Consider the following 109,387-nt stretch of genomic DNA (forward strand, 5'->3'; position numbering starts at 1 on the left):
GTGGCTGGCGCCCGGTTATTCGTTGCGCCCGCCGATGCGGGCTCCCCAGGCGCGGGCATTGGCGGCCAGGGCCCGCTCGTCCATCCGCGTCAGGCGGCGGTCCAGCACCAGGGCGTGGCCGGCGACCCAGACGTCCTTCACGCAATCGCGGCCGGTGGCGTAGATCAATTGCGAGACCGGGTCGTGCACCGGCTGCTGCGCCAGCCCCGACAGGTCGAAGGCGACCAGGTCGGCGGCCTTGCCTACCTCGAGCGAGCCGGTCGTCGCCTCCAGGCCCAGCGCCCGGGCGCCGTTGAGCGTGGCCATGCGCAGCGCCCGATGGGCGTCCAGGGCGGTGGCCGAGCCGGCGACGGCCTTGGCCAGCAGCGCGGCGGTACGGGTTTCGCCGAGCAGGTCGAGGTCATTGTTGCTGGCGGCGCCGTCGGTGCCCACCGCCACGTTCACTCCGGCCTGCCACAGGCGCTCCACCGGGCAGAAGCCGCTGGCCAGCTTGAGGTTGGACTCGGGGCAGTGGACCACGCTGGTGTTGCTTTCTACCAGCAGGGCCAGATCCTCGTCGCTGACCTGGGTCATGTGCACCGCCTGCAGGTTCGGCCCCAGCAGGCCCAGGCGGGCGAGGCGGGCCAGTGGGCGCTCGCCGCTGTCCTTGAGCGCCTGCTCGACTTCGCCGGCGGTCTCGTGGATATGCATGTGCAGCGGTGCGTCGAGCTGGTCGGCGATTACCCGGATCTTCTCAAGGTTCGCATCGCTGACCGTGTACGGCGCGTGCGGGCCAAGGGCGACGGTAATGCGCGGGTGGTGGCGCAGGTCGCCGAACAGCTCGATGGCCAGGTGCAGGCCCTCGTCCGGGGTGCGCGCGCCGGGGATCGGGAAGTCCAGCAGCGGCACCGCGATCTGCGCGCGGATACCGCTCTGGTGCACGCGGTCGCAGGCTTCGCGGGGGAAGAAGTACATGTCGGCAAAGCAGGTGATGCCGCCCTTGAGCTGCTCGGCGATGGCAAGGTCGGTGCCGTCACGCACGAAGTTTTCGTCCACCCAGCGGCCCTCGGCCGGCCAGATATGCTCCTGCAGCCAGGTCATCAGCGGCAGGTCATCGGCCAGGCCACGGAACAGGGCCATGGCGGCGTGACCATGGGCGTTGACCAGCCCGGGCGTCAGCACGCAGTCGGGCAGTTCGCGCACTTCCCGGGCCCGGGGTGCCCGTTCGCGGGGGCCGAGCCAGGCGATCTGGCCGTCCAGCACACCCAGTGCATGGCCTTCGAGCACCACGCCGGCCGGCTCCACGGGGACCAGCCAGTCCGGCACAAGCAGCAGGTCGAGGAGAGGGGTGGCGGTGGGCATGCGCGGCATATACCTGGGTTGGTTCGGCTAAACGCGCAGTATACCCGAGCGTCCGCGGCTGAGGGTCGCTATAATCGCCGGCTTTTGATGTCAGGGCGACGGGGAGAGGCGATGCGCGAGCAACTGATGGCGGCGGAGACGGTGACGGGCATCGAATGGCGCGACGGCGTGTTGCACCTGCTCGACCAGCGCCTGCTGCCGCTGGAGCAGTGCTGGCTGGCCTGCACGCAGGCGTACGAGGTGGCCGAGGCAATCAGCGACATGGCTGTACGCGGCGCCCCGGCGATCGGAATCTGCGCCGCCTATGGCCTGGTGCTGGCTTTGCGCCAGCGATTGGCCGAGGGTGACGGCTGGGAGGAGTCCCTCGAGGAGGACTTCATGCTGCTGGGCGAGGCGCGCCCGACCCCGGCCAACCTGTTCTGGGCGCTCAACCGCATGCGTGAACGCCTGCAGCGCCTGCGTTCAGGGGAGGATGTGCTGGCGGTGATGGAGGCCGAGGCGGTGGCCATCCATGAAAGCGATCGCGAGGCCAACCTGACCATGGCCCAGTTCGGCGTCGAGCAGATTCGTCGCCACCAGGGCAGCGAACAGGCTCTGCTCACCCATGGCAACGCCGGGGCCTTGGCCACCGGCGGCTTCGGCACCGCCTTGGGGGTGATCCGCGCTGCCACCCTGGAAGGCATGGTTGAGCAGGTCTATGCCTGCGAGTCGCGACCCTGGTTGCAGGGCTCGCGCCTGACCGCCTGGGAGCTGGCCGCCGATGGCGTGCCGGTGACCGTGGTCGCCGACGCGGCCATGGGGCACCTGATGAAGACCAAGGGCATCACCTGGGTGGTGGTTGGTGCCGACTGTATCGCCGCCAATGGCGACGTGGCGGCGAAGATCGGCACCTACCAGATGGCGGTGACCGCCATGCACCACGGCCTGCGCTTCATGGTGGTGGCGCCGAGCACCAGCGTCGACCTGAACCTGGCCACCGGCGAGGACATCCCGCTGGAGACCCGTGGCGAAGAAGAGTTGCTGGAAGTCGCGGGCATCCAGGTGACGGCCGATGTCGAGGCCTACAACCCGGTGGTGGATGTCACCCCGGCGGACCTGATCGACGTGATCGTCACCGAGAGGGGGGTGGTCGAGCGTCCGGATACGGCGAAAATCGCCCAGTTGATGTGCCGCAAACGCCTGCATTGAGGTGTTTTTTCACCCGTTTGGATGGCGCTTCAAGGCAACCTGCCATATCTCCCATGCGTCCCGTGTTTGTGATACCATCCGGCAGTTTCCAAGGCCGCTCTTTGCGGCGGCCTTCATTGCGCAGATCCATGTCACAACTCATTGATTTGTCGTAAGTCGTCGCACCCCATATGCGCTGCGGCGGCGAGCTTCGTTCGTCCTTCGAGGGATCAGGCGAAGTTTCACCAGAAAAAGGAATCAGGCTTCTCATGGGCGAACTGGCCAAAGAAATCCTCCCGGTCAATATCGAAGACGAACTGAGACAGTCTTACCTCGACTACGCGATGAGCGTTATTGTCGGGCGAGCGCTGCCCGATGCGCGTGACGGCTTGAAGCCCGTGCATCGCCGCGTTCTGTATGCGATGAGCGAACTGGGCAACGACTGGAACAAGCCGTACAAGAAATCCGCCCGTGTGGTCGGTGACGTGATCGGTAAGTACCACCCGCACGGCGACACCGCTGTGTACGACACCATCGTGCGCATGGCCCAGCCCTTCTCGCTGCGCTACTTGCTGGTCGATGGCCAGGGCAACTTCGGTTCGGTGGACGGTGACAACGCCGCGGCCATGCGATACACCGAAGTGCGCATGGCCAAGCTGGCCCACGAGCTGCTGGCCGACCTGCACAAGGAAACCGTCGACTGGGTGCCCAACTACGACGGTACCGAGCAGATCCCGGCGGTCATGCCGACCAAGATCCCCAACCTGCTGGTCAACGGTTCCAGCGGTATCGCCGTGGGCATGGCCACCAACATCCCGCCGCACAACCTCGGCGAAGTGATCGATGGCTGCCTGGCGCTGATCGACAACTCCGACATCACGGTCGATGAACTGATGCAGTTCATCCCGGGTCCGGACTTCCCTACCGCCGGCCTGATCAACGGCCGCCAGGGCATCATCGAGGCCTATCGCACCGGCCGTGGCCGCATCTATATGCGCGCCCGTTCCGAGATCGAGGACATCGACAAGGTCGGTGGTCGCCAGCAGATCGTCGTCACCGAGCTGCCGTACCAGCTGAACAAGGCGCGTCTGATCGAGAAGATCGCCGAGCTGGTCAAAGAGAAGAAGATCGAAGGCATCACCGAGCTGCGCGACGAGTCCGACAAGGATGGCATGCGCATCGTCATCGAGCTGCGTCGCGGCGAGGTGCCGGAAGTGGTGCTCAACAACCTCTACCAGCAGACCCAGCTGCAGAGCGTGTTCGGCATCAACATCGTCGCCCTGATCGACGGTCGCCCGCGCCTGCTGAACCTCAAGGACCTGCTCGAGGCGTTCGTTCGCCACCGTCGCGAAGTGGTCACCCGCCGCACCGTGTTCGAGCTGCGCAAGGCCCGCGAGCGTGGCCACATCCTTGAAGGCCAGGCGGTCGCGCTGTCCAACATCGACCCGGTCATCGCCCTGATCAAGGCCTCGCCGACCCCGTCCGAAGCCAAGGAAGCGCTGATCAGCACCGCCTGGGAGTCCAGCGCGGTGCAGGTCATGGTCGAGCGCGCCGGCGCCGAGTCCTGCCGTCCGGAAGACCTGCCGGAGCAGTACGGTCTGCGTGAAGGCAAGTACTACCTGTCGCCGGAGCAGGCCCAGGCCATCCTCGAGCTGCGCCTGCACCGCCTGACCGGCCTGGAGCACGAGAAGCTGCTGGCCGAGTACCAGGAGATCCTCGAGCAGATCGGCGAGCTGATCCGCATCCTCAGCAGCGCCGAGCGCCTGATGGAAGTGATCCGCGAAGAACTCGAAGCGATCCGCGCCGAGTACGGCGATGCCCGCCGCACCGAGATCCTCAACGCCAGCCACGACCTCAACTACGGTGACATGATCCCGGAAGAAGAGCGCGTGGTGACCATCTCCCACGGTGGTTACGCCAAGACCCAGCCATTGTCCGCCTACCAGGCCCAGCGCCGCGGCGGCAAGGGCAAGTCGGCCACCGGCGTCAAGGACGAGGACTACATCGAGCACCTGCTGGTCGCCAACAGCCACGCCACCCTGCTGCTGTTCTCCAGCAAGGGCAAGGTGTACTGGAAGAAGACCTACGAAATCCCCGAGGCCTCCCGCGCCGCCCGCGGTCGTCCGCTGGTCAACCTGCTGCCGCTGGAGGAGGGTGAGCGCATTACCGCCATGCTGCAGATCGACCTGGAAGCGCTGCAGCAGCACGCAGACCCTGAGGAAGAGCTGGAAGACAGCGATGACAGCGTGATTGAAGGCGAGCTGGTTGAGGCCGAAGAGATCGACGAGGAAGACGGCGACACCCCAGAGTGGGCCGCCGAACCGACCGGCGCCTACATCTTCATGGCCACCGCCTCCGGTACCGTCAAGAAGACCCCGCTGGTGCAGTTCGCCCGTCCGCGCTCCAATGGCCTGATCGCCCTGAAGCTCAAGGAAGGCGACACCCTGATCGCCGCAGCCATTACCGATGGCGCCAAGGAAGTCATGATGTTCTCCGACGCCGGCAAGGTGATCCGCTTCGCCGAGAGCGTGGTGCGCGAGATGGGTCGTAATGCCCGTGGCGTGCGCGGCATGAAACTGGGCAAGGGCCAGCAGATCATCTCCATGCTGATCCCCGAGTCCGGCGCGCAGATCCTCACTGCCTCCGAGCGTGGCTTCGGCAAGCGCACCCCGCTTTCCAAGTTCCCGCGTCGCGGTCGTGGCGGCCAGGGCGTGATCGCCATGGGCACCAAGGGGCGCAACGGCCTGCTGATCGGCGCCATCCAGGTGCAGGAAGGCGAGGAGATCATGCTGATTTCCGACCAGGGTACCCTGGTGCGCACGCGGGTCGGCGAAGTGTCCAGCCTGAGCCGTAACACCCAGGGTGTTACGCTGATCAAGCTGGCCACGGACGAAACACTGGTGGGCCTGGAGCGTGTCCAGGAGCCATCCGAGGAAGAACTCGACGACCTGGTCGAGACGGACGAGGAGGGCGCCCCGCTCGATGCAGTGGGCGAGGACACCGCAGGCGCCGAAGAGGCACCTCAGGAATAACCGAAGCAACAACCCGAACGGGGCGACCAAGGTCGCCCCGTTTGACTGATTGGAACAGGCAACGCTCGCTCCTGCAGGGGTTGGCGGGGTCTGTGAGTGACGATTTGTTCTATTTGGCAGAGCGAGAGTGGATGTGAGCAAACGAGCCTTTAACTTCTGCGCCGGCCCCGCCGCGCTTCCCGATGCTGTCCTGCAGCGTGCCCAGGCCGAGATGCTGGACTGGCGCGGCAAGGGCCTGTCGGTAATGGAAATGAGCCATCGCAGCGACGACTACGTGGCCATTGCCGAAAAGGCCGAGCAGGACCTGCGCGACCTGCTGTCCGTCCCCTCCAACTACAAGGTGCTGTTCCTGCAGGGCGGCGCCAGCCAGCAGTTCGCCGAGATTCCGCTGAACCTGCTGCCGGAGAATGGCACCGCCGACTACGTCGAGACCGGCATCTGGTCGAAGAAGGCCATCGAGGAAGCGCGTCGTTTCGGCAACGTCAACGTCGCCGCCAGCGCCAAGCCCTACGACTACCTGGCCATCCCAGGCCAGAACGAGTGGAAACTGACCAAGAACGCGGCATACGTTCACTATGCGTCCAACGAGACCATCGGCGGCCTGCAGTTCGACTGGGTGCCCGAGACCGGCGACGTCCCGCTGGTGGTCGACATGTCCTCCGACATCCTCTCGCGCCCGACCGACGTGTCGCAGTTCGGCCTGATCTACGCCGGCGCGCAGAAGAACATCGGCCCCAGCGGCCTGGTGGTGGTGATCGTCCGTGAAGACCTGCTGGGCCACGCCCGCAGCAGCTGCCCGACCATGCTCGACTACAAGATCGCGGCCGACAACGGCTCGATGTACAACACCCCGGCCACCTATTCCTGGTACCTCTCGGGCCTGGTGTTCGAGTGGCTCAAGGAGCAGGGTGGCGTCGAGGCCATGGAGCAGCGCAACCGCGCCAAGAAGGACCGCCTGTACGGCTTCATCGACGGCAGCGAGTTCTACACCAATCCGATCAGCCACAACGCCCGTTCGTGGATGAACGTGCCGTTCCGCCTGGCCGACGAGCGCCTGGACAAGGCCTTCCTGGCTGGCGCCGACGCCCGTGGCCTGCTGAACCTCAAGGGGCACCGTTCGGTGGGTGGCATGCGCGCCTCGATCTACAACGCCTTGGGCCTGGAGGCCGTCGAGGCGCTGGTGCAGTACATGGCTGAATTCGAGAAGGAGCACGGCTGATGTCCGACCAGGAACTCAAGGCCCTGCGCGTGCGCATCGACAGCCTCGACGAGAAGATCCTCGAGCTGATCAGCGAGCGCGCCCGTTGCGCCCAGGAAGTGGCCAAGGTCAAGACCGCGTCGCTGGCCGAAGGCGAGGCGCCGGTGTTCTATCGCCCCGAGCGTGAAGCCGCGGTGCTCAAGCGTGTCATGGAGCGCAACAAGGGGCCGCTGGACAACGAAGAGATGGCGCGGCTGTTCCGCGAGATCATGTCCTCCTGCCTGGCCCTGGAAGAGCCGCTAAAAGTCGCCTACCTCGGCCCGGAAGGCACCTTCACCCAGGCGGCCGCCATGAAGCACTTCGGTCACGCCGTGGTCAGTCGCCCGATGGCGGCCATCGACGAGGTATTCCGCGAAGTGGCGGCCGGTGCCGTCAACTTTGGCGTGGTGCCGGTGGAAAACTCCACCGAAGGCGCGGTCAGCCATACGCTGGACAGCTTCCTCGAGCACGACATGGTGATCTGCGGCGAGGTGGAGCTGCGTATCCACCACCACCTGCTGGTGGGCGAGAACACCAAGACCGACAGCATCACCCGCATCTACTCCCATGCCCAGTCGCTGGCTCAGTGCCGCAAGTGGCTGGACGCCCATTACCCGAACGTCGAGCGCGTGGCTGTCTCCAGCAACGCCGAGGCGGCCAAGCGGGTCAAGGGCGAGTGGAACTCGGCGGCGATCGCTGGCGACATGGCGGCCAACCTGTACGGGCTGACCCGCCTGGCCGAGAAGATCGAGGACCGCCCGGACAACTCCACGCGCTTCCTCATGATCGGCAGCCAGGAAGTACCGCCGACCGGCGACGACAAGACCTCGATCATCGTTTCCATGAGCAACAAGCCGGGCGCGCTGCATGAGCTGCTGGTGCCGTTCCACGAGAACGGCATCGACCTGACGCGCATCGAGACCCGTCCGTCGCGCAGCGGCAAGTGGACCTACGTGTTCTTCATCGACTTCGTCGGCCATCACCGCGATCCGCTGATCAAGGCGGTGCTGGAGCAGATCAGCCAGGAGGCTGTGGCGCTGAAGGTGCTGGGTTCCTATCCGAAGGCGGTGCTTTGATTTGAGATTGCCGGGGCCGCTTCGCGCCCCATCGCGACACAAGGCCGCTCCCACAGGTATTGTGCAGGCCTTGAAGCTGTACTGAGTCCTGTGGGAGCGGCCTTGCGTCGCGATGGGCTGCAACGCAGCCCCAGTGGGTCTCGCAGATTGCCTAGATTTCTGAACAGGGTTCGCACTCGTGGTTGATGCTGTAACAAACAAATCCGCACCGATTGTCGGCCGCTTGGTCGTGGTCGGCCTCGGCCTGATCGGCGGCTCCTTCGCCAAGGGCTTGCGTGAAAGCGGCCTGTGCCGCGAGGTGGTCGGCGTCGACCTGGATGCCGAGTCGCGCAAGCAGGCCGTGGCGCTGGGCGTGGTCGACCGTTGCGAGGCGGACCTGGCCGTCGCTTGTGTCGGCGCCGATGTCATCCAGCTGGCGGTACCGATCCTGGCCATGGAGAAAGTCCTGGCCCGGCTGGCCCAGCTCGACCTGGGTGACGCGGTGATCACCGACGTGGGCAGCGCCAAGGGCAACGTCGTGCGTGCAGCGCGCGAAGCGTTCGCCGAGCGCTTGCCGCGCTTCGTGCCCGGGCACCCGATCGCCGGCTCCGAGCAAAGCGGCGTTGAGGCCTCCAATGCCGCGTTGTTCCGTCGCCACAAGGTGATCCTCACGCCGCTGGTGGACACCGACCCGCAGGCGCTGGCCCTGGTCGACCGCCTCTGGCGCGCGCTGGACGCCGATGTCGAGCACATGCCGGTGGAGCGCCATGACGAAGTCCTGGCCGCCACCAGCCACCTGCCGCACCTGCTGGCCTTCGGCCTGGTCGATTCGCTGGCCAAGCGCAATGAAAACCTGGAGATCTTCCGGTACGCTGCGGGGGGCTTTCGCGATTTCACGAGAATCGCTGGTAGCGACCCGATCATGTGGCACGACATCTTCCTCGCCAACCGCGAGGCGGTCCTGCGCACTCTCGATACATTTCGCAGCGACCTCGACGCCTTGCGCGACGCGGTCGATGCTGGGGACGGGCACCAACTGCTGGGTGTGTTCACCCGCGCCCGGGTTGCCCGCGAGCATTTCAGTAAAATCCTGGCCCGCCGGGCCTATGTGGACGCTATGAACGCCAACGATCTGATTTTCCTGGCCCAACCGGGTGGCCGCGTGTCCGGACGGATCCGCGTACCTGGCGACAAGTCGATTTCCCACCGCTCGATCATGCTCGGCTCGCTGGCCGAAGGCACCACCGAGGTGGAAGGTTTCCTCGAGGGCGAGGACGCCCTGGCCACCTTGCAGGCCTTCCGTGACATGGGCGTGGTCATCGAAGGCCCGCACCACGGACGCGTGACCATCCATGGCGTCGGCCTGCACGGCCTCAAGCCGCCACCCGGCCCGCTGTATGTCGGCAACTCCGGTACCTCGATGCGCCTGTTGTCCGGCCTGCTGGCGGCGCAGCCGTTCGACACCACCATGACAGGCGACGCCTCGCTGTCCAAGCGCCCGATGAACCGCGTGGCCAATCCGTTGCGCGAAATGGGCGCTGTGGTCGAGACCGGCCCTGAAGGCCGTCCGCCGCTGACCATCCGCGGTGGTCATAAGCTCAAGGCGCTGAACTACACGCTGCCGATGGCCAGCGCCCAGGTCAAATCCTGCCTGCTGCTGGCCGGCCTGTACGCCGAGGGCACCACCACCGTCACCGAGCCTGCGCCGACCCGTGACCACACCGAGCGCATGCTGCGCGGCTTCGGCTACGCGGTCGAGTCGAACGGCCCGGTGGCCTCCCTGCAGTCTGGTGGCAAGCTCACCGCTACCCGCATCGAAGTGCCGGCGGACATTTCCTCCTCGGCATTCTTTCTGGTGGCGGCCTCCATCGCAGAAGGTTCCGAGCTGGTCCTGGAGCACGTCGGTATCAACCCGACCCGCACCGGCGTGATCGACATCCTGCGCCTGATGGGTGGCGACATCACCCTTGAGAACCAGCGTGAAGTCGGCGGCGAGCCGGTGGCTGACCTGCGCGTGCGCGGCGCCAAGCTCAAGGGTATCGAGATTCCCGAGCACCTGGTGCCGCTGGCCATCGACGAGTTCCCTGTGCTGTTCGTCGCCGCTGCCTGCGCCGAAGGGCGCACGGTGCTGCGTGGCGCCGAAGAGCTTCGGGTCAAGGAGTCGGACCGCATCCAGGTGATGGCCGACGGCCTGATCGCCCTGGGCGTGAAGTGCGAGCCGACGCCGGACGGCATTATCATCGACGGCGGCCCGATCGGCGGCGGCGAAGTGCACGGCCACGGTGACCATCGCATCGCCATGGCCTTCAGCATCGCCTCGCTGCGCGCCAGCGCGCCGATCGTGATCCATGACTGTGCCAACGTCGCCACGTCGTTCCCCAACTTCCTGGCGCTGTGCAAGGAAGTCGGAATCCGCGTCGCCGAAGAGGGCAAGTCGTGAATTCGCAAGCACCGGTCATCACCATCGACGGGCCGAGCGGCTCGGGCAAGGGTACCGTGGCGGGCCTGCTGGCCCGCGAGCTGGGCTGGCGCCTGCTCGATTCCGGCGCCCTGTACCGCCTGCTGGCGTTCAATGCCAGCAACCATGGCGTCGACCTGACCAACGAAGAGCTGCTCAAGGCCCTGGCCGCCCATCTGGACGTGCAGTTCATCGCTGCCGAGCCGGGCAAATTGCAGCAGATCATTCTCGAGGGCGAGGATGTCAGTCATGTCATCCGTACCGAGACCGTCGGTGCCGGCGCATCGATGGTCGCCTCGCTGCCGGCGGTGCGCGAGGCGCTGCTGCAGCGCCAGCGCGCCTTCCGCGAGGCGCCGGGTTTGATTGCCGACGGTCGCGACATGGGCACCGTGGTGTTCCCTGACGCGCCGCTCAAGGTCTTCCTCACCGCCAGCGCCGAGGAGCGTGCCCGTCGCCGCTACCTGCAGTTGAAGGGCAAGGGTGAAGATGTTAGTCTGTCAAGTCTGCTAGATGAGATCCGTGCGCGCGATGAGCGTGACACCCAGCGCGCAGTGGCCCCGCTCAAGCCGGCGGCCGATGCCATTCAGCTGGATTCCACGGAGTTGTCCATCGAGCAGGTGCTGCAACGCATCAGAAGCGAGCTCGCCCTGCGCGACCTGGCCTGATGGAGAGGAGAGCGGGCAGGGGCACCAGTCAACGTCCTGCCAGTTCTTCTTTACTTAACGAAACCCACATTGTCTGGAATGTGGCTATGGGCGTTTGTTTCGCCCGAATCTACAGGAATTAAAATGAGCGAAAGCTTTGCAGAACTCTTTGAAGAAAGCCTGAAAACCCTCAATCTTCAGCCGGGTGCCATCATCACCGGTATCGTTGTCGACATCGACGGCGACTGGGTTACCGTTCACGCTGGCCTGAAGTCCGAGGGCGTCATCCCGCTCGAGCAGTTCATCAACGAAGCTGGCGAGCTGACCATCAAGGTCGGTGACGAAGTTCACGTTGCGCTGGACGCGGTCGAAGACGGCTTTGGCGAAACCAAGCTGTCCCGTGAAAAAGCCAAGCGCGCCGAGTGCTGGATTGTTCTGGAAGCTGCTTTCGCTGCCGAAGAAGTGGTCAAGGGCGTTATCAACGGTAAGGTTAAAGGCGGCTTCACTGTCGACGTTAACGGCATCCGTGCGTTCCTGCCGGGCTCCCTGGTTGATGTCCGCCCAGTGCGCGACACCACCCACCTCGAAGGCAAAGAGCTGGAATTCAAGGTCATCAAGCTGGACCAGAAGCGCAACAACGTTGTCGTTTCCCGTCGCAGCGTCCTGGAAGCCGAAAACAGCGCCGAGCGCGAAGCTCTGCTGGAATCGCTGCAGGAAGGCCAGCAGGTCAAAGGTATCGTCAAGAACCTCACCGACTACGGTGCGTTCGTTGACCTGGGCGGCGTCGATGGTCTGCTGCACATCACCGACATGGCCTGGAAGCGTATCAAGCACCCGTCGGAAATCGTCAACGTTGGTGACGAGATCGACGTCAAGGTCCTGAAGTACGATCGCGAGCGCAACCGCGTTTCGCTGGGTCTGAAGCAACTGGGCGAAGACCCATGGGTTGCTATCAAAGCCCGCTACCCAGAAAGCACCCGCGTCATGGCTCGCGTCACCAACCTGACCGACTATGGCTGCTTCGCTGAGCTGGAAGAAGGCGTTGAAGGCCTGGTGCACGTCTCCGAAATGGACTGGACCAACAAGAACATCCACCCGTCGAAAGTCGTTCAGGTTGGCGACGAAGTGGAAGTCATGGTTCTGGACATCGACGAAGAGCGTCGTCGTATCTCCCTGGGTATCAAGCAGTGCAAATCGAACCCATGGGAAGACTTCTCCGGCCAGTTCAACAAGGGTGACAAGATCACCGGTACCATCAAGTCGATCACCGACTTCGGTATCTTCATCGGTCTGGACGGCGGCATCGACGGTCTGGTTCACCTGTCCGACATCTCCTGGAACGAAGCTGGCGAAGAAGCCGTGCGTCGCTTCAAGAAGGGCGACGAGCTGGAAACCGTCATCCTGTCGGTTGACCCAGAGCGCGAGCGCATCTCCCTGGGCATCAAGCAGCTGGAAGACGATCCGTTCTCCAACTTCGTTGCTGTCAACGACAAGGGCGCTATCGTTAAAGGTATCGTCAAGGAAGTTGACGCCAAGGGCGCTATCGTGACCCTGGCCGACGACATCGAAGCTACTCTGAAGGCTTCCGAAATCAGCCGTGACCGCGTTGAAGACGCCCGTAACGTGCTGAAGGAAGGCGAAGAGATCGAAGCCAAGATCATCAGCGTCGACCGCAAGTCCCGCGTTATCAGCCTGTCCATCAAGTCGAAGGACGACGCTGAAGAGCGCGAAGCCATCCAGAGCCTGAAAAACGCTCCGGAAGCGGCTGCCGATACCACCATGGCTGCGCTGCTGCGCGAAGCAATGGCCAAGCAGAACTGAGTTCTGTTTGATCGGTAAAAAGGCGACCCTTGGGTCGCCTTTTTTTGTGGCTGTGATTTGCCTGGCTGGCTCAAAGCAGTTTGTTCCTACAGGGTTTGTGGCTATTTCTGCGGGTGTGCGTGATGCGTGGGCGGTAGGCTTTCCCGCTTGCCCGCAAAGTCGCGTCTCAGTGCGCTTGGGGTCGTGCGGAGTGAGGATTGCCCGTGCTGCGTCTTATCTTGAATTTTTTTGTTTAGTCAAGAACCACACTGTTCAAATCCGCCGGGGCGTGCTACAAACTGATTAAGCAATGATCTAGCTGCTTGATAACGAAGGGAAAAATATGACGAAGTCGGAGCTGATCGAACGAATTGTCACCCATCAGGGGCTGCTCTCGTCCAAGGACGTCGAGCTGGCCATCAAGACCATGCTTGAGCAGATGTCGCAGTGCCTGGCGACCGGGGATCGCATCGAGATCCGTGGCTTTGGCAGCTTTTCCCTGCACTACCGCGCACCGCGGGTAGGGCGCAATCCCAAGACCGGCCAGTCGGTCAGCCTCGAAGGCAAGTACGTGCCGCACTTCAAGCCCGGCAAGGAATTGCGTGATCGGGTTAATGAAGAAGAGCATGAGCCCCATTGAGTGAAGGAGCAGTCTGATGCGTAACCTCAAGCGCGCCCTGGCGGCGCTGTTCGTGCTGCTGCTGGCGGCTGTGGTGTTGTTCTTCGTGTTGGAAAATCAGCAGGGCGTTTCTCTGGTGCTGTTCGGTTGGTCGGCGCCGGCGTTGCCGGTTGCGGTGCCGGTGTTGGCTGCGCTGGTCGTTGGGCTGGCAGTGGGGCCGCTGCTCGGTGCCTATGGCCTGATGCGCGGTAAGCGCAAGATGAGGGCATCGGCGCGGCAGGCGGCTTTGAGTGTTAACTGAGGAAGATTCCGACGCGGCCGTCGGAAGTGTCCGCCTATGCATGTGTCGACTGAGATGAGGTAATGGCAGTTTCATTCTCAGCCAGTCAGAGTGTGCAGCGCTATGGAGTTTCCTGCTCTTTCTCATCATGGTGGCGCCAGCGGTATTACGGGTTCTTGCCATCAGCTTCACCTGTAGTGATCTACTAACCCCGGACACCCATTTGGGCGAGAATGCTCGCCACAGAGAGGTGTCCGATGACCAAGCAACGCCGTACCTTTACCCCTGAGTTCAAGCGCGAAGCTGCCTACCTGGTGCTCGATCAAGGCTACAGCCATGCCGAAGCGGCCCGTTCGCTCGGCTTGGTCGAGTCGGCCTTGCGCCGATGGGTTAATCAGCTTCAGCAGGAGCGCGGCGGCGTTACGCCGGCCAGCAAAGCGTTGACGCCAGAGCAGCAAAAAATCCAAGAGTTGGAAGCCCGGGTCACGCACCTTGAACGCGAGAAATCGATACTAAAAAAGGCTACCGCGCTCTTGATGTCGGAATATCTCGAGCGTACGCGCTGATCTGCCAGCTCAGCGACCATGATCCCCTTGATTGTTTGTGCGAAGTGTTCGAAGTCACTCGCTCAAGTTACTACGCACATCGTCACAGAAGGCGAACTCCGGTCTGGTGTGGAGACTTCACTTACGTCTGGGCACAGGGCAAATGGCACTATCTGGCAGTTGTTCTGGATCTCTATGCACGCAGAGTGGTTGGCTGGGCCTTATCAGAAAAGCCGGATGGAGACCTGGTGGTCAAAGCGCTGGACGTTGCCTACGAACAACGTGGAAAGCCTCAAGGACTCCTGTTCCACTCTGACCAGGGATTGCAATATGGCAGCCGTCAGTTCCGCCAGAGACTGTGGCGCTGCCGCATGCGCCAGAGCATGAGCCGCCGAGGCAACTGTTGGGATAATGCACCGATGGAGCGAATATTTCGCAGCTTGGAATCAGAGTGGATACCGACCACGGGCTACCTGACCGGGCAGCAAGCTCAACGAGACATTGGCCAATACCTTATGGGCCACTACAACTGGATCCGGCTGCATCAGTTCAACGATGGACTGGCTCCAGCGAAAGCAGAAGAAAAACTCAAAACCGTGTCCGGGATGAGTTGACCACTACACTCTTTGCTGGGCTTGGGCGCGTTGATCGGTTCGATGGAACTAAATTTCGGTTGAGTGCTCCATGAATGGCTAGTCTTATGCGTAGGGTGGGACATTTCATAATGCCATCTACTATGCTGGGGGATGGTTAAGAATATGACTTGTGCTCAAGATTATATGGAACCGAGGAATTAGAGAGAAATGCGCAATGAGCGTGAGCGCCGGAGTGGTGGTGAATCTGACTTGTTCGACTTGCTTGAGTGGCTGTGGTTGCGAAAAGTCACAATATTTCTCGCGACCCTTGCGGGAGGGGGGCTGGCGGCTATATACGCGTGGACGGTTGCTCCTGTATATGAGTCTAAAGTCATCGTGCAGCCGCCCGTGCAGACTGATATCGCTCGATTAAACTACGGCAGAGGAAATGGAAGTGGCTTAAGTTTGTTTTCGGTCAAGGATGTTTATGGTGTATATGTTCGAAATCTTCAGTCCGAATCCTTGTCTAGAGACTTTTTCTTGAAATATTACCTTCCCAGTCTGTCAAGTCGGGATCGCGCGGGATCGCAGGATGGACTCTATCGTCTTTTCAAAGAGGCTGTCACTCTTAAGGGGGATGGAAAGGAGGCGTCTGGGCGTTGGACTGTTGTGGTGCGGTCTTCTGATGCTCGGCGCTCAGTAGAGTGGGCGCAGGCGTTTGTGGAGATGGCGGCAGCCCGTACAAAGCTTGAAGTGATCGAGGATGCTCGTTCGGATGCTCTTGTGCTGGCTGAGAGTCTTGAGCAGCAGGTCGAGATGGCCAGGGAAAGTTCGGCCAGGCAGCGCAAGGACCGCATTGCTCAGTTAAAAGAGGCGTTGAAGGTTGCGCGGGCGGTAAATATTGAGTCTCCGCCTATTGTCTCTAATAGTTTGTATGGTGGGTTGTCAGCCGATGAGGGTGGGGCGCGGCTGTATATGAGGGGTAGCAGGGCTCTGGAGGCGGAGATCGACAACCTGGCGAATCGAGTCTCGGATGATTCGTTCATTGATGGGCTTCGGAAGCGTGAGGGGCAAATTCATTTTCTACGTAAATTGAATGTTGCTTCGGAGAATCTGCAGGTCTTTCGCCAGGATGGGGGGGTCGAGTTGCCGGATGCTCCGATCAAGCCTAAAAAGCTGCTCATCGTTGTGTTCGGGGTGATGCTAGGGGCGGTTTTGGGGGTGGTTCTGGCTCTGCTTTTTTATCTGAGAGGGAATTTGCATCGCTTTAGGTGCAAGAGCGAGTAAATAATTGATTCGTGAGTGGTATTGGTAAGGGGGCGGTCCTTCAGGGTTGAGCTGTAGCCCTTTCGCCCGGTCGCCTCAGATTGTAGTGGGCTAATGATACCGGACACCCATTTAGGCGAGAATGCTCGCGACAAAGAGGTGTCGATGGCCAAGCAACGTCGTACCTTTACCCCTGAGTTCAAGCGCGAAGCTGCCTGTCTGGTGCTCGATCAAGGCTACAGCCATGCCGAAGCGGCCCGTTCGCTCGGCTTGGTCGAGTCGGCCCTGCGCCGATGGGTTAATCAGCTTCAGCAGGAGCGCGGCGGCGTTACGCCGGCCAGCAAAGCGTTGACGCCAGAGCAGCAAAAAGTCCAAGAGTTGGAAGCCCGGATCACGCCCCTTGAACGCGAGAAATCGATACTAAAAAAGGCTACCGCGCTCTTGATGTCGGAAGATCTCGAGCGTACGCGCTGATCTGCCAGCTCAGCGATCATGAGCCCGTTGATTGTTTGTGCGAAGTGTTCGAGGTCACTCGCTCAAGTTACTACGCACATCGTCACAGAAGGCGAACTCCGGACGTTGAACGACTACGGTTGCGCAGTCGAGTGAATGAGTTGTTCACGCGAGGTCGAAGTGTGCCCGGCAGCCGTACCATCATGGCAATGATGCAAGAAGAGGGTGAGCAAATCGGGCGATTCAAGGTACGCAGCCTGATGCGTGAGCTGGCGTTGATCAGCAAGCAGCCTGGATCACAGTAAGCGTTCGGCCAACTCACCTTGCGTAAGTCGGGTCAGTACCCACTGATGCAGCAGCAGTTGCCCGATCTCACTGGCCCGCTGCGTCGGCAGCTGCGTTGGCACATCTTTGAGATAGGCATGCGGATCATGTCCATTCATGCGCGCCGACTGGATCAGACTCATGATCGCCGCTGCCCGCTTGCCACTGCGCAGCGACCCGGCAAGCAGCCAGTTCGAGCGGCCAAGCGCCATGGCCGGATCTGGTTTCCAACTTGGTTGATGTCGATGGGTACAGCCCCATCATTCAGGTAGCGCGTCAGCGCTACCCAGCGTTTCAGGCTGTAATCGAGGGCTTTGGCTGTGGCTGATCCGTTTGGCACCAGGTCGCACAGGGCCAACATCCACTCATGCAGCGTTTTGCTGATCGGTACCGCCAGTTCCTGACGTATTCGCCAACGATCTTCGTTGCTCATGTCCGGCGCCTGGCGTTCGATCTCGTACAAGCCGCTAATCGAGTGCAGTGCCTGTTCGGCCAACTGGCTTTTGTTCGCCACATGCAGATCGAAAAACTTGCGGCGGGCTTGGGTCATGCAGCCGATTTCAGTGATGCCCTGCTCAAAACCGGCCTTGTACCCGGCTAGGTCATCGCAGACCAACTTGCCGTTCCAGTCGCCCAGGAAATTGCGCGCATGTTCGCTCGCACGGCTTGGACTGAAGTCGTATACCACGGCTTTGAGCGCCGAAAACGGCGTGCTGCTGTAGGCCCAGACGTAGGCCCGATGGGTTTTCTTCTCGCCTGGCGTAAGTGTTTGACCCGGTGTTTCTTCAGCGTGAATCACGCCCTGCTTCAGCACCGCTTCTCGCAGAGCATCGACTAGCGGCTGGAGTCGTACGCCGGTCTGTCCCACCCACTGGGCCAAGGTCGAGCGAGCAATTGCCAGCTCGGCGCGGCCGAAGATTTCCTCCTGCCGATAGAGCGGCAAGTGATCGGCAAACTTGGCCACCATGACGTGGGCCAGCAAGCCTGTGGTCGGGATACCTTTGTCGATAACCTGCGCCGGCACCGGCGCCTGAGTCAGAGTTTCGCACTGACGGCAGGCCCATTTACCGTGCACATGTTGCTCGATCGTGAACACGCCTGGCGTGTAATCCAGCTTTTCGCTGACATATTCGCCGATGCGCTGAAGTTGGCAGCCACAGGCGCACTGGGTGCTTTCTGGCTCGTGACGAATCACGGTGCGCGGAAACTGCGGCGGCAATGGCGCACGTTTGGGCGATTGCCGTGGCTCGTCCTGTGACGAAGCGGGAAGAAGCTGTTTCAGCTCATCCTCGATCGCTTCAAGGTCTGTATCGAGCAGGTCATCCAGCAAGCTGCCTTGCGCCGGGCTGATTTGCTCGCTCCGCTTGGCAAACTTGTGGCGTTTGAGCAGGGCGATTTCGAACTTGAACTGTTCGATGAGGGTTTCATCGTGCTGGGTCTTCCTGTCCATCGCCTAGATCTGGGACTGCAACTGCAGCGCCTGTGCCGCCAAGGCACGAAGCTGTTCCGGGGGCATCTGGTCGAGGTTGGGCGAGAAAGTCATGCCGCCGACTGTGCCAGAGCAGGTGCAGAACGACGACAAGTAGACCGGCCAAATGGCCGGCGTTTACAGCACAGTAACCACACCGCCTGCACCGACGCGCTACCACGGCAACCCAGTACCAACGCGTGGAGTTGTTCGTTGTCGAGTTCGACCTCGCCGCCATGGCGAATGCCGGGCCAGTGGAACTTGCCTTGGTTCAGTCGCCGCGCAGGAAGCCAGACGTCCACGCCGTCGTGCACCAGCACTTTCATCCGGTTAGGCCGGCGATTGGCAAACAGATAAGCGCAGTGCGGCTTCGCCGCACCGAACACCGCGATCACCCGTGCCAATGCCGTTTCGGTGCCGGCGCGCATGTCCGTCGGCTCGGTGGCCAGCCAGATTGCATCGATGCGGATCATCGAGCGACAGCCCGGATAAATTGCGCGCAGCCTTCGGGATCCGAGACTGGCCATTTAACTGTGATCACTTGTCCGGCCATGGATAACTCAATGGTCGCTGACGTTTCGGATGGCTGTTTAGGCGCGGCTTTTACTGGGACGAATGCAGGTGGTGAAGCCGTTGCGGGCTGGTCTCGATAAAGCGGTAGCCATTTGCGGATGACATTGGCATTGATGCCGTGGCTGATGGCGACACTGGACACGGTCGCCCCAGGTTGCAGGCATTCCTGAACGACCTGGGCTTTGAACGGTTTCGGATAAGAGCTTCGTTGGCGCATGGAAATCCTGGCGATAAGGGTGATCGCGTCCCCTTCAAAATACGCGGACACCATCGCCCTTGAAGCTGGAATTCGGAAGGTGAGTTCGCCGGACGCTTACGGATCACATGCGTACAAAAAGGCCACAGTGGAGCGGTCAGATACAGCGAATACCTTGAACCGAGCGTTTGATGTCGAAGCGCCAAATCAGGTCTGGTGTGGAGACATCACTTACGTCTGGGTACAGGGCAAATCGCACCATCTATCTGGCAGTTGTCCTGGATCTCTATGCACGCAGAGTGGTTGGCTGGGCCTTATCAGAAAAGCCGGATGGAGACCTGGTGGTCAAAGCGCTGGACGTCGCCTACGAACAACGTGGAAAGCCTCAAGGGCGCCTGTTCCACTCTGACCAGGGATCGCAATATGGCAGCCGTCAGTTCCGCCAGAGACTGTGGTGCTACCGCATGCGCCAGAGCATGAGCCGCCGAGGCAACCGTTGGGATAATGCACCGATGGAGCGAATATTTCGCAGCTTGGAATCAGAGTGGATACCGACCACGGGCTACCTGACCGGGCAGCAAGCTCAATGAGACATTGGCCAATACCTGATGGGCCACTACAACTGGATCCGGCTGCATCAGTTCAACGATGGACTGGCTCCAGCGAAAGCAGAAGAAAAACTCAAAACCGTGTCCGGGATGAGTTGACCACTACAGATGGGGGCTATGGAGAAAAGGCGTCCAGAGGCTTCGAGGGCGTTTTAAAGGATGTCATCGGACGCAAAGGCAGTTACCTGGCCTCATTGCGGCAAAAGATTTGAGTTTTGTCAAAGGTGTGGCAAAATGCTAAGTCTTGCTCGATCTGGATAATGGGGGTGGGGTGTGCGCTATCCTCAAGTACTGATCGAGATTAGCCTGTAGGCGAATACGGATTAATTCAAGGCAGGTAATTGTGGAAAGTCTAGGTGCTGTTTCTCTTTCTCGTCGTGTTGAGTTTGATCTATTTGTTATTGCCCAGACTATTTGGCGGCAGCGCTTGTTGGTTGCGACTGTGGCATTGGTTTTTACGGCGATGTGCGTAGTCTATGCCTATTTACTAGCGACACCTGTTTATCAGGTAAAAAGTATATTACGCCCTGCTTCTCAATCCAGTCTAGATGCGTTGAAAAGAACAGGGCTCTACGACGTTTCTCCTGCGTCGGCATTGCTTCGGTTCGGTGCGGCATTGGAGTCATATGATATTCGTAAGGCATTTTACGAGCAACATCAAAATTTCTTTTCCCCTTACAAGCGCGCTGGGCTCACAGATGAGCAAGTGCTTCGGATGTTTAACACCGAGATGCTCAAGGTTGTAATGCCTGTTGCGGAGCGGGACTTTGGGCAGGGGCGTCTGCAAATCACAATGACCTATCCTGAGGGGGTCAATGGTGTTCGTATGCTCAATGATTACGTCGCATTCGTTGTGAAAGGGGAGGAGGAGGCTGTTCGTCACGATGTCGAGAGTACCCGGCGTAGTCGAGTGGAGGGGTTGGCCTCCGAGATCGACTCCTTGCAAATGGTGTATGAGCACGAAAAATCTGCGCAGATTGCTAAGCTGCGTGAGCAAAATATCCTTCGGCGTGCGGTTTTGCAGGATGAGCTGGGTGCGCTTCGTGTTGAGCTGAAAACGCAGCGGGCCAATCGACTGCATGAGCTGGAAGAGGCCATTGCGGTGGCCAGATCTTTGGGGCTTAAGCGCCCAACGACTGCATCGCTCCTGGGTGAGTCGGGTATGGCAGCAGGAGTGAATGTCATTCGCACCGAAATCAGCAGTCAGAAGGAGCCGCTTTACTTTCTTGGCACGGACGTGCTTGAGGCGGAGCAAGCAGTCTTGCGCAAGCGTGATTCTGATGACTTTACCAACCGACGGGTTGCCGAGATACAGAAAGAACTTCAAATGTTGAGTGTTGACCGACAGATTGAAGTGCTCCAGCGACGTAAAGAGGACGCTTTGTTCGTGGCAGGGACGAGTGCTAAGCGTACGGAGCAGGCGCTTCTCGAAGCGCAGGACTCAACATTGGCGGGGTTGCGGCTTGTGGAGGTTGAGCAACCGGCGCTGGCGCCGTCGGAGCCTATCAAGCCGATGAGGCTGATTTTGATTTCTTTTGGAGCGCTTCTCGGTGTGATCGTAGGCGCTATAATGGCTGTTTTGCGACGTTATATAGCGCTCAGAAGCGTACCGTTTACGTCTGATAGGCCGAAGATTGTGGAGGCTAGCATCCAGGCGCTGAAGGCGGTAGATTGAGTCTCCAGTAGCTCATGGTGCCGGGTGGTTGCAGGCCTATTGCCATCTTTTGGTGAAATGATACGAATTTTCTGATGCTCATCTTGGTGTGTCAGTATTGAAATGAATTAGGGTCAGTGCATGAAGAAAGTATTGGTTACCGGGGCAGATGGTTTTATTGGTTCTCATCTGACGGAGCTCCTTGTTCGAGAAGGGTTTGAGGTCAAGGCGCTCTCCCAGTATAACTCCTTCAATTACTGGGGTTGGCTTGAGGATGTGGATTGCCTGGGTCAGGTAGAGGTCCTGAATGGTGATGTGCGCGACCCTCATTACTGTAAGCATATTACCAAGGGTGTAGATACTGTTTTTCATCTGGCGGCACTGATTGCGATTCCTTATTCTTATGTGGCCCCCGATAGTTATGTTGATACTAATGTAAAGGGTACGCTTAATATTTGCCAGGCGGCGCTTGATAATGGTGTTGGGCGCGTGATTCACACTTCTACTAGTGAAGTGTATGGAACGGCTCAGTATGTGCCTATTGATGAAAATCATCCCATCCAGCCGCAGTCGCCCTACAGTGCGTCGAAAATTGGCGCCGATGCCATGGCGATGAGCTTTTTCAATGCTTTTGATCTTCCGCTGACGATAGCGCGCCCCTTCAATACTTATGGGCCACGTCAATCGGCCAGAGCGGTGATCCCGACTATCATTACGCAAATTGCCAGTGGTAAGAAGGAAATAAAGCTGGGTGATGTATCGCCTACGCGCGACTTTAACTATGTGGCTGATACTTGTCGCGGTTTCCTTGAGCTCGCCCAATGCGAGAAGGCTGTCGGAGAGACAGTTAATATAGGCTCGAATTATGAAATCTCAGTGGGTGACACGCTGGAGCTTATTCGTGAGTTGATGCACAGTGATGTTAAGTTTATTACGGATGAGCAACGCTTCCGTCCCGGGAAGTCCGAAGTTTTCCGGCTGTGGTGCGATAATGCAAAAATTCGAAATTTGACCGGGTTTGAGCCCAGTTTTTCGATTCGCCAGGGGCTGCAAGAAACAATCGATTGGTTCACTAAGCCAGAGAATCTGGCTAAGTACAAGGCTGATCTTTACAACGTTTGAGGACTGTCCATGTTCGAAGCGCTTATCGGTTTTGTCCGAGATCAGTACGCGACAAACGATTTCATCCCGCTTCATGCTCCCACGTTCACTGGAGCAGAAAAGCAGTACGTGGTTGAGACTGTAGAGTCGACTTTCGTTTCCAGTGTCGGCGCATTTGTTGACCGGTTTGAGCGAGACATGGCTGTATACACCGGTTCGCCTCGTGCTGTCGCGACCGTGAATGGTACTGCGGCTCTGCACATTGGCTTGTTGCTGGCTGGTGTCAAGCCTGGCGATCTGGTTATTACTCAGCCGCTCACCTTTGTTGCGACCTGTAATGCGATAGCCTATTGTGGCGCAGAGCCGGTTTTTATTGATGTGGATCGTCATACGCTTGGCCTTTCCCCCGCCGCTGTTGAGGCATGGCTTCACGAGAATGCATTCCGGGATATCGACGGCGTCTGTCGTACACGCACTGGCGGTCGTGTCCTTCGGGCTTGTGTACCTATGCATACCTTCGGTCATCCTGTTGAACTCGATGCGTTGGTGGATGTTTGTAGTCGTTGGGGCCTGGCTATGGTGGAGGATGCTGCAGAATCGTTAGGCAGTCTCTATAAAGGTCGGCAGACGGGAACGTTTGGCCTGATCGGTACGCTGAGCTTTAATGGCAACAAAATCATAACGACTGGGGGCGGGGGCATGATACTGGCAGGGGAGGCTTTAGCCGTGCGCGCTAAACACCTCACTACGACCGCCAAAGTGCCACATGCTTTCGAATACATGCATGATGAGGTTGGTTACAATTACCGAATGCCCAACATAAATGCCGCTTTGGGGTGTGCGCAACTCGAGCGTTTAGAGGACTTCATCGCGTCAAAGCGACTGTTGGCTGAGCGTTATCAGGCATTTTTCTCAGATACCCCGCTGACCTTTGTGGTAGAGCCGGAGGGGTGCCGTTCCAACTATTGGCTGAATGCTGTTTTGTGCCCAGATGTACAGCAGCGTGATGCATTGCTGGAGTACAGCAATCGTTCCGGTGTTATGACGCGGCCCATTTGGCAGCTAATGACTTACTTGCCAGCATATTCTCATTGCCTGCGCGGAGAGCTGCCGAATGCTCAATGGCTGGAGGAGCGTATCGTTAATCTACCCAGTAGTGTTTTGCCGGAGCATGCAGTTTGAAGGTCAAGGTGGCGATTTTCACTGGGACGCGCGCCGAGTACGGATTGCTGCATAGCTTGATGAGCGATGTTAAGGCAAGTGCTCGACTTCAGCTTCAGGTCGTCGTTGGAGGTATGCATCTGTCTCCAGAGTTTGGGGATACATGGAAAGATATCGAGCGTGATGGTTTTCCAATTGATGCAAAAGTAGAGATGCTACTTTCCTCTGATTCGGATGTGGGGGTCGTCAAATCTATAGGTGTAGGCATCTTGGGCTTTGCCGATGCTCTGGATCGCCTTCGTCCAGACGTGCTGGTGGTTCTAGGTGACCGTTTTGAAGCGCTGGCAATCGTTCAGTCTGCGTTGATTATGAAAATACCTGTCGCACACCTCCATGGCGGGGAAGTGACAGAAGGTGCCTATGATGATGCTATTCGTCATGCGATCAGTAAACTATCCTATCTGCACTTTGTATCGGCCGAGCCTTATCGCCAGCGAGTTATTCAGCTGGGTGAGTCACCCGATCGGGTTTTCAATGTTGGAGCGATTGGGATCGACCACTTGAAGCGTACCCCGTTGATGGGGCGTGATGAGCTTTCCGAAAGCCTCCAGTTTGACCTCTCGTCACCGTTCTTTTTGGTGACGTATCATCCTGTGACATTGGCGGAAGAAAGTCCGGAGCTCAGCTTCAAGGCGCTGCTGGAGGCATTGAATCGTTTTCCTGAGCATAAGGTGATTATCACTTATCCTAATGCTGACAATGGCGGGCGAGCAATCATCCCGATGCTAGAGGCCTATGCTCAACAATCCGCCGGCCGAGTGCTTGCTATCCCGTCGCTTGGTTTCAAGCGTTACCTGAGTGTTGTAGCGTTGGCCGATGCGGTAGTGGGTAACTCTTCTAGCGGTATCATTGAAGTGCCCTCATTTCACGTGCCGACTGTCAATATAGGCGTCAGACAAAAAGGGCGGTTGGCCGCCAAGTCGGTGTTTGACTGCAAGCCAGAGGTCGAAGCTATAGTAGGGGCGTTACGTCATGTTCTGACGGCAGATTTTGAACTGCTTTGTCAGTCAGTTGTAAACCCCTATGGATGCGGTGATGCTTCGAAGCAGATTGTGAACGCTCTTGAGCGCTTCCAACCCGTCACCATTGTCAAGCCATTTTACGACTTGAGTTAAATTATGAAATTATCGAGTGATCAGTCAGTTTTCGTTATTGCTGAGGCCGGTGTCAATCATAATGGCAAGCGCGAGCTGGCATTTGAGTTAATCGATGCCGCTGCGCGGGCAGGTGCGGATGCGGTAAAGTTTCAGACGTTTGATGCCAAGCGGCTTGCTTCGAAATCGGCTCCAAAAGCTAAGTATCAAACACGTAGTACTGACGCCGATGAAAGCCAGTTGGCGATGCTGAGACAGCTCGAACTGCCCCAAGAGTGGCATTATGAATTGCAAGCATATGCGCGATCCCAAGGCATTCAATTTCTTTCTACAGCGTTTGATACGGGGAGTTTGAAATTTCTGACTGAAATGGATTTGCCCGTGTTCAAGGTGCCCTCCGGTGAGTTGACAAATGGCCCTCTACTGTGGCAGTTCGCCAAGACTGGAAAGCCGTTGATTCTTTCCACTGGAATGGCAACGCTGAGCGAGGTAGAGCAGGGGCTTGCTATTGTAGCGCATGCGTTGAATAGCGATTCTGAGCCTGGTTGCATGGAGGAAGTCTGGCGCAACTGGAGTCTGCCTTCCAGTCGACTTCGGCTGCAGGGGCATGTCACATTGCTTCATTGCACCTCCCAGTATCCGACTCCGCCCGAAGAGGTTAACCTCTTGGCAATGGATACACTTAGAGCTTTTGGGCTCGCAGTAGGCTATTCGGATCACACAGAGGGCTGTCTTATCCCCATCGCTGCCGTGGCTCGAGGAGCTACAGTGATAGAAAAGCACTTCACTATTGATCGAGGCCTACCAGGACCTGATCACAAGGCATCGTTGGAGCCCCACGAGCTGAGTATGATGGTGAGCCAGATACGTTCATTGCAACTGGCGCTGGGGGATCCCTGTAAAGCACCACAACCCAGTGAGTGGGACACCAGAAAGGCTGCGCGCCAGCAGGTAGTTGCAGCTCGAGACATTGCTGCCGGTAGTGTTATCTCGAGAGACGATCTCACAACTGCTCGTAGCGGCTTCGGATTGCCGCCCACTGTGTTGTGGGAGCTGGTGGGCAGCACGAGCAAACGGGCCTTTTTGGCGGGTGAGACTCTGGAAAAATGAAGCCGTTCGCCCATGAGGACATGCCGCTGGTCCTGCTTGGAGCAGGTGGGCATGCAAAGGTGCTAAGGTCACTGATTGATGTTTCTGGGCGAAAGCTCCTTGGTGTTTGCGATCCTAATCTTGTCCATGCTGGCACGAGTCTCTGGCGAGGAGTCAAGGTGCTAGGAGGAGATGAAGTGCTCGATGGGCTCGACATCTCAAGTGTTGGGTTGGTCAATGGCGTTGGCCAACTCGTTGGCAAGGACCTCCGCCAGCGCATCTATGATAAGGCTCGGGCTTTAGGTTTCGTTTTTCCGCCGCTGATTCATCCCAGTGCATGGGTAGACGAATCGGTCGAGTTGAGCGATGGCGTCCAAATCATGGCAGGAGCCATTGTTCAGCCGGACGTGCGAATAGGGGCCAATTCGACTATCAATACGCGGGCTAGCCTAGATCATGATTGTACCATCGCTTCGCAGGTCCACATTGCCCCTGGGGTTGTTCTGTGTGGTGGCGTGACGGTGGCTCATGGCTCATACGTCGGTAGCGGTGCCACGGTTACACCAGGTGTTGTAGTTGGCGAACATGCAGTGATTGGTGCAGGCACGGTTGTCGTGAGAGACGTGCCGCCTCGCAGCGTCATCAAAGGGCCTTCGGTTTACCCTCGCCCGTTGCGGGAAGGCTGATTTTTCTAGAGAAGGAATGCAATGAAGCAGTGGGAAAAAACGCTTATCAGTCCTGGTTGCACTATTGAAGAGGCGATTGCGACTCTAGATCGTGTTGCTGTTCGTATTGTGATGATTGTAGATGGTCACCGGCAGCTTCTGGGAACTCTCACTGACGGAGATGTAAGGAGGGCACTGCTTAGACAGTGCCCCTTGAACACGCCTGTGCATCAAATCATGTGCACGACACCACGTACTGCTGAGCGCGATTGGGGGAAGGATCGCATCCTGTCAGTGATGGAAAAGTACTCGCTTTTACAGTTGCCTGTGCTGGATGAGCAACGGAGAGTCATTGGCCTACAAACATTGCATGACTTGCTGAATAAGCCCCGATTAGATAATCCGGTTTTCTTGATGGCCGGTGGTTTTGGTACCCGTTTGCGACCATTGACCCAGCACTGCCCGAAACCCTTGCTCAAGGTGGGAGAAAAACCCATCCTTGAAATCATACTTGAACGGTTTATCAGTGCTGGGTTCCATCGTTTCTTTATTTCGACGCATTACATGCCGGAAATGATTCGAGAACATTTCGGTGATGGAAGCCAGTGGGGAGTTGAGATCCGCTATGTTCATGAAGAGCAGCCTCTAGGTACAGGAGGGGCTTTGGGCCTCCTGCCTCAGGACGAAATCGACATGCCTCTGTTCCTGATGAATGGCGATTTGTTGACAACCCTCAATTTCCTAAATTTATTGGATTTCCATGAGGGCAATGGTGCCGTAGCGACCATGTGCGTTCGAGAGTATGAATACACTGTACCTTATGGTGTAGTTGAGAGTGAAGGGCACCGGATTCGATCAATGGTTGAGAAACCGGTTCACAAGTTTTTCATTAATGCGGGGATCTATTTGTTGTCTCCTGAGCTTGTGAAGAGCGTAAGACCAGGCACGCATATTGACATGCCAACATTGCTTGAACAGCAGATTGCGCAGCAATATCATGTGAATATGTTCCCTGTCCACGAATATTGGTTGGATATTGGGCGTATGGAAGATTTTCAGCGTGCCCAGCAGGAATTTTCGAGCTTATGAGCATTCCTGAGCGTTTTGTCGTCGTGGGCAGTGGGAGTATTGCTCGTCGCCATATGAGCAACATTCGCGCCTACTATCCCAAGGCCACGATACAGTGTGTTTCCGCGTCGGGTCGTGAGCTGAATATCTCCGAACTTCCGGAGAGTGTCATGGCTTGCCCGTCCCTGGCTCATGCCATTGAAGGCGGGCCGGGTTATGCCATTGTCGCATCTCCCGCGCCACTTCACGTTACACAAGCGGCGCTACTATTGTCTGCGGGTTTCACGGTACTGGTGGAAAAGCCTCTGAGTGATTCCCTGATCAACTTCAGAACCCACGCGGAAACTTTGCGTCTTTATAATGACAAACTCGCAGTGGCCTACAACTTGAGATTCATGCCGTCCGCGGCTGTGGTCAAGGCTGTTGTAGAAAGCACAAGCTTAGGCTCTATTCTCTCTGTCTCGAGCGAGGTGGGCCAGTACCTTCCCGATTGGCGTCCAGGTAGTGATTATCGGAGGAATGTTTCTGCACAGCGAGCGCTGGGCGGGGGCGCACTGTTGGAGCTGAGTCATGAGCTCGATTATTTACAGTGGTTATTTGGACGGATTGAGTCTGTTTATTGTCATGCGCGGACATCCGGTCGTTTACAGCTTGATGTCGAGGACACTGTAGATGCACTGATGAGAACCCAAGAGGGTTACATCGTGAATTTACACATGGACTTCCTGCAGCGAGCGCCCGTTCGGCGTTGTAAGATCGTAGCGGAAAATGCGACGCTGGAGTGGGATATCCTCAAAAATCGAGTTGTATTGAGAAACTGTGGTGGAGTAGATCGCATCCTTCATGATGATCCGGAGTATGACCGGAATCAAATGTATGTTGACGAACTGAATGCGTTCGTTGATATGGCACATGGCAGGCGGGCACCTTGGGTTACGTTGGAGCAAGGCATTGAAACTCTCAGACTCGTAGAGGCGCTAAAACAGTCCTCTACAACAAGTTCTGTCATCGCCATGAGGGAGTTTTAATGGCTAGAGTATACGCATTCGTTTTTGCACGGGGAAACTCTAAAGGGTTGCCCGGAAAAAACATCAAGCTCCTTGGCGGCAAACCGCTGCTGGCAAGATCTATTGAGGTTGCCAAAGCGCTGCCTCAAATAAGCAAGGTATTTGTATCCACTGACTGTGAAGCGATTGCCTCTGTCGCCAGGCAGTATGGTGCAGAAGTCATTGAGCGCCCTGACGAACTGGCAACCGATCATGCCTCTGAGTGGCACGCCTGGCAGCACGCAATACGCTACTTAGAAAGTAGAGGTGAACACTTCGACCTTTTTGTGAGCTTGCCGGCTACCAGCCCGCTGCGTAGCAAGGAGGACGTGTTACGTTGTCTTGAGGCTGTAAAAGCTGAGGTTGATGTGGTGGTTACCGTTACCGAGGCGGCACGGAGCCCATATTTTAATATGGTGGTGCGTGATGATGAGGGACTCAGCTCTCTCGTGTGCGCTGATAGGACATTTCATCGTCGTCAAGATGCACCAAAAGTCTATGACATGACCACGGTTGCTTATGTTGTCCGGCCTGAATTTGTTCTTCAGCAAGAAAAACTTTTCGCAGGTACTGTCAGTTCAGTTATCGTTCCGCGAGAGCGGGCTGTCGATATAGACGATATCTATGATTTTAAATTGGCCGAGATATTTCTCGCGGAAGCGGAACTGAAGAATGTTGAATAATAAGAAAATTCTGGTAGCAGGCGCTGCTGGATTGTTGGGAAGTAGCTTGGTATGCCGGTTACTGGACGAAGGTGCCCAGGTTGTGGCTGTCGATCTGGAGGAAGCGCGACTGCTTGATCGTTTGAGCGCGTCCGGCTATTCAGCCAATCCGGGATTGACAGTATGCGCCATGGATATTGGCAGGAAAGCCGAAATTGTTGATTTTTTCAGCAATACCGGTGGGCTGGATGGCGCAGTAAACTGTGCCTACCCGCGCAACAAGCAGTACGGTCGAGGCTTCTTCGAGGTGGAGCTAGAGGACTTTAATGATAATGTTTCGATGCACCTTGGTTCGTCATTCTTATTTATTCAGGAATGTGCGCGCTACTTCAAGCGGAGTCAGCGGGAGTTTTCGCTTGTAAATATTTCATCCGTCTATGGTGTCATTTCGCCGAAGTTTGACGTATATGAAGGGACGCCAATGACCATGCCAGTGGAGTATGCCGCGATAAAGTCGGCATTGATCCATCTGAGCAAATACGTGACCACATTTGTTTCTGATAGCCGTTTCCGCTCTAATTGTGTAAGTCCGGGTGGTATTCGCGATAAGCAACCTGAGGCGTTTCTGAGTCGATATAAAAATTCTTGTCTGGGCAAAGGGATGCTGGATATCGAAGATGTGCTCGGAGCTATTGTGTTCTTGCTCTCCGATCAGTCGCGCTATGTGAATGGGCAAAATATTGTAGTAGATGACGGCTTTACATTGTGACCGTCCAAGATTGAGTCCAATGAGTAGCATAAATAACATGCCTGAGCTTGTGATATTGCGCAAGGACGTTCTGGGTAAATGATACTGGTTGCCATACTATTTATACTGTTTTCCTTTGTTCTTTTCAGGAACAAGAGGATCATATGTCCGTCTAATGTCGTCTTTGGTAATTATTTTTTATATCTGGTTTTTCCCGCGACACTCTTTTATGTCCTGGAGTGGTTGTCTTGGGATTACGTGTTGCCATGGGGGAAGATGAACGATTGGAGCAAGGTTTCGCAGGAGGCGATACTTTCCTATCTATACGTTTTTACCTTGTTTTTCTATTTTGTTCGGTTGTTGGAAGTGTTGCTGGATAGTGTCGAAAAAGTGGATGTTGTCTACAGTTATCGGGCGAGACCTTATGCAATATTTGTTTGCGCGCTTGCCTTGCTGTTGGGCTGTTTCTATTTTCTCCAGGTGACAGGAGGGGTGGAGGCCTGGGTGGGTGATTATAGCGAAACTTATCTTTCGAAGAAAAAGGGATATGGGGTCGTTAATTATCTACTTATCATGTGGTCCAATTTCCTGGCTTTTTGGCTTGGGTTCTATTGCCGTACTACGGGGCGCCGCAGTGTGGTGCTTTTTGTGTTTGTGGTAATGGTGCTTGCCTTTTGTGCCTACTTGCAGGGCGTCAAGAGCAGAATATTTCTATTTGGAATCTTCTTTAGCCTTCCTTGGTTGGCTGTTGCCAGGCTTAACCTTCGGCAAGGTGCGTTTTTGTTCTTCGGTTTTGTTCTTTTGTTTTCTGGGGCCATGTATGTGCGATCCAATGGATTTTATAGTACGCCGGAGATGTTGCTTGAGTACTTCTTGACTTACTTTAATACTATATTTCTGCATGATACTATTTTGAGGGATATGTCACCCGAGTACTTCATGACCATGGGGTATCCTGTTAACAAGTGGCTGACGTTTGTCGGTGTTCCTTCGCCTGACCATCTTCATGATATTAGCCGGTGGCTGACTTCTATTTATTTTCCATCGCAATGGTTTGACGAGTCTGCGACTCAGCAGTGGCCGATTGAGACTGAGTTGTATCTAAACTACGGTGCATACATATTCTGGTTTATTCCGATTTTCGTCTACTCGGTCTTCATCTGTACCTTGTATGCCCTTAGGTTTAAAGGTGGCCCGGTTTTCTTGTTCATCTTCATGTCTGAGGTTTTCTTGTTTTTGAGTATGTTCAGAGGCAGTATGCTGCAGTGGATTGCGTTGTTTAATTTTGGTTTTTATATATTTATCATGTTAGCCCAGCGTGTGATGTTCACCAGGTCTGCTGCCGCCTAGGGTCTGTACGAAATATGTCTACGCGAAGGTAAGACAAGGCGAAACGGAGGAGGAAGTGGAGTGTGCTGGAGTACATGAGCATTCCGAGCCTCGTTTCAACGTAGTATGCACGAGTGCAGATGCATTTCGTACAGAGCCTAGCTGACCGGGGGCGTGTTCAAGATTAGGGTGGGGTGTGAGCGTGTATAGGTTTGTCAATATTGGGTTGCGCGCTGTTACATTGCTGAGTAAGTTTTTGCTGGTGTTTTTTTTGGCGCGATATCTAGCGGCTGACGCTGTCGGGATGTATGGGTTGTTGGCTGCAACGATTGGCTACGGTATATATGTAGTTGGTTTTGAATTTTATACCTATGCTAACCGTGAGTTGATAGGGTTGCAGTCGAGTCAATTATTATGTGTGATTCGCGATCAGTTTGTGCTTTATGCCATTATCTATCTGTTTTTCTTACCAGTCCTAGGATTTGTCTTCCTTCAGGGGTGGCTTCCGTTTGAGTATTTTTTCGTATTTATCATTCTGCTGTTGTTTGAGCACGTCGCTCAAGAGGCCAATCGGATTCTCGTGGCCATTTCCAGGCCATTGCTGGCTAGCGTAGTTTTGTTTGTTCGAAGCGGTATTTGGTGTTTTATCGTTATCGCCTGTATGGCATGGGATTCGGCTTTTCGCAATCTTGGCTTTGTACTTTTAAGTTGGCTTCTGTGTTGTGTTATTGCTTGCCTGATTGCGGCTGTATCAGTTTTTCGAGTGTGTGGGTTAATACAGTGGAGGCCTATCAGGTGGGCATGGGTGAGGCGAGGTGTATATGTCGCAATCCCATTCCTACTTGCGAGTCTGGCTATTAGAGGCGTATATACGTTTGATCGTTATTGGGTTGAGCACCTGGCCGGTTTGGAGGTCTTGGGTGCTTATACTTTGTACGTTGGCATATCAACTGCAATCCTTTCGTTTCTGGACGCTGGGGTTGTAGTTTTCTTCATGCCGCGGTTGGTTCACTCGGTCAAGATGCGTGATTTTCCTGCGTTTCGAAGCGGAATGCGCTCATTGGCATCGAATGTCGTGATCGTCGTGCTTGTGCTGGCAGGGCTATGCTGGGGCGGGAGTTTTTTTGTCGTCAACTGGTTGTCTTCACCTGTCTACAGTCAGCAACTCAATATCTTGTATTGGTTGCTGCTGGCAAGTGTCTTCTATGGGTTGAGCACTGTTCCGCATCTCGGGTTGTATGCATTGGGGAAAGATCGGCATTTGATGTACTCTCAGTTGGTTGGTTTGGCGGTCTTCGTAGGTGGCTCATATGCGTTTGGTACTACGTTTGGTGCTGTCTCGGTGGCTTGGGCGATGGCATCGGCATTTTTTGTTGTATTGCTTTGGAAGAGCGTGGCGTACTTCAGTCAGCTCAATAAGCTGGTCTGATTTCGTGTTGTGTATATTTATTGGTAATCGTGCGGGGCGGGTGAATAGGTGTGGCTAGAATAGAAAAAAAACTGCTCATCGAATATCTGTTGGCTACTAAAAACGAAATTGCAGTTGATCGTAGTGTTTACGCGCTTGCTGGTATTTTACCTGAGCAGCTGGGTTGCGCGCCTCGACCCAGTAAATTGCTGAGTATTAGTCGTCGGAGTTTGCTGCTGAGCACTGCCATGAAAGCGATTCGTGTCCTGTGGAGTAATGGGGGAGCGATTTTATTTTTTATGCTGCAGTGGCGGGCTCTACGATCGAAAGTTGCCAAGGGGATAGTGGATGAGCCGCCTCGGTTTGATTGCTATACCGTCTGTTATTCATCCCGTGCTATGGATTTAATAACGCCTCAGCTGCTTGGTCAGGAACTCTATAAAATTACCTTGCCCTGGGTAGAGTCAAGACATGATGGTGGCAGCACGTTGGGTGTTCTGAAATTGCTCAATCAAAGTGATTTGAGAAATGCATTTATCCATTCTGTGGTGGCCTCGCGAAAGTTAAGGGCATCTAAAAAGTATTCCTGCTGGTCATTACAGAGCTATACAGCCTTCCGCTGGTTTTGTGTCAGGTTGGCCTTGAGACGGCTCAGCGCAAAAAAGCTAGTAATTGCTGAGCACTATGATCGATGGGCAGTTCTGTCTGATCGCGTGGTCTTGGAAGCCTGTAGAAATAATTTTAGCGATGACGCTGGCCTGGTAATGGTTCAACACGGTGCGTTGGTCTCCTTAGAGAGCAACAAGCTACCTGTCTCCAATGAGTTTTCGGTGAAGCTAGCTTATCGCTTGCGAAGTGTTACTAGACTCTATACATTCAATGAAGATGCTGTTGCCACGTTCGAGACGTCTATTCTGTCAGCTCTTTCCCCACTTCGTGCGGTCGGTGTGTGCTTTTACTCACCCGCATTGAAGTTGGCCAAAGTCGCGCCTACAAGCTTGCCGTCACTCTTGTTTGTAGGGCATCCGTTGTGTGAAGAACTGCATATTCAGATCCTTCAGGCGATAGGACCGGAGGTCCAGAGTTTTTATAAGCCACACCCCGCCAACCCAGCAACGAATCGTATTAGCTCGATGGGGTGGAATGTGATCACGCAAAAAGATGTTTTTCCTGATGTCGACCTTCTCATATCATACCCCTCCACGTTGGTGGCAGAGTACGAAGGGATGCACATTCCTGCTATCATCCATCCCCTCAACATGCCTCCCGCAGAGGCTGGCGAACTGATTGCATCGATCAGGCGAAGCATCGCCTTGGCAGCTAAGCGCTAGGAGGCGCACACGGATGACTGTTTTTCGGGGATACGAGCAGTGACTAGTAGCTACAAGATTTGCACACGTTGCATCATGGACACGTCCGATCCCAATATCCGTTTTGATGATCGTGGTGTTTGCGAATACTGTCAAAATTTTGACGATCAGATTCTGCCGAACTGGCATACCGATCAGCGCGGCGAGGCAGAGCTCCAGCGCCTCGCTCAGCTGATCAAGAAAGATGGCCAAGGCAAGGAGTTTGATTGCATCATTGGGCTCAGCGGTGGTCTGGACAGCTCCTATGTCAGTTACGTTGCGAAAGAAAAGATGGGCTTGCGGCCGCTGCTTTTCCATGTCGATGCGGGCTGGAATACCGACCAAGCCGTGGGGAATATTGAAAAGCTGGTTGATGGTCTTGGTCTAGAGCTCTATACCGAGGTGATCAATTGGGAAGAAATGAAAGATTTGCAAACAGCATTTCTTAAATCTCAGATTCCTGATCAGGATCTCCCGCAGGATGCGGCGTTCTTCTCGGCGCTCTATAAATTTGCACGCGCGCACAAGATTAAATATGTGCTCACGGGTGGTAACTTCTCGACTGAATGCTGCCGAGAGCCCGAAGAGTGGGGCGGCTACCCAGGTATCGACAAGCGTTTGTTCAATAGTATTCACGGGCTATTCGGTGAGCGGGCAATGAGGTCGTTCCCACTTGTCGATATTTTGATGTATAAGGTTTTTTATCGGTACGTACTTGGTATGCAAGTTGTGAGGCCACTAAACTTGGTGCCTTACATTAAGAGGGAAGCGGAGGAAACGCTTGAGCAGCTTTATGGTTGGCAGCCTTTCCAGCATAAGCATCATGAGTCACGGTTTACTCGTTTTTATGAGGATTACTGGATGCCCAGAAAGTTCGGCTATGAGAAGCGTCGTGCGCATTTCTCCAGCCTGATCATGACAGGGCAGATGACGCGTGAAAATGCGCTTGAGCGAATTGCCAGGCCAGAGATGGATCAGCAATTTCTGGCGAGCGAATTCGAGTATGTCGCCAACAAGCTGGATCTGTCTGTTGAGGAGTTGCAGGCTATTTTCGAAGGTGAGAACAAGACATTCCGAGACTACAAGAATAAGCACTTTTTGATCGGGATGGGCGCCCGGGTAATGAATATGCTGGGGCTTGAAAGAAGGCTGTTCAGATGATAACCATCATTGATTACGGACTGGGCAACATTCAAGCATTCGTCAATGTCTTTCGGCGCTTGCATATCCCGGTGCGGGTAGCGAGTGATCTAGATGCGCTAGCCGGGGCGAAGAAGCTGATTCTTCCTGGCGTTGGCGCCTTTGATCATGCGATGCAGCGCTTCAATGATTCGGGTATGCGAACTCAGGTGGAGGCGTTGGTTCATCGCGATAAGGTACCGGTGCTGGGTATTTGCGTTGGGATGCAGATGCTTGCCGATAGTAGTGAGGAGGGCACATTGCCGGGCCTTGGCTGGGTGCCTGGGAAGGTTCGTTCATTTCGTTCCGTCGTCGGGCTGGAGCGCATGGCCTTGCCGCATATGGGATGGAATGATGTCAATCCCGTTGGTACGTGCCCGCTATTTGACGATCTCGAGGATCACATTCGCTATTATTTTCTACACTCTTTTTATTTCGAATGCCAGGATCCTGCGCATATTATCGCACAGTCTCATTATGGGTTGGGCTTTAGTTCTGCGGTGGCGGCAGATAATGTCTACGGTGTCCAATTCCATCCTGAAAAAAGTCATCACTTTGGGGTTGGTCTTCTGAAAAATTTTGCGGAACTCTGACATGCTGAGGCCTCGTATAATTCCCTGCCTGTTGATGCAGGACGGCGGGTTAGTCAAAACAGTACGTTTTAAAGACCCAAAGTACGTAGGGGATCCAATCAATGCCGTAAAGATTTTCAACGAAAAAGAAGCGGATGAGCTGATCGTTCTTGATATTGACGCTACTGTTAATGGCCGTGCTCCCGATCACCGGAAGATCGCTAATCTGGCAGCAGAGTGCAGAATGCCGCTTTGCTACGGTGGTGGTATCCATACTCCAGAGCAGGCGCGCGCTATTATCGCGTTGGGTGTCGAGAAAGTGGCCATCAGTGCGGCGGCTATTGAAGATACGAGCCTGGTTACTCGCATCGCCGAAGAGATCGGAAGTCAAAGTGTCGTGGTGGTCCTTGATCACAAGCAGCGTATGTTGAGCAAGCAACACGATGTCTGGACACACAATGGCACACGGAACTCCAAGCGGAGCGTCCTTGATGTGGCCAGAGAAATGGAGGCAGCTGGAGCGGGGGAGATTGTAATAAACTCCATCGATCTTGATGGTCGGATGAAGGGTTATGACGTTACGCTTGCTACCCAGCTGAGAAGTCATGTAAATATCCCTGTCACCATTCTGGGCGGATGTGGATCCTTGCAAGACATGCATAATCTCGTTGCTGCCTGTGGGGTTGTCGGGGTCGCGGCTGGTAGTTTTTTTGTGTTTAAAGGGAGCTACCGAGCTGTATTGATCAGTTATCCGAGCGCAAGGCAAAAAGACGAAATGATTTTTTCAGCCCTTGATCAACGGTAGTGCTGGGATCGTCTGCATTCAATTCGGGAATAATTATGTTTAGCGGAAAGAAACTTCTCATCTCTGGCGGTACCGGTTCCTTTGGCAACGCGGTGCTCAAGCGCTTCCTCGATACGGATATCGCTGAAATCCGCATTTTCAGCCGTGATGAGAAGAAGCAGGATGACATGCGTAAGCGCTACGCTAATAGCAAATTAAAGTTCTATATCGGCGATGTGCGAGATTATCAAAGCATCCTTAATGCTACCCGTGGTGTCGATTATATATTCCATGCCGCAGCCCTGAAACAGGTGCCCTCGTGCGAATTTCATCCGATGGAAGCGGTCAAGACCAACGTGATTGGCACCGAGAACTTGCTGGAGGCCTCGATCCAGAACGAGGTGCGCCGCGTTGTTTGCCTCAGTACCGACAAAGCGGTCTATCCGATCAATGCGATGGGCATCTCCAAGGCCATGATGGAAAAGGTCATGGTTGCCAAGTCGCGAAACGTTGACGAAAGCAAAACAGTTATTTGCGGTACCCGCTATGGCAATGTAATGGCCTCGCGCGGCTCTGTCATCCCGTTGTTTGTCGATCAGATCAGGCAGGGGCAGGCGCTTTCGATTACCGATCCGAGTATGACCCGTTTCATGATGACGCTTGCCGATGCGGTCGACCTGGTGCTGTATGCCTTTGAACACGGTAACAACGGTGACCTGTTCGTCCAGAAGGCCCCGGCAGCGACTGTGCAAGTGTTGGCTAAGGCGTTGGCCGAATTGATAGGCCAACCGGATCACCCTATCCAGGTAATTGGTACTCGTCACGGCGAGAAACTATACGAAGCGCTACTGAGCCGTGAAGAAATGGCGTGCGCCGAAGACATGGGCAATTACTTCCGGATTCCACCTGATCTGCGCGATCTGAATTACAGCAAATTTGTCGAGCACGGTGAAGAAAAAATTTCTCATGCCGAAGACTATAATTCGCATAACACCGAACGCCTTGATATCGCAGGCATGCAAAAGCTGCTGTTAAAGCTGGACTTTATTCGTGCCATTCAGCGTGGTGAGTACGCCACGCCGGAGGAGTGATTGATGAAGGTCCTGATCACGGGTGTCAATGGTTTTATTGGCAAGAACCTGGAAAGTCATCTACGAGAGCGTCAGGATGTTGAAGTGCTGCGCTGCGTGCGTGATGACCTGTGCGGTCTGAGAGCTCAGGTGGCTGAGGCAGACTGTATTTTCCACTTCGCGGGGGTTAACCGTCCTCAGGATCCTGCCGAGTTTACGCGTGGTAATAGCGATTTTACCAAAGTGCTCTGTGATGCGCTCCGCGATTATGGAAAATGTATACCCGTAGTCTATAGCTCTTCGATACAAGCCGATCGTGATAACGCTTACGGTAATAGTAAGCGTACTGCCGAAGATACGTTGCAGGTACTCGCTTCTCAGCAGGCAATACAGTTGCACGTCTTGCGTTTGCCTAATGTGTTCGGTAAATGGGCGCGGCCAAACTACAATTCTGCAGTCGCTACCTTCTGTCACAATATCGCCCGAGATCTGCCGATTCAGATCAATGATAAACAGGCCCCTCTGGAGTTGGTCTACATTGACGATGTCGTACGTCATTGCCTGGCGATTCTCGATGGCGCAGTCATTGACGGAAATACCCAGGTTCAGCCTGTCTACTCGACGACGGTGGGGGCGCTTGCCGAGCAGTTGCTGGCCTTTCGCGATAGCCGTACCACGCTGGTGACTGAGCGCGTGGGTACAGGCCTCGTGCGCGCGCTGTATTCCACCTATCTGAGCTACTTGCCCGAGCAGTCCTTTACTTACGAAGTGCCCGCGCACAGTGACCCTCGCGGTGTGTTTGTGGAAATGTTGAAGACACCGGATTCGGGGCAGTTCTCCTATTTCACAGCGCATCCAGGGGTCACCCGAGGTGGCCACTATCATCACTCGAAAACCGAAAAATTTCTTGTGATCAAGGGGCATGCCAATTTCCGTTTCCGGAATATTATTTCCGGCGATTTTTATGAGTTGCAAACAACGGGTGAGAAACCCGTCATCGTCGAGACAGTTCCAGGATGGACGCATGACATCACGAACATTGGCGATGACGAAATGATCGTAATGTTGTGGGCCAATGAAATTTTTGACCGTGAACAACCGGATACGTACGCATTGCCTGTGTGTTCGTGACTTCGATTGATCAGGAGGTTGAGGTTGTATGAAAAAGCTGAAGGTTGTTACCGTCGTCGGGACCCGTCCTGAGATCATTCGTCTGTCCCGAGTGATGAGTGCACTGGATCAACATTGTGATCATGTTCTTGTTCATACCGGACAGAATTATGATTACGAATTGAACGAGATATTCTTCCAGGATTTGGGTATCCGTAAACCCGATCATTTCCTCAATGCTGCTGGCAGCAGCGGCTGCGAGACCATTGGTAATGTGATAATTGCGGTGGATCGAGTGTTGGCCGAGGTGAATCCCGAGGCTTTGTTGGTTTTAGGTGATACCAATAGCTGCATGGCTGTCATTCCTGCCAAACGCCGTAAAATTCCTACTTTCCACATGGAGGCGGGAAATCGCTGCTTCGATATGCGGGTACCGGAAGAAATCAATCGGCGTATCGTAGACCACACGGCCGATATCAACCTTACCTACAGCGCCATCGCCCGTGATTATCTTTTGCGCGAAGGTTTGCCGCCAGACCGCGTGATAAAGACTGGCAGCCCGATGTTCGAAGTGCTTGATCATTATCGTCAGGGGATCGATGCATCGGACGTATTGGCTCGCCTTGGCTTGGAGCCTGGTAAGTTTTTTGTTGTTAGCGCCCACCGTGAAGAAAATATCGATTCTGAGAAAAATTTCTTGAAGCTGGTTGAGGTGCTGAATACGGTTGCCCTGCAGTTTAATTTACCGGTCATTGTGTCGACTCACCCACGTACACAGAAGCGTGTTGACGCCATGGGCGTTACGTTCCACTCCAATGTTCGCTTGTTGAAGCCTCTGGGTTTTAAAGATTACAACAAGCTGCAACTTGGGGCCAAAGCAGTACTTTCGGACAGTGGCACGATCAGTGAGGAGGCTTCTATCCTGAACCTCCCAGCTCTGAACATTCGTGAGGCCCACGAGCGCCCCGAAGGCATGGAGGAAGGAGCTGTGATGATGGTCGGGCTCGAGGTGGAGCGGGTCCTACAGGGCTTGAACATTCTCGATAGCCAGGCGCGTGGGGATGAGCGGAGCCTGCGCCTGGTGGCTGACTACAGCATGCCAAATGTTTCGAGCAAAGTTGTTCGCATTCTTCATAGTTATACCGATTATGTGAACCGTACTGTATGGAAGCGTTACTGAACTGTGTGGTAGGCATGCCTGATAAGAAGCTGAGAGTGCTAGTCGTTACCCAGTATTTTTGGCCGGAGAATATGCGGATCAATGACTTGGTCCGCGACCTGAGGGAAAAAGGTCACGAGGTGACCGTACTGACCGGTTTGCCGAACTATCCGGAAGGCGATGTATTTGCCAGCTATCGGGCATCGCCTGGCGATTTTGCGTCCTACCACGGGGCCGATGTCGTCAGGGTCCCGATGTTGTCGCGTGGTAAACGCAGTCTTCGGTTGATCATAAACTACGCCTCGTTTTTCCTAAGTGCCTCCACGGTAGGCGCGTTCAAGTTGCGTGGTCGAAAGTTCGACGTCCTGTTCGTCTACGCCGTATCGCCGATCATGGCGGCAATACCTGCCATTGTGATCGGGCGGCTGAAGCAAGCCCCAGTATTTGTCTGGGTACTGGATCTGTGGCCTGAAACTCTCAGGGCGGTCGGTGTTCTCCGCAACCCGCGTTTGTTGTCACTGGTTGGACGAATGGTTTCATGGATCTATAACCGCACCGATTATTTGCTTTTGCAGTCCCATGGGTTTCTGGAGAACGTCAAGCAATACTGTACACGTCATATTGCTGATGAGCGTCTGGTGTACTTTCCCAGTTGGGCTGAGGACGATTTCTCTGTGTCAGGGACTGTTACTAGTAGTTTGCTGGAGTCAGATCCGTCGGTATTTACTGTGGTTTTTGCCGGTAACCTGGGGGAGGCTCAGGATTTCCCGGCAGTGCTGGATGCCGTCGAGGCGCTGCGCGGTGAAGCTTCGGTCCGCTGGGCCATCGTTGGTGATGGGCGCATGAGTGCCTGGCTGGCTGAGCAAGTGCAGGCACGTGGCTTGGACAACGTGAGATTGCTTGGCCGTCACCCTCTGGAGGCCATGCCTGCGCTGTTCGCCCAGGCCGATGCCTTGCTGGTCACATTGAAGACCAACGATGTATTCCAGAAGACTATCCCAGGCAAGGTTCAGGCATACCTGGCTTCCGGACGGCCGCTGCTGGGGATGATCAACGGTGAGGCAGCCCGGGTCATTCACGAGTCTGGTGCCGGCTTTGCCTGTGATTCCGGTGATGCCCAGGGGCTTGCCCGGATTGTCAGTGACCTTGCCGGCACTCCGAGTGCGCAGCGCAGGCAGATGGGCGAGGCCGGGCGAGAGTATTACCTGGAGCATTATTCCAAGCCTAAGTTGATGGCGCGCCTGGAAACTCTTTTTTGTGAAGCTACCCTACGCAAGGCAGGGAAATGATGTCGCATACCGTGTTGTTGACCGGGGCTTCCGGTTTTGTGGGCAACGCAATTCTTGAGTTGCTTCTCGCCGAGGGGCAGTCCGTGGTTGCGGCATTTCGTCAGGCCCCAATGCAACTGGACCCTCGCGTGGTGCCGGTCTGCATTGAGTCTCTGGACGGTGTTACCGACTGGCATGCTGCGCTTGCCGGTGTGGACGTCGTCATTCACTCTGCAGCTCGTGTTCACGTAATGAACGATACAGAGAGCGACCCTTTGGCAGCTTTCCGCAAGGTCAATGTCGAGGGGACGTTGAGGCTAGCACGGCAAGCTGCGGCAGCTGGGGTCAGGCGATTTGTCTTCGTAAGTTCTATCAAGGTTAATGGTGAGGGTACGCCCAAGGGCAACCCCTATACCGCTGATGACTTGCCAGCTCCTGTAGATGCCTATGGTGTTTCAAAAATGGAGGCGGAGGAGGGGTTGCGGGCTTTGGCTCGGGAAGTCGGGTTGGAGGTAGTGATTATCCGCCCGGTCTTGGTCTATGGGCCGGGGGTCAAAGCCAACTTCCTGGCCATGATGCGTTGGCTGGACAAAGGGGTGCCTCTGCCTTTCGGCGCGATCGATAACCGTCGCAGCTTGGTGGCGTTGGGTAATCTGGCCGATCTTGTGGTTACTTGCGTGGATCACCCTGCGGCTGCGAACCAGACGTTTTTGGTCAGTGACGCAGAGGATCTTTCGACCTCCGCGCTGCTTCGCCGCGTGGCCAAGGCACTGGGGCGACCTGCTCGACTGCTGCCTGTCCCCAGTCGTCTCCTGGAGGTGGGCGCGGTTGTGCTGGGCAAGCATTCCCTGTCGCAGCGCTTGTGTGGCTCACTTCAAGTCGATATTGAAAAAACGTGTTCGCTGCTGGGCTGGAAGCCGCCGCTTAGTGTTGAAGAAGCACTCGCTCTGACTGCTCGTGACTATCAGGAAAAAACAAAAAAATGACTTTAGGATGGCTGATTCCACTGGTCGCTGTGCTGTCTTTGGCGTTGACTGCTGTTTTACGACGCTACGCACTGGCTAAAAGTATCATTGATATTCCAAATGCGCGCAGTTCACATGTCGTTCCGACGCCACGAGGTGGCGGTGTTGCGATCGTGGTCGCCTTTCTTGTTGCGCTGGTAGTTTTGGCCGCGGGAGGCAACGCGCAGATGAGCGTGCTGGTTGCTTTGGGCGGGTCTGGTGCACTGATCGCAGTCATTGGATTCATGGATGACCACGGCCATATCGCTGCCCGTTGGCGATTGCTCGGGCATTTCCTGGCGGCGGTTTGGGCACTTGCCTGGTTGGGGGGCTTTCCAGCTGTCCATGTGTTTGGGGTGCAAGTCGATCTTGGCTGGCTCGGAGTGGGTATTGCTATCTTCTACTTGGTTTGGATATTGAACCTTTACAACTTCATGGACGGTATCGACGGCATCGCCAGTGTCGAGGCTATTTGTGCCTGCCTGGGGGCGTGCCTGCTTTACTGGCTCGCAGGGTTCGAGCAGTTGGTGATGTTGCCGTTGCTGTTGGCGATGGCGGTTGTCGGTTTCCTATACTGGAACTTCCCGCCTGCACGCATTTTCATGGGCGATGCGGGGAGCGGGTTTCTCGGGATTGTCCTGGGCGTGCTGTCGTTGCAGGCGGCTTGGACGTCCTCACAACTGTTTTGGTGCTGGCTGATTTTGCTTGGTGTATTCATCGTCGATGCCACTTATACACTTATTCGTCGCCTGTCACGAGGCGATAGGGTCTTTGAGGCGCATCGCAGTCATGCCTACCAGTTTGCCTCGCGGCTGTACGGTAAGCATCTCCCTGTCACACTGGCGGTGGGGGGGGTGAATCTTTTCTGGTTGTTTCCCATCGCCATGTGCGTCATCCTGCTGGACTTGGATGGTGCGCTGGGCGTGTTGATCGCTTATGTACCGCTGGTTGTGATAGCTGTCCGCTATCGAGCCGGTGCGCTGGAGTGAGACAGATTCACGTGGTGCCAGTGTGCAGCCCGTATCTGGTTACAGCTGTAGGTAATTATGGGAGCAGCAAAGGTGTTCGAGGGGGTTATGGATAGGTTGCGGGCATTTCTAGTGGGCTTGCCACGTCGTCAAAAGCGCCTGTTGCAGGTGTCGACTGACGTCGTATTGGTCTGGGTTGCGTTGTGGCTGGCGTTTGTTGTGCGTCTAGGTATCGACGAAATGGCCAACCCCATCAAGGACCACTTCTGGCTGTTCACCAGTGCGCCAATCGTCGCTGTCCCTTTGTTTATCCGTTTTGGCATGTACCGCGCGGTCATGCGTTATTTCGGGAATGATGCCCTCATTGCCATCATCAAGGCTGTCAGCCTTTCCTCACTGATCCTGGGTGTTGTCGTCTATTGGTACAGCAATCACCAGAATGTGGTGCCGCGCTCGATCATTTTCAACTACTGGTGGTTGAGCCTGGTGATGGTAGGTGGTTTGCGGCTGGCTATGCGGCAATACTTTCTGGGGGACTGGTTCACTGCGGCGCAGCATGTACCATTCACCAGTCGTGATGATGGCCTGCCCAAAGTGGCGATTTATGGCGCTGGTGCGGCGGGCAACCAGTTAGTAGCCGCATTGCGCCTTGGCAAGGTAATGCGCCCAGTGGCTTTCATAGATGACGACGGTAGCATTGCGGATCGCGTGATTTCAGGGTTGCAGGTTTACAAACCACGTCATTTACAGCGAATGATCGATCACACTGGGGCGCAGGAAATTCTCCTGGCCATTCCCTCGGCAACACGGGGGCGGCGTCGGGAAATTCTCGGATTTCTCGAGGGTTTTCCCTTGCATGTTCGTAGCATCCCAGGGTTCATGGATCTTGCCAGCGGTCGGGTAAAGCTTGACGACATCCAGGAGGTCGACATCGCCGACTTGCTGGGGCGCGATGCGGTCCCTGCACAGGCTGACCTGTTGGAACGTTGTATTGCTGGTCAGTCGGTCATGGTGACTGGAGCCGGCGGTTCGATAGGATCAGAGTTGTGCAGACAGATTATTGGCCTGAAACCTCGTGTGTTGTTGTTGTTCGAACACAGCGAATTCAACCTCTATAGTATTCTCTCCGAGCTGGAGCAACGCATCGCAAGAGAGTCGCTGGCGATCAAGCTGCTGCCATTTCTCGGTTCGGTGCGCAATCAGGCTCAGATGCTTGACATCATGAAAGCCTGGCGTGTCGACACGGTGTATCACGCCGCGGCCTACAAGCATGTACCAATGGTCGAGCACAACATCGCTGAAGGCGTGCTGAACAATGTCATTGGCACCTTGAATACTGCGCAGGCTGCTTTGCAGGCCGGAGTTTCGAACTTCGTGCTCATCTCCACCGACAAGGCTGTACGCCCGACCAATGTCATGGGGAGTACCAAGCGCTTGGCGGAAATGACGCTACAGGCGCTTAGCCGTGAGTTGGCTCCGGTGTTGTTTGGCGATACCGCTAATGTATCGCACGTCAACAAGACCCGTTTCACGATGGTTCGCTTCGGCAATGTACTGGGCTCTTCTGGGTCGGTTATTCCGCTATTTCACAAGCAGATCAAAGCAGGTGGCCCATTGACGGTCACCCATCCGAAGATTACTCGCTATTTCATGACCATTCCGGAAGCTGCACAGCTGGTCATTCAGGCCGGCTCCATGGGGCAGGGTGGGGACGTCTTTGTGTTGGATATGGGGGAGCCGGTACGGATCGTCGAACTCGCGGAAAAGATGATCCATCTGTCCGGCTTCAGCACGCGCTCTGAGCGCAACCCTCATGGTGATATTGCCATTGAGTTTACGGGGCTGCGTCCCGGGGAAAAACTCTACGAGGAGTTGCTGATCGGTGACAACGTTGTGGCCACGCGCCATCCAATGATCATGAGTGCTCATGAGGACTATCTGTCCTGGGATGTCTTGAAAGAGCGGCTCGACGAGTTGCAGAGTGCGGTCAAGGGCGATGACTATGCCCACGTTCGGCAGCTGTTGCGTGAAACGGTCAGTGGCTATACCCCGGATGGAGAGATTGTTGACTGGATCTATCAGCAACGGCGACTGGACCCCTGACTTGAAAATTCCCGGCATTTGCCGGGAATTTTTTGCTTGGGTGTCAGTTGGAGGATTGGCTCAAGCGCCAGCGACGCCGGCGAACGAGCTCAAGCAAAAGTACGGCAACTGTCTTGTGGTGTCGCTCGGTACAGTAGGCGAGGGCAAATGCCAGAAGGTTGGCCAGCAATATGGATGATAGGAATCCGATCGTGGTGCTACCGAGCGCTTGTTGGATCCAGTAAAGGACAGTGTAATGGGTCATGAACAGGGTGAAGCTGAAACCTGCCAGCGCTGCGTAGCGCTGCTTCTTTACCTGGCTTACGGCTTTTTCATCGCTATTTAGCCTGGCTGCCAGCAGAACCAACCCGAGCGTCATCAGCAGGCCGGCGACCAAGTGGTAGCTGTTCTTGGTATATAGGTAAATGGCGACGGCGCCGCTCAACGCGGGCCAGCTCAAGCGTGCGATTTCCGTGCGCTGGGTCAGGCGGTCGAACCAGAAGGCCCCTAGAGCACCGGCAAACCATATCACCTCAAGGTGCCCGGCCTCACCCTGAGCATTGACCGTGAAGGTGTATTTGGCGCCCATCCAGATGCATATCAGGCAAAGGAACCAGCGCTTGCGGAAGAACACCAGGCCGCCGAACAGTATATAAATCCACCACTCGAACATTAGGCTCCAAATGGGCCGCAAAGTACCAAGGGGCATTGAAGGTATCAAACCCAGGTTGTATATGAAGTTCTTCGCTCTGACGTAGGTCAGCAGTGCAGCCTCAGGATAGGCGCAGGAGAACAGAAGGTCTGCCACCAGTACAAACAGCAAGGATGGGATCAGTGTCGTGTAGATGCGCGCAAAACGATCTACAAAATAGTGTGTGGCATCGCCTCCTTTGTATTTGAAGTTCGTCATGACACTACGGCAGATCAGAAAGCCGGAGACGAAGAAAAATCCGACCACGGCAATCTGCTGCAGGTACGGAATATGCTTTGGGAAGAAACCGCCCCAGTAGCTGTAGAACATTCCGATGCCGTGCCCGATCAGGACAACTTGAGCGAGACCAAATCTCAAAAAGTCGAAAAACGTTACACATTTCTCGCTCAGGGGTCTCATTGTTTGGTGGGCTCCAAGCAGCACGAGGTGGACTCCGTCAGGCATAGATAGATTAGATTTGGGGGAAGGGACAGGACCACGCCTTGCCATTCAAAAGGTTAATTGCAGTCAGCCTCCCGTCGGCAAAGGAGCATCCGGTGTCAATGTAGATCACGTTACCCAGTTGCAGGACATCAGGGGTAGTCGAATGTCCGACATACAAACGATCCACGCCCCTTACGGGTTGCTCGTCATGTGAACTGATCCGGTCTCTGGCATACAGTGCTTGGGTCAGGGCCGCGCGCTGGATCTCGTGATCGGGGGAGTTCAGCGATGCGACGGCATCGAGCCAACTCAGGTCGTCTTTCCAGCACGGAGATTCGGCATGGATAATCCCGACGTTTTCTCCCGAAGGCAGAGAAACCTGCATGGCAATGGGCAGCTCAAACAGCCGTTCGGCAATTTGCTGCTGTTCCAGCGACGTAAGCTCATAGAACCACGCTCCGCCGTTGCGTGCGTGACGTGGAGGGTCCCCCACGCCAGCCACGTAATCGAGCACCATCTGCTCGTGATTGCCCCTGACCGAGTGGAACCACGGTTTGTCCAGCCATGTCATGACGTCATGTGACCGAGGTCCACGATCTATTACATCGCCAGTAACAAATAGGCGGTCTGCCGCGGGCTGGAAGTGAATCTGCGTCAGCAGCTCCTCCAGCAACTCGAAATGCCCGTGGACGTCACCAACGACGAAATCCCGCCCTTTGGTATTGGCCGCAAAGGAGCGAAAGAACGTACTGTAATTTGGTGTATACAAGTCGGTACTCTGAGGGGCGCCTGGTCCAATGGCGTTGGCGTGGCGCACAATTTTACCAGTATCCAAGTGTCGCAGGAAGGTGTCGTGGGCGGTGCGACAACTCGTTGAATTATTTGGAAAGCAATTCTAGCCTGTCCCAGTTTGCTAGTCGAAATTCTGGCGTCTAGCGTTGAGAAGCAGCTAAGGAAAAGCTGCTTCTCGAACCCAAGAATCCATGGAGAAACTTCTATGCGCCACAATATTTTCACCGCCTTGCTGACTGCTATCGCTGCTTCTTTCACCCTGGGTGCCGGTGCTGTACAAAACACGCCGATGGTGGCCGAACTGCCGTCGGCAGCGGTCACCGCGGAGCAGGGTGTTGGCAAACTCAATATCAACACCGCCGATGCCTCGACCTTGCAGCGTGAGTTATCAGGGGTCGGCCAATCCAAGTCCGAAGCCATTGTCACCTATCGCAACAATAATGGGGATTTCGCCACGGTAGAGGAGTTGCTTGAGGTCGAAGGCATCGGAAAGGCTATTTTGGAGCGTAATCGTGACAAGTTAACGGTCAATTGAGACTGGTTGGGGCAGGTGTGCAAGTCTGCCCCACGAATGAGCGGACTTAACGGTCCTTCGCTTCTTTGGCATCCATTTCGGCATTTCGCTCATGAATCTTTTTGAGTTGCTCCTCCGTCAACGGCAACTTCTTCGCCGTATCCCGCAGCATCATCAACCCGCCGACAATCGACCCGAGAGCAACCAGCAGTATCAACCAGGCATACCAAGGCATCGAGATTCTCCAGAAAGCCTACAGAGCACCGCTTACATGGCATTCGAGCCATTGCCGCAGCCGTTGGTTCAATTATAGGAGCCGCCCGCGGCCGGGCCAAATCTCATGACCCGCGGCCCCCAAACCCCACGCCACTTCGTTTACAATGCGCGCCGTTTACGACTTGCCAAGAGACCCTGCCCATGTCCGCCTGCCAGACGCCCCTGATCGTCGCCCTGGATTTCCCCACCCGTGACGCCGCACTGAAGCTGGCCGACCAGCTCGACCCTGCCCTGTGCCGGGTCAAGGTGGGCAAGGAACTGTTTACCAGCAGCGCCTCAGGGATAGTCGAAACCCTGTGCAGCAAGGGCTTCGAAGTATTCCTCGACCTGAAATTCCACGACATCCCCAACACCACCGCCATGGCGGTCAAGGCCGCGGCTGAGATGGGTGTATGGATGGTCAATGTGCACTGCTCCGGTGGCCTGCGCATGATGTCGGCCTGCCGCGAGGAGCTGGACAAGCGCAGCGGCCCGCAGCCGCTGCTGATCGGCGTGACCGTGCTGACCAGCATGGAGCGTGAGGACCTGGCCGGCATTGGCCTGGATGTCGATCCGCAGGAGCAGGTGCTGCGCCTGGCGGCGCTCGCGCAAAAAGCCGGCATGGACGGCCTGGTGTGCTCGGCACTGGAAGCGCCGGCACTGAAGGCGGCGCATCCGTCGCTGCAATTGGTGACCCCGGGGATTCGCCCGGCGGGCAGTGCCCAGGATGACCAGCGCCGGATTCTGACCCCGCGTCAGGCACTGGACGCCGGCTCCGATTACCTGGTGATCGGGCGTCCGATCAGCCAGGCGGCGGATCCTGCCAAGGCGTTGGCTGCCGTTGTGGCTGAAATCCGCGGTTGAATCAGGGATCGTGGGAGCGGGCTTGCCCCGCTCCCACAAGGCGCCTGGCTGCTGATATCAGACCTTCAACACCAGCTTGCCGAAATTCTCCCCGCTGAACAGCTTGAGCAGCGTCTCGGGGAAGGTCTCCAGGCCCTCCACCACATCTTCCTTGCTCTTCACCTTGCCGCTGGCCAGCCAGCCGGCCATTTCCTGCGCGGCCTTGCCGTACTCCTTGACGTAGTCCATCACCACGAAGCCTTCCATGCGCGCACGGTTGACCAGCAGCGACAAGTAGTTGGCCGGGCCCTTGACCGCTTCCTTGTTGTTGTACTGGCTGATGGCGCCGCAGATCACCACCCGGGCCTTGAAGTTCAGGCGCGACAGCACGGCATCGAGGATGTCGCCGCCGACGTTGTCGAAGTACACATCCACGCCATTGGGGCATTCGCGCTTGAGACCGGCCAGCACGTCCTCGGCCTTGTAGTCGATGACGCCGTCGAAGCCCAGTTCGTCCAGCAGGTACTGGCACTTCTGCGCGCCCCCGGCGATGCCCACCACGCGGCAGCCCTTGAGCTTGGCGATCTGCCCGGCAATGCTGCCGACCGCGCCGGCGGCACCGGAGATCACCACGGTCTCGCCGGCCTTGGGCTGGCCGACATCGAGCAGGGCGAAGTAGGCGGTCATGCCGGTCATGCCCAGGGCGGACAGGTAGCGGGGCAGGGGCGCCAGGCGCGGGTCGATCTTGTGCAGGCCCTGGGGTTCGCCGGTGAAGTAATCCTGCACGCCAATGGCACCGCTGACATGGTCGCCGGGCTTGTAGTCCGGATGCTTGGAGCTGACCACCTCGCCGACGCCGAGGGCGCGCATGACCTGGCCCAGGCCCACGGGCGGGATGTACGACTTGCCTTCGTTCATCCAGCCACGCATGGCCGGGTCCAGCGACAGGTAGAGGTTCTTCACCAGCACCTGGCCTTCGCCCGGCTCGCTGGCGGGCCCCTGCTCATAGGTGAAATCGTCACGGCGCACGGCGCCGACCGGGCGCTTGGTCAGCAGGAAACGGCGGTTGGTGTGGGGCATGGCGAGTTCTCCTGAACGAGTGTGAGGGGCTGATGATCGGCGGGTTGAATGGGCCGCGTCACGCAAGATCACCGCGAACGATAGTAGTCCAACCGTGCCCTTGATGATGCTGCCCAGCCCGGCGGTGCCCTGACTAGACTCAGCCACGACTTCCCATCCTTTTGCAGGAGCCAGTGATGAGCATGACTTTCTCCGGCCAGGTTGCCCTGGTCACCGGTGGCGCGGCGGGCATCGGCCGGGCGACGGCCCAGGCATTCGCCGCCGAGGGGCTCAAGGTGGTGGTGGCCGACCGTGACGCGACCGGCGGTGAAGCCACCGTGGCGCTGATTCGCCAGGCTGGCGGCGAGGCGCTGTTCGTCGCCTGCGATGTCACCCGTGACGACGATGTGCGTCAGTTGCATGAGCAGGTCATCACGGTTTATGGCCGGCTCGACTATGCCTTTAACAACGCCGGTATCGAGATCGAGAAGGGGCGCCTGGCGGAGGGCAGCGAGGCGGAGTTCGATGCGATCATGGGGGTCAACGTCAAGGGTGTGTGGCTGTGCATGAAGTATCAGCTACCGCTGTTGCTGGCACAGGGCGGTGGGGCCATCGTCAACACCGCCTCGGTGGCTGGGCTGTCGGCGGCGCCGAAGATGAGCATCTACGCGGCGTCCAAGCATGCGGTGATCGGCCTGACCAAATCGGCGGCCATCGAGTATGCGAAGAAGGGCATCCGGGTCAACGCGGTGTGCCCGGCGGTGATCGACACCGATATGTTCCGCCGCGCCTACGAGGCCGATCCGCGCAAGGCCGAGTTTGCCGCGGCGATGCACCCGGTCGGGCGCATCGGCAAGGTCGAGGAGATCGCCAGCGCGGTGCTGTACCTGTGCAGCGATGGCGCGGCGTTCACGACCGGGCACAGTCTGACTGTCGATGGCGGCGCGTTGGCGATTTGACTGAGGTTGTCCACAGGGTCAGTGCCACGGCTGCGCAGCCGAGCAGCAACACGCCGCCGAAGGCGATCAGCGCCAGTCGCGAGCCGAGCCGGTCGCTGAGCAATCCGGTAAAAATCACCGGCAGGCTGAATCCCAGGTAGGCGAGCAGGAAGAACCCGGCACTGGCCCGGGTCTTCTCGCTCCCGGCCCGCTCATTCACCGCCGCCAAGCCACCCAGGTAGATGAAGCCATAGCAGGCGCTGCTCGCGGCCACGGCGCCCAGCAGCACACCCAGCAGATTGCCGCTGTCGGCCCCCCAGGCCAGCAGCGCGTAGCTGCACGGCAGGATCAGCAGCCCCAGCAAGGTCGCCTGGGCACTGGCCAGGCGCCGGGCCAGCGGCTGGAACAACAAGCCGCAACTGATCACGCAGAAGGTCGAGAACCCCGACCAGGCACTCAGCCCGTGCTGGCGCAGGATCCCCGGCAGCAGGGCGATCACCAACCCGACACAGGCCCAGGCCAGCAGGATCGCCAAACCATAGGCCAGGCTGCCGGCGGGGTAGCAGGGCAGGCGCAGCATGGCGCCGCACTGCGCCGGACGAGGGTCGGGAAGACGCCAGACCAGCAGCAAGGCGAGGGCGGCCAATGCCAGTTGCAGGTGGAAACTGCCGGGGGTGAGGGTCGGGCCGCGCAGCAGGAACAGGCTGGTCAGTGCCGCGCCCAGGCCGAAACCGAGCGACGTGCTGGCGGTGACCCAGGTGGCGGCCCGGCTATCGGCGTCCGGCGCCATCAGTTCGCTCATGTAGGCGGTGGCGGTGGCCGAGGCAAGGCCTGTGCCCAGCCCCAGGAACAGGCGCGCCAGGCCCAGCATCTGCAGGCTCGGTGCCAGCAGCATGAGCAGCGTGGCGACCATCGACAGGGCTAGCGCGACCAGGATCAGCGGGCGTCGGCCCACCCGGTCAGCCAAGCCGCCGAGGGCCAACAGCACCGGCAGCACGCCGAGCACATAGCCGGAGAAGGCCACGGCGGTCGCCGCCGCGCCTTGCCCGGACAGGTCGGCGTAGGTGATGTAAAGCGGGGCCTGCAGGTTCACCGCGAGGGTGATCAGGCACAGGGCGAAGGCCAGCAGGACTGGGGCATGGCGAGTGGACATCGGTACGGATCCGCAAGGCAGTGACAGTGACTGGCAGCATCGGCCTTGGCAGTGGTGCTCGCCAAGGCACACTCGCGGAGCATTTATGCTTAACTGTTTGCCTGAAAACAGCGAACACTTGCCATGCATTTTCATCTTGATCGTGATCTTCCCATCCCCTTGGTCCAGCAACTGACCGAGCACCTGCAGGCCTGGATCGAACAGCAGCGCCTGCGCCCCGGTGCGCGCTTGCCGTCGATCCGCGCGCTGGCCAAGGCCCAGGCGGTAAGCGCCTCCTGCGTAATCGAGGCCTACGACCGCCTGGCGGCCAACGGCTGGCTGCAGGCGCGGCATGGCGCGGGCTTCTTTGTCGCCGAGCGCAAACCGGGCCTGCGGCCCGACCCTGGGGAGTCCTGGGGTGAGGCGATCAACGGCAGTTGGCGTCAGTTTCGCGAAGGCCATGAACAATTGCTCAAGCTCGGCTGCGGCTGGCTGCCGGTGGCCTGGCGCGCCGAAGCCGAGCTGGCCCAGGCCATCCGCCAGGTCAGCCGCGGCGCGCCCGAGGCGCTATTCGACTACTGCCCGCCCCAGGGCCTGGCCAGCCTGCGTCTGCAACTGCACAAGGGGCTGGCGCGGCTGGATATCGCCGCCGAGCCGGAGCGGATCGTCACCACCCAGGGCGCCAGCCATGCCCTGGACCTGCTGGTGCGAACCTTGCTGAATCCGGGAGATACAGTGCTGGTGGAGCGCCCCGGCTATTACAATCTGTACAACTTGCTGCGCCTGCACGGTGTGCACATGCTCGAGGTGCCGCGCACCGCCACTGGCCCGGACCTGGTGGTGCTCGAGCAGTTGCTGGCCGAGCACCTGCCCCGGTGCCTGTTCATCAACAGCCTGTACCAGAACCCGACTGGCACCTGCCTGACGCCCAAGGTGGCCTACCGCTTGCTGGAACTGGCCCGTGAGCATGACCTGCGGATCGTCGAGGACGATCTGTATGCGGACTTCCAGGACGGCCCGGCCACGCGCCTGGCGACCCTCGACAGCGAGCAGCGGGTGATCTACATCGGCAGTTTCTCCAAGACCCTCAGCAGTTCGTTGCGGGTCGGCTACCTGGTGGCCGACCCGCCGTTGATCGCGCGCCTGGCCGAACTGAAGATGGTGGCTGGCATTGGCACCTCGCGCTTCGCCGAACAGGTGGTCGGGCAGATGCTGGCCAATGGCGGCTACCGCAAGAGCGTGCAGCGTCTGCGATTGCGCTTGGGTCAGCACCGGGCCACGACCCTGGGGCAGCTGGAGGCCTGCGGCTGGGAGGTGTTTTGCGAGCCGGTAGGCGGCATGTTCGTATGGGCCCGGGTGCCTGGGCGCGACTTTGCCGAGCTGGAGCGATTGGCGCTGGAGCATGCGGTGCTGCTCACCCCGGGCAGCGCCTTCGATCCGCAGGGGCGGGCCAGCGACTGGCTGCGGATCAATGTCGCCTATGGACAGGATTCCCGGGCCCAGGCGTTCTTCCGGCATGCGGGGCGACCTCCGGCAGTCTGAAAGCGACACGCTCATAGCTAAATGACACCATTCACGCGCCCGCCCCTTGTGACGAGGTCGGCGCCATTGTCACTCTTGCCGTTGGCAGAGGGCCAAAAGGCGAGGAGGGCGGTGATGACGGCGACCAAGCACGGTGTATTGGCCAACCTGGGCATGGCGCGCAAGCTGGGCCTGGGTTTCGCCCTGGTGTTGCTGCTCACCCTGGTGGTGGCCGCCATCGGTGTGTACGCCCTGGGCAACGTCGGCCAGCGCTTCGAGGAGCTGCGGCAGATGGCCCAGTTCAACACTGACCTGTTAAAGCTGCGCCAGCACGAGCAGGCCTTCGCCCTGCGCTCGGACGTCAAGGAGGCCGATGCCCTGCGTACTGGCCTGCAGGGGCTGGTGGAGCGGGCCCGCGCGGTGCCGGCGCTGTCTTGGGCCGAGGCCGACCTTAACGCCTACGGGCAGGCCTTCGATCAGTTCGTCCAGGCCGTGCAGGCCAAGGAGCTGGCGCTGGACATGGCCAGCTGGTCGGTGTCGAGCGTGGCCAACAACCTCGATGTGCTACAGGCCGGATTGGCCGACGATGGCACCTATACCCTCAAGCAGTCCCAGGGGCAGCAGGGCGGTGAGTTCCTCGAGCAGGCCGGGCAGGTGGCGCAGGTGTCGCGGCTGATGCTGCAGGCCATGGACGAGGCCCGGGTACGCCTGGAGCAGAGCCGCAAGGGCGGCGAGGCCGTTGCCGAGGGGCGCATCGCCCAAACGGTGGAGGCGGCCGGCCTGGTGGAGCAGCTCAAGTCGGCGGTCACCGACGCCGGCTACCAGAGCGTGCTGGGCGAAGTGGCCGGGCATATCGCGAGTTTTTCTGAAAAACTCAACGAGTACACCGACCTGCTGGGCCAGGAGCGGGGGATCAAGGATCAGCTGCAGGCCCGGGCCGAGCAGGTCACCACGCGGGTCGACCAGGCCTACGTCGCCCAGGAGCAGGCCATGCAGGCGGAGCTTGCGCGCAACACCGTGGCCATCGCCGCGGCCACGGCCCTGGCTCTGCTGGTAGGCGTGCTGGCGGCCTGGTTGATCACCCGCGCCGTGGTCGCGCCGCTCAAGCGGGTGATCAGCCGTGCCCGGCGCATTGCCGCAGGCGAGTTGGGTATCGAGGCCGAGCCGCCGCGTGCCGACGAGGTCGGTCAGCTGCTGCAGGCCATGCAGCAGATGGCCGAGGGACTGTCGGGCATCGTCAGTGGCCTGCAGCAGGGTATCGATCAGCTGGCCGGCAGCGCCCAGGCCTTGTCGGCGGTGACCGAGCAGACCAACCGCGAAGTGGGCAGCCAGAAGGACGAGACCGAGCAGGTGGCCACCGCCATGCAGCAGATGACCGCGACTGTTCACGATGTGGCGCGCAACGCCGAGCAGGCAGCCCAGGCGGCCCAGGATGCCGACGACAAGGTCGAGTCGGGGCAGCAGGTGGTACGCCAGAGCATGCAGCGCATCGAGCAGCTGGCGGTGGCGGCCGAAACCGCCAGCAGTGGTATCGACAGTCTCAGCGCCGAGATCCATACCATCGGAGATATGCTGGAAGTGATCAAGAGCGTGGCTGAACAGACCAACCTGCTGGCGCTCAACGCGGCGATCGAGGCAGCCCGCGCCGGCGAGCAGGGCCGTGGCTTCGCCGTGGTGGCCGATGAAGTGCGCGCGCTGGCCCGGCGTACCCAGCAGTCCACCGAGGAGATCGAACGGCTGGTCGCCAGCCTGCGCGGCAACGCCCAGCAGTCGGTGACGCAGATCCGTGGCAGCACCGAGCTGGTGCGCCTGGCGGTGGCCGACACGCTGCAGACCGAGAGCGCCCTGGGCAGCATCGCCGCGGCGGTGTCGTTGATCCAGCAGATGAATCAGCAGATTGCTGCGGCGGCCGAGCAGCAAAGTTCGGTGGCGGAGGAAATCAGCCGCAGCGTCACCCAGATCCGTGGCAGCGCCGACCAGGCGGCGCTGGCGATGGAGGACAATGCCCGCTCAAGCGTCGAGCTGGCGCAGTTGGGCAGTGACCTGAAGGGGATGGTGGGGCACTTTCGCCTGTGATTGGCTGTGGCTTGCCCCGCGATAGCGTTGTCAGCCCCTGCGCGGACTGAGGATCAGCAAGGTCAACACCCCCGCCACGATCCCCCAGAACGCCGAGCCGATCGAGAACAGGGTGAACCCAGACGCCGTGACCATGAAGGTGATCAGCGCCGCCTCGCGCTCGCGTGCCTCGCCCATGGCCACGCTCAGGCCGTTCATGATCGAGCCGAACAGCGCCAGGGCGGCGATCGACAGCACCAGTTCCTTGGGCAGGGCGCCGAACAGCGCCGCCAGGGTCGCGCCGAAGGTGCCGGCGATGCCGTAGAAGATCCCGCACCACACCGCCGCCGTGTAGCGCTTGGCCGGGTCTTCATGGGCATGCGGCCCGGTGCAGATCGCCGCGCTGATCGCCGCCAGGTTGATGCCGTGGGAGCCGAACGGCGCCAGCAGCAGCGAGGCGAACCCGGTGGCCGAGATCAGCGGCGAGGCCGGCACCTGGTAGCCGTCGGCGCGCAGCACGGCGACGCCGGGCATGTTCTGTGAGGTCATGGCCACCACGAACAGTGGGATGCCGATACTGATGGTCGCCGCCAGCGAGAAGCTCGGCGTGGTCCACACCGGAGTGGCGATTTCCAGCTGGAAGTCGCTGAAGTCCAGCAGCCCCAGGGCACCGGACAGCGCCGTGCCGACCAGCAGCGCGGCCAGCACGCAGTAGCGCGGTGACAGGCGCTTGACCAGCAGGTAGCTGAAGAACATGCCCAGCACCAGCACCGTGCGATGCTGGGCGGCGACGAAGATTTCGCTGCCGATCTTGAACAGGATGCCGGCCAGCAGGGCCGAGGCGAGCGAGGCGGGGATGCGCCGCACCAAGCGCTCGAAACTGCCAGTCAGGCCGCATATCAGCACCAGCACGGCGCAGGTGATATAGGCGCCGATGGCCTCGCCGTAGGTGACGCCGCCGAGGCTGGTGATCAGCAGCGCCGCGCCGGGTGTCGACCAGGCCACGGTGACCGGGGTACGGTAGCGCAGCGACAGGCCGATGCTGCACACCGCCATGCCGATCGACAGGGCCCAGATCCACGACGAGATCTGCGCGCTGGTCAGGCCGGCGGCCTGGCCGGCCTGGAACATCAGCACGAGCGAGCTGGTATAGCCGGTGAGCATGGCGATGAAGCCGGCGACGACCGCCGATGGGGAGCTGTCCGCCAGCGGCCGCAGGCGCGCGGAGGTGGCATCGGTCATGGGGAATTCCTTGTACAGGTGTAAGCAGTTTTTTCAGGCTACCGTGCAATGGCGTGATCCTTGCCATACAGCAGGCATTGCATTTAGCCGTACAGTCGCCAACTATGGGGTATTACTGCGCAACTGCGTAAAAAGGGGAGGGGCGATGTACAAGGTGTATGGGGATTACCAGTCGGGCAACTGCTACAAGGTCAAGCTGATGCTGAGCCTGCTCGACCGTCCGTATGAGTGGCACCCGGTGGATATTCTCAAGGGCGAGACCGAAACCCCCGCGTTCCTGGCCATGAACCCCAACGGCAAGGTGCCGGTGCTCAAGCTCGAGGACGGCACGTGCTTGTGGGAGTCCAACGCGATTCTCAACTACCTGGCCGATGGCAGCGAGTTCCTGCCCAGCGAGCCACGCTTGCGTACCCAGGTCCTGCAGTGGCAGTTCTTCGAGCAGTACAGCCACGAGCCGTACATTGCCGTGGCGCGCTTCATCCAGTTCTACCTGGGCTTGCCCGACGAGCGCCTGGAGGAGTACAGGGGGCTGCACAAGGGCGGCTACAAGGCGCTCAAGGTGATGAACAAACAGCTGGAAATGACGCCTTACCTGGTCGGCGAACAGTACTCCATCGCCGATATAGCGTTGTACGCCTACACCCATGTGGCGCATCAGGGGGGCTTTGACCTGGCGGGTTACCCGGCCGTGCAGGCCTGGCTGGCGCGGGTGGCCAGCCATCCACGGCATGTGCCGATGGTGGATTGACCGGCCTCATTGCACCCTGTGTAGGAGCGGTCAGGCCGCCGCGAAGCGTTTGTCCAGATAGGCAATGATGTCCTTGGACTCATACATCCAGGTCACCTTGCCGTCCTCCTCGATCCGCAGGCACGGTACCTTCACCCGGCCGCCGCCTTCGAGCAGCGCCTGGCGGTGCTGCGGGTCGTTCTTGGCATCGCGCAGTGCCACCGGTACGTTCAGGCGGTGCAGGGTGCGACGGGTCTTCACGCAGAACGGGCAGGCGTGGAACTGGTACAGCGCCAGGTCCTTGGCCTGCTGCTCGACCTGGGCCTGGGCCGCGGCATCGCGCTGTTTTTTCGCCGGGCGACTGATCCAGTCGCCGAACACGATTAGCTGGCCGAGGCCGACTCGCAGGGCTTTGACGATCATGGGCAACTCCTGAAATGAAAAAGCCGACCCCATGGGGTCGGCTCGGAACACAGGCCGATCACTTGATCAGGCTGAGGAACTCGCTGCGGGTGGAGGCGTTCTCGCGGAATTCGCCGAGCATCACCGAGGTGAGCATGGTCGAGTTCTGCTTTTCGACACCGCGCATCATCATGCACATGTGCTTGGCCTCGATGACCACCGCCACGCCCGCGGCGCCGGTCACCTGCTGCACGGCCTCGGCGATCTGGCGGCTGAGGTTTTCCTGGATCTGCAGGCGACGGGCGTACATGTCGACGATCCGCGCCACCTTGGACAGGCCCAGCACCTTGCCCTTGGGCAGGTAGGCCACGTGGGCCTTGCCGATGAACGGCAGCATGTGGTGTTCGCACATCGAGTACAGCTCGATATCCCGGACCAGCACCATTTCGCTGTTGTCGGAGGTGAACAACGCGCCGTTGGTCACTTCTTCCAGGGTTTGCTCATAACCGCGGCAAAGGTATTTCATGGCCTTTGCGGCCCGCTTGGGCGTGTCGAGCAGGCCCTCGCGGGAGACGTCCTCGCCGATCTGGCTGAGGATCGCGGTGTAGTTTTGTTCCAGGGACATGGATCTACCTGTGGAAAATTTCGCAAAGACGAAGGGTACGGCGGCGACGGCGGCGCTGCAAGCGCGATGTCACTCGTCGCGGCCTTCGAGCATGGTTCGCTTGAGCATCACGTACACCGCGCCGGTACCGCCGTGGCGGGCCTGGCATGAGGCGAAGCCGAGCACCTGCGGGTGCTGGCGCAGCCAGGTGTTGACGTGGCTCTTGATCATCGGGCGCTTGCCGTCCAGGCGCGCGGCCTTGCCGTGGGTGACGCGCACGCAGCGCACTTCGAGCTTGGTCGCCTCGGCGATAAAGTCCCAAAGTGTCTCGCGGGCCTTCTCGACGCTCATGCCATGCAAGTCGAGGCTGCCCTCGAAGGCGATCTGGCCGAGCTTGAGCTTGCGGATCTGGGTTTCCTGGACGCCGTCACGGCGCCACATCAGTTCATCCTCGGCGCCAACGTCGATGACGAACTGGTCGGACAGGCCATCAATCACCAGCGGCTGGTCGCTGCGGACGGTCGCCGCCTGGCGCAGACCGGCCAGCTGCTTGCGGTCGGCCTTGGGTTTGCCGACTTCGGCGCGGTCGTGCTTGATCGGCTTGACGCCCTGCACTTGGCTGCGGAAGAGGGAAAAGTCGTCGTCTTGCATGGTGCCTCCACGTGGGCGGCGTAGTTTACGCGACTGTGCGTCGGAGTGAAGCCTTGAGCTGTGCGCTGTTATGTGCAGGAGCACAAGGCTGCGCCTACAGGGGAGGTGTGAGTGTGTCAGTCGTGCTTCTTCATCAGGTGCGGCGACAGGTTTAACTCGCGGCCACGGCGCAGGCGGATGCGGCTGCGTCGCCAGACACGAACGCCGATCCACAGCAGCAGCAACCCGACCACGACGAGAATCGCCGACAGTGGGCGGTTGGCATTGAGCTCGGCCAGCGCGGCGTAATTGCCCAGCAGGCCGGCGAAGCCGGCCATGGCGAGCAGTATGCCCAGGGTGGCCAGCAGCACGGATAGGGCGGCGGCAACCCGCGCGCCCCAGTTGCTAGGCTCGCGCTGGCGCAGGCGCTTGGCATCGAAACTGCCTTTGAGCTTCATTCGAATTCCTCAGGATCTGGTAGAGCTGATCCGGATTTCGACCTGCGGGTCACCTTGGGGTTCCGCCCGTCCGCCGGGCGGTCGTGGTTCAGACCAGGCTGGCGGTGGGGGCGACGCAGGCGAAATTGTCGGCCATCACGGCCATTTCGCACTGGTGGATCTGCGCGGCGGGGATCACGGTGTCCTTCAGGGCCAGGTCGCGGGTCGCCGAGGCGTCTTCCACCAGGGTGCAGCGATAACCATAGTCCTTGGCGCGGCGCACGGTGGTGCTGACGCTGGAGTGGCTCATGAAACCGCAGACGATCAGGTCGAGGTGGCCGAGCTCCTGCAGCGTTTCGTGCAGCTTGGTGTTCTTGAAGGCGTTGGGCATGCGCTTTTCGATGACGATCTCACCGGCGCGCGGCTCCAGGCCCGGGATGAACTCGCCCGCCGGGCCCTGGGGGTCGAAGCGACCGCCGACGGTGCCGAGGTGGCGCACGTGGATGATCGGGCGGCCGGCCTTGCGGGCGGCATCGAGCAACCTGGCAATGTTCGCCACGGCCTCGTCCATGCCCGACAGCGCCAGCGGACCGCTCAGGTATTCCTTCTGCGCGTCGATGACGATCAGGCTGGCTTGGCCCAGCTTGGCCGGCGGGTAGTCGCGGCCAGTGAGGCGGAACATCGTGGTTGGAACGGACATCAAGGGCTCCTTGGGTAGGGCTTTTGTGCTCCTATTCTCCCTTGCCTTGACGCCAATGTGAATGGTTGACAGCGCAGGCAGCGTGGTTGCTGGCTTGTGGCTATCGGTTTGGCCATCGGAGGAAACAAATGTGTGGTGTGGGCTGTTAGACTTTTGTCCTGTCTGAAAAGGAGTACCCCGTGATCACATCCCGCCTGCGCACCCTGCGCGACCATATCCGCTGGGCGGTCAGCCGCTTCCATGAACATGAGCTGTTCTTCGGCCACGGTGCCGACAACGCCTGGGACGAAGCCCGCCTGCTGGTGCTCGGCGCGGTGCACCTGCCCTGGGAGGTGGCCGACAGCTACCTGGACTGCGCGCTGGAGGATGACGAAACGGTACGCCTGCAGCACCTGCTCAAGCGCCGTATCGAAGAGCGCGTGCCCACCGCCTACTTGCTGGGCGAGGCCTGGTTCTGCGGCATGTCGTTCATCGTCGACGAGCGGGTGCTGGTACCGCGCTCGCCCATCGGTGAATTGATCGAGAAGCGCTTTGAGCCGTGGCTGGCTGCGGAGCCGGCGCGCATCCTCGACCTGTGCACCGGCTCGGGCTGTATCGGCATCGTCGCCGCCGAGGTGTTCCAGGACGCCGAGGTGGTGTTGGCCGACCTGTCCTTTGACGCGCTGGAGGTGGCTAACCAGAACATCGAGCGCCATGGCCTCGATGAGCGGGTGTACACCGTGCAGGGCGATGGTTTCGCCGGCCTGCCGGGGCAACGCTTTGATCTGATCCTGTCCAATCCGCCGTATGTCGATGCCGAGGATTTCGGCGACATGCCGGCCGAGTACCACCACGAGCCCGAGCTGGGCCTGGCCTGCGGCAACGACGGCCTGGACCTGGTGCGGCGCATGCTGGCCGAGGCGGCCGACCACTTGACCGACAAGGGCCTGATGATCGTCGAGGTGGGCAACAGCCAGGTGCACGTCGAGTCGCTCTATCCCGAGGTGGACTTCGCCTGGCTGGAGTTCGAGCGCGGTGGGCACGGGGTGTTCATGCTGACGGCCGAGCAGTGCCGGCAACATCAGGAGCTGTTCAAGGCGCGGGTCTGACGGATTCACACCGCCCCTGAAGCGGCCTTGTGTCGCGAAAGGGGCAGCGTAGCAGCCCCAGGATTCAGTGTTGATGCAAAGATTGCTGGGGCCGCTTTGCGGCCCTTTCGCGACGCAAGGGATCGCGTGGTGCGGGTCAGCGGGTAGCGATCCAGATCAGCAACCCGGCCTGGAACACCGCGAACGCCACCAGGCAGGTGATGGTGAAGCGCAGGCCGCTGTCCTCGCGGCGGTACTTGGCCACGCGCTCGTCACGTTCGCGTAACTGGGCTTCCTTCTCCATCAGGTTCTGCTCGGCTTGCTGCAGCATGCCGGCGGCCTCGAGATTGTCCACGCGCTGGACCTTCTCGGTGTTCCAGCCGCCCTTGAGCTGGCCCACTGGCGTTTCCACCAAGCGCCCCTTGAGCAGTTGGCCGTCGGTGTACTCCACCGCCAGGCCGACACTGCTCAGCACGCGGTCGCGGCGCAGGCGGGTGTCTTCGTTCAGAGCGTCCTTGTTCGGCAAGCTCATACCCTCGACCTGATAGTGCGAGCAACGCTGCTGCAGCCACTGCACCGCCTGCGCCAGCAGGTAGCGGCCAAGGCCACGGTTCAGCGGCTCCAGCTGCAGGCCGGCCGGGTCGCCGATGCGCACTGTGCGCGTTTCATGGTCGACGCGGATGTCCAGCTGGTTCTGCTCCTTGCGCACCTTCTGCCCCGGCAGGCGGATTTCCATGCGCAGCAGGCTGTGGGCCTTGTCGTGGCGCTCGGCGTAGCCGAACTGGACAAATCGCAGGGGGCGGGCGCCGCTGTTGCGGTCGGTCGGCAGCGGCGCCAGGCGCAGCAACTGGAAGTGCTCGGCTGCAAGCTCCGCCCAGGGCAGCGGGGCGCTTTCCGGGGCTTGTTCTTCGGTCGCCTCGGCGGCGGGGGCATCGGTCATCAGGGAATCCTCAGGTGCACGGCGGCCGGGTGCCAGTACCTGCAAGGACATCGCAGATGTGGGCTTGCCCGCGATTCGGGCGCGCATGCCCCCGGATCACTGCCTTCTTAGCCGCGTTATCGGCAGGCCAAGCCAATACCTGAGGGTGCTTTCAGGCCTGCGGCAGCCCGTGGATGAACAGGACGATGCGCTCTCCCAGCTCTCGGGCCAGCGGTAATTCAGGATTGCGGTAGCTGTCCCGCTGCTGGTCCATCTCCCGAGGGCTGATGCGCAGCATGTGGTTCATGCCGTCGATCAGCGCCAGTTGGGCGTCGGGCTTGGCGGCCTTGAGGCGCTCGGCGTCGGCCACCTCCACCTGGATGTCGTTGCGGCCCTGGACGATCAGCGCGGGCACCTTGAGCCGGGCGAACGCCGCCGCCGGGTCCTGATGCAGCAGGGTGATCAGGTACGGCTGCACGCTGGGGCGGAACACCTGACGCAGCGGAGCGGGCACGTCGAGGCTGGTCTGCCCGGCCTGCAACCGGTCGATCAGCGCCACGCCCCCGGCCAGTTGCGCCGGGGGCAGGCGCAGGGCCAGTTGTTCGCGCAGCACATCAGCCACCGGCCGGCCGCTGCCGGCCAAGGTGATCACCGCGCTGGCGCCGGCCTGCTCGGCGGCCAGGCTGGCGATCAGCGCGCCTTCGCTGTGGCCGACCAGGATCAGTGGGCCGAAGCGCGGGTCCTGGCGCAACGCGCGCCCCCAGGCCACCACATCGGCGACATAGCGTTCGACGCTGAGGTCGCGCTCGTCGGGCGTGGCCGGCTGGCTGGCGGCCACGCCACGCTTGTCGAAGCGCACGCTGGCGATGTGCTCGCCGGCCAGAAACAGGGCCAGGCGCTTGAGGTTGTCGATGCGTCCGGAGGCGGGGTTGTTGCCATCGCGGTCGGTAGGGCCGGAGCCGGCGATGATCAGCACCACCGGCGGTGGGGTGGCTTGTTGCGGCAGCAGCAGGCTGCCATGCAGCACGCCCTGGCCGGTGTCCAAGTCGATGGGGCGTTGCAGCACGGTGGGGGCTGCCTGGGCGAGGCTGGCGCAGAACAGCAGGAGCAGGGCGGCGAGGCGCGACTTCATGGATGGGGACTACATGGGAAGTTGATGTTTCGACCTTGGGCCAAGCTGAAGGTTCGCGGGGCTCGTCGCCGGGCAAGCACGGCCCCCAAATCCCCGCTGTTTTCCGTATACTGCCGGTTTCGACCACTTCAGGCAGATTCGCGGAGCGTCCATGTCCGGCAATACCTACGGCAAGCTGTTCACTGTCACCACCGCTGGCGAGAGCCATGGTCCGGCGTTGGTCGCCATTGTCGACGGCTGCCCGCCAGGCCTGGAAATCTCGCTCGCCGACCTGCAGCACGACCTCGACCGGCGCAAGCCCGGCACCAGCCGGCATACCACCCAGCGTCAGGAGCCGGACGAAGTGGAGATCCTCTCCGGCGTATTCGAAGGCCGCACCACCGGTTGCTCGATCGGGCTTCTGGTTCGCAACACCGACCAGAAGTCCAAGGACTATTCGGCGATCAAGGACCTCTTCCGCCCGGCCCACGCCGACTACACCTACCACCACAAGTACGGTATCCGCGACTACCGCGGCGGTGGCCGCAGCTCGGCGCGCGAAACCGCGATGCGTGTGGCGGCTGGCGCCATCGCCAAGAAGTACCTGGCCACCCAGGGCATCCGCGTGCGCGGCTACATGAGCCAGCTGGGCCCGATCGAGATCCCGTTCAAGACCTGGGACTCGGTCGAGCAGAACGCCTTCTTCAGCCCCGACCCGGACAAGGTGCCGGAGCTCGAGGCCTACATGGACCAGCTGCGCCGTGACCAGGACTCGGTGGGAGCGAAGATCACCGTGGTCGCCGAAGGCGTGATGCCGGGCCTGGGCGAGCCGATCTTCGACCGCCTCGACGCGGAGCTTGCCCATGCGCTGATGAGCATCAACGCGGTCAAGGGCGTGGAAATCGGCGCCGGCTTTGCCAGCGTCGCCCAGCGTGGCACCGAGCACCGTGACGAACTGACCCCGGAGGGCTTCCTCAGCAACAATGCCGGCGGCATCCTCGGCGGTATCTCTTCGGGCCAGCCGATCGTCGCCCACCTGGCGCTCAAGCCGACCTCGAGCATCACCACCCCGGGCCGCTCGATCGACGTCGACGGCAACCCGGTCGAGGTGATTACCAAGGGCCGTCACGACCCGTGCGTGGGCATCCGCGCCACGCCGATCGCCGAGGCGATGATGGCCATCGCCTTGATGGACCACCTGCTGCGCCACCGGGCGCAGAATGCCGATGTTCGGGTAGATACGCCGGTCTTGCGTTGATCGACTCATCCTGGGGCCGCGTGGCGGCCCATCGCGATACAAGGCCGCACCCACAGGATGCATGCGGATCCTATGGGTGCGGCCTTGTGTCGCGAAAGGGGTGCGCAGCGCCCCCACAGGGTTGAAGCATGCCCCCGATCCCCTACTGGCGCCTCTCCAGCTTCTACCTCTTCTACTTCGCCCTGCTCGGTTCCACTGCGCCGTTCCTGGCCCTTTATTTCGACCACCTGGGTTTCTCCCCTGCACGCATCGGCGAGCTGGTGGCCATCCCCATGTTGATGCGCTGCATCGCTCCCAACCTGTGGGGCTGGCTGGGCGACCGCAGCGGCCAGCGCCTGCTGATCGTGCGCCTGGGCGCGCTGGCGACACTGGCGACCTTTTCGCTGATCTTCTTCGCCAAGAGCTATGCCTGGCTGGCGATGGTCATGGCCCTGCACGCGTTCTTCTGGCATGCGGTGCTGCCGCAGTTCGAGGTGATCACCCTGGCCCACTTGCATGGCCAGACCGCGCGTTACAGCCAGGTGCGGTTATGGGGCTCGATCGGCTTCATCCTTGCGGTTGTCGGGCTTGGGCGCCTGTTCGAATGGCTGAGTCTGGACATCTACCCGGTGGCGATGGTGGCGATCATGGCCGGGATTGTCGCCGCCAGCCTCTGGGTGCCCAACGCGCAACCCGTGGAGCAGACCGAGCGGCGCGGGGCAGGGGGCTTCCTCGCGCAGGTGCGGGCACCCGGCGTGCTGGCCTTCTATGTGTGCGTGGCCCTCATGCAGCTCAGCCACGGGCCGTACTACACCTTCCTCACCCTGCACCTGGAGCACCTGGGCTACAGCCGTGGTGCCATCGGTCTGCTGTGGGCGCTCGGAGTGGTGGCCGAGGTACTGGTGTTCATGGCCATGAGCCGGATCTTTGCCCGTTTTTCCGTGCGCAAGGTGCTTCTGGCCAGCTTTGTGCTGGCCGCCTTGCGCTGGTTGCTGCTGGGCAACCTGGCGGATATCCCGGCAGTGCTGGTGTTCGCCCAGGTGTTGCACGCGGCCACGTTCGGCTGCTTCCACGCCGCGGCCATCGCCTTCGTCCAGGCCAGTTTCGGCGCCCGCCAGCAGGGCCAGGGCCAGGCGTTGTACGCGGCGCTCTCGGGCACCGGCGGCGCGTTGGGCGCCCTGTACTCGGGCTACAGCTGGAAATTGCTGGGCCCGCACTTCACCTTTGGTATGGCCAGCGTCGCGGCGCTCGCGGCAGCCGTTATCATTGCCTTCCGACTCAAAGACAGCAGGAACCACCCCTGATGAGCATCCTCAGCGTATTCGACCCGTCCAGCCCGGAACTGCCGCACAAGGTGCTGACCCACCACGACGACATCGCCGCGACCCTGGCCGAGCAGGGCGTGCGCTTCGGCCGCTGGCAGTCTGGCGCGCGCCTGCGCCCGGGCAGCAGCCAGGATGAGGTGGTCGCCGCGTGCCGTGGGTCGCTCGACCAGTTGATGACTGCCCATGGCAGCCGGGTGTTCGGCGTGCTCAGCCGCGATGGCGTCGACCCGAGCCAGGCTGACCTGCGCGACGAGCATGTGCATGACGGCGAGGAAGTGTTCGCGCTGATCAGCGGGCGCGTCCAGGTCAGCCTGCGCCTGGGGGATGCGGTGTACGCCGTGCTGTGCGAGAAGGATGATGTGCTGGTGGTGCCGGCCGGCATGCGCCGCTGGCTGGACCTGGGCGACACGCCGTTCTGCCTGGCCCTGCGTCTGTTCGCCAGTGACTCGGCGGTGCCGCCGCGGTTCACCGGCGATGCCACTGCCAGGCAATTTGCCGGACTCGACGAATTCTAAAGGAATTGGCTCGCGGGGCCGCCTGTGCTCACGCTGTCCTTGGGTGAGCGCAGGCGTGCCCCGCGAAGAGGGTTGCGCGATCAGCGGTAGGTCGGCAGGGCGAAGCGCTGCTGGCTCTGCAGCATCGAGATTACCGGCAGCTCGCTTGGCTGCCCGGCCAGGTCGCGGCGGATGGCGCTGATCGCCCAGGACAATTGCTCGGCACTGTGCAGTTGCGCGTAGGTCAGCACGCGGCGGGTCACCACGCCGTCGCTGGCGCGCAGGGTCAGCAGGACACCACCGTCCGGACGCGGCTGAGTGGTGACCTGGTAGGCGGCGAAAACCGAGGCGAATTTTTCCTGGATGAGGTCCATATCAACTCCTGACTGTTGTACTGGCAGACTTGAGTTGATGATTGCAGTGACCGTGCCAGCCTTTTATTTGGATAAAGTGCTTTTAAATCAATGACTTAAATTTGTTTGCTCAAGATTGTGCATTGCAATCTGCACGCCCGTGCATTTTGCACAGTGCATTTTGCACGGTCATGGTCTGGCCATGGTCATAGCCTGGCTCTGTGCCGCCGATAGAATCTGAACCTTGGACCGCTCGCCGTTGCCTGATGGACACTTGGCCCATTGCCAGATGCCAGGAGGTTCCCGATGTCCGATCACCAGCCCGCCACCATGACCGCCGAAGAAACCGCGGCCTTCGCCGAGGAGGTCTTCGAGCGCGCCCGCCGCGGCGACGCGACGATGCTCGGCCGCTTGCTTGACGGTGGCCTGCCCGCCGACCTGCGCAACCACAAGGGCGACACCTTGTTGATGCTGGCCAGCTACCATGGCCACCACGACGCCGTGCGGGTGCTGCTGGCCCATGGCGCCGATCCGTTGATTGCCAATGACAACGGCCAGTTGCCGATTGCCGGCGCTGCCTTCAAGGGCGATCTGGCCATGATCCGCCTGCTGCTCGAGCACGGCGTGCCGGTGGATGCCGCCGCCGCGGACGGCCGCACCGCGCTGATGCTGGCGGCGATGTTCAACCGCCTGGAGATCATCGACTACCTGCTGGCCCAGGGGGCTGATCCGGCACGGCGTGACGCGGCCGGCGCCACCGCGCTGACGGCTGCGCGCACCATGGGCGCGGTGGATGCCGCCGCACGCCTGGAGGCGAAGGCCGGCTAACCCTTCGGGGGCGTTTGCGGCTATCCTTGGCGCCTTTCACGCCAACCCGCAGGGCCCCCCATGAAAGACCAGTTGCTCGAACTTATCCGCCTCATCGGCGCCGGCTGCATGCGCGATGAGGACATCGAGCGCATCGCCGCCGAGGCCGCCCAGGCCTACGCCGACCCCGCCGCCTTCCTCGCCGCCAACCCGGACATCAACTACGACGACACCTTCCCGTTCCCGCTGGGCGAATGGGTGGTGGTCGGCAGCCTGCCCGACACCGTGCTGTTCCAGGCCGACAGCTACCAGGACCTGTTCCAGCAGATCAGCGACTCGTTCGACAAGAGCGTGCCGTTCACCCTCAAGCCCAAGCAGCTGGCGCGCACCGAGGCGCTGACCGCGCTCAACCGCATCCAGGTGCAGATGGGCGCGTTGAACAAGGAAGCCGGGGGCTACGTGCTGCTGAATTTCAGCCAGTTGCTCGATGACGAGCTGCAAATGGTGATGGTGGGGCAGAACGACCTGGCCCGTGTGCTGGAGTTGGGTGAGGCAGTCGGCATCAAGGTGGAGCCGGCGCTGGAGGCGCTGAAGGTGGCGGTGCACGTCTAAGCAACGAATTTTGCACCTTCCCCTGTAGGAGCGGCCTTGTGTCGCGAAAGGGGTGCGAAGCGCCCCGAGGATTCGTGTATCAAGCTGATATCGCCGGGGCTGCTTCGCAGCCCTTTCGCGACACAAGGCCGCTCCTACAGGGATTGCGGACGGCCGGAGGATGTGTGCCTCAACCTAACGCGGTATCAAGAAACATCATCACCGCGAATCCGCCCATCAGCCCCAGCGTCGCTGCGGTCTGGTGCCCGTTGCGGTGGGTCTCCGGAATCACCTCGTGGGACACCACGAAGATCATCGCCCCCGCCGCCAGGCCCATGCTGATCGGGTAGGCCAAGGCGAAGCCAGTGGAAATGCCCAGGCCGATCACCGCGCCCAGCGGCTCCATCAGGCCCGAGCCGATCGCCACCATCATCGCCTTGAAGTTCGACAGCCCCGTGGCGCGCAGGGCCAGGGCCACGGCCAGGCCTTCGGGAATGTCCTGGATAGCGATGGCGCTGGTCAGCGGCAGGCCGATGTTCATGTCGCCGTTGGCGAAGCTCACACCGATGGCCATGCCCTCGGGCAGGTTGTGCAGGGTGATGGCCAGCACGAACAGCCACACCCGGTTGACCCGCTCGGCCTGCGGGCCACAAGGGCCGGTGCTTTCATGCTCGTGCGGGGTAAAGCGGTCAAGGCCCAGCATCAGCAGCACCCCGAGGCCCATGCCCAGGACCACGGCGAAGGCCGCCGCCGGGCCGTTGCCGGTGATTTCGCGGGCGGCGTCCAGGCCCGGCAGGATCAGCGAGAACGAACTGGCGGCGAGCATCATGCCGGCGGCAAAGCCCAGCATCACATCCTGGGTGCGGGCGTTGACGTCGTGCAGGATCACCGCCAGCACAGCGCCCAGGGCGGTGGCGCCGAAGCCCGACAACCCGCCGAGCAGGGCCAGGTGCAGGTTGTCGGCGTGGTCGCCGTTGACCGCGTTCCACAGGCTCGCCAGCAACAGCGCGGCGACGGCCAGCAGGCTCAGGGCCAGGCCGGCGCTGAGCCAGGGCGTTTCCCGGGCCTGTTGTCGCCAGGCGCTGAGCATTGAGTCGGGAGCGACACTTTGGGTGTGGGCGGGGGGCATGTGAACCTCGGAGCAGTGAATGACAGCAGTTTATCCACTGACCTGTGCGCCGGGCCAAGGATTCCCCTCTATCGAGGCCATAGCCAGCTATGCTCTTGAACACATTTACCGTGCGGGAGCGGCGCCATGGGGTCCACCTTCAACAGCCTGGTCGGCTTGATCATCCTGGCCCTGGATATCTGGGCCATTCTCAATGTGCTCAAGAGCGGCGCCGAGGTCGGCATCAAGGTGCTGTGGATCCTGCTGATCCTGCTGCTGCCGGTGCTGGGGCTGATCATCTGGGCGATTGCCGGGCCACGGGGCAATGTGCGGATCTGAAGCCGCTCATCCCAACTGTGTAACTTTGTAAGGGCCGGCTGCTCTCGACAAAATTTTCACACTCGATTTTTGAAAATCCGCGCCGCACAATGCGGCCTTGGTCCCACCTCGCGTTCGAGGGGCCGACCACCAGGCTGTCGGCGATCTCGCCTTCCCGCAAACCGCAATCCTAGGACCTCTCCATTCATGGCTAACACGGACGCCTTGAAGCAACAGGGCGTGCGAGGCTCGTTCTCGCCGACCCTGAAATCCCACCTGGCCTACACAGTGCTCAGTGGCCTGGTGATCATGCTGATGCTCAGCCTGGTGCGCCTGGCGCTGCTGGCCTACAACAGCGACATGATCGGCGACACGCCGTACTCCACCGTCGCCGAAGGCTTCTTCAATGGCCTGCGCTTCGACCTGCGGGTGGTGGTGTACATCAGCATCCCGTTGCTGCTGGCGCTGCTCAGCCCCTGGCTGATGGCGCGCCGTGGGCTGTTCCGCTTCTGGCTGACCATCGCCTCGAGCGTGGTGATGTTCCTCGGCCTGATGGAGATGGACTTCTACCGCGAGTTCCACCAGCGCCTGAATGGCCTGGTGTTCCAGTACATCAAGGAAGACCCCAAGACCGTCATGAGCATGCTCTGGTACGGCTTCCCGGTGGTCCGTTACCTGCTGGCCTGGCTGGTCGGCACCTGGCTGCTGAGCTTGCTGTTCAAGGGCATTGATCGCCTGACCCGTGGCGAGCAAAGCGTCCAGCCCGCCGGCAGCCGCAAGGTCGCGCCATGGTATGGCCGCCTGGCGGTGTTCATGGTCGTGCTGCTGGTGGCCGTGGTCGCCGCACGTGGCACCCTGCGCCAGGGCCCGCCAATGCGCTGGGGCGATGCCTTCACCACCGACTCGAACTTCGTCAACCAGCTGGGCCTGAACGGTACGCTGACCCTGATCGACGCCGCCAAGAGCCGCTTCGGCGAGGACCGCGCCAACATCTGGAAGCCGGTACTCGACCAGCCGCTGGCCACCCAGACCGTGCGCGAGCAACTGCTGACTGCCAACGACACCCTGGTCGATGCCGACGAAGCACCGATCCGTCGTGACTTTCTGCCGCCGCAGAAGAACACCCTGGCGGTCAAGAACGTCGTGGTCATCCTCATGGAAAGCTTCGCCGGCCACTCGGTGGGCGCCCTGGGCAGCCCGAACAACATCACCCCGTACTTCGACAAGCTGGCCAAGGAGGGGCTGCTGTTCGACCGCTTCTTCTCCAACGGCACCCATACCCACCAGGGCATGTTCGCCACCATGGCCTGCTTCCCCAACCTGCCGGGCTTCGAATACCTGATGCAGACCCCCGAAGGCGGCCACAAGCTGTCCGGCCTGCCGGCGTTGCTCAGTGCCCGTGACTATGACGATGTCTACGTCTACAACGGCGACTTTGCCTGGGACAACCAGTCCGGGTTCTTCGGCAACCAGGGCATGACCACCTTCATCGGCCGCAACGACTTCGTCAATCCGGTGTTCTCCGACCCGACCTGGGGCGTGTCCGACCAGGACATGTTCGACCGTGGTAACGAGGAGCTGGCCAAACATGACGGCAAGAAGCCGATCTACGCGCTGCTGCAGACCCTCTCCAACCACACGCCGTACGCCTTGCCCAAGGACCTGCCGGTGGAGAAGGTCACCGGGCAAGGGCGCCTGGACGAGCACCTGACCGCCATGCGCTATTCCGACTGGGCGCTGGGCCAGTTCTTCGAGAAGGCCCGCAAGGAGCCGTATTTCAAGGACACACTGTTCGTCATCGTCGGCGACCACGGCTTCGGCAACCACCAGCAGGTCACCGAGCTGGACCTGGGCCGTTTCAACGTGCCGTTGCTGCTGATCGCCCCGGGTATCCAGGAGAAGTTCGGCGCGGTCAACCACACCGTGGGCACCCAGGTCGACATCGTGCCGACCATCATGGGCCGCCTGGGTGGCCAGGCCCGTCACCAGTGCTGGGGCCGCGACCTGCTCAACCTGCCTGAGGGCGACCAGGGCGTGGGCATGATCAAGCCGTCGGGCAGCGAGCAGATCGTTGGCCTGGTGCAGGGCGACCGCATCCTCATCGAGTCCAAGGACATGACCCCGCGGATGTACCGTTATCAGTTGGGGCGCGAGTTCAAGGCCGAACTCATCGAAAGCCCGGACCAGCCGGAAATGCTGAAGAAACTCGAGGCCTATATCCAGACCGCGACCAAGAGCCTGCTGGACAACACCGCCGGTGTCGTCCACGGCACGCCGAAGTAAGGTCGCCGCCTGCCTCATGAAGCCCGCCCTGAACCGGCGGGCTTTTTTCATGCGGTTTCATCTACGTGGCTGAACATTCATTCCGGCGCGATGGTCAAGTGAGTACGCCGTTCCATTCACCGTTGCGCCAGCGAGGGTCGATCGATGAAAGCATGGGAAGTCAGCTTTGCCGACCAGAAGGGCGAGCCGCAGACGCTGCTGCTCAATGCCGAGCAATGCCCCAGCGAGGAGGATGCCGCCCGGGCGATCCGCTCGCGGCTGTTTCCGCTCATGGACGAACTGGACCTCAACGACTTCCAGGACCGTAGCTTTTCCCCCACGGCACGTTGGCTCAAGGAACAGAGCGGCGTGACCATCACCACCATTCGCGAAGCGCCCTGAACCGGGTGTCTCTGGCGTAGCGCCCACGCAGGCGCTACGCTCAAGTCAGGCGCCGGCCTTCTCTGCGGGCCGCCGCCGTTTTCATCGCGTCTTGCAATCCGCTCGTATTGTCAGGCATTCCTTGTGTGCCAGGCAGGTGCGTTGTGCACGGAAAGTCTATCCATTGCTTTGCAGGAGGACGTTTCATGAGCAGCCAGAACGACGACATCAGCAGCAGTGTCCTGCGCCAGATGAAAGCTGGCGGTTTCGATTTCACCCGCATCCACCCCATCGAGTTCTATGCCGTGTTCCCCAGCGAGGCCGGTGCCCGCAGGGCGGCGGGGCAATTTCGTGGCGAATCGCTCAACGCCCAGGTGAGCGAGCGCGACGACGGTGCCTGGCACCTGGAACTGAGCAAGGTGATGTACGCCACCCATGGCGGCATCGGCGCCTTCGAGCAGGCCTTCGAACGGGTCGTGTCACCCTATGGCGGCGAAGTCGAGGGCTGGGGCGTCAAGCAGGAAAGGCCGATCGCCTAGGCCCTGCGAGGCCATTAGTGCGCTTTGCGCCCCGCCATATGCTTCAGGTACGCCAGCACGGCATCGAGCGCCGGCTCATCCAGCACCTGGCTGGAAAACCCGGGCATCTTCGCCTGTTGCCAGCGCCGCAGGCTCTGCGGGTCGCGAATGTACTGGCGCAGGAAGGCCGGCTGGAAATACTCGGTGGGGTTGTGCGGCAGGTTCAGGTCCGGGCCCAGGTGCGCGTCGCCGGCGCCATTGAGGCGATGGCAGGCCAGGCAGTTCTGCTGAAACAGGGCAAAACCCTGGCGCACCGGGTCGTTCTCGGCCAGGGCCGGGTCGGGCAGCAGGGCGGGGAAGCGTGTCTCGACCGGGGGCAGGCGGCGGATGCTGGCGATCTGATACGGCCATTGTTCCGGGCGAATACCACTGGCCTGCGGTTGGGTCCATACCAGGTAGAACGGCCCTGCGCCTGGCTTGCCTTTGCTCAGCGCGGGCCAAGGGTGGCTGGGGTCCTCGATGGCCAGCCAGGCTTGCGCGGGGCCTGCCTGCAACAGCGGCCCGGCGGGCATCTCGGCGGCGAAGCCATCGAGGGCCACGGCCTGCAGGTGATCGCTCGGGATCACGCCCGGCAGCAGCACCGCCAGAGGCACGGCGCGGTAATGCAAGGTGCGCTTGTAGGCCACGTCCTGTTCGATGGTGATATCCCGCGCCTGCGGATGGGCAAGTAGCTGTTCACTGCTCCAGTGCCGGCTATCCCCACCCAGTTCCAGCGTCAGCTGTGCCGCTGGCGATGTCGGGGCGAGTAGCAGGCAGAACAGGGCAAGACACAGGCGCATGGGCGATCTCCAACCATCAAGGTCGGCAGAGTACCTGCGCGCAATCGGAAAATGCCACTGCCGCGTTCAGCCGAAGAGCCGGGTGAGGTTCGGCAGGATCAGCAGCAGCGTCGTGGCGAAGAGTATGAGGCCGGCTTGGCGTACCTTGGATTGTCTGAACATGGCGGACCGCCTTCTTGTTGTTATTCCTGAATAACCCTTGGCTTCCTTGTCTAGCGTCGGGTCGATCGCAGCGGCGTGATGGCACGCCGTTCCTGCTTGCCGCGTATATCTGGATATACAACCAACAGTAGGGCCCGCGTCATCCCTGTTTCAGAACCCTTTGTTCTAAGATTTTTCATGTCGATTCCTCATAGCTTTAAGGCCATTGGCCACTCGGCTGGCATGCTCAGGCTAGACGAGTGCGCGGTAGGGGTTACGAAGGGTTACAGGGCCTACCGTTCGTCCGGATATCCTACTTGCTTGTACGGCCCTTTCGCGTCAGTCTCTACAGCAAATCCCACTCACATGTCGTTCAGGACTACCCCTATGTCGTTACGCATCTGCATCCTTGAAACCGATGTCCTGCGACCGGAGTTGATCGCGCAGTACCAGGGCTACGGCAGGATGTTCGAGCAGCTGTTTTCGCGTCAGCCGATCGCGGCCGAATTCGATGTGTACAACGTGATGAATGGCGACTACCCCCCGGACGGCGAACGCTTCGATGCCTACCTGGTGACCGGCAGCAAGGCCGACTCGTTCGGCGACGATCCCTGGATCCAGACGCTCAAGGCCTACCTGCTCAAGCTCTACGAACGTGGCGAGAAACTGCTGGGCGTGTGTTTCGGCCACCAGTTGCTGGCGCTGACCCTCGGCGGCAAGGCCGAGCGCGCCGACAAAGGTTGGGGGGTGGGCGTGCACCGTTACAGCCTGGCGGCCCATGCGCCGTGGATGGACCCGCAGGTGTCCGAGCTGACCCTGCTGATCAGCCACCAGGACCAGGTCACCGAGCTGCCCGAAGGGGCCACGGTCATCGCCTCGAGCGACTTCTGCCCGAACGCCGCCTACCACATCCGTGACCAGGTGCTGTGCTTCCAGGGACACCCGGAGTTCGTCCACGACTACTCCCGGGCATTGCTCGACGCGCGGCAGGCGTCGCTGGGCAATGAAGTCTATGAGAAGGCGGTGGCCAGCCTGGCCACCGAACACCAGGGGGATCTGGTGGGCGAATGGATGCTGCGTTTCGTCCAGCAGCCCGGCCGCCGCGCGATCTGAGAGGCGCATCGACCTCGATCGCGGGTTCCCCCGCGATTGGCGTTACAGCCAGCCCGAACGCTTGAAGCTGTAGTACAACCCCGAACAGCCCAGGGCGATCACCCCCAGCACGCCGAAGTAACCATAGCGCCAGGCCAGCTCCGGCATGTTCTCGAAGTTCATCCCGTAGATCCCGGCGACCGCCGTGGGAAACGCCAGGATCGCCGCCCAGGCGGCGAACTTGCGCTGGGTGATGCTTTGCCGTGACGACTCCAGCAGCATGCCGATCTCGATGGTCTGGCTGGCGATGTCGCGGATCCCGGCCAGGTCCTCCATCTGCCGCGTGACATGGATCTGCACGTCGCGAAAGTACGGGCGCATGTTCTTGTCGATGAACGGAAAGCTCAGGCGCTGCAGTTCTTCGCTGATCTCCACCATCGGCGCCACGTAGCGGCGCAGGCGCAGGATGTCGCGGCGCAGGCTGTGCAGGCGCTGGATGTCTTCTTCCTTGAGCGAATTGCCGAGCACGCTCTGTTCCAGCTCCTCGATCTCGCCGTGGATGGCCTCGCTCACCGGTTGGTAGTTCTCGGTGACGAAATCCAGCAGTGCGTAGAGCACGAAGTCCTCGCCGTGTTCGAGCAGCAGCGGGCGCGCTTCGCAGCGCTGGCGCACCAGGGCATAGGACTTCGAGTGACCGTTGCGGCAGGTGATGATGTAGCCGTTGCCGGCGAAGATATGGGTCTCGATGAACTCGAGCTTTCCTTCGTGGCGTACCGGCGAGTAGGTAACGATGAACAGCGCGTCGCCGAAGGTCTCGAGTTTTGGCCGGCTATGTTTCTCCAGGGCGTCTTCGATGGCCAGCTCATGCAGGCCGAACTGGCGCTGCAGGTTGGCCAGTTCCTCTGCATTGGGCTCTTCCAGGCCGATCCAGACGAAGTGTCCGGGCTTGCGCGCCCATTCGGCGCCCTCGTCAAGGCTGATGTTGGTGACCTTCCTGCCGGCGCTGTACACCGCCGATGCGACGACTCGACCCATGGTTGTCCGCTTATCCGATTGAACACGCTACACAGCTTGGGCTGTGTAGCGGTGCGGGGCAAGTCCGCACGCAGGTCAGGGCGTGGTGACTTCGCTTTCCATATGGTCGATGCAGTGTTGCATCTGGCTGCGGCATTGCTCGATCAGTGCGGGCAAGTCCTGCTGGGTCAGGCCCGCGGTGGCGATCGGTGCCAGCGAGCGGATGATCACGGTGCGCTGGCGCCAGCTGTTCAGGCCCAGGCGCTGGGTGTAGCGGCTGACGCACACCGGCACGATCGGCACACCGGCCTCGATGGCCATGTGGAAAGCGCCCTTCTTGAACGCCAGCAACTGCTCGCCGGGGTTGCGCGTGCCTTCCGGGAAGATCCAGATCGAGGTGTCGTCGCGCAGGGTCCGGGTGGTGGTCTGCATGGCCTTGCGCGCCTGGTAGGCGTTCTTGCGGTCGACCAGCACATTGCCGCCCAACCAGAACAGCTGGCCGAACAGCGGAATCCAGCCCAGGCTCTTCTTGCCGATGGCCACGGTGCGGCGCGGCACGACCTGGCCGAGGATGAACAGATCATAGTTGGACTGGTGGTTGGCGATGATCACGCAGCCGGGGGGCTGGTCCCACAACGGACCGACCTCGGCCTTGACCTTGATGCGCATGAGCCAGGCGGCCGGCACGCTGTACAGGCGGGCGAACAGGCGGCTGTTGTCGGGATTGAACGGGCGCAGCAGGCCGATCACCAGACCGACGACACCCACGAGCAGGAAGTGCAGCGCCAACAGGAGCATGCGAAGCATAAAAAGCATGGTACGACTCACACCGGACAGTCGCGGCGCAGTGTACGGGTGTGCACTGTCAGGGGCAAACGTTGCTATGGCGTATGGGGCTTTGACCTCGTGGGAGCGGGCTTGCCCCGCGATGCGATCGCCAGGCGGATACCATCGCGGGGCAAGCCCGCTCCCACAAAGCGTATCTAGAAAAGCCTGTGGACGGGATCAGCCCAGGTGGTTCTGGTCCGCCAGGATCGCCTCGTCCAGCGCTTCCAGCAGTGCCTTGCGCACTTTCAGCTTGGTGTTCTTGTGCGCCAGCATGTTCAGCTTCTTCAGTTCGCGGGCCGCGGCCAGGGCGGTTTCCTGCAACTGCTCGGCGGGCACCACCTTGTCGAGGAAGCCGGCTTCACGGGCGCCCTGTGGGTCGAAGATCTCGGCGTTGTTCACTGAACGCTGGAACGCCGCGCGGCCCAGACGGTCGCGGGCCAGTTCGATACCGGCATGGTGCATGGTCATGCCGATCTGCACTTCGTTCAGGCAGATCTTGTAGGGGCCTTCGACCCCGATGCGGTAGTCACCCGACAGCAGCAGGAAAGCGCCCTTGGCCACGGCATTGCCGGGGCAGGCGACGATCACCGGGAAGGGGTGCGACAGCAGGCGGCGGGCCAGGGTGGAGCCGGCGGTGACCAGGCCGACGGCCTCCTTGGGGCCGGCGGTCATCACCTTGAGGTCGTAGCCGCCGGAGAGAATGCCCGGCTGGCCGGTGATGATCACCACCGCGCGCTCCTCGACGGCGCGGTCGAGCGCGGCGTTGAAGGCTTTGATGACGTCCGGGGAGATGGCGTTGACCTTGCCGTTGTTCAGGGTCAGGGTGGCGATGCCGTCTTCGGCATGGTAGGTAATCAGCTCGCTCATGGCAGAGTCCTTTGGATGGCGTGGCGATGACGTTACCCAGCGACACCGGTCAGGTAAAGCGCCAAGACTGACTGGTCAGTCAGCGCTGCGTCCTTGCGCCCTGTAGCCTCGGGGCAGCGGCGCAAGGTGCGGGAAAAGCGCTGGGCACAATGGCAGCATTGCCCTGATTGACCCGGTTTTTTGGTCGGTTGGCTTAAGCGCATGAAAATTCTGAAAAAAATGCTTGCCAAAGGAAAAGGCTTCTACTAAATTAGCGCGCCTCGACAGGCTGAATAGCTTGAAGAGAAAACGGTGAAGTGTCCGAGTGGTCGAAGGAGCACGCCTGGAAAGTGTGTATACGAGAAATCGTATCAAGGGTTCAAATCCCTTCTTCACCGCCACATTCTGCGAAAAGCCCCCGAATCGAAAGGTTCGGGGGCTTTTTGTTTGTCGCGTTTTTTTGAAGCCCTGGTAGCGGGGCAAGCCCGCTCCCTTTGGCGTGGGAGCGGGCTTGCCCCGCGATGGCGCTGTCAGAAACTGACGGAAGCCGACAACCGTGCCGTGCGCGGTGTTCCCTGGAACAGGTAGTTGTCTCCCAGGTAGTCACCCACATCACGCCAATAGCGCTTGTCGAAGACGTTGTCCACGGTCAGGCGCAGTACCGTGTCGTAGCCGCCGATAGTTGTGCGGTAGCGGCTGCCGATGTCGAACACGGTATAGCCGCCGACTTCGACATCACCGGTGTGGTCGGCGTACTTGCTGGCGCTGTAGCGGGCGCCGCCGAGCAGGGCCAGGCCGGGGACGGGCAGGGCGTAGTCGGCCTGCAGTGCCGCGCGCAGGCGCGGGACGTTGATCGCCTGGTGGCCTTCGTAGGCGTCGGTGTCGCTGTTCTGCACGCGGGCGCGGATTGCCGCCGCACTGGCCTGGATCTGCAGGTTGGAGGTCACCCAGCCACTGGCGCCGAGTTCGAGGCCGGTGTTCTTCTGCTGGCCCGACTGCACGTAGGTCGGTGCAGGGGTGTCGTCGGGGCGGGCATATTGGTAGGCCTGGCGGATCTGGAACAGTGCCGCGCTGAAGCTCATGCCCTGCCAGTCGCGCTTGATGCCGACTTCGAGCTGGCGCGACAGGGTGGGGGCGAGGATCTCGGCGGCGTTGCTGGCGAACCAGGGCGCAGTGCCGCCTGCGGAAAGGCCCTTCGAATAGCTGGCATAGAGCGTGGTATCGGGCTGCGGCTTGTAGATCAGTGCCGCATTGGGCAGCAACTGGTACTGCTGGGTATGCCGCCCGGCGACGCCGTTCTCGTTCCAGGTCTTCTCGTCCAGCCGGACCTCGCGGGCCCCGACCACTGTCTGCCAGTGTTCGTTGAAGGTGATGCGGTCGCTGAAGAACAGGCCGTACTGGCGGCTGTCGAGGCGGCGCTCGCTGTGGCCAAGCGGTTTGTCGGAAGGATCCAGCGCGGGGATGCCGGTGTAGATGTTGCCTGGGCGTAGTGGATCGAGCAGCTCGTTGAAGCTGGGACGCTGGTCGAGCGTACGGCGCTGGGCGCTGCTGCCCAGGGTCAGTTCGTGGCCCACGCCGAGGGCGTTGAAACGCCCGTCGAGCATGGCTTGGGCCTCGTCGATGCGGCGGGTGTCGTCGGGGCTGCGGAAATCGTAGATGTCGTAGTTGCCCTCTGGGCTGAAATGCGAGGACCAGCCCCCGTCGCTGCCCCAGGCAAACGCACTGTAGTCGTCGATCACCACCTTGCTCCGCGAAGCGCTCAGGGTGCCGTTCCAGTTGTCGCTGAACTGGTACTTGAAGCGCCCGCCCAGGTTCAGCGAGTCGTTCTGCACCGGCTTGGCCCAGGACTGCCAGGCCAGGTGATCCTTGGGGTCGACGTTGTGGGGTAGCTGCTTGCCGCCGAGCAGTTGATAGCCCGGTACCGAATACTGCTCGCGGTGCTGGTACTCGGCGTCCAGTTCCAGCACGGCATTCAGGTTGATCTGCCAGTCGAGCGCCAGGGAGGCGAAATCCCGCTTGCCGTCGGCGTGGTCGACGTACGAGCGGATGTCCTCGTGGGCCAGGTTGACCCGCAGGCCGAACTGGCGCTCGGCGCCAAACCAGCCGCCTAGGTCGGTGGCCATATAGCGTTCGCCCTGTTCATTGCTCGAGACTGTGACCGTGCGCACGTCCTCGGCCCGCTTGGTCACATAGTTGACCAGTCCGCCGGGCTCCGACACGCCGCTCTGCAACCCCGACAGCCCCTTGAGCAACTCCACCTGCTGCTTGTTTTCCAGTGCCACGTTCTGCTCGCCGGCGATCGTCTGGCCGTTGATCCGATAACTGCTGGCGGCGTTGAGCTCGAAGCCGCGCACGTTGAAGTTCTCGTAATAGCCGATGGGCGCGTAGCTTTCACCCACCGAGGCATCGCTTTGCAGCACCTCGCTCAGCTTGCGCACCTGGCGGTCGTCCAGCAGCTGGCGGCTGAATACGCTGACCGAGGCCGGGGTGTCGAGCAGCGGCGCGCTGTGCAGACCGCCGACCTGGGCTTCGCGTGCCTGGTAGCTGGTGTCGTCCTGAACCTCAAAGATGTGCACCGGGGCGAGGGTCACGCTGTCCTCGGCCAGGCCCTGGCCACTGTGCAGGGCAAGGCCCAGGCCGAGCAGGCCAAGGGGCAGGCGGGGGCGAAGCGGGGTCATGCAAGGCTCCTTGAAAGAGGACGCGCCGTTATCGCTCGGCAGCTGTCGGGCAGGCAAAAGGGCGCCATGGTAGCAGGCTGCCGGGCAATCTTTCAGGGGCAGAGGATGGGGAGGCCGGAGGCGATTGCGATGCAGGCGCTATCGCGGATCGAGCCCGCTCCCACAGTCCCGCATCAGTCTTCGGGCATGCGCATCTGCTGTGGGGGCCGGCTTGCCGACGATGACGCCAGTACAGTCAATACGAGCTAAGTCGCTGTCGATTCAAGCCGCCGCCGGCCGCTGGTGCCGGCGCCAGCTGTCGTCGATCTTCGACCAGGTCTTGCCGTCGGTGATGGCCAGCAGCTTGCGGCCATCCTTGAAGGTGGCGAGGAAGGTGACTTCCTCCTCCTTGCCGCCCAGCAGCAGACCGGCCAGCAGGCCGACCGGGCCGGCCACCAGGGCGCCGGCCACGCCCCAGCCAAGGGCGCTACCGAGGCTACGGGTCGATTCGAGGTTGGCCAGCTTCAGATCCTCGATCCGCGCCAGCGAAATGCGCTCGCCGGGCGAGGGGCTGCGCGGGGTCTTGAGTGTGAGCGCTCCATTGCGATACTCGCCTTCACCTTGCAAGAAATCGCCGGATTGCACCGTGAGTCTTGTCATTGTGTCGTCCTGTCAGGAAGGGGTCGTTGACCAACGCCTACTGAGCGCTTGCCACGTCGGCAAGTCAACGAGCAGGCGACGGAGGGTCGTGTGGCGGGTTGTCGCGCAGTAAAGCGCATAGACGAGCGAGCGGCGGCGCTCAACAAGTGAAAGTCGCATTTTCGAAAGTAAACTTCGAACTGTTGTCTATAACTGCCATGGGTCATGACTGTAACTAATGCTTTTCGCTGGCGCCGTTGATCCATCGCAGTTTGCGCAAATTAGTGCGGCACAGTTAATTTTCGAAAACGAAAAAATGGCGTCAAAAAACGCTGGACATTAAGTTTCAATGTGTGTCAGTTTTTTTGCGCCTCATAAAGGCGAGTGACAGGAAGTTCTCGCCCGGTGGGAGAACCCTGTCGGACATCAACTGCTTTTTTGTACACAAGGAAGTAATCTGCATGTCGAAAGTCAAAGAAAACGCCATTGTTTCCGCCGTTTCCGCACTGCAACCGAAGGGGCCAAGTTCGTCCTTCGGCCTGATCGACAGCTTTGCCCACCAGTACGACCGCGGCGGCGCGAACATCAATGGCAAGAAGTCCTTCACGGCCGACCAGGCCGCCGATCACATCCTGCGTGACGGCGCTGCCTGGAAAGACCTGAACAAGGACGGCACGATCAGCCTCACCTACACCTTCCTGACCAAGGCACCGTCGGACTTCTACAGCCGCGGACTGGGCTCCTTCAGCCAGTTCAGCGACCTGCAGAAGCAACAGGCCAAGCTGTCCATGCAGTCCTGGGCTGACGTGGCCAAGGTCACCTTCACCGAGGCGGCATCGGGCGGCGACGGTCACATGACCTTCGGCAACTTCAGCGCCAGCAACGGCGGCGCGGCATTCGCCTACCTGCCGTTCGACGGGCCTGGCTCGCACAAAGGGGAGTCCTGGTACCTGATCAACAGCGGCTACCAGGTCAACATCAACCCGGGTACCGGTAACTACGGTCGTCAGACCCTGACCCACGAGATCGGCCACGTACTGGGCCTGTCCCACCCCGGCGACTACAACGCCGGCGAGGGTAACCCGACCTACCGTGACGCCGACTATGCCCAGGATACCCGTGGCTACAGCGTCATGAGCTACTGGAGCGAGAGCAACAACGGGCAGAATTTCATCAAGGGCGGCGGTCAGTACTACGCCTCGGCCCCGTTGATGGACGACATCCTGGCGATCCAGAAGCTCTACGGCGCCAACTACGCCACCCGTGCCAGCGACACCACCTACGGCTTCAACTCCACCGCTGACCGCGACTTCTACTCGGCCACCTCGGCCTCGTCGAAGCTGGTGTTCTCGGTGTGGGACGGTGGCGGCAACGACACCTTCGACTTCTCCGGGTTCACCCAGAACCAGAAGATCAACCTCAACGAAGCGTCGTTCTCCGACGTCGGCGGCATGGTCGGCAACGTCTCCATCGCCAAGGGCGTGACCATCGAAAACGCCATCGGCGGCTCGGGCAACGACCTGCTCATCGGCAACGCGCTGGCCAACGTGCTCAAGGGTGGTGCCGGCAACGACATCATCTACGGCGGCGGCGGTGCCGACCAGCTGTGGGGCGGCAGCGGCTCGGACACCTTCGTGTTCGCGGCCGTCAGCGACTCCACCAAGGCGGCGCCGGATCGCATCATGGACTTCACTTCGGGCGTGGACAAGATCGACCTGTCGGCCATCTCCGCGTTCGCCGTGAACAAGCTGCCGCTGCAGTTCGTCAACGCCTTTACCGGTCATGCCGGCGAGGCGCTGCTGACCTACGACCAGGCCACCAACCTGGGCAGCCTGGCCATCGACTTCACCGGAAACAGCTCGGCTGACTTCCTGGTGACCACCGTTGGCCAGGCCGCTGTCACCGACATCGTGGTCTGATGCAACAGGGGGTGGCGCCTGCGCGTCGCCCCTTTTTGCCGGTGAGGCGAACCAATGAAAGCAAACTTGAGAACGATCGCGCTGGCCGCGATCCCCATGGTGTCGATGACCGAGGTAGTCATGGCGAGCAGCCTGTTACTCCCCAACGCCGCGCAACTGGCCGGCCGTTGGCAGCTTTACCCCGAACAGCAGCAGGCCCAGGCTTGCGACCTGCGTCTTGGCGCCACGGAAGGCGAAATCGAAGGTGATCTGGAGTGTGCCAAGGGGCTGATAGGCCTGCGCCCCGGCAGTTGGCTGGTGACCCCCGACACTCTGGCCCTGGTGGGCGGTGACGGCAGCAGCGTGGTGCACTTCAGTCGCGAAGGCGCCCAGCGTTACGCCTGGACCACCCCGGACGGCAAGCAACTGGTGCTTGAGCGCCTCGACAAATAATCCCAGCCTGGAACTAAAAAGTTCCAGTTGAGCCAGGGCGAAACATGAAACTACCGAGCAAAAAGCCCGGGACGCCTTTGTGGGCGGCACTCGGCGAACATAAGTCGACCTTGATCAGCGTGGGCTGTTTCACGGCATTGATAAACTTGCTCATGCTGGTGCCGTCGATCTATATGCTTCAAGTGTACGACCGTGTACTGAGTTCGCAGAACACCACAACTTTGTGGGTGTTGACGCTGATGGTGGTCGGTTTCTTCGTTTATATAGGCGGGCTTGAAGCAATCCGCAGTTTCATTGTCATCCGCGTGGGCAACCAGTTGGAGAAAAGTTTCAACTTGAAGGTCTACCGCGCGGCCTTCGAGCGCAATTTGCGCCAGCGTGACGGCGCCGCCGGGCAGGCCCTGGGCGATCTGACCCAGCTGCGCCAGTTCATTACCGGCCCCGCGCTGTTCGCCTTCTTCGATGCGCCCTGGTTTCCCATCTACCTGGCAGTGATCTTCGCCTTCAACGTCTGGCTGGGGGTGATGGCCACGGTCGGCGCGCTGTTGCTGATCGCCCTGGCGATCCTCAACGAACGCCTCACCCACGCCACCCTGGCCGAGGCCAGTGGCTTCCAGCAGCAGTCGACGCAACTGGCCGGCAGCCAGCTGCAAAGCGCCGAGAGCATCCAGGCCATGGGCATGCTCGGCGCCTTGCGCCAGCGCTGGTACACCTTGCACGGGCGCTTCCTCGACCTGCAGAACAAGGCCAGCGACACCTCGGCGGTGATCACCGCCACCAGCAAGGGCCTGCGCCTGTGCCTGCAATCGCTGGTGCTGGGGCTGGGCGCACTGCTGGTGATCGAGGGGCAGATGACCCCGGGCATGATGATCGCCGGTTCCATCCTGATGGGCCGTGTGCTCGCCCCGATCGACCAGCTGATCGCGGTATGGAAGCAGTGGAGTGGCGCGCAGCTGGCCTACCAGCGCCTGGACGTCCTGCTGCGCGAGCACCCCGAGCCGCCGACGCCGATGCCGCTGCCGGTGCCCACCGGGCAACTGGCCGTGGAGCAGGTCAGCGCCGGCCCGCCTGGGCGCAACCTGGCCACCCTGCAGCAGGTGAACTTCGCCCTGGCGCCGGGTGAATTGCTCGGCGTGCTGGGCGCTTCGGGCTCGGGCAAGTCGACCCTGGCCAAGGTGCTGGTCGGTGTGTGGCCGACCATCAGCGGCCATGTGCGCCTCGACGGCGCCGAGCTCAGCCAGTGGGATCGCGATGCCTTGGGCCCGCATATCGGCTACCTGCCGCAGAACATCGAACTGTTGCGCGGCAGCATCGCCGAGAACATCGCCCGCTTCGGCGAGCTGGACGGCGTCAAGGTGGTCGAGGCGGCCCGCCTGGCGGGCGTACATGATCTGATCCTGCGCTTGCCCCAGGGCTACGACACACGCCTGGGCGAGGAGGGGGTCGACCTTTCCGGTGGTCAGAAGCAGCGTATCGCCCTGGCCCGCGCCCTGTACGGCGATGCTCGGTTGATCGTGCTCGATGAACCCAACTCCAACCTCGACAGCCACGGCGAGGCCGCGCTCGCCAGTGCCATTGTCCAGCTCAAGGCCCAGGGCCGCACCGTGGTGCTGGTGACCCACCGCAGCGCGGCGCTGGCACAAGCCGACAAGCTGCTGGTAATGAACGAAGGGCGCATGCAGGGCTTCGGCCCGGCCCGCGACATCCTCCATGCCATGGGCCAGGCCCCGGCGCAACGCCCGCTGCAAGCCGGAGGTGGCGCATGAGCCAGCACACCCGTGATGCACGTTTCCATGTTCGCCTGGGGTGGCTGCTGACCCTGGTCGGTTTCGGCGGTTTCATGGCCTGGGCCAGTCTCGCCCCGCTCGACCAGGGCGTGCCGGTGCAGGGCACCGTGGTGGTGTCGGGCAAGCGCAAGGCGGTGCAGTCGATGGCGGCCGGCGTGGTCAGCCGCATTCTGGTCAGCGAAGGCCAGCTGGTGCGCCAGGGCGAGCCGCTGTTCCGCCTCGACCGCACCCAGGTGCAAGCCGATGTCGATGCGCTGCAGGCCCAGTACCGCATGACCCGCGCCGCCCTGGCGCGCTGGCAGAGCGAGCGCGACAACCTGGGGCATGTGCAGTTTCCCGCTGAGTTGCTGGAAGATTCCGATGCCCGCCTGGCGTTGATTGTCGAAGGCCAGCGCCAGCTGTTCGACAGCCGCCGCCAGGCCCAGGCCCGCGAGCAGGGCGCCTTGGCCGCCAGCATTGACGGCTCCCAGGCCCAGCTGACCGGCATGCGCCGCGCGCGCAGCGACCTGCAGGCACAGGCCGATTCGTTGCGCGAGCAGCTCGACAGCCTGCGCCCGTTGGCCGGCGACGGCTATATCCCGCGCAACCGTGTGCTCGAGTACCAGCGCCAGCTGTCGCAGGTGCAGCGCGACCTGGCGCAGAACGCCGGCGAGAGCGCGCGCCTGGAGCAGGTGATCGTCGAGGCCCGGCTCAATCTGCAGCAGCGCCGTGAGGAGTATCAGAAAGAAGTGCGCACCCAGCTTGCCGAAGCCCAGGTCAAGGCCGCGACCCTGGAGCAGCAGCTCAATTCCGCGCACTTCGAGTTGCAGCACAGTGAGATCCTGGCGCCGGCGGACGGCGTGGCGGTCAACCTCGGCGTGCATACCGAGGGCGCTGTGGTGCGGGCCGGCGACACCCTGCTGGAAATCGTGCCCCAGGGCACCGCGCTGGAAGTCGAAGGGCGCCTGCCGGTGAACCTGGTGGACAAGGTAGCGCCGCAGCTGCCGGTGGACATCCTGTTCACCGCGTTCAACCAGAACCGCACGCCACGGGTGACCGGGGAGGTGGCGCTGGTGTCGGCCGACCAGCTGATCGACGAGCGCAGCGGCCAGCCGTACTACGTGCTGCGCAGCACCGTCAGCGAAGAAGCGCTGGCGCGTCTGCAGGGACTGGCGATCCGCCCGGGCATGCCCGCCGAGCTGTTCGTGCGCACCGGCGAGCGCTCGCTGCTCAACTACCTGTTCAAACCCCTGCTCGACCGTGCAGGCACCGCCTTGACCGAACAATAAGGACCGCCCAGTGAAGAAGTTCCCACTGATCGGGCTGCTGCTGGCCTGTGTCTGGCTGCCGAGCGCCGTCCAGGCGGCCATGGGGCCGTTCCAGGTGTACGAGCAGGCCCTGCGTCGCGACCCGACCTACCTCGCGGCGTTCAAGGCTCGCGAGGCCGGCCAGGAATACCGCGCCATCGGTCGCGCCGGCCTGCTGCCCAGCCTGTCGTACAGCTACAACAAGGGGCGCAACGACTCCGAGGTGCGTTATCTCGGCGATTCGCGTCGGCAGAAGGAGGACCGTACTTACAACAGCATGGGCTCGACCTTCATCCTTCAGCAGCCGCTGTTCGACTACGAAGCCTATTCGAGCTATCGCAAGGGCGTGGCCCAGGCGCTGTTCGCCGACGAAAGCTTCCGCGACCAGAGCCAGCAGTTGCTGGTGCGGGTGATGACCAGCTACACCCAGGCCCTGTTCGCCCAGGACCAGATCGCCATCAGCGTGGCCAGCAAGCAGGCCTACCGCCAGCAGTTCCAGCAGAACCAGCGCCTGTTCGACGCCGGCGAAGGCACCCGCACCGACATTCTCGAGGCCCAGGCCCGCTATGAGCTGGCCGATGCCGAGGAGATCAAGGCGCGCAACGAGCAGGATGCCGCGCTGCGCGAGCTGGGGGCGCTGATCGGCGAGCCGGCGGTGCGGGTAGAAGACCTGGCGCCGCTGCGCCTGGGCTTCGCCCTGCCGGTGGTCGACCCCAGCGGCTACGAGGCGTGGCAGGAGCGGGCCCTGGCCAACAACCCGCAACTGGCCTCGTCGCGCCAGGCGCTGGAAGTGGCGCGGTATGAGGTCGAGCGCAACCGTGCCGGGCACCTGCCCAAGGTGACTGCCTTCGCCACCTCGCGGCGCCAGGAGTCGGACAGCGGTAACACCTACAACCAGCGCTACGACACCAATACCGTGGGTATCGAAGTCAGCGTGCCGATCTTCGCCGGGGGCGGGGTGCTGGCCTCGACCCGCCAGGCCAGCCGGCATCTGGAGCAGGCCGAGTATGAGCTCGACGGCAACACCCGCAGCGCGTTGATCGAGCTGCGCAAGCAGTACAACGCCTGCGAGTCCGGCGCCAGCCGCCTGCGCGCCTACGAGCGGGCGCTGGTGGCGGCCGAGGCGCTGGTGGTGTCCACCCGCAAGAGCGTGCAGGGCGGCGAGCGGGTCAACCTGGATGTGCTCAACGCCGAGCAGCAGTTGGCCACTACCCGCCGCGACCTGGCCCAGGCGCGTTACGACTACCTGCTGGCGTGGATCAAGCTGCATTACCAGGCCGGGGTGCTGAGCGAGACGCAACTGGCGCGGGTGGATGAAGCGTTCATCGAGGGCAAGTCAGGCTGAGCCCAAGGCTCCAGGTCATGCACAAATCCCTGTAGGAGCAGCCTTGCCGAGGCCGCTCCCACAGAGGGGCCGGGCATTCAGGCGGCCACGACCAGCTTCCCGCGCTTGCGCTCAGCCAACCCCCACACCACCAGCGCCAGCGCCCCGATCACCAGCCCGGCCACCACGATCCCATCCCAGCCATGCACCTCGAACAGCTGTGTCCCCAGCAACGATCCCAGCGCCCCGCCTATGAAGTAGCAGGTGATGTACCCGGCATTGAGCCGTGTACGCGCCTCCGGCCGCAGCACGATCACCGCGTTCTGGTTGCTCACATGCACCAGCTGCACCGCCAGGTCGAGCAGCAGCACCCCCACCAGTAACGCCACCAGAGACTGCTGCGCGAAGCCCAGCGGCACCCACGACAACAGCAGTGCTACCAGCCCCACGGTAGTGCCCAGCGGGCCCTTGCCGCGATCGGCCAGGCGCCCGGCCCAGTTGGCCGCCAGCGCGCCGATCGCGCCGGCCAGGCCGAACAGGCCGATCACCGCGTCGGAGTAGTGGTAGGGCGCATTGCTCAGCAGGAACGCCAGCGGCGTCCAGAACAGCGCGAACAGGCTGAAGGCCAGCAACCCCAGCAGCGAACGCAGGCGCAGCACCGGCTCCTCGACGAACAGACGGAACACCGAGCCGATCAGCGCCGGGTACTTGAGCCCCGCGTGGCTGTGGTGTCGCGGCAGGCTGCGGTAAAGCGCGAGGGCGCTGATCGCCATCAGCACCGCCGCCAGCACGTAGATGCTGCGCCAGCCGCCCAGTTCGGCCATGAAGCCGGCGGCGGTGCGCGCCAGCAGGATGCCCAGCAACAGCCCGCTCATCAGCGTGCCCACGGCGCGCCCACGCTGCTCCGGGGCACTGAGGGCGGCGGCCATGGGCACCAGCACCTGGGCCACCACCGAGAACAGCCCGGTCAGCGCGGTGCCCAACAGCAGCCAAGGCAGGCTCGGCGCGCAGGCGCTGATCACCAGCCCGGCGGTAGCGACCAGCACCATGGTGACGATCAGCCGGCGCTGCTCGAACAGGTCGCCCAGCGGCGCCAGCAACAGCAGCCCGGCGCCGTAGCTGAGCTGGGCGGCGATGACGATGGTGCCAGCGCTGGCGGTGCTCAGGCCGAATTGTTGGGCGATGCTGTGCAGCAGCGGTTGGGCATAGTAGTTGCTGGCCACGGCCAGGCCGGTGGCGGTGGCCATCAGCAGGATCAGGGCGCGTCCAAGAGTCGGGGCGGTCATGGATAGTCTCGTTGCAGGCAAGGGTGTGTGGCGACAAGTATCAGGAAGTGTCTGGCATGACACCAATGTATAGTTTTCAACTTATCCATCTTGAAAGCAGATAGTTCGATGAACCTCAAGCAGCTCGAATACGCCCTGGCTGTGGCCGACACCGGCAGCTTCACCCGCGCCGCCGAGCGCTGCCACGTGGTGCAGTCGGCCCTCAGCCACCAGGTGGCGCGGTTGGAGGCACAACTGGGGGTGAGCCTGTTCGAGCGCAGTTCGCGGCGCGTGCGCCTGACCCCGGCCGGCGAGGCCTTCGTGCTCAGCGCCCGACCGGCGGTGGCGGCGGCGCGGCGGGTGGCCGAGGATGTGGCCGCCGCCTGCGGGCAGGTGCGTGGGCGTCTGTCGATCGGTGAGATCAGTTCGCTCACCGCGCTGGACCTGGTCGATCTGCTGGCGGTGTTCCATGAGCGTTATCCGGATGTGGACGTGCGCTGGTTGACCGCCAAGAGCGAGTTGCTGGTGGCGGATGTCTGCGAGCGGCGCCTGGATGTGGGCTTCATCGGCCTGTGGCAGGGCGAAACGCTGCATGGCGTGCAGCATCGCCTGCTGGCGCGGGAGGAACTGGTGGCGGTGTTGCCGCCCGGCCACCGGCTGGCGGGCAGGGCGCAGCTGGCCCTGGCCGATCTGGCCGATGAGGTGCTGGTGGACTTTCCCGAGGGTACCGGGGCGCGTCGGCAGACCGACGAGGCGTTCCAGGCGGCGGGGTTGCGGCATCGGGTGCAGTTCGAGATCGGCCATATTCGCCTGGTGGAAAAGTTCGTCCAGCGCGGGATGGCGCTGGGGTTGGTGCCCGAGCGTATCGCCCGGGGTTTTCAGGGCGTGGCCACGGTATCGCTGGTGGATGCGCCGGTGCGGCATCTTTACGCGGTCTGGTCGCCGAGCCCCACGCCCGCGGCGCGGGCTTTTCTCGATGTCATGGAGCAGAGCCTCCTCGCCATCTGATGTCTGATCGCTTCGACATTGGCGGTGCTTGCAACGCTGCTCCTTGCGCGATCTGGGTAACCAGGGATCGCGAATCAGGCCGCGAACCCTCCATCGGCCAGCAGGCTCGCCCCGGTGATGTAGCCCGCTTCAGGCCCCGCCAGGTAAGCGACGAAACTGGCGATCTCATCCGCCTGTCCGTAGCGCCCGATGGCCATCAACGGAATCAGGCTCTCGGCGAACTCGCCGCTGGCCGGGTTCATGTCGGTGTCCACCGGCCCCGGCTGCACATTGTTGACGGTGATCCCCTGCGGCCCCAGGTCCCGGGCCAGGCCCTTGGTCAGGCCGACCAGTGCTGACTTGCTCATGGCATAGGGGGCGCCGCCGGCGAACGGCATGCGCTCGGCGTTGGTGCTGCCGATGTTGATGATCCGCCCACCCTTGCCCATGTGTTTCACCGCCGCCTGGGTGGCCACGAACACGCTACGCACGTTGATTGCCAGCAGGCGGTCGAAGTCGGCCAGGTCGAACTCGGCCACCGGCGCCACCGCCAGCACGCCGGCATTGTTGACCAGGATATCGAGGACGCCGAAGGCCTTGGCGGTGTCGGCGACGGCCTGTTGCACTGCCTGGATATCGGCACTGTCGGCGCGCAGGGCCAGGGCCTGGCCGCCGGCGTTGTTGATTTCACCGGCCAGGGCCTCGGCGCTGGCGCTGGAACTGACATAGGTGAAGGCGACCTTGGCGCCGTCGCGGGCCAAGCGCCGGACAATGGCCGCGCCGATACCGCGTGAACCGCCCTGGACCAGGGCCACCTTGCCGGTGAGGGGAAGTGTTTGGGACATGCTGATCTCCTGCGGTGAAGCAAGGCCGGATGCCTTGGGATGGACGCAGTATCCGCGCTCGATTACCTGTTGATAAGATGGCAATCGAGTTACTTAGAATAAACCAGGAGTTGATAATGGCCGTGGTGGAATCGTTCAGCAGCCTGGAATGCTTCATCCGCAGCGCCGAAGTCGGCAGCTTTGCCGAGGCGGCCAGGCGCCTGTCGCTCACCCCGGCGGCGGTCGGCAAGAACGTCGCCCAGCTCGAGGCGCGGCTCGGCGTGCGCCTGTTCCTGCGCAGCACGCGCAAGCTGACCCTGACCGAGGCCGGGCAGCGCTTTCTGGCCGAGGTGAGCGAGAGTTTTCGCACCATCCAATATGCCGTGGCCAACCTCGCCAACTGCGAAGGGCATCCGTCGGGCGTGCTGCGGGTCAGCATGGGCACGGTATTCGGGCGCCTGTACGTGTTGCCGCTTTTAGGTGAGTTCCTCGCCCGTTTTCCGGCGGTGACCGCGGACTGGCACTTCGACAACCGCCAGGTCGACCTGATTGGCCAGGGCTTCGATGCCGCCATCGGTGGTGGCTTCGAACTGCCGCCCGGGGTGGTGGCACGCAAGCTGACCCCGGCGCACCGGGTGCTGGTCGCTTCGCCGGGCTACCTGCAACAGCACGGACCACTGAGTCGCCCGGAGCAGTTGCAGGCGTGCCCCGGCATCCTTATCCGCTCGCCGCAGACCGGCCGGGTGCGCAGCTGGCCGCTGACCAGTCGCTGGCAGGAGCAACAGCCGCTGCAACTGCCCCAGCGCCTGACCATGAGCGATTCGGACGCCGCCTGCGCGGTGGCCGAGCAAGGCCTGGGCATCGCCCTGGTCAGCCTGCCGTTCGCCTTGCCCTACCTGACCGAAGGGCGCCTGAGCCGGGTATTGCCGGACTGGTACGTGGACGATGGACATATCAGCCTGTACTACGCCGAGCGCAAGCTGTTGCCGGGCAAGACCCGGGCCTTCATCGATTTCGTGGTGGAGCAGTTCGCCGAGCGGGGGCTGGCGGGGCGGTTCGATGCGCTGCGGGGTCATTGATGGCCCCGCGATCACGCTGGCTCAGGTGATCTCGATGATGAACTGCACCTGCGCCACTGCGGACACCACCAGGCTCACTTCATCATCCACCCGCTTGCCGAGCAGTTGCTGCCCCAGTGGTGCGCGCGGCGTGATCACCGTTACCAGCCCATCCCCCTCGCCAATCTTCAGGCCGGCCCCTTCCGGCCCGAGGAACAGCCGGCGCCGCTGGCCCGCCTCGTCTTCCAGGGTCACCAGGCAACCGATCTGTATCCCCCGCGCCGGGTCGTAGTCGCGCAGCGCCAACTGCTGGTAGGTCAGCAACGCCTGGCGGATCTCGGCCGTGCGCCGCGCCTGCCCGGTGGCCAGGTACGACGCCTCAAGCCCCAGGGTGTCGTACTTGTTCTCGGCGATGTTCTCTTCGGCGGTGGCGGCCTCGTAGGCGGTCTGGGCGGCGCGACGCAGCACCTCCATGTCGTGCTCGAGGGTGGCGATGATGCGTTGCAGCAGGCTGGCCTTGTCCATGGTCAGTAGCAGAACTCCAGCACGTTGGCCTGGCTCTTGTCGGTCGGCGCTGTGCGGTTCTGCTGCAGCCAGAACTGGCACTTGGGGCTGTTGAGGTTGCGCGGGTTGCCTTGGGCAGCCTCGGCGGCCTGTTGCAGTTCCTGCTTGTGCAGGATCTCTTTGTAGTGCTCGAACATCTGCGCCTGGGCGTCGGCCGGTTGTGCTGGCGCGCTAGCAGGCGCAGGCTGGACCACGGCGGGGACGGCGGCCTCGACCAGCGGCTGCACCTGTGCCGGCCACAGGCGCAAGGCCAGCCACAGGCTCAGGGCGATGGCCACGGCGCCGAGCCACAGGCCCAGGGCGACGCACAGCACCAGTTGCACGGGGCTGAGGGTGATCTTCAATTCGCGGGGGCGGGGCATGGCGGCCTCCTGGCAGGCAGGTTAGTGGGGGCCATTCTCGCATGGCGCGACAGGTTTTTTCAGCGCCGCGCTTTTGCTGGCGGGCAAATATCCGCAAAATCCGCGGTCTTTTTTCGCAGGTAACGGAACGTGGCGATGAAAACCACCTGGGACATCTTCTGCACGGTCGTCGACAACTATGGCGACATCGGCGTCACCTGGCGCCTGGCGCGCCAGCTGGTGGCCGAGCACGACCTGGCGGTGCGCCTGTGGGTGGACGACCTGCAGGCTTTCGCGCGCCTGTGTCCCGAAGCCGATGGCGGCGCCGCGCAGCAATGGCAGCAGGGCGTAGAAGTGCGCCACTGGCCGGCGGACTGGCAGGCGCTGGCGCCCGCCGACGTGGTGATCGGCGCCTTCGGCTGCCGCCTGCCACCGGTCTATGTTGAGGCCCTGGCCACGCGCCAGCCGCGCGCGCTGTGGTTGAACCTCGAGTACCTCAGCGCCGAGGACTGGGTCGAAGGTTGCCATGGCCTGACCTCGCCCCAGGGCAATGGCCTGCGCACGGTGTTCTTCTTTCCAGGGTTCACCGAGGGCACCGGCGGGCTGCTGCGCGAAGGCCCGTTGCTGGCGCGGCGTGACGCGCTGCTGGGCGACTCGGCCACGCGCCAGGCTTTCCTCGCCGGGCTCGGCGTGCACGCGCAGCCCGGCACGCGGCTGATTTCACTGTTCGCCTATGAAAACGGCCAGTTGGGGAGTTGGCTCGATGCCATGGCCCAGGACGACGTGCCCAGCCATCTGCTGGTGCCCGAGGGGCGCATCCTGGCCGATCTGCGCGCCTGGCTGGGCGAACCCGGCTTCGGCGTAGGCGATGTCCGCCAGCAGGGCGCGTTGACGTTGCAGGTACTGCCGTTCGTCAGCCAGGACGACTACGATCGCCTGCTCTGGTGCTGCGATTTCAACGCCGTGCGCGGCGAGGACTCGTTCGTCCGTGCGCAGTGGGCGGGCAAGCCGCTGCTCTGGCACATCTACGTACAGGATGAGAACGCCCATTGGGAAAAACTCGAGGCGTTCCTGGCGCATTATCGCCAGGGCCTGTCGGAGGCGGCGGGCGACGTACTGGTGGAATTGTGGCGGGCCTGGAACATGGATCGCGACATGGGCGCGGCCTGGCGCGGGGTGCTGCGGCACTTGCCGGAGCTGCAACGGCATGCCGACCAATGGTGTGCGGTTCAGGCCGCTCGGCCGGACCTTGCCACGACGCTGGTACAGTTTTACCGAAATTCGCTATGATACGCGGCCTCGATTTTTATAAATCCATCCAGATTCGGATATTGCGTAATGAAAACTGGTAAAGAGCTGAAACCCGGTACCGTACTGCGGATCGACAACGACCCGTGGCTGGTCCAGAAAGCCGAGTTCACCAAGTCCGGTCGCAACAGCGCGATCATGAAGACCAAGCTGAAGAACCTGTTGACCGGCTACAAGACCGAAACCGTCTACTTCGCCGACGACAAACTGGACGACGTGATCCTCGACCGCAAGGAAGTGACCCTGTCCTTCATCAGTGGTGATGCGTACACCTTCATGGACACCACCGACTACACCATGTACGAACTGAACGCCGAGGACATCGACGCCGTTCTGCCGTACATCGAAGAAGGCATGCAGGACGTCTGCGCCCTGACCATGTACGAAGAGAAAGTGGTTTCGGTAGAACTGCCGACCACCATCAGCCGTCAGGTCGTCTACACCGAGAACGCTGCTCGCGGCGACACCTCGGGCAAGGTCATGAAGCCTGCCAAGCTGGCCAACGGTACCGAAGTACAAGTTGCCGACTTCATCGAAATCGACGAGATGATCGACATCGACACTCGCGATGGCTCCTTCAAGGGCCGTTCCAAGAAGTAATCCTTCTTGCGATGAGCACGAAAAACCCGGCCTCGGCCGGGTTTTTTTGTGCCTGTGGAACCGTGCCGCCTTCATCGCGGGGCAAGTCGCAGCGGCGTCCTCAGACAGTCACATGCAACCGCACATCCACATTGCCGCGGGTGGCATTGGAGTAAGGGCAGACCTTATGCGCCTTTTCCACCAGCCCTTCGGCGTCGGCCTGGGCCAGGCCCGGCAGGTTGATGTGCAGGTCGATGTCCAGGCCGAATCCGCCCGGGATCTGGCCGATGCCGACCTTGGCGGTGATCGACGCATCCGCCGGCAGGGCCTTTTTCTCCTGGCCGGCGACGAACTTCAGCGCGCCGATGAAGCAGGCCGAGTAGCCGGCGGCGAACATCTGCTCGGGGTTGGTGCCGTCACCGCCTGCGCCACCCAGTTCCTTGGGGGTGCTCAGCTTGACTTCCAGCTTGCCGTCGCTGGAGCGGGATTTACCATCACGACCACCGGTGGAGGTGGCTTCTGCGATGTACAGCGGAGTGACCTTTTGCATCTTGAGCCTCGCTTGGGTGCTGTGCGCCGTCGGCGCTGAGTGGGTATGGGATTAACTTAGCGCGCAATTATTTAGTGCGCAAGTTAAATGTTTGACCATTCATCCGAACAGCCATCTCACAGCTTAGACGTCAGAGGTTTTCTTGCAGCTGCGCACGCAGGGCGAGCAGGTCGGCCTGCAGCTTGCGCAGTTGCTCGGCACTGTGGCCGCTGGCCTTCAGGATGCACTGCGGCACGCGCTGGGCCTCGGCCTGCAGGGCGCGGCCCTGGTCGGTCAGTTGCACCAGCACCACCCGTTCATCCTCACGGCTGCGGCTGCGCTTGAGCAGGCCCTCGCTTTCCAGGCGCTTGAGCAGCGGTGTCAGCGAACCGGGGTCGGTGAGCAGGCGCTGGCTGATCTCGCCCACGGTCAGGCCGTCCTGTTCCCACAAGACCAGCATGGCCAGGTACTGCGGGTAGGTCAGGCCCAGTGCTTGCAGCAGGGGCTTGTAGACCTTGGTCATCAGCAACGAGGTCGAGTGCAGGGCGAAGCAGACCTGGTTGTCCAGCAGCAGCGCGTCGCAGGGGGCTTGGGTGTCGGCGTTCATGCAGGTCCTTGGAATCGGTAAGGGTTAAAATCTAGCACGCCAAAGCTTGGTGCGCTCATTGCCAGCGCAGCTCGCTTCTCAGCGCCAGGTCCCAGGGCGGCACCGGGCTGAAACGGCTCTTGAGGAATTCGAGCAGCAAGCGGCTGCGAGAGTTCGTTTCATGTTCCAGACGCAGGGCATAAATGCCGCTGGTCTCGGGCTCCGGCAGGCCGTTGTCGCAGAACAGCGGGAGCAGTTCGCCGCGCAGCAGGTAGTCGCTGATCAGCCAGGTGGGTAGGTGGGCGACGCCCAAGCCGGCCAGGGCGCCGAACAGCAGGGTCTCGGCGTTGTTGGCGGCCATGCGCATGCGCGCCGGGCGGTACAGGCGGGGCTGGCCGGCGACCGCGAAGCGCCAGGCGAACGGCGGAGCCAGTCCGTCCCAGTCGAGGCCGTCGTGCCCGGGTAGCTCGCTGGGGCAGGCCGGCACCCCGCGGCTGGCCAGGTACCCGGGGCTGGCACAGGCGATGCGCACCATGTAGGCCAAGGGCGTGGCCACCAGGCGGGTGTCGGCAAGGGGGCCGGCGCGCAGCACCAGGTCCACCTCGCCCAGGTGGCTGCCGTGCAGGTCGACGAAGCTGTCGATCAGGCGCAGCTGCACGTCGAGCCCGGGATAGGCCACCAGGAAATCGGCGATGGCCGGGGCCAGGTGGCGACGGCCAAAGGCGGCTGGTGCGTCGATGCGGATCAAGCCTTCCGGGGCATTGCTCAATGAAACCGCCTCGGCGCGCGCCAGGCGCAGCTCCTCGATGATGCGCCGGGCCCGCTCGGCGAAGGCGTTGCCGGCCGGCGTCGGGCGCACGGCGTGGGTGCTGCGCGAGAACAGGCGGCTGCCAACCGCGCTTTCCAGGCTGTCGATGCGCCGCGCCACGGCGGAGGGCGTCAATGGGTGGCGCCGGGCGGCGGCGGAGAAACTGCCGGTTTCCAGCACGTCGAGGAACAGGCTGAGTTGTTCGGTGAGGATGTCGGGGCTCATGGCGGCTCGGTGCTTGTGCGAAATACGCAAAGCCATTGTGCGCTGCTATGCGTTTCCCCGCCAGCCGTGACTGGCTAGCATGCCCTCATTCTCTGAAAGCAGGCGGATGAGGCGCTGATGATCGAGTGGGTGATGTATATCGTGCTGGGGGCCGCGCTCGGCACCTTGGGTGGGCTTTTCGGCATCGGCGGCGGGTTGATCGCCATTCCGGCGCTGGGCGTGCTGTTCGGCCTTGACCAGCAGTTGGCCCAGGGCACCGCCCTGGTGATGGTGGTGCCCAACGTGCTGCTGGCGCTGTGGCGCTACCACCAGCGCAACCGCATCGAGCTGCGCCATGCTGTGCCGTTGTCGCTGTGCAGCTTCGTGTTCGCCTGGCTGGGGTCGATCTGGGCGGTGGGCATCGATGCCCAGTCGATGCGTCTGTACTTCGTCGGTTTTCTGGTGGCGCTGGCGATCTGGAACGTGGCACGGATGTTCCTGCCGGTGCGACCGCCGAGCAACCAGCTGCGTTATCCGTGGCCCTGGCTGGGCGTGCTGGGCAGCTTCGCCGGGACCATGGGCGGGCTGTTCGGCGTGGGCGGGGCGGTGGTAGCCACGCCGATCCTGACCTCGGTGTTCGGCACTACCCAGGTGGTGGCCCAGGGGCTGTCGCTGGCATTGGCGGCGCCGAGCACCATGGTGACACTGTTGACCTACGGGATGCACCAGAGTGTCGACTGGGGCATCGGCGTTCCGCTGGCCGTGGGTGGGTTGCTGAGCATCAGTTGGGGAGTGAAGCTGGCCCATGCGTTGCCGGAGAAGGTCTTGCGCACGCTGTTCTGCGGGTTTTTGGTAGTGTGTGCGGTGATGCTTGGGTTCGAGCTTTAGTATGTAGGGGCTTCTGCGCAGCCCTTTCCGACCGGTCCGACGCCTCGGCAAGGCCGCTCCCACAGAAGATCGCGTACCTCTGTGGGAGCGGCCTTGCCGAGGCGTCGGACCGATCGGAAAGGGCCGCAAAGCGGCCCCCGGATCCCATCCTTCATTTGAACCCTTCGACGATGTACTCGGCCATGCAGTCGGTGATCGGCGAATGCTGCTGGTCGTTGCGCAGCAGCATCACATTGGCCATGTGCAACTGCGGCAGGCCGTCGTCCGCGCCGAGGATGCGCAGGTCGCCACCGATCAGGCTCTGCAGCTGCGCGGTCACCGCCAGGCCGGCATGCACGATGGCGAAGATCGCCGCCAGGCTCGGGCTGGTGTAGGCGATGCGGTACTCGATGCCCTCGCGCTCCAGGGCATTGCAGGTCCAGGCGCGGCAGAAGCAGTCGGTGTTGAACAGCGCCAGCGGCATCGGCCGCTGCTCGTGGGGGTAGAAGCCTTTGGCCGCGGCCCACACCAGGCGCTCCTGGCGCAGCAGCTGGCCAACTTCGTTGCCCGGCTCACGGGTGACGATGGTCAGGTCCAGGTCCTGGCGCAGCATCAACTGCTTGGACGAATCGCAGTGCACCTCGACATGGATCAGCGGGTACGCCTGGGCGAAACGGGTGAGGATGCCCGGCAGGTAGCGCATGGCGTAGTCGTCCGGGGTGCCGATGCGCACCACGCCGACCATGTGCGGCATGCGCAGGGTGTTGAACACCTCGCCGTGCAGCTTGAGGATGCGCCGGGCATAGCCCAGCAGGACCTGGCCCTCGGCGGTGAGGCGCACCTGGCGGCCGTCACGCTCGAACAGCTGGCGCTGCAGGATGTCCTCTTCCAGGCGCTTCATCTGCATGCTCACCGCCGACTGGGTGCGGTTGACCACCTCGCCGGCGCGGGTGAAGCCGCCTTGCTCGGCGATGGCGACGAAGGTGCGCAGCACGTCCGCGTCGAGACTCTGATACTGGGACATGGCATCAATCTCCGAGATGCATGGCATCAGAAACATTCGTTGGATTGATCTTAGGCCTGGGCAGAGACTGGAGCCATCCACACGGAGGGCGTCAAGATGAAAGGTCATTTCAACGTTGCTCACCAGCCTGGGTCTACCCTCGGCCACCTGTTGCACGATGTCGGCGGGCGGCTGCTGCGCTGGTACGAACTGCACCGCCAGCGCGATGAACTGGCGCGCCTGAGCGATGCCACGCTGCACGACCTGGGGTTGTCGCGGGCCGATATCCAGCAGGAGGCCGACCGGCATTTCTGGGGAGACCCGCTGCGTAAATGAAGAGGGCTACAATCGCCGGACAAACCTGTCCGGCGATTGCGTCTTTACTGTCTGAACATCAGACGGAGCCCACTGCATGTCCCTCAGCCTGTCCCTCGCCCAGGCCCGCCGCCTGGCCTTGTCTGCCCAGGGCTTCGGCAAGTCGCCCGGCGGCCCGCCGACCCTTGCCAGTCTCACACGCATGTTCCAGCGCCTGGGCGTGGTGCAGATCGACTCGGTCAATGCCCTGGTGCGCTCCCACTACCTGCCGCTGTTCTCGCGCCTGGGCGACTATCCGCGCGACCTGCTCGACCAGCTCGCCTGGGGCCAGCGCCGCCAGCGCCGGTTGTTTGAATACTGGGGCCATGAAGCATCGTTGCTGCCGCTGGCGTTGTACCCGCTGATGCGCTGGCGCATGGCCCATGCCGCCGACGGCAAGGGCATCTACCGGCAACTGGCCGCGTTCGGCCGCGAGCGGCGCGAGGTGATCGAGCGGGTACTGGCGGCGGTTCGCGACCAGGGCGCGCTGGGCGCGGGCAGCCTGTCCACCCGCGAGGAGCGCGCCGGCCCCTTGTGGGACTGGAGCGAAGAAAAGCATGCGCTGGAATGGCTGTTCGCCGCCGGCGAGGTCACCGTGGCCGGGCGTCGCGGGTTCGAGCGCCTGTACGACCTGCCCGAGCGGGTGCTGCCGGCGACCCTCCTAGAGCAGGCCCAACCCAACGAGGCCGAAGCGCACCAGGGCTTGCTGCTGCACGCCGCGGTTGCCCTGGGCGTGGCCTCCGAACAGGACCTGCGTGATTACTTTCGCCTCTCGCCGCAGCAGAGCAAGGCCGCCCTGGCCGTATTGGTCGAGGACGGGCGCCTGCAGGCCTGCACGGTGCAGGGTTGGAAACAACCAGCCTATGTCGCGGGCGTGCCACGGGTTCCCCGGCGCATCGAAGCCAGCGCCTTGCTCTCGCCTTTTGATTCACTGGTCTGGGCGCGTGAGCGTACCGAGCGCCTGTTCGACTTCCGCTACCGCCTTGAGATCTACACCCCGGCGCACGAGCGGGTGTACGGCTACTACGTGCTGCCGTTTCTTTATCGGGAGCGCATTGCCGCGCGGGTGGATCTGCGCGCCGAGCGCGCCCACGGGCGGTTGGCGGTGCATGCAGTGCACGAGGAACCGGCAGGGCTGGACGGGGAAGGGTATCTGGCGCTGGCGGCCAACTTGCAGCGGCTAGCCGCCTGGCTGGGGCTGGAGAGGGTGCAGCTCAACTGCCCCCGCGCCGAGGGCAGCCGGCTGCGTCAGGCGTTGCTCAGCGGCGTACCTGCTTGAGGGTTTCGGCGATCAGGAACGCCAGCTCCAGCGATTGGTCGGCGTTCATCCGCGGGTCGCAGTGGGTGTGATAGCGGTCGGACAGTGCATCTTCGGTGATCGGCCGGGCGCCGCCGATGCACTCGGTGACGTTCTGCCCGGTCATCTCGATGTGGATACCGCCGGCGTGGCTGCCCTCGGCCTGGTGCACCTGGAAGAACTGCTTGACCTCGTCGAGGATCTGCGCGAAATCGCGGGTCTTGTAGCCGCTGCTGGCCTTGATGGTGTTGCCGTGCATCGGATCGGAGCTCCACAGCACTTCGCGCCCCTCGCGCTGCACGGTGCGGATCAGCCCCGGCAGGTGGTCGCCGACCTTGCCGGCGCCCATGCGCACGATCAGGTTCAGGCGGCCCGGGTCGTTGTCCGGGTTGAGCACGTCGATCAGGCGGATCAGCTCCTCGGGGTTCATGCTCGGGCCGACCTTGACCCCGATCGGGTTGTGCACGCCGCGCAGGAACTCGACATGGGCGCCGTCGAGCTGGCGCGTGCGGTCGCCGATCCACAGCATGTGCGCCGAGCAGTCGTAGTAGTCGCCGGTCAGGCTGTCGCTGCGCACGAAGGCTTCCTCGTAGTTGAGCAGCAACGCTTCGTGGGCGGTGAAGAAGCTGGTTTCACGCAGTTGCGGCGCGGTGTCCAGGCCGCAGGCGCGCATGAAGGCCAGGGTCTCGTCGATGCGGTTGGCCAACTGGTGGTACTTGTCGGCCAGCGCCGAGTTGGCGATGAAGTCCAGGTTCCACTTGTGCACCTGGTGCAGGTCGGCAAAGCCGCCTTGGGCGAAGGCGCGCAGCAGGTTGAGGCTGGCGGTGGCCTGGTGGTAGGCCTGCAGCAGGCGCTCGGGGTCGGGGACGCGACTTTTTTCGTCGAAGCCGATGCCGTTGACGATGTCGCCGCGGTAGGCGGGCAGGGTGATGTCGCCGATGGTCTCGTCGTTGGCCGAGCGCGGCTTGGCGAACTGGCCGGCCATTCGCCCGACCTTGACCACCGGGCAGCCGGCGGCAAAGGTCATGACAATGGCCATCTGCAGCAGCACCTTGAAGGTGTCGCGGATCTTCGCCGCGGAGAACTCGGCGAAGCTCTCGGCGCAGTCGCCGCCCTGCAGCAGGAACGCCCGGCCCTGGGTCACCTCGGCGAACTGCCGGCGCAGCTCGCGGGCTTCGCCGGCGAACACCAGCGGCGGGTAGCTGGCCAAAGTCTGCTCCACCTTGAGCAGGTGTGCGGCGTCGGGGTAGATCGGTTGCTGCTGGATCGGCAGGGCGCGCCAGCTGTCAGGGGTCCATTGTCGGGTCATTGCAAGCTCTATCCATAAGTGTCGTTAAGGCCTGCCGGTCATGGTACGCCCGGGTGTGCTTGTTGCACCACCGGCATTGGCGGACAATGGGCCTTTTGCGCGGGCAGGTGGTAGGGATGGCGACGGAGCGGGAAGAGCGGCTGCTGGCACGGGTCGAGGACGCCTTTGGCGTCATCAGCGTCTACGAGGTGGATGACTATCGCTTCCTCGAGTTCGGCGACGCCATCGAGCAGAGCTGCACCTTCACCGCCGACCCCAGCTGGCTGGAGTACGACTACACCCGCGCCATGCTGGTCGGCGCGCTGTGCCACGGGCAGCCGGAGAGCGCGCTGTTCCTCGGCCTTGGCGCCGGCACCCTGACCCAGGCGTGCCTGAAGTTCCTGCCGCTGGAGGATGTCGAGGCCATCGAGCTGCGCCCTGATGTGCCGCGTCTGGCCATGGAGTACATGGGCCTGGACGACGACCCGAGGCTGTATGTGCGGGTGGGCGACGCCCTCGAACTGCTGTCCAGCGCGGAGAAGGCCGACCTGCTGTTTGTCGACCTGTATACCGACTATGGCCCCGGCGTCGGCCATCTGGCCTGGGGTTTCCTTGAGAACTGCCAGAAGCAGCTCAACCCCGATGGCTGGCTGGTGATCAACCAGTGGGCCGGGGACGACGGCAAGCCGTTGGGCGCGGCCTTGTTGCGTGGGTTGTATCACCGGCATTACTGGGAGCTGCCGGTGAAGGAGGGCAACGTGATCCTGCTGGTGCCGGCGGACCTTGAGCAGACGCTGGACATCGATGCCGTGCGGGCGCGGGCCGCCGCGCTGGCGCCACGTTTGGGCTATTCGCTGGAGTACCTGATCAAGGCCATCCGTCCGGCGACCTGATCCGGATGTACGCGTCTGCAGGGAAACGATTCAGCCTGGATCCAATGTGAGTCTGGATCTTCGAAATATTTCTCACAACTCACGGCTATTTCGGGTATAGTACGCGCCGGTCTTTTAGCGGACCTCAAAATCAGGTGGTGCAAATCCTCCGAATCCAGCTTCGGCTGCGCGTCCGCTAGGCGGACCTCCCCAAGACGTTCCTATTTCAATCGTTTTCGCAAATCCCCGCCGCCAAAGCTGCCTGGGTGACCGTTTGGTCTTTCAAGGCATGTGCAGCTTTGGAGCATGGGTCTTTGCGGATGCACCTAGAGGCAGACCCATGACCCAGGAAACCGGCGGATTCGCCGCTCTCGAACTCAATCCGAACATCGTTGCTGCCGTCCTGGCCACCGGCTATGAAGAGCCGTCGGCCATCCAGCAACAGTCGATCCCGATCATCCTCGCCGGTCACGACATGATCGGCCAGGCGCAGACTGGCACCGGCAAGACCGCTGCCTTCGCCCTGCCGATCCTCAACAAGATCGACGTGAGCAAGCGCGAACCGCAAGCCCTGATCCTGGCGCCAACCCGTGAGTTGGCGCTGCAAGTAGCCACCGCTTTCGAAACCTACGCCAAGCAGATGCCGGGCGTTAACGTGGTGGCCGTGTACGGTGGTGCCCCGATGGGCCCACAGCTGCGTGCCATTCGCAATGGCGCACAGATCGTCGTCGCCACCCCGGGCCGCCTGTGCGACCACCTGCGCCGCGACGAGAAAGTCCTGTCCACCGTCCAGTACCTGGTGCTCGACGAAGCCGACGAAATGCTCAAGCTGGGCTTCATGGATGACCTCGAAGTGATCTTCGATGCCATCCCTGCCACCCGCCAGACCGTGCTGTTCTCCGCCACCCTGCCGGCCTCGATCCGTGCCATCGCCGAGCGCCACCTGCGCGAGCCGAAGCACGTCAAGATCCAGAGCAAGACCCAGACCGTGACCGCGATCGAGCAGGCCCACCTGATGGTCCACGCCGACCAGAAGATCCCGGCCGTGCTGCGCCTGCTGGAAGTGGAAGAGTTCGATGCGCTGATCGCCTTCGTGCGCACCAAGCAGGCTACCCTGGACTTGGCCGCCGCCCTGGAAGCCAAAGGCTACAAGGCTGCCGCGCTGAACGGCGACATCGCCCAGAACCAGCGTGAGCGCGTGATCGACTCGCTCAAGGATGGCCGCCTGGACATCGTCGTCGCCACCGACGTCGCTGCCCGTGGCCTGGACGTACCGCGTATCACCCACGTGTTCAACGTCGACATGCCGTACGATCCGGAGTCCTACGTGCACCGTATCGGCCGTACCGGCCGTGCCGGTCGCGATGGCCGTGCGCTGCTGCTGGTCACCCCGCGTGAGCGTCGCATGCTGCAGGTGATCGAGCGTGTCACCGGCCAGAAAGTCGCCGAAGCCCGCCTGCCTAACCCGCAAGCCGTGCTGGATGCGCGCATCAAGAAGCTGACCAAGAGCCTGGCGCCGCTGGTGGCCGAGTCCGAGGCCAGCCACGGCGAATTGTTCGACCGCCTGACCGCCGACCTGGGCTGCACCCCGCGTGCCCTGGCCGCGGCGCTGCTGCGCAAGGCCACCAACGGCCAGGCGCTGGACCTGGCTTCGGTGGAGCGCGAGCAGCCGCTGGTGCCGACCTACACCCCGCGTGAGCGTGGTGAGCGCACCGAGCGCGGCGAGCGTCCGGACCGTGGTGAGCGCGAGCGCCGCGCGCCGATGCCGCTGGCCGAAGGCCGCGTGCGTTGCCGTACCGCCTTGGGTGCCCGTGACGGCATCGCCGCCAAGAACCTGCTGGGCGCGATCCTCAACGAGGGTGGCCTGGCGCGTGACGCCATCGGTCGCATCCAGGTGCGTGACAGCTTCAGTCTGATCGAGCTGCCGGAAGACGGCCTCGAGCGCCTGCTGACCAAGCTCAAGGACACCCGCGTTGCCGGCAAGCAATTGAAGCTGCGTCGCTACCGCGAAGATTGATCTTGGCGCTGCAATAAAAAATCCCCGGCTGCTTGGCCGGGGATTTTTTTTGCAGGTCTAACATAGGCGGGAGGTGCGTGGGAGCGGGCTTGCCCCGCGAGAGGCCCTTCAATCGAACCGATAGATATCCATCCCCAGCGCCCCCAGCGTAAACCCCTGGTGCACGATGCCAAATCGCCCGCCAGCCCCTATGGCAAAGAACAACGGCAAAAGGTGTTCATCACTGGGATGGTTGCGCACCGCAAACGGCGCCTGCCGCCGATAATCCACAAGCCCCGTCTCATCCCCGGCACTCAACCGATCCACCACCCAGTCACGAAACGCCAGCGCCCAGGGCTCGACCGCATCCGGCCCGGCGTGCCAGTCAAGCTCGCCCAGGTTATGGGTGATACTGCCCGAGCCGATCAGCAGGATGCCTTCCTCGCGCAGTGCCGACAGCGCCTGGCCAATTTTCAGTTGCAGATCGGGACCGGCCTGGCTGGGTAGCGACACCTGAACCACTGGAATATCCGCCTCGGGATACATCAGTGAAAGCGGCACCCAGGCACCATGGTCGAAGGGCCGCTGCTCATCCAGTCGGGCCCCCAGAAGTTCGGACAACCGCCTGGCCAGTGCCGGTTCGCCGGGTGCCGGGTACTGCACCGCATACAGCGCCGGCGGAAAACCATGGAAGTCATGCCAGGTCTGCGGCTGCGGGTTGCCCATCACCAGCAGTTCGCGGGTCTCCCAGTGCGCCGACACCACCACGATCGCTTTCGGGCGGGGCAAGGTGCGGGCCAGCGTGGCCAGGGCCGGGCCGCTGGCGCCGGGTTGCAGGGCGAGCATGGGCGATCCGTGGGAGATGAACAGGCTGGGCAGCATGGCGGGGTCCTGGCAGGTAAGATGCAGCCATCTTCGATCAGCCTTCGATCAAGATCCAATATAAGTTTTCACAGTCTTTTATCGAAAAACCGGGAGGGATCATGGAGCCAGCGTTCTGGCACAAGCGGTGGGCGGACAACCAGATTGGCTTTCACCAACCGCAGGTGAATCCATATCTGCAGGCGCACTGGCCGACCTTGGGGTTGGCCCCGGGGTCGCGGGTGCTGGTGCCGCTGTGCGGCAAGAGCCTGGACCTGCTCTGGCTGGCCGCCCAAGGTTATCGGGTGCTGGGGGTGGAGCTGTCGCGCAGGGCGGTGGCGGACTTCTTCACCGAGCATGGCTTGGTGGCGCAAATTTCCCGGCACGGTGCCTTCGAGGTGTGGCGCAGCGACGAGGTGGAACTGTGGTGCGGGGATGTGTTCGCCCTGCGTGCCGAGGATCTGGCGGATTGCGTGGGGGTGTATGACCGGGCGGCGCTGATCGCCTTGCCGGTGGCGATGCGCGAGCGGTACATGGCGTTGCTGGGAGAGCGGTTGCCGGCGGCCTGTCGGGGGCTGCTGGTGACCCTGGAGTACGACCAGGCATTGATCGACGGACCGCCGTTCTCGGTGCCGGACGCCGAAGTGCGGGCAGGTTTTGTCGGGTGGCGGGTCGATGAGGTCGAGGCGCGGGAGATTCTCGACGAGAGTCCGAAGTTTTTGAAGGCCGGTGTGACGAGCCTGCTGGAGCGTGTTTATCGGCTAAGACGCTGAGCTGGCGCTCCCACAGGGGAGGGCGACATGGCAAATAGCAAATAGAAAGGGCGACCGAAGTCGCCCTTTCTTGTTGCTGCCTGGATCAACCGCGACGGCGCAGGGCGTCGATACGGTCTTCCAGCGGCGGGTGGCTCATCAGCAGGCCGGCCAGGCCATGCTTGAGGCCGCCATTGATGCCGAAGGCCTTCAGGGTGTCGGGCATGTGCACCGGCAGGCCCTGTTCCGAGCGCAGACGCTGCAGCGCGCCGATCATTGCACCGGTGCCGGCCAGGTGGGCGCCGGCTTCGTCGGCGCGGAACTCGCGGCGACGCGAGTACCACATGACGATGATGCTGGCGAGGATGCCCAGTACCAGCTCGGCGACGATGGTCGCGATGAAGTAGGCGATGCCGTGGCCTTCTTCGTTCTTGAAGATCACCCGGTCGACGAAGTTGCCGATGATGCGGGCGAAGAACATCACGAAGGTGTTCACCACGCCCTGCACCAGCGCCATGGTGACCATGTCGCCGTTGGCCACGTGGCCGATCTCGTGGGCCAGCACCGCGCGCACCTCATCGGGCGAGAAGCGCTCCAGCAGGCCCTGGGAAACGGCGACCAGCGCGTCGTTGCGGTTCCAGCCGGTGGCGAAGGCGTTGGCCTCGTAGGCCGGGAAGATACCCACCTCGGGCATCTTGATGCCGGCCTCGCGGGACAGCTCCTCGACGGTCTGCAGCAGCCATTGTTCGTGGCGGGTGCGGGGCTGGGTGATGATCTGGGTGCCGGTGGTCATCTTTGCCATCCACTTGGAGATGAACAGCGAGACGAGCGAGCCAGCGAAACCGAACACGGCGCAGAAGACCAGCAGCTGGCCGAGGTTGAGGTCAACCCCGTTGGCCGCCATGAACCCGTTGAAGCCGAACAGGCTCAGGGTAATGCTTGCAACCAGCACCACCGCGAGGTTGGTGGCTACAAACAACAGAATGCGCATCATGGTTGTTACGTTCTCCTGACGGATAAGTTCGTTGCGTACTGCGGGGTATATAAGGGGGAGGGCGCGGCTATTCAACCGGGCGACTATTTCAAACTGTGTACGCGAGGAGTATGGCAGAGGATGCCGAGAGGGCTGTGGGATAGAGCGTTGCAGGATGTAAGGGGGTAGGAGCGGCCGGCCCGACGCCTCGGCAAGGCTCGCTCCTACCTCGGGGCCGTGTTACTGCGAATAGGTCCGCAGGAAGTTACCGATCCGGCCAATGGCCTGTTCCAGGTCATCCACCCGTGGCAGCGTCACCACGCGGAAGTGGTCCGGCCACGGCCAGTTGAACGCCGTGCCCTGGACGATCAGCAGCTTTTCCGACAGCAGCAGGTCAAGCACGAACTTCTCGTCGTTGAAGATCGGGCAGACCTTCGGGTCGATCTTCGGGAACGCGTACAGCGCGCCCATCGGCTTGACGCAGCTTACCCCGGGGATGGCATTGAGCAGCTCGTAGGTGCGGTTGCGCTGCTCGAGCAAGCGGCCCGGTGGCAGCACCAGGTCGTTGATGCTCTGGTAGCCGCCCAGGGCAGTCTGGATCGCGTGCTGGGCCGGCACGTTGGCGCACAGGCGCATGTTGGCCAGCATGTCGATGCCTTCGATGTAGCTCTGGGCGTGATGCTTGGGCCCGGAGATGATCAGCCAGCCGGAGCGGAAGCCCGCCACCCGGTACGACTTGGACAAGCCGTTGAAGGTCAGGCACAGCAGGTCCGGAGCCAGGGACGCTGTGCTGATGTGCACGGCCTCGTCATAGAGGATCTTGTCGTAGATCTCGTCGGAGAACACCACCAGGTTGTGCTGGCGCGCCAGCTCCAGCATGCCCAGCAGCAGCTCCCTGGAGTACACCGCGCCCGTCGGGTTGTTCGGATTGATGATCACCAGGGCCTTGGTGTTCGGGGTGATCTTGGCCTTGATGTCGTCCAGGTCCGGGAACCAGTCGGCCTGCTCGTCGCACAGGTAGTGCACCGGTTTGCCGCCGGCCAGGCTCACCGCGGCGGTCCACAGCGGGTAGTCAGGCGCCGGGATCAGCACCTCGTCGCCATTGTTGAGCAGCGCCTGCATCGACATCACGATCAGTTCGGACACACCGTTGCCCAGGTAGATGTCCTCGATGGTGACGCCTTCGATTTCCTTCTGCTGGCAATACTGCATCACCGCCTTGCGTGCGCTGAACAGGCCCTTGGAGTCGCTGTAGCCCTGGGCGGTGGGCAGGTTGCGGATGACGTCCTGGAGGATCTCGTCCGGCGCCTCGAAACCAAACGGCGCCGGGTTGCCGATGTTCAGCTTGAGGATGCGATGGCCTTCCTCTTCCAGGCGTTTGGCGTGCTTGAGCACTGGGCCGCGAATGTCGTAGCAGACATTGGCGAGCTTGTTCGATTTGCTGAACTGCATGATGAGATCCCGAGTGAGAATACGCGCCGCCCTTGCTCGAAAGGTTTGAAAGGGCGGGAAGCGGGTGCCAGACTGGCTGCCTTGCACACGAAGCCAACTAATATACGTGCCACCCGCGCCAGGGAAAAGCCGGTGCGAGGTGAAAATCAGCCTGCCGAGGTTCCATCATGCAAAAGATCGACAAAACCCTGGACGAATGGCGCGCCATGCTCGATCCGGCCCAGTACCAGGTGTGCCGGCTCAAGGGCACCGAGCGTCCGTTCAGCGGCAAGTACAACAGCGAGCGCGGCGACGGCATCTACCACTGCATCTGCTGTGACCTGCCGCTGTTCGACGCCAAGGCCAAGTTCGATTCCGGCTGCGGCTGGCCGAGCTTTTACGAGCCGATTCAGGAGGCCGCGATGATCGAGATCCGCGACACCTCCCACGGCATGATCCGCACCGAAGTCACCTGCGCCCGGTGCGACGCCCACCTGGGCCATGTATTTCCCGACGGCCCGCCGCCGACCGGGCTACGCTACTGCATCAACTCGGTGTGCCTGGACCTCAAGCCACGCGATTGACGGAGAGCGAACATGGCCGATGCGCTGCTGGACATCCCCTGCGTCACCCTCGGTGGCGAACAGAAAGTGCTGGGCGACTTCGCCGGCAAGGCGCTGCTGGTGGTCAACACCGCCAGCCAGTGCGGTTTCACCCCGCAGTACAAGGGCCTCGAACGCCTGTGGCAGGACTACCGCGACCAGGGCCTGGTGGTGCTGGGCTTTCCCTGCAACCAGTTCGGCAAGCAGGAACCGGGCGATGCCCGCGAGATCGCGCAGTTCTGCGAGCTCAACTTCGGCGTGAGTTTCCCGCTGTTTCGCAAGATCGAGGTCAACGGCCCCGGTGCCCACCCGCTGTTCGCCGAGCTTAAGCGCCGCGCGCCGGGCGTGCTGGGCACGCAGAAGATCAAGTGGAACTTCACCAAGTTCCTGGTCGATCCGCGCACCGGCAAGGTCAGCCGCTTTGCCCCGACCACCAAGCCCGAGGCGCTGAAGTCGGCGATCGAGCCGCTGCTCAACCGCTGATCG

Annotated in this window: 102 protein-coding genes, 1 tRNA gene and 6 pseudogenes; 72 read left to right on the forward strand and 37 right to left on the reverse strand. The window is 61.2% G+C overall.

Annotation, left to right across the window (positions count from 1 at the left end; translation table 11 throughout):
• Window positions 1–15: 15 nt before the first annotated feature.
• The gene (locus CC207_RS07590) at window positions 16–1,341 is read right to left on the reverse strand and encodes a TRZ/ATZ family hydrolase (RefSeq protein ID WP_088851818.1); all 1,326 of its coding nucleotides are present in this window, start codon (window positions 1,339–1,341) and stop codon (window positions 16–18) included.
• A gap of 111 nt (window positions 1,342–1,452) precedes the next feature.
• Here CC207_RS07590 and mtnA point away from each other — a divergent pair, with 111 nt between their 5' ends.
• The 12 genes and pseudogenes from mtnA to CC207_RS07650 form a co-directional block, all read left to right on the forward strand.
• Window positions 1,453–2,529: an S-methyl-5-thioribose-1-phosphate isomerase gene (gene mtnA, locus CC207_RS07595; protein WP_028690828.1), complete on the forward strand. Its 1,077-nt coding sequence runs from the start codon at window positions 1,453–1,455 to the stop codon at window positions 2,527–2,529.
• Between the two features lie 248 nt (window positions 2,530–2,777).
• Window positions 2,778–5,540, forward strand: a complete 2,763-nt coding sequence (gyrA, locus tag CC207_RS07600) for a DNA gyrase subunit A (RefSeq protein ID WP_062361520.1) — start codon at window positions 2,778–2,780, stop codon at window positions 5,538–5,540.
• 133 nt (window positions 5,541–5,673) lie between these two features.
• A complete protein-coding gene (serC, locus tag CC207_RS07605) occupies window positions 5,674–6,759 on the forward strand; it encodes a 3-phosphoserine/phosphohydroxythreonine transaminase (protein WP_028690826.1) in 1,086 nt (361 codons plus the stop codon).
• Window positions 6,759–7,853, forward strand: coding sequence for a prephenate dehydratase (gene pheA / locus CC207_RS07610; RefSeq protein WP_028690825.1), 1,095 nt, complete (start codon window positions 6,759–6,761; stop codon window positions 7,851–7,853). The genes serC and pheA overlap by 1 nt, the downstream gene beginning before the upstream one ends.
• A 211-nt stretch (window positions 7,854–8,064) precedes the next feature.
• The gene (locus CC207_RS07615) at window positions 8,065–10,272 is read left to right on the forward strand and encodes a bifunctional prephenate dehydrogenase/3-phosphoshikimate 1-carboxyvinyltransferase (RefSeq protein WP_236179196.1); all 2,208 of its coding nucleotides are present in this window, start codon (window positions 8,065–8,067) and stop codon (window positions 10,270–10,272) included.
• Window positions 10,269–10,955 carry a (d)CMP kinase gene (cmk, locus tag CC207_RS07620; RefSeq protein ID WP_028690823.1) on the forward strand — a complete coding sequence of 229 codons (687 nt, stop codon included), beginning with the start codon at window positions 10,269–10,271 and terminating at the stop codon, window positions 10,953–10,955. The genes CC207_RS07615 and cmk overlap by 4 nt, the downstream gene beginning before the upstream one ends.
• A 123-nt stretch (window positions 10,956–11,078) precedes the next feature.
• The gene (gene rpsA, locus CC207_RS07625) at window positions 11,079–12,755 is read left to right on the forward strand and encodes a 30S ribosomal protein S1 (protein ID WP_028690822.1); all 1,677 of its coding nucleotides are present in this window, start codon (window positions 11,079–11,081) and stop codon (window positions 12,753–12,755) included.
• Window positions 12,756–13,077: 322 nt separating this feature from the next.
• Entirely contained in the window at window positions 13,078–13,374 is a 297-nt protein-coding gene (gene ihfB, locus CC207_RS07630) for an integration host factor subunit beta (protein WP_028690821.1), read from the forward strand.
• 16 nt (window positions 13,375–13,390) lie between these two features.
• Window positions 13,391–13,654: a lipopolysaccharide assembly protein LapA domain-containing protein gene (locus CC207_RS07635; protein ID WP_084941757.1), complete on the forward strand. Its 264-nt coding sequence runs from the start codon at window positions 13,391–13,393 to the stop codon at window positions 13,652–13,654.
• A gap of 236 nt (window positions 13,655–13,890) precedes the next feature.
• Window positions 13,891–14,792: pseudogene (locus tag CC207_RS07640) on the forward strand (IS3 family transposase).
• Window positions 14,793–14,981: 189 nt separating this feature from the next.
• Complete coding sequence (locus tag CC207_RS07645; protein ID WP_088851820.1) at window positions 14,982–16,040, forward strand: LPS O-antigen chain length determinant protein WzzB; 1,059 nt, start codon at window positions 14,982–14,984, stop codon at window positions 16,038–16,040.
• Between the two features lie 144 nt (window positions 16,041–16,184).
• A pseudogene (locus CC207_RS07650) lies at window positions 16,185–16,771 on the forward strand (transposase); the annotation flags it as partial.
• Here CC207_RS07650 and CC207_RS07655 read toward each other — a convergent pair.
• From CC207_RS07655 to CC207_RS07665, 3 genes and pseudogenes are all read right to left on the reverse strand, one after another.
• Window positions 16,769–18,339, reverse strand: a pseudogene (locus tag CC207_RS07655) (IS66 family transposase). The pseudogenes CC207_RS07650 and CC207_RS07655 overlap by 3 nt on opposite strands.
• On the reverse strand, window positions 18,336–18,737 hold the full coding sequence (gene tnpB / locus CC207_RS27435; protein ID WP_236179180.1) for an IS66 family insertion sequence element accessory protein TnpB: 402 nt from the start codon (window positions 18,735–18,737) through the stop codon (window positions 18,336–18,338). Before tnpB ends, CC207_RS07655 begins: the two are co-directional and overlap by 4 nt.
• Window positions 18,734–19,054, reverse strand: coding sequence for a transposase (locus CC207_RS07665; RefSeq protein WP_158216134.1), 321 nt, complete (start codon window positions 19,052–19,054; stop codon window positions 18,734–18,736). Before CC207_RS07665 ends, tnpB begins: the two co-directional genes overlap by 4 nt.
• A gap of 100 nt (window positions 19,055–19,154) precedes the next feature.
• Between CC207_RS07665 and CC207_RS07670 the strand changes: the two are divergent.
• The 24 genes and pseudogenes from CC207_RS07670 to CC207_RS07785 form a co-directional block, all read left to right on the forward strand.
• Window positions 19,155–19,740 (forward strand): annotated as a pseudogene (locus CC207_RS07670) (IS3 family transposase); the annotation flags it as partial.
• A gap of 244 nt (window positions 19,741–19,984) precedes the next feature.
• On the forward strand, window positions 19,985–21,316 hold the full coding sequence (locus CC207_RS07675; RefSeq protein WP_158216135.1) for a Wzz/FepE/Etk N-terminal domain-containing protein: 1,332 nt from the start codon (window positions 19,985–19,987) through the stop codon (window positions 21,314–21,316).
• A 120-nt stretch (window positions 21,317–21,436) separates the two neighbouring features.
• Window positions 21,437–22,417 (forward strand): NAD-dependent 4,6-dehydratase LegB, encoded by a 981-nt coding sequence (locus CC207_RS07680; protein ID WP_088851823.1) that lies wholly within the window; start codon window positions 21,437–21,439, stop codon window positions 22,415–22,417.
• Between the two features lie 9 nt (window positions 22,418–22,426).
• Window positions 22,427–23,578: a LegC family aminotransferase gene (locus tag CC207_RS07685; protein ID WP_088851824.1), complete on the forward strand. Its 1,152-nt coding sequence runs from the start codon at window positions 22,427–22,429 to the stop codon at window positions 23,576–23,578.
• Window positions 23,575–24,732, forward strand: a complete 1,158-nt coding sequence (gene neuC, locus CC207_RS07690) for a UDP-N-acetylglucosamine 2-epimerase (RefSeq protein ID WP_088851825.1) — start codon at window positions 23,575–23,577, stop codon at window positions 24,730–24,732. The genes CC207_RS07685 and neuC overlap by 4 nt, the downstream gene beginning before the upstream one ends.
• 3 nt (window positions 24,733–24,735) lie before the next feature.
• Entirely contained in the window at window positions 24,736–25,821 is a 1,086-nt protein-coding gene (gene neuB, locus CC207_RS07695) for an N-acetylneuraminate synthase (protein ID WP_088851826.1), read from the forward strand.
• A complete protein-coding gene (locus tag CC207_RS07700; protein WP_088851827.1) occupies window positions 25,818–26,486 on the forward strand; it encodes an acetyltransferase in 669 nt (222 codons plus the stop codon). Before neuB ends, CC207_RS07700 begins: the two co-directional genes overlap by 4 nt.
• Window positions 26,487–26,507: 21 nt before the next feature.
• Window positions 26,508–27,554, forward strand: coding sequence for a nucleotidyltransferase family protein (locus CC207_RS07705; protein WP_088851828.1), 1,047 nt, complete (start codon window positions 26,508–26,510; stop codon window positions 27,552–27,554).
• Window positions 27,551–28,561 (forward strand): Gfo/Idh/MocA family protein, encoded by a 1,011-nt coding sequence (locus CC207_RS07710; RefSeq protein ID WP_088851829.1) that lies wholly within the window; start codon window positions 27,551–27,553, stop codon window positions 28,559–28,561. The genes CC207_RS07705 and CC207_RS07710 overlap by 4 nt, the downstream gene beginning before the upstream one ends.
• On the forward strand, window positions 28,561–29,262 hold the full coding sequence (locus CC207_RS07715) for a cytidylyltransferase domain-containing protein (RefSeq protein WP_088851830.1): 702 nt from the start codon (window positions 28,561–28,563) through the stop codon (window positions 29,260–29,262). The genes CC207_RS07710 and CC207_RS07715 overlap by 1 nt, the downstream gene beginning before the upstream one ends.
• Complete coding sequence (locus CC207_RS07720) at window positions 29,252–30,010, forward strand: oxidoreductase (RefSeq protein WP_088851831.1); 759 nt, start codon at window positions 29,252–29,254, stop codon at window positions 30,008–30,010. Before CC207_RS07715 ends, CC207_RS07720 begins: the two co-directional genes overlap by 11 nt.
• 255 nt (window positions 30,011–30,265) lie before the next feature.
• The gene (locus tag CC207_RS07725) at window positions 30,266–31,339 is read left to right on the forward strand and encodes a hypothetical protein (RefSeq protein WP_143496093.1); all 1,074 of its coding nucleotides are present in this window, start codon (window positions 30,266–30,268) and stop codon (window positions 31,337–31,339) included.
• A gap of 181 nt (window positions 31,340–31,520) precedes the next feature.
• Window positions 31,521–32,747 (forward strand): lipopolysaccharide biosynthesis protein, encoded by a 1,227-nt coding sequence (locus CC207_RS07730; RefSeq protein WP_088851875.1) that lies wholly within the window; start codon window positions 31,521–31,523, stop codon window positions 32,745–32,747.
• Between the two features lie 50 nt (window positions 32,748–32,797).
• Window positions 32,798–34,057, forward strand: a complete 1,260-nt coding sequence (locus CC207_RS26690) for a hypothetical protein (RefSeq protein WP_143496095.1) — start codon at window positions 32,798–32,800, stop codon at window positions 34,055–34,057.
• Window positions 34,058–34,096: 39 nt separating this feature from the next.
• Window positions 34,097–35,236, forward strand: coding sequence for an N-acetyl sugar amidotransferase (locus tag CC207_RS07740; protein ID WP_256582038.1), 1,140 nt, complete (start codon window positions 34,097–34,099; stop codon window positions 35,234–35,236).
• Window positions 35,233–35,847, forward strand: coding sequence for an imidazole glycerol phosphate synthase subunit HisH (gene hisH, locus CC207_RS07745; protein ID WP_088851835.1), 615 nt, complete (start codon window positions 35,233–35,235; stop codon window positions 35,845–35,847). The genes CC207_RS07740 and hisH overlap by 4 nt, the downstream gene beginning before the upstream one ends.
• Before the next feature lies 1 nt (window position 35,848).
• On the forward strand, window positions 35,849–36,631 hold the full coding sequence (locus tag CC207_RS07750; RefSeq protein ID WP_088851836.1) for an AglZ/HisF2 family acetamidino modification protein: 783 nt from the start codon (window positions 35,849–35,851) through the stop codon (window positions 36,629–36,631).
• 35 nt (window positions 36,632–36,666) lie between these two features.
• Complete coding sequence (locus tag CC207_RS07755) at window positions 36,667–37,701, forward strand: polysaccharide biosynthesis protein (protein WP_088851837.1); 1,035 nt, start codon at window positions 36,667–36,669, stop codon at window positions 37,699–37,701.
• Between the two features lie 3 nt (window positions 37,702–37,704).
• On the forward strand, window positions 37,705–38,811 hold the full coding sequence (locus CC207_RS07760; RefSeq protein ID WP_088851838.1) for an NAD-dependent epimerase/dehydratase family protein: 1,107 nt from the start codon (window positions 37,705–37,707) through the stop codon (window positions 38,809–38,811).
• Window positions 38,812–38,839: 28 nt separating this feature from the next.
• Entirely contained in the window at window positions 38,840–39,970 is a 1,131-nt protein-coding gene (gene wecB / locus CC207_RS07765; protein WP_088851839.1) for a non-hydrolyzing UDP-N-acetylglucosamine 2-epimerase, read from the forward strand.
• A 14-nt stretch (window positions 39,971–39,984) separates the two neighbouring features.
• Window positions 39,985–41,238, forward strand: a complete 1,254-nt coding sequence (locus tag CC207_RS07770; protein ID WP_088851840.1) for a glycosyltransferase family 4 protein — start codon at window positions 39,985–39,987, stop codon at window positions 41,236–41,238.
• A complete protein-coding gene (locus tag CC207_RS07775) occupies window positions 41,238–42,203 on the forward strand; it encodes an SDR family oxidoreductase (RefSeq protein ID WP_088851876.1) in 966 nt (321 codons plus the stop codon). Before CC207_RS07770 ends, CC207_RS07775 begins: the two co-directional genes overlap by 1 nt.
• Complete coding sequence (locus CC207_RS07780; protein WP_088851841.1) at window positions 42,200–43,210, forward strand: glycosyltransferase family 4 protein; 1,011 nt, start codon at window positions 42,200–42,202, stop codon at window positions 43,208–43,210. The genes CC207_RS07775 and CC207_RS07780 overlap by 4 nt, the downstream gene beginning before the upstream one ends.
• Before the next feature lie 57 nt (window positions 43,211–43,267).
• Window positions 43,268–45,292: a nucleoside-diphosphate sugar epimerase/dehydratase gene (locus CC207_RS07785; protein ID WP_236179181.1), complete on the forward strand. Its 2,025-nt coding sequence runs from the start codon at window positions 43,268–43,270 to the stop codon at window positions 45,290–45,292.
• Window positions 45,293–45,335: 43 nt separating this feature from the next.
• Here CC207_RS07785 and CC207_RS07790 read toward each other — a convergent pair whose 3' ends face one another.
• Together CC207_RS07790 and CC207_RS07795 are read right to left on the reverse strand one after the other, a co-directional pair.
• Entirely contained in the window at window positions 45,336–46,382 is a 1,047-nt protein-coding gene (locus CC207_RS07790) for an acyltransferase (RefSeq protein ID WP_143496097.1), read from the reverse strand.
• A 52-nt stretch (window positions 46,383–46,434) separates the two neighbouring features.
• Window positions 46,435–47,175 (reverse strand): metallophosphoesterase, encoded by a 741-nt coding sequence (locus CC207_RS07795; protein ID WP_088851877.1) that lies wholly within the window; start codon window positions 47,173–47,175, stop codon window positions 46,435–46,437.
• Window positions 47,176–47,403: 228 nt separating this feature from the next.
• Here CC207_RS07795 and CC207_RS07800 point away from each other — a divergent pair, with 228 nt between their 5' ends.
• Window positions 47,404–47,733 (forward strand): ComEA family DNA-binding protein, encoded by a 330-nt coding sequence (locus tag CC207_RS07800; protein WP_088851844.1) that lies wholly within the window; start codon window positions 47,404–47,406, stop codon window positions 47,731–47,733.
• 46 nt (window positions 47,734–47,779) lie between these two features.
• On the opposite strand, the gene CC207_RS07805 is transcribed toward CC207_RS07800, so the two are convergent.
• A complete protein-coding gene (locus CC207_RS07805; protein ID WP_088851845.1) occupies window positions 47,780–47,947 on the reverse strand; it encodes a DUF2897 family protein in 168 nt (55 codons plus the stop codon).
• A gap of 182 nt (window positions 47,948–48,129) precedes the next feature.
• On the opposite strand from CC207_RS07805, the gene pyrF reads away from it, so the two are divergent.
• Window positions 48,130–48,831 (forward strand): orotidine-5'-phosphate decarboxylase, encoded by a 702-nt coding sequence (gene pyrF, locus CC207_RS07810; RefSeq protein WP_028691781.1) that lies wholly within the window; start codon window positions 48,130–48,132, stop codon window positions 48,829–48,831.
• 57 nt (window positions 48,832–48,888) lie between these two features.
• Here the strand turns inward: pyrF and CC207_RS07815 are convergent, their stop codons facing one another.
• Window positions 48,889–49,890 carry an NADP-dependent oxidoreductase gene (locus tag CC207_RS07815; RefSeq protein WP_088851846.1) on the reverse strand — a complete coding sequence of 334 codons (1,002 nt, stop codon included), beginning with the start codon at window positions 49,888–49,890 and terminating at the stop codon, window positions 48,889–48,891.
• Between the two features lie 176 nt (window positions 49,891–50,066).
• On the opposite strand from CC207_RS07815, the gene CC207_RS07820 reads away from it, so the two are divergent.
• A complete protein-coding gene (locus CC207_RS07820; protein ID WP_028691779.1) occupies window positions 50,067–50,828 on the forward strand; it encodes an SDR family oxidoreductase in 762 nt (253 codons plus the stop codon).
• On the opposite strand, the gene CC207_RS07825 is transcribed toward CC207_RS07820, so the two are convergent.
• Entirely contained in the window at window positions 50,779–51,960 is a 1,182-nt protein-coding gene (locus tag CC207_RS07825; RefSeq protein WP_088851847.1) for an MFS transporter, read from the reverse strand. The genes CC207_RS07820 and CC207_RS07825 overlap by 50 nt on opposite strands.
• Before the next feature lie 123 nt (window positions 51,961–52,083).
• Between CC207_RS07825 and CC207_RS07830 the strand changes: the two genes are divergently transcribed.
• From CC207_RS07830 to CC207_RS28260, 3 genes and pseudogenes are all read left to right on the forward strand, one after another.
• On the forward strand, window positions 52,084–53,481 hold the full coding sequence (locus tag CC207_RS07830) for a PLP-dependent aminotransferase family protein (RefSeq protein ID WP_088851848.1): 1,398 nt from the start codon (window positions 52,084–52,086) through the stop codon (window positions 53,479–53,481).
• Between the two features lie 969 nt (window positions 53,482–54,450).
• Window positions 54,451–54,678, forward strand: a pseudogene (locus CC207_RS28255) (HAMP domain-containing protein); the annotation flags it as partial.
• Entirely contained in the window at window positions 54,673–55,536 is an 864-nt protein-coding gene (locus tag CC207_RS28260) for a methyl-accepting chemotaxis protein (RefSeq protein ID WP_371916442.1), read from the forward strand. The pseudogene CC207_RS28255 and the gene CC207_RS28260, both read left to right, overlap by 6 nt.
• Window positions 55,537–55,566: 30 nt before the next feature.
• Here the strand turns inward: CC207_RS28260 and CC207_RS07840 are convergent, their stop codons facing one another.
• Window positions 55,567–56,757 carry a benzoate/H(+) symporter BenE family transporter gene (locus CC207_RS07840; RefSeq protein WP_062361563.1) on the reverse strand — a complete coding sequence of 397 codons (1,191 nt, stop codon included), beginning with the start codon at window positions 56,755–56,757 and terminating at the stop codon, window positions 55,567–55,569.
• Window positions 56,758–56,902: 145 nt separating this feature from the next.
• On the opposite strand from CC207_RS07840, the gene CC207_RS07845 reads away from it, so the two are divergent.
• Window positions 56,903–57,505 carry a glutathione S-transferase family protein gene (locus CC207_RS07845; RefSeq protein WP_088851850.1) on the forward strand — a complete coding sequence of 201 codons (603 nt, stop codon included), beginning with the start codon at window positions 56,903–56,905 and terminating at the stop codon, window positions 57,503–57,505.
• Between the two features lie 30 nt (window positions 57,506–57,535).
• On the opposite strand, the gene CC207_RS07850 is transcribed toward CC207_RS07845, so the two are convergent.
• The 5 genes from CC207_RS07850 to CC207_RS07870 all read right to left on the reverse strand — a co-directional run bounded on the left by CC207_RS07850 (window position 57,536) and on the right by CC207_RS07870 (window position 60,257).
• Entirely contained in the window at window positions 57,536–57,907 is a 372-nt protein-coding gene (locus tag CC207_RS07850; RefSeq protein ID WP_028691774.1) for a glutaredoxin, read from the reverse strand.
• Window positions 57,908–57,965: 58 nt separating this feature from the next.
• Complete coding sequence (folE, locus tag CC207_RS07855) at window positions 57,966–58,511, reverse strand: GTP cyclohydrolase I FolE (protein WP_028691773.1); 546 nt, start codon at window positions 58,509–58,511, stop codon at window positions 57,966–57,968.
• A 69-nt stretch (window positions 58,512–58,580) separates the two neighbouring features.
• On the reverse strand, window positions 58,581–59,141 hold the full coding sequence (locus tag CC207_RS07860; protein ID WP_062361568.1) for a Smr/MutS family protein: 561 nt from the start codon (window positions 59,139–59,141) through the stop codon (window positions 58,581–58,583).
• Window positions 59,142–59,257: 116 nt separating this feature from the next.
• Window positions 59,258–59,578: a hypothetical protein gene (locus CC207_RS07865; RefSeq protein ID WP_028691771.1), complete on the reverse strand. Its 321-nt coding sequence runs from the start codon at window positions 59,576–59,578 to the stop codon at window positions 59,258–59,260.
• Window positions 59,579–59,666: 88 nt separating this feature from the next.
• Entirely contained in the window at window positions 59,667–60,257 is a 591-nt protein-coding gene (locus tag CC207_RS07870) for a cysteine hydrolase family protein (RefSeq protein WP_028691770.1), read from the reverse strand.
• Between the two features lie 179 nt (window positions 60,258–60,436).
• Between CC207_RS07870 and prmB the strand changes: the two genes are divergently transcribed.
• Window positions 60,437–61,345 carry a 50S ribosomal protein L3 N(5)-glutamine methyltransferase gene (gene prmB / locus CC207_RS07875; protein WP_028691769.1) on the forward strand — a complete coding sequence of 303 codons (909 nt, stop codon included), beginning with the start codon at window positions 60,437–60,439 and terminating at the stop codon, window positions 61,343–61,345.
• A 136-nt stretch (window positions 61,346–61,481) separates the two neighbouring features.
• Here prmB and CC207_RS07880 read toward each other — a convergent pair whose 3' ends face one another.
• Together CC207_RS07880 and CC207_RS07885 are read right to left on the reverse strand one after the other, a co-directional pair.
• Window positions 61,482–62,264 (reverse strand): hypothetical protein, encoded by a 783-nt coding sequence (locus CC207_RS07880; RefSeq protein WP_062361571.1) that lies wholly within the window; start codon window positions 62,262–62,264, stop codon window positions 61,482–61,484.
• A 151-nt stretch (window positions 62,265–62,415) separates the two neighbouring features.
• Window positions 62,416–63,375, reverse strand: coding sequence for an alpha/beta hydrolase (locus tag CC207_RS07885; protein WP_062361573.1), 960 nt, complete (start codon window positions 63,373–63,375; stop codon window positions 62,416–62,418).
• Between the two features lie 151 nt (window positions 63,376–63,526).
• Between CC207_RS07885 and aroC the strand changes: the two genes are divergently transcribed.
• The 3 genes from aroC to CC207_RS07900 all read left to right on the forward strand — a co-directional run bounded on the left by aroC (window position 63,527) and on the right by CC207_RS07900 (window position 66,431).
• Window positions 63,527–64,612, forward strand: coding sequence for a chorismate synthase (gene aroC / locus CC207_RS07890; protein ID WP_088851851.1), 1,086 nt, complete (start codon window positions 63,527–63,529; stop codon window positions 64,610–64,612).
• Between the two features lie 128 nt (window positions 64,613–64,740).
• Window positions 64,741–65,895 carry an MFS transporter gene (locus CC207_RS07895; RefSeq protein WP_088851852.1) on the forward strand — a complete coding sequence of 385 codons (1,155 nt, stop codon included), beginning with the start codon at window positions 64,741–64,743 and terminating at the stop codon, window positions 65,893–65,895.
• Window positions 65,895–66,431: an oxidase gene (locus CC207_RS07900; protein WP_088851853.1), complete on the forward strand. Its 537-nt coding sequence runs from the start codon at window positions 65,895–65,897 to the stop codon at window positions 66,429–66,431. The genes CC207_RS07895 and CC207_RS07900 overlap by 1 nt, the downstream gene beginning before the upstream one ends.
• Window positions 66,432–66,511: 80 nt before the next feature.
• Here the strand turns inward: CC207_RS07900 and CC207_RS07905 are convergent, their stop codons facing one another.
• On the reverse strand, window positions 66,512–66,784 hold the full coding sequence (locus CC207_RS07905; protein WP_028691763.1) for a DUF3509 domain-containing protein: 273 nt from the start codon (window positions 66,782–66,784) through the stop codon (window positions 66,512–66,514).
• A 285-nt stretch (window positions 66,785–67,069) separates the two neighbouring features.
• On the opposite strand from CC207_RS07905, the gene CC207_RS07910 reads away from it, so the two are divergent.
• Entirely contained in the window at window positions 67,070–67,591 is a 522-nt protein-coding gene (locus CC207_RS07910; protein ID WP_088851854.1) for an ankyrin repeat domain-containing protein, read from the forward strand.
• A 60-nt stretch (window positions 67,592–67,651) separates the two neighbouring features.
• A complete protein-coding gene (locus tag CC207_RS07915) occupies window positions 67,652–68,182 on the forward strand; it encodes a hypothetical protein (RefSeq protein ID WP_062361581.1) in 531 nt (176 codons plus the stop codon).
• Between the two features lie 169 nt (window positions 68,183–68,351).
• Here CC207_RS07915 and CC207_RS07920 read toward each other — a convergent pair whose 3' ends face one another.
• Window positions 68,352–69,290, reverse strand: coding sequence for a ZIP family metal transporter (locus tag CC207_RS07920; protein ID WP_178080954.1), 939 nt, complete (start codon window positions 69,288–69,290; stop codon window positions 68,352–68,354).
• Window positions 69,291–69,416: 126 nt separating this feature from the next.
• Here CC207_RS07920 and CC207_RS07925 point away from each other — a divergent pair, with 126 nt between their 5' ends.
• The 4 genes from CC207_RS07925 to CC207_RS07940 all read left to right on the forward strand — a co-directional run bounded on the left by CC207_RS07925 (window position 69,417) and on the right by CC207_RS07940 (window position 72,769).
• Window positions 69,417–69,608, forward strand: coding sequence for a PLDc N-terminal domain-containing protein (locus CC207_RS07925; protein WP_023629733.1), 192 nt, complete (start codon window positions 69,417–69,419; stop codon window positions 69,606–69,608).
• 186 nt (window positions 69,609–69,794) lie between these two features.
• A complete protein-coding gene (locus CC207_RS07930) occupies window positions 69,795–71,870 on the forward strand; it encodes an LTA synthase family protein (protein ID WP_088851856.1) in 2,076 nt (691 codons plus the stop codon).
• A gap of 144 nt (window positions 71,871–72,014) precedes the next feature.
• Window positions 72,015–72,251 carry a hypothetical protein gene (locus CC207_RS07935; RefSeq protein ID WP_028691758.1) on the forward strand — a complete coding sequence of 79 codons (237 nt, stop codon included), beginning with the start codon at window positions 72,015–72,017 and terminating at the stop codon, window positions 72,249–72,251.
• Between the two features lie 185 nt (window positions 72,252–72,436).
• Window positions 72,437–72,769, forward strand: a complete 333-nt coding sequence (locus CC207_RS07940) for a ribonuclease E inhibitor RraB (protein WP_028691757.1) — start codon at window positions 72,437–72,439, stop codon at window positions 72,767–72,769.
• A 14-nt stretch (window positions 72,770–72,783) separates the two neighbouring features.
• Here the strand turns inward: CC207_RS07940 and CC207_RS07945 are convergent, their stop codons facing one another.
• Window positions 72,784–73,587 (reverse strand): cytochrome c, encoded by an 804-nt coding sequence (locus CC207_RS07945; protein ID WP_028691756.1) that lies wholly within the window; start codon window positions 73,585–73,587, stop codon window positions 72,784–72,786.
• A 528-nt stretch (window positions 73,588–74,115) separates the two neighbouring features.
• On the opposite strand from CC207_RS07945, the gene CC207_RS07950 reads away from it, so the two are divergent.
• Complete coding sequence (locus tag CC207_RS07950) at window positions 74,116–74,841, forward strand: amidotransferase (RefSeq protein WP_062361585.1); 726 nt, start codon at window positions 74,116–74,118, stop codon at window positions 74,839–74,841.
• 42 nt (window positions 74,842–74,883) lie between these two features.
• Here CC207_RS07950 and CC207_RS07955 read toward each other — a convergent pair whose 3' ends face one another.
• From CC207_RS07955 to CC207_RS07965, 3 genes are all read right to left on the reverse strand, one after another.
• Window positions 74,884–75,855: a magnesium and cobalt transport protein CorA gene (locus tag CC207_RS07955; protein WP_062361587.1), complete on the reverse strand. Its 972-nt coding sequence runs from the start codon at window positions 75,853–75,855 to the stop codon at window positions 74,884–74,886.
• Between the two features lie 75 nt (window positions 75,856–75,930).
• Window positions 75,931–76,650: a 1-acyl-sn-glycerol-3-phosphate acyltransferase gene (locus CC207_RS07960; RefSeq protein WP_028691753.1), complete on the reverse strand. Its 720-nt coding sequence runs from the start codon at window positions 76,648–76,650 to the stop codon at window positions 75,931–75,933.
• Window positions 76,651–76,839: 189 nt separating this feature from the next.
• Window positions 76,840–77,529, reverse strand: a complete 690-nt coding sequence (locus tag CC207_RS07965) for a crotonase/enoyl-CoA hydratase family protein (RefSeq protein WP_062361592.1) — start codon at window positions 77,527–77,529, stop codon at window positions 76,840–76,842.
• Between the two features lie 290 nt (window positions 77,530–77,819).
• Between CC207_RS07965 and CC207_RS07970 the strand changes: the two genes are divergently transcribed.
• A tRNA-Ser gene (locus CC207_RS07970) sits at window positions 77,820–77,909 on the forward strand.
• Between the two features lie 129 nt (window positions 77,910–78,038).
• Here CC207_RS07970 and CC207_RS07975 read toward each other — a convergent pair.
• Together CC207_RS07975 and CC207_RS07985 are read right to left on the reverse strand one after the other, a co-directional pair.
• The gene (locus CC207_RS07975) at window positions 78,039–80,186 is read right to left on the reverse strand and encodes a TonB-dependent siderophore receptor (RefSeq protein WP_088851857.1); all 2,148 of its coding nucleotides are present in this window, start codon (window positions 80,184–80,186) and stop codon (window positions 78,039–78,041) included.
• A 261-nt stretch (window positions 80,187–80,447) separates the two neighbouring features.
• Complete coding sequence (locus CC207_RS07985) at window positions 80,448–80,825, reverse strand: hypothetical protein (protein WP_028691750.1); 378 nt, start codon at window positions 80,823–80,825, stop codon at window positions 80,448–80,450.
• Between the two features lie 440 nt (window positions 80,826–81,265).
• On the opposite strand from CC207_RS07985, the gene CC207_RS07990 reads away from it, so the two are divergent.
• From CC207_RS07990 to CC207_RS08010, 5 genes are all read left to right on the forward strand, one after another.
• Entirely contained in the window at window positions 81,266–82,723 is a 1,458-nt protein-coding gene (locus tag CC207_RS07990) for a serralysin family metalloprotease (protein WP_028691749.1), read from the forward strand.
• Window positions 82,724–82,789: 66 nt separating this feature from the next.
• Window positions 82,790–83,155, forward strand: a complete 366-nt coding sequence (locus CC207_RS07995) for an AprI/Inh family metalloprotease inhibitor (RefSeq protein ID WP_232108913.1) — start codon at window positions 82,790–82,792, stop codon at window positions 83,153–83,155.
• Window positions 83,156–83,199: 44 nt separating this feature from the next.
• A complete protein-coding gene (locus tag CC207_RS08000; RefSeq protein WP_062361602.1) occupies window positions 83,200–84,921 on the forward strand; it encodes a type I secretion system permease/ATPase in 1,722 nt (573 codons plus the stop codon).
• Window positions 84,918–86,210, forward strand: coding sequence for an HlyD family type I secretion periplasmic adaptor subunit (locus CC207_RS08005; protein ID WP_088851859.1), 1,293 nt, complete (start codon window positions 84,918–84,920; stop codon window positions 86,208–86,210). The genes CC207_RS08000 and CC207_RS08005 overlap by 4 nt, the downstream gene beginning before the upstream one ends.
• Before the next feature lie 10 nt (window positions 86,211–86,220).
• Window positions 86,221–87,573: a TolC family outer membrane protein gene (locus CC207_RS08010; protein ID WP_088851860.1), complete on the forward strand. Its 1,353-nt coding sequence runs from the start codon at window positions 86,221–86,223 to the stop codon at window positions 87,571–87,573.
• A 77-nt stretch (window positions 87,574–87,650) separates the two neighbouring features.
• Here the strand turns inward: CC207_RS08010 and CC207_RS08015 are convergent, their stop codons facing one another.
• Window positions 87,651–88,838 carry an MFS transporter gene (locus CC207_RS08015; protein ID WP_088851861.1) on the reverse strand — a complete coding sequence of 396 codons (1,188 nt, stop codon included), beginning with the start codon at window positions 88,836–88,838 and terminating at the stop codon, window positions 87,651–87,653.
• A 108-nt stretch (window positions 88,839–88,946) separates the two neighbouring features.
• On the opposite strand from CC207_RS08015, the gene CC207_RS08020 reads away from it, so the two are divergent.
• Window positions 88,947–89,825: a LysR family transcriptional regulator gene (locus CC207_RS08020; protein WP_028691743.1), complete on the forward strand. Its 879-nt coding sequence runs from the start codon at window positions 88,947–88,949 to the stop codon at window positions 89,823–89,825.
• 74 nt (window positions 89,826–89,899) lie between these two features.
• On the opposite strand, the gene CC207_RS08025 is transcribed toward CC207_RS08020, so the two are convergent.
• A complete protein-coding gene (locus CC207_RS08025; RefSeq protein ID WP_088851862.1) occupies window positions 89,900–90,649 on the reverse strand; it encodes a 3-oxoacyl-ACP reductase family protein in 750 nt (249 codons plus the stop codon).
• 116 nt (window positions 90,650–90,765) lie between these two features.
• On the opposite strand from CC207_RS08025, the gene CC207_RS08030 reads away from it, so the two are divergent.
• Window positions 90,766–91,707, forward strand: coding sequence for a LysR family transcriptional regulator (locus CC207_RS08030; protein WP_088851863.1), 942 nt, complete (start codon window positions 90,766–90,768; stop codon window positions 91,705–91,707).
• A gap of 21 nt (window positions 91,708–91,728) precedes the next feature.
• On the opposite strand, the gene CC207_RS08035 is transcribed toward CC207_RS08030, so the two are convergent.
• Window positions 91,729–92,211, reverse strand: coding sequence for a GreA/GreB family elongation factor (locus tag CC207_RS08035; RefSeq protein WP_028691740.1), 483 nt, complete (start codon window positions 92,209–92,211; stop codon window positions 91,729–91,731).
• Between the two features lie 2 nt (window positions 92,212–92,213).
• Window positions 92,214–92,612 (reverse strand): hypothetical protein, encoded by a 399-nt coding sequence (locus CC207_RS08040; protein WP_028691739.1) that lies wholly within the window; start codon window positions 92,610–92,612, stop codon window positions 92,214–92,216.
• Between the two features lie 135 nt (window positions 92,613–92,747).
• Between CC207_RS08040 and earP the strand changes: the two genes are divergently transcribed.
• Both earP and efp read left to right on the forward strand, forming a co-directional pair.
• On the forward strand, window positions 92,748–93,881 hold the full coding sequence (gene earP, locus CC207_RS08045) for an elongation factor P maturation arginine rhamnosyltransferase EarP (RefSeq protein WP_088851864.1): 1,134 nt from the start codon (window positions 92,748–92,750) through the stop codon (window positions 93,879–93,881).
• A 48-nt stretch (window positions 93,882–93,929) separates the two neighbouring features.
• Window positions 93,930–94,499, forward strand: a complete 570-nt coding sequence (gene efp, locus CC207_RS08050) for an elongation factor P (protein WP_062573262.1) — start codon at window positions 93,930–93,932, stop codon at window positions 94,497–94,499.
• Between the two features lie 100 nt (window positions 94,500–94,599).
• Here efp and CC207_RS08055 read toward each other — a convergent pair whose 3' ends face one another.
• From CC207_RS08055 to CC207_RS08065, 3 genes are all read right to left on the reverse strand, one after another.
• Window positions 94,600–95,028, reverse strand: a complete 429-nt coding sequence (locus tag CC207_RS08055) for an organic hydroperoxide resistance protein (protein WP_023632623.1) — start codon at window positions 95,026–95,028, stop codon at window positions 94,600–94,602.
• A gap of 130 nt (window positions 95,029–95,158) precedes the next feature.
• The gene (locus CC207_RS08060; protein WP_088851865.1) at window positions 95,159–95,614 is read right to left on the reverse strand and encodes a MarR family winged helix-turn-helix transcriptional regulator; all 456 of its coding nucleotides are present in this window, start codon (window positions 95,612–95,614) and stop codon (window positions 95,159–95,161) included.
• A 55-nt stretch (window positions 95,615–95,669) separates the two neighbouring features.
• Window positions 95,670–96,626: a LysR family transcriptional regulator gene (locus CC207_RS08065; protein WP_088851866.1), complete on the reverse strand. Its 957-nt coding sequence runs from the start codon at window positions 96,624–96,626 to the stop codon at window positions 95,670–95,672.
• Window positions 96,627–96,743: 117 nt separating this feature from the next.
• Here CC207_RS08065 and CC207_RS08070 point away from each other — a divergent pair, with 117 nt between their 5' ends.
• Window positions 96,744–97,493, forward strand: a complete 750-nt coding sequence (locus CC207_RS08070) for a sulfite exporter TauE/SafE family protein (RefSeq protein WP_088851867.1) — start codon at window positions 96,744–96,746, stop codon at window positions 97,491–97,493.
• A gap of 151 nt (window positions 97,494–97,644) precedes the next feature.
• On the opposite strand, the gene CC207_RS08075 is transcribed toward CC207_RS08070, so the two are convergent.
• A complete protein-coding gene (locus CC207_RS08075) occupies window positions 97,645–98,496 on the reverse strand; it encodes a LysR substrate-binding domain-containing protein (RefSeq protein ID WP_088851878.1) in 852 nt (283 codons plus the stop codon).
• A gap of 96 nt (window positions 98,497–98,592) precedes the next feature.
• On the opposite strand from CC207_RS08075, the gene CC207_RS08080 reads away from it, so the two are divergent.
• Together CC207_RS08080 and CC207_RS08085 are read left to right on the forward strand one after the other, a co-directional pair.
• Window positions 98,593–98,811 carry a DUF1127 domain-containing protein gene (locus tag CC207_RS08080; RefSeq protein ID WP_088851868.1) on the forward strand — a complete coding sequence of 73 codons (219 nt, stop codon included), beginning with the start codon at window positions 98,593–98,595 and terminating at the stop codon, window positions 98,809–98,811.
• Between the two features lie 76 nt (window positions 98,812–98,887).
• The gene (locus CC207_RS08085; RefSeq protein ID WP_088851869.1) at window positions 98,888–100,108 is read left to right on the forward strand and encodes a winged helix-turn-helix domain-containing protein; all 1,221 of its coding nucleotides are present in this window, start codon (window positions 98,888–98,890) and stop codon (window positions 100,106–100,108) included.
• Here CC207_RS08085 and CC207_RS08090 read toward each other — a convergent pair.
• Complete coding sequence (locus CC207_RS08090) at window positions 100,089–101,435, reverse strand: class II 3-deoxy-7-phosphoheptulonate synthase (RefSeq protein WP_088851870.1); 1,347 nt, start codon at window positions 101,433–101,435, stop codon at window positions 100,089–100,091. The two genes, CC207_RS08085 and CC207_RS08090, sit on opposite strands and share 20 nt — an antisense overlap.
• A 116-nt stretch (window positions 101,436–101,551) precedes the next feature.
• Here CC207_RS08090 and CC207_RS08095 point away from each other — a divergent pair, with 116 nt between their 5' ends.
• Together CC207_RS08095 and CC207_RS08105 are read left to right on the forward strand one after the other, a co-directional pair.
• Window positions 101,552–102,307, forward strand: coding sequence for a spermidine synthase (locus CC207_RS08095; RefSeq protein WP_028691728.1), 756 nt, complete (start codon window positions 101,552–101,554; stop codon window positions 102,305–102,307).
• Window positions 102,308–102,592: 285 nt separating this feature from the next.
• A pseudogene (locus CC207_RS08105) lies at window positions 102,593–104,303 on the forward strand (DEAD/DEAH box helicase).
• 108 nt (window positions 104,304–104,411) lie between these two features.
• Here the strand turns inward: CC207_RS08105 and CC207_RS08110 are convergent.
• Window positions 104,412–105,164 (reverse strand): class III extradiol ring-cleavage dioxygenase, encoded by a 753-nt coding sequence (locus CC207_RS08110; protein ID WP_088851871.1) that lies wholly within the window; start codon window positions 105,162–105,164, stop codon window positions 104,412–104,414.
• A gap of 101 nt (window positions 105,165–105,265) precedes the next feature.
• On the opposite strand from CC207_RS08110, the gene CC207_RS08115 reads away from it, so the two are divergent.
• Window positions 105,266–105,916: a thiopurine S-methyltransferase gene (locus CC207_RS08115; protein ID WP_088851872.1), complete on the forward strand. Its 651-nt coding sequence runs from the start codon at window positions 105,266–105,268 to the stop codon at window positions 105,914–105,916.
• Window positions 105,917–106,001: 85 nt separating this feature from the next.
• On the opposite strand, the gene htpX is transcribed toward CC207_RS08115, so the two are convergent.
• Together htpX and CC207_RS08125 are read right to left on the reverse strand one after the other, a co-directional pair.
• The gene (htpX, locus tag CC207_RS08120) at window positions 106,002–106,889 is read right to left on the reverse strand and encodes a protease HtpX (protein ID WP_028691724.1); all 888 of its coding nucleotides are present in this window, start codon (window positions 106,887–106,889) and stop codon (window positions 106,002–106,004) included.
• A 219-nt stretch (window positions 106,890–107,108) separates the two neighbouring features.
• A complete protein-coding gene (locus tag CC207_RS08125) occupies window positions 107,109–108,320 on the reverse strand; it encodes a pyridoxal phosphate-dependent aminotransferase (protein ID WP_028691723.1) in 1,212 nt (403 codons plus the stop codon).
• A gap of 167 nt (window positions 108,321–108,487) precedes the next feature.
• On the opposite strand from CC207_RS08125, the gene msrB reads away from it, so the two are divergent.
• Window positions 108,488–108,883, forward strand: coding sequence for a peptide-methionine (R)-S-oxide reductase MsrB (gene msrB, locus CC207_RS08130; RefSeq protein ID WP_028691722.1), 396 nt, complete (start codon window positions 108,488–108,490; stop codon window positions 108,881–108,883).
• 12 nt (window positions 108,884–108,895) lie between these two features.
• Complete coding sequence (locus CC207_RS08135) at window positions 108,896–109,384, forward strand: glutathione peroxidase (RefSeq protein ID WP_069017516.1); 489 nt, start codon at window positions 108,896–108,898, stop codon at window positions 109,382–109,384.
• The last annotated feature ends 3 nt before the right edge of the window (window positions 109,385–109,387 follow it).

Source organism: Pseudomonas sp. DrBHI1, assembly GCF_002205115.1.
GTDB lineage: Bacteria > Pseudomonadota > Gammaproteobacteria > Pseudomonadales > Pseudomonadaceae > Aquipseudomonas > Aquipseudomonas mosselii.

What these genes read in the sequence shown, in the direction of transcription:
- CC207_RS07590 (WP_088851818.1), bottom strand. Translation starts at nt 1,341, where the DNA reads ATGCCCACCGCCACCCCTCTCCTCGACCTGCTGCTTGTGCCGGACTGG.
- mtnA (WP_028690828.1), top strand. Translation starts at nt 1,453, where the DNA reads ATGCGCGAGCAACTGATGGCGGCGGAGACGGTGACGGGCATCGAATGG.
- gyrA (WP_062361520.1), top strand. Translation starts at nt 2,778, where the DNA reads ATGGGCGAACTGGCCAAAGAAATCCTCCCGGTCAATATCGAAGACGAA.
- pheA (WP_028690825.1), top strand. Translation starts at nt 6,759, where the DNA reads ATGTCCGACCAGGAACTCAAGGCCCTGCGCGTGCGCATCGACAGCCTC.
- rpsA (WP_028690822.1), top strand. Translation starts at nt 11,079, where the DNA reads ATGAGCGAAAGCTTTGCAGAACTCTTTGAAGAAAGCCTGAAAACCCTC.
- ihfB (WP_028690821.1), top strand. Translation starts at nt 13,078, where the DNA reads ATGACGAAGTCGGAGCTGATCGAACGAATTGTCACCCATCAGGGGCTG.
- CC207_RS07635 (WP_084941757.1), top strand. Translation starts at nt 13,391, where the DNA reads ATGCGTAACCTCAAGCGCGCCCTGGCGGCGCTGTTCGTGCTGCTGCTG.
- CC207_RS07645 (WP_088851820.1), top strand. Translation starts at nt 14,982, where the DNA reads ATGCGCAATGAGCGTGAGCGCCGGAGTGGTGGTGAATCTGACTTGTTC.
- tnpB (WP_236179180.1), bottom strand. Translation starts at nt 18,737, where the DNA reads ATGATCCGCATCGATGCAATCTGGCTGGCCACCGAGCCGACGGACATG.
- CC207_RS07665 (WP_158216134.1), bottom strand. Translation starts at nt 19,054, where the DNA reads ATGCGCCAACGAAGCTCTTATCCGAAACCGTTCAAAGCCCAGGTCGTT.
- CC207_RS07680 (WP_088851823.1), top strand. Translation starts at nt 21,437, where the DNA reads ATGAAGAAAGTATTGGTTACCGGGGCAGATGGTTTTATTGGTTCTCAT.
- CC207_RS07685 (WP_088851824.1), top strand. Translation starts at nt 22,427, where the DNA reads ATGTTCGAAGCGCTTATCGGTTTTGTCCGAGATCAGTACGCGACAAAC.
- neuB (WP_088851826.1), top strand. Translation starts at nt 24,736, where the DNA reads ATGAAATTATCGAGTGATCAGTCAGTTTTCGTTATTGCTGAGGCCGGT.
- CC207_RS07700 (WP_088851827.1), top strand. Translation starts at nt 25,818, where the DNA reads ATGAAGCCGTTCGCCCATGAGGACATGCCGCTGGTCCTGCTTGGAGCA.
- CC207_RS07705 (WP_088851828.1), top strand. Translation starts at nt 26,508, where the DNA reads ATGAAGCAGTGGGAAAAAACGCTTATCAGTCCTGGTTGCACTATTGAA.
- CC207_RS07710 (WP_088851829.1), top strand. Translation starts at nt 27,551, where the DNA reads ATGAGCATTCCTGAGCGTTTTGTCGTCGTGGGCAGTGGGAGTATTGCT.
- CC207_RS07715 (WP_088851830.1), top strand. Translation starts at nt 28,561, where the DNA reads ATGGCTAGAGTATACGCATTCGTTTTTGCACGGGGAAACTCTAAAGGG.
- CC207_RS07720 (WP_088851831.1), top strand. Translation starts at nt 29,252, where the DNA reads ATGTTGAATAATAAGAAAATTCTGGTAGCAGGCGCTGCTGGATTGTTG.
- CC207_RS07725 (WP_143496093.1), top strand. Translation starts at nt 30,266, where the DNA reads ATGAACGATTGGAGCAAGGTTTCGCAGGAGGCGATACTTTCCTATCTA.
- hisH (WP_088851835.1), top strand. Translation starts at nt 35,233, where the DNA reads ATGATAACCATCATTGATTACGGACTGGGCAACATTCAAGCATTCGTC.
- CC207_RS07750 (WP_088851836.1), top strand. Translation starts at nt 35,849, where the DNA reads ATGCTGAGGCCTCGTATAATTCCCTGCCTGTTGATGCAGGACGGCGGG.
- CC207_RS07755 (WP_088851837.1), top strand. Translation starts at nt 36,667, where the DNA reads ATGTTTAGCGGAAAGAAACTTCTCATCTCTGGCGGTACCGGTTCCTTT.
- CC207_RS07760 (WP_088851838.1), top strand. Translation starts at nt 37,705, where the DNA reads ATGAAGGTCCTGATCACGGGTGTCAATGGTTTTATTGGCAAGAACCTG.
- wecB (WP_088851839.1), top strand. Translation starts at nt 38,840, where the DNA reads ATGAAAAAGCTGAAGGTTGTTACCGTCGTCGGGACCCGTCCTGAGATC.
- CC207_RS07770 (WP_088851840.1), top strand. Translation starts at nt 39,985, where the DNA reads ATGCCTGATAAGAAGCTGAGAGTGCTAGTCGTTACCCAGTATTTTTGG.
- CC207_RS07775 (WP_088851876.1), top strand. Translation starts at nt 41,238, where the DNA reads ATGTCGCATACCGTGTTGTTGACCGGGGCTTCCGGTTTTGTGGGCAAC.
- CC207_RS07780 (WP_088851841.1), top strand. Translation starts at nt 42,200, where the DNA reads ATGACTTTAGGATGGCTGATTCCACTGGTCGCTGTGCTGTCTTTGGCG.
- CC207_RS07785 (WP_236179181.1), top strand. Translation starts at nt 43,268, where the DNA reads ATGGGAGCAGCAAAGGTGTTCGAGGGGGTTATGGATAGGTTGCGGGCA.
- CC207_RS07790 (WP_143496097.1), bottom strand. Translation starts at nt 46,382, where the DNA reads ATGAGACCCCTGAGCGAGAAATGTGTAACGTTTTTCGACTTTTTGAGA.
- CC207_RS07800 (WP_088851844.1), top strand. Translation starts at nt 47,404, where the DNA reads ATGCGCCACAATATTTTCACCGCCTTGCTGACTGCTATCGCTGCTTCT.
- CC207_RS07805 (WP_088851845.1), bottom strand. Translation starts at nt 47,947, where the DNA reads ATGCCTTGGTATGCCTGGTTGATACTGCTGGTTGCTCTCGGGTCGATT.
- pyrF (WP_028691781.1), top strand. Translation starts at nt 48,130, where the DNA reads ATGTCCGCCTGCCAGACGCCCCTGATCGTCGCCCTGGATTTCCCCACC.
- CC207_RS07815 (WP_088851846.1), bottom strand. Translation starts at nt 49,890, where the DNA reads ATGCCCCACACCAACCGCCGTTTCCTGCTGACCAAGCGCCCGGTCGGC.
- CC207_RS07820 (WP_028691779.1), top strand. Translation starts at nt 50,067, where the DNA reads ATGAGCATGACTTTCTCCGGCCAGGTTGCCCTGGTCACCGGTGGCGCG.
- CC207_RS07825 (WP_088851847.1), bottom strand. Translation starts at nt 51,960, where the DNA reads ATGTCCACTCGCCATGCCCCAGTCCTGCTGGCCTTCGCCCTGTGCCTG.
- CC207_RS07830 (WP_088851848.1), top strand. Translation starts at nt 52,084, where the DNA reads ATGCATTTTCATCTTGATCGTGATCTTCCCATCCCCTTGGTCCAGCAA.
- CC207_RS28260 (WP_371916442.1), top strand. Translation starts at nt 54,673, where the DNA reads ATGGCCGAGGGACTGTCGGGCATCGTCAGTGGCCTGCAGCAGGGTATC.
- CC207_RS07840 (WP_062361563.1), bottom strand. Translation starts at nt 56,757, where the DNA reads ATGACCGATGCCACCTCCGCGCGCCTGCGGCCGCTGGCGGACAGCTCC.
- CC207_RS07845 (WP_088851850.1), top strand. Translation starts at nt 56,903, where the DNA reads ATGTACAAGGTGTATGGGGATTACCAGTCGGGCAACTGCTACAAGGTC.
- CC207_RS07850 (WP_028691774.1), bottom strand. Translation starts at nt 57,907, where the DNA reads ATGATCGTCAAAGCCCTGCGAGTCGGCCTCGGCCAGCTAATCGTGTTC.
- folE (WP_028691773.1), bottom strand. Translation starts at nt 58,511, where the DNA reads ATGTCCCTGGAACAAAACTACACCGCGATCCTCAGCCAGATCGGCGAG.
- CC207_RS07860 (WP_062361568.1), bottom strand. Translation starts at nt 59,141, where the DNA reads ATGCAAGACGACGACTTTTCCCTCTTCCGCAGCCAAGTGCAGGGCGTC.
- CC207_RS07865 (WP_028691771.1), bottom strand. Translation starts at nt 59,578, where the DNA reads ATGAAGCTCAAAGGCAGTTTCGATGCCAAGCGCCTGCGCCAGCGCGAG.
- CC207_RS07870 (WP_028691770.1), bottom strand. Translation starts at nt 60,257, where the DNA reads ATGTCCGTTCCAACCACGATGTTCCGCCTCACTGGCCGCGACTACCCG.
- CC207_RS07880 (WP_062361571.1), bottom strand. Translation starts at nt 62,264, where the DNA reads ATGACCGATGCCCCCGCCGCCGAGGCGACCGAAGAACAAGCCCCGGAA.
- CC207_RS07885 (WP_062361573.1), bottom strand. Translation starts at nt 63,375, where the DNA reads ATGAAGTCGCGCCTCGCCGCCCTGCTCCTGCTGTTCTGCGCCAGCCTC.
- aroC (WP_088851851.1), top strand. Translation starts at nt 63,527, where the DNA reads ATGTCCGGCAATACCTACGGCAAGCTGTTCACTGTCACCACCGCTGGC.
- CC207_RS07895 (WP_088851852.1), top strand. Translation starts at nt 64,741, where the DNA reads ATGCCCCCGATCCCCTACTGGCGCCTCTCCAGCTTCTACCTCTTCTAC.
- CC207_RS07900 (WP_088851853.1), top strand. Translation starts at nt 65,895, where the DNA reads ATGAGCATCCTCAGCGTATTCGACCCGTCCAGCCCGGAACTGCCGCAC.
- CC207_RS07905 (WP_028691763.1), bottom strand. Translation starts at nt 66,784, where the DNA reads ATGGACCTCATCCAGGAAAAATTCGCCTCGGTTTTCGCCGCCTACCAG.
- CC207_RS07910 (WP_088851854.1), top strand. Translation starts at nt 67,070, where the DNA reads ATGTCCGATCACCAGCCCGCCACCATGACCGCCGAAGAAACCGCGGCC.
- CC207_RS07915 (WP_062361581.1), top strand. Translation starts at nt 67,652, where the DNA reads ATGAAAGACCAGTTGCTCGAACTTATCCGCCTCATCGGCGCCGGCTGC.
- CC207_RS07920 (WP_178080954.1), bottom strand. Translation starts at nt 69,290, where the DNA reads ATGCCCCCCGCCCACACCCAAAGTGTCGCTCCCGACTCAATGCTCAGC.
- CC207_RS07925 (WP_023629733.1), top strand. Translation starts at nt 69,417, where the DNA reads ATGGGGTCCACCTTCAACAGCCTGGTCGGCTTGATCATCCTGGCCCTG.
- CC207_RS07930 (WP_088851856.1), top strand. Translation starts at nt 69,795, where the DNA reads ATGGCTAACACGGACGCCTTGAAGCAACAGGGCGTGCGAGGCTCGTTC.
- CC207_RS07935 (WP_028691758.1), top strand. Translation starts at nt 72,015, where the DNA reads ATGAAAGCATGGGAAGTCAGCTTTGCCGACCAGAAGGGCGAGCCGCAG.
- CC207_RS07940 (WP_028691757.1), top strand. Translation starts at nt 72,437, where the DNA reads ATGAGCAGCCAGAACGACGACATCAGCAGCAGTGTCCTGCGCCAGATG.
- CC207_RS07945 (WP_028691756.1), bottom strand. Translation starts at nt 73,587, where the DNA reads ATGCGCCTGTGTCTTGCCCTGTTCTGCCTGCTACTCGCCCCGACATCG.
- CC207_RS07950 (WP_062361585.1), top strand. Translation starts at nt 74,116, where the DNA reads ATGTCGTTACGCATCTGCATCCTTGAAACCGATGTCCTGCGACCGGAG.
- CC207_RS07955 (WP_062361587.1), bottom strand. Translation starts at nt 75,855, where the DNA reads ATGGGTCGAGTCGTCGCATCGGCGGTGTACAGCGCCGGCAGGAAGGTC.
- CC207_RS07960 (WP_028691753.1), bottom strand. Translation starts at nt 76,650, where the DNA reads ATGCTTTTTATGCTTCGCATGCTCCTGTTGGCGCTGCACTTCCTGCTC.
- CC207_RS07965 (WP_062361592.1), bottom strand. Translation starts at nt 77,529, where the DNA reads ATGAGCGAGCTGATTACCTACCATGCCGAAGACGGCATCGCCACCCTG.
- CC207_RS07975 (WP_088851857.1), bottom strand. Translation starts at nt 80,186, where the DNA reads ATGACCCCGCTTCGCCCCCGCCTGCCCCTTGGCCTGCTCGGCCTGGGC.
- CC207_RS07985 (WP_028691750.1), bottom strand. Translation starts at nt 80,825, where the DNA reads ATGACAAGACTCACGGTGCAATCCGGCGATTTCTTGCAAGGTGAAGGC.
- CC207_RS07990 (WP_028691749.1), top strand. Translation starts at nt 81,266, where the DNA reads ATGTCGAAAGTCAAAGAAAACGCCATTGTTTCCGCCGTTTCCGCACTG.
- CC207_RS08000 (WP_062361602.1), top strand. Translation starts at nt 83,200, where the DNA reads ATGAAACTACCGAGCAAAAAGCCCGGGACGCCTTTGTGGGCGGCACTC.
- CC207_RS08005 (WP_088851859.1), top strand. Translation starts at nt 84,918, where the DNA reads ATGAGCCAGCACACCCGTGATGCACGTTTCCATGTTCGCCTGGGGTGG.
- CC207_RS08015 (WP_088851861.1), bottom strand. Translation starts at nt 88,838, where the DNA reads ATGACCGCCCCGACTCTTGGACGCGCCCTGATCCTGCTGATGGCCACC.
- CC207_RS08020 (WP_028691743.1), top strand. Translation starts at nt 88,947, where the DNA reads ATGAACCTCAAGCAGCTCGAATACGCCCTGGCTGTGGCCGACACCGGC.
- CC207_RS08025 (WP_088851862.1), bottom strand. Translation starts at nt 90,649, where the DNA reads ATGTCCCAAACACTTCCCCTCACCGGCAAGGTGGCCCTGGTCCAGGGC.
- CC207_RS08030 (WP_088851863.1), top strand. Translation starts at nt 90,766, where the DNA reads ATGGCCGTGGTGGAATCGTTCAGCAGCCTGGAATGCTTCATCCGCAGC.
- CC207_RS08035 (WP_028691740.1), bottom strand. Translation starts at nt 92,211, where the DNA reads ATGGACAAGGCCAGCCTGCTGCAACGCATCATCGCCACCCTCGAGCAC.
- CC207_RS08040 (WP_028691739.1), bottom strand. Translation starts at nt 92,612, where the DNA reads ATGCCCCGCCCCCGCGAATTGAAGATCACCCTCAGCCCCGTGCAACTG.
- earP (WP_088851864.1), top strand. Translation starts at nt 92,748, where the DNA reads ATGAAAACCACCTGGGACATCTTCTGCACGGTCGTCGACAACTATGGC.
- efp (WP_062573262.1), top strand. Translation starts at nt 93,930, where the DNA reads ATGAAAACTGGTAAAGAGCTGAAACCCGGTACCGTACTGCGGATCGAC.
- CC207_RS08055 (WP_023632623.1), bottom strand. Translation starts at nt 95,028, where the DNA reads ATGCAAAAGGTCACTCCGCTGTACATCGCAGAAGCCACCTCCACCGGT.
- CC207_RS08060 (WP_088851865.1), bottom strand. Translation starts at nt 95,614, where the DNA reads ATGAACGCCGACACCCAAGCCCCCTGCGACGCGCTGCTGCTGGACAAC.
- CC207_RS08065 (WP_088851866.1), bottom strand. Translation starts at nt 96,626, where the DNA reads ATGAGCCCCGACATCCTCACCGAACAACTCAGCCTGTTCCTCGACGTG.
- CC207_RS08070 (WP_088851867.1), top strand. Translation starts at nt 96,744, where the DNA reads ATGATCGAGTGGGTGATGTATATCGTGCTGGGGGCCGCGCTCGGCACC.
- CC207_RS08075 (WP_088851878.1), bottom strand. Translation starts at nt 98,496, where the DNA reads ATGTCCCAGTATCAGAGTCTCGACGCGGACGTGCTGCGCACCTTCGTC.
- CC207_RS08080 (WP_088851868.1), top strand. Translation starts at nt 98,593, where the DNA reads ATGAAAGGTCATTTCAACGTTGCTCACCAGCCTGGGTCTACCCTCGGC.
- CC207_RS08085 (WP_088851869.1), top strand. Translation starts at nt 98,888, where the DNA reads ATGTCCCTCAGCCTGTCCCTCGCCCAGGCCCGCCGCCTGGCCTTGTCT.
- CC207_RS08090 (WP_088851870.1), bottom strand. Translation starts at nt 101,435, where the DNA reads ATGACCCGACAATGGACCCCTGACAGCTGGCGCGCCCTGCCGATCCAG.
- CC207_RS08095 (WP_028691728.1), top strand. Translation starts at nt 101,552, where the DNA reads ATGGCGACGGAGCGGGAAGAGCGGCTGCTGGCACGGGTCGAGGACGCC.
- CC207_RS08110 (WP_088851871.1), bottom strand. Translation starts at nt 105,164, where the DNA reads ATGCTGCCCAGCCTGTTCATCTCCCACGGATCGCCCATGCTCGCCCTG.
- CC207_RS08115 (WP_088851872.1), top strand. Translation starts at nt 105,266, where the DNA reads ATGGAGCCAGCGTTCTGGCACAAGCGGTGGGCGGACAACCAGATTGGC.
- htpX (WP_028691724.1), bottom strand. Translation starts at nt 106,889, where the DNA reads ATGATGCGCATTCTGTTGTTTGTAGCCACCAACCTCGCGGTGGTGCTG.
- CC207_RS08125 (WP_028691723.1), bottom strand. Translation starts at nt 108,320, where the DNA reads ATGCAGTTCAGCAAATCGAACAAGCTCGCCAATGTCTGCTACGACATT.
- msrB (WP_028691722.1), top strand. Translation starts at nt 108,488, where the DNA reads ATGCAAAAGATCGACAAAACCCTGGACGAATGGCGCGCCATGCTCGAT.
- CC207_RS08135 (WP_069017516.1), top strand. Translation starts at nt 108,896, where the DNA reads ATGGCCGATGCGCTGCTGGACATCCCCTGCGTCACCCTCGGTGGCGAA.